114 protein-coding genes and 3 tRNA genes (2 of these 117 cut by a window edge) are annotated in these 112,310 nt (G+C 65.7%); 73 read left to right on the top strand and 44 right to left on the bottom strand.

The features are described from left to right. The 4 genes from DC366_RS03185 to DC366_RS03170 form a co-directional block, all read left to right on the top strand. Positions 1-966: the final stretch of a helicase-related protein gene (locus DC366_RS03185; RefSeq protein ID WP_108690685.1), read on the top strand. The gene continues 1,905 nt to the left of window position 1, outside the view; only the last 966 of its 2,871 coding nucleotides appear in the window; its start codon lies off the left edge, out of view; its stop codon occupies positions 964-966. Further along, positions 963-1,370: an RNA-binding S4 domain-containing protein gene (locus DC366_RS03180; RefSeq protein ID WP_243405017.1), complete on the top strand. Its 408-nt coding sequence runs from the start codon at positions 963-965 to the stop codon at positions 1,368-1,370. Before DC366_RS03185 ends, DC366_RS03180 begins: the two co-directional genes overlap by 4 nt. 46 nt (positions 1,371-1,416) lie before the next feature. After that, entirely contained in the window at positions 1,417-1,755 is a 339-nt protein-coding gene (gene fdxA / locus DC366_RS03175; protein ID WP_108690684.1) for a ferredoxin FdxA, read from the top strand. A 292-nt stretch (positions 1,756-2,047) separates the two neighbouring features. Next, entirely contained in the window at positions 2,048-2,557 is a 510-nt protein-coding gene (locus tag DC366_RS03170) for a CarD family transcriptional regulator (protein ID WP_108690683.1), read from the top strand. Between the two features lie 60 nt (positions 2,558-2,617). On the opposite strand, the gene cobS is transcribed toward DC366_RS03170, so the two are convergent. Then, complete coding sequence (gene cobS / locus DC366_RS03165; RefSeq protein WP_108690682.1) at positions 2,618-3,361, bottom strand: adenosylcobinamide-GDP ribazoletransferase; 744 nt, start codon at positions 3,359-3,361, stop codon at positions 2,618-2,620. Positions 3,362-3,443: 82 nt separating this feature from the next. Between cobS and cobT the strand changes: the two genes are divergently transcribed. Beyond that, positions 3,444-4,460 (top strand): nicotinate-nucleotide--dimethylbenzimidazole phosphoribosyltransferase, encoded by a 1,017-nt coding sequence (cobT, locus tag DC366_RS03160; RefSeq protein WP_243405016.1) that lies wholly within the window; start codon positions 3,444-3,446, stop codon positions 4,458-4,460. 7 nt (positions 4,461-4,467) lie between these two features. On the opposite strand, the gene DC366_RS03155 is transcribed toward cobT, so the two are convergent. The 5 genes from DC366_RS03155 to DC366_RS19805 form a co-directional block, all read right to left on the bottom strand. Then, a complete protein-coding gene (locus tag DC366_RS03155) occupies positions 4,468-6,366 on the bottom strand; it encodes a monovalent cation:proton antiporter-2 (CPA2) family protein (RefSeq protein WP_108690681.1) in 1,899 nt (632 codons plus the stop codon). A gap of 154 nt (positions 6,367-6,520) precedes the next feature. Further along, the gene (locus DC366_RS03150) at positions 6,521-9,334 is read right to left on the bottom strand and encodes a hypothetical protein (protein WP_108690680.1); all 2,814 of its coding nucleotides are present in this window, start codon (positions 9,332-9,334) and stop codon (positions 6,521-6,523) included. A 253-nt stretch (positions 9,335-9,587) separates the two neighbouring features. Beyond that, positions 9,588-10,865, bottom strand: coding sequence for an O-acetylhomoserine aminocarboxypropyltransferase/cysteine synthase family protein (locus tag DC366_RS03145; protein ID WP_108690853.1), 1,278 nt, complete (start codon positions 10,863-10,865; stop codon positions 9,588-9,590). A 110-nt stretch (positions 10,866-10,975) separates the two neighbouring features. Next, positions 10,976-11,980 (bottom strand): GT-B fold glycosyltransferase domain-containing protein, encoded by a 1,005-nt coding sequence (locus DC366_RS03140; protein ID WP_108690679.1) that lies wholly within the window; start codon positions 11,978-11,980, stop codon positions 10,976-10,978. A gap of 123 nt (positions 11,981-12,103) precedes the next feature. Beyond that, positions 12,104-12,187 (bottom strand) — tRNA-Tyr (locus tag DC366_RS19805). A 152-nt stretch (positions 12,188-12,339) separates the two neighbouring features. On the opposite strand from DC366_RS19805, the gene rlmB reads away from it, so the two are divergent. The 3 genes from rlmB to DC366_RS03125 all read left to right on the top strand — a co-directional run bounded on the left by rlmB (position 12,340) and on the right by DC366_RS03125 (position 14,135). After that, entirely contained in the window at positions 12,340-13,122 is a 783-nt protein-coding gene (gene rlmB, locus DC366_RS03135) for a 23S rRNA (guanosine(2251)-2'-O)-methyltransferase RlmB (RefSeq protein ID WP_108690678.1), read from the top strand. Positions 13,123-13,143: 21 nt separating this feature from the next. Continuing rightward, the gene (locus DC366_RS03130) at positions 13,144-13,485 is read left to right on the top strand and encodes a hypothetical protein (RefSeq protein WP_108690677.1); all 342 of its coding nucleotides are present in this window, start codon (positions 13,144-13,146) and stop codon (positions 13,483-13,485) included. A gap of 233 nt (positions 13,486-13,718) precedes the next feature. Next, complete coding sequence (locus tag DC366_RS03125) at positions 13,719-14,135, top strand: CoA-binding protein (RefSeq protein WP_108690852.1); 417 nt, start codon at positions 13,719-13,721, stop codon at positions 14,133-14,135. 48 nt (positions 14,136-14,183) lie between these two features. Here the strand turns inward: DC366_RS03125 and DC366_RS03120 are convergent, their stop codons facing one another. From DC366_RS03120 to DC366_RS03070, 12 genes are all read right to left on the bottom strand, one after another. After that, positions 14,184-14,474 carry a Dabb family protein gene (locus DC366_RS03120; RefSeq protein WP_108690676.1) on the bottom strand — a complete coding sequence of 97 codons (291 nt, stop codon included), beginning with the start codon at positions 14,472-14,474 and terminating at the stop codon, positions 14,184-14,186. 9 nt (positions 14,475-14,483) lie between these two features. Next, positions 14,484-14,807 (bottom strand): phosphoribosyl-ATP diphosphatase, encoded by a 324-nt coding sequence (locus DC366_RS03115; protein WP_108690675.1) that lies wholly within the window; start codon positions 14,805-14,807, stop codon positions 14,484-14,486. Further along, the gene (hisF, locus tag DC366_RS03110; protein ID WP_108690674.1) at positions 14,804-15,568 is read right to left on the bottom strand and encodes an imidazole glycerol phosphate synthase subunit HisF; all 765 of its coding nucleotides are present in this window, start codon (positions 15,566-15,568) and stop codon (positions 14,804-14,806) included. The genes DC366_RS03115 and hisF overlap by 4 nt, the downstream gene beginning before the upstream one ends. After that, a complete protein-coding gene (locus DC366_RS19615) occupies positions 15,568-15,846 on the bottom strand; it encodes a hypothetical protein (RefSeq protein WP_133176163.1) in 279 nt (92 codons plus the stop codon). Before DC366_RS19615 ends, hisF begins: the two co-directional genes overlap by 1 nt. A gap of 380 nt (positions 15,847-16,226) precedes the next feature. Then, positions 16,227-16,946, bottom strand: a complete 720-nt coding sequence (gene hisA, locus DC366_RS03105) for a 1-(5-phosphoribosyl)-5-[(5-phosphoribosylamino)methylideneamino]imidazole-4-carboxamide isomerase (protein ID WP_108690673.1) — start codon at positions 16,944-16,946, stop codon at positions 16,227-16,229. A 23-nt stretch (positions 16,947-16,969) separates the two neighbouring features. Beyond that, complete coding sequence (gene hisH, locus DC366_RS03100) at positions 16,970-17,608, bottom strand: imidazole glycerol phosphate synthase subunit HisH (RefSeq protein WP_108690672.1); 639 nt, start codon at positions 17,606-17,608, stop codon at positions 16,970-16,972. A gap of 4 nt (positions 17,609-17,612) precedes the next feature. Beyond that, entirely contained in the window at positions 17,613-18,200 is a 588-nt protein-coding gene (gene hisB, locus DC366_RS03095) for an imidazoleglycerol-phosphate dehydratase HisB (RefSeq protein WP_108690671.1), read from the bottom strand. A gap of 68 nt (positions 18,201-18,268) precedes the next feature. After that, a complete protein-coding gene (locus DC366_RS03090) occupies positions 18,269-19,168 on the bottom strand; it encodes a NaeI family type II restriction endonuclease (RefSeq protein WP_108690670.1) in 900 nt (299 codons plus the stop codon). Between the two features lie 9 nt (positions 19,169-19,177). Continuing rightward, a complete protein-coding gene (locus DC366_RS03085; RefSeq protein WP_108690851.1) occupies positions 19,178-20,137 on the bottom strand; it encodes a DNA cytosine methyltransferase in 960 nt (319 codons plus the stop codon). A gap of 224 nt (positions 20,138-20,361) precedes the next feature. Next, positions 20,362-20,436 (bottom strand) — tRNA-Gly (locus DC366_RS03080). A gap of 202 nt (positions 20,437-20,638) precedes the next feature. Next, positions 20,639-24,079, bottom strand: coding sequence for a pyruvate carboxylase (locus tag DC366_RS03075; RefSeq protein WP_108690669.1), 3,441 nt, complete (start codon positions 24,077-24,079; stop codon positions 20,639-20,641). A 175-nt stretch (positions 24,080-24,254) separates the two neighbouring features. Continuing rightward, positions 24,255-25,403: an alpha-hydroxy acid oxidase gene (locus DC366_RS03070; protein ID WP_108690668.1), complete on the bottom strand. Its 1,149-nt coding sequence runs from the start codon at positions 25,401-25,403 to the stop codon at positions 24,255-24,257. 155 nt (positions 25,404-25,558) lie between these two features. Between DC366_RS03070 and DC366_RS03065 the strand changes: the two genes are divergently transcribed. The 5 genes from DC366_RS03065 (at position 25,559) to DC366_RS03045 (ending at position 28,492) form a co-directional block, all read left to right on the top strand. Next, positions 25,559-26,038: an EF-hand domain-containing protein gene (locus tag DC366_RS03065; protein WP_165802832.1), complete on the top strand. Its 480-nt coding sequence runs from the start codon at positions 25,559-25,561 to the stop codon at positions 26,036-26,038. 66 nt (positions 26,039-26,104) lie between these two features. Beyond that, positions 26,105-26,671: a sigma-70 family RNA polymerase sigma factor gene (locus DC366_RS03060; RefSeq protein ID WP_243405015.1), complete on the top strand. Its 567-nt coding sequence runs from the start codon at positions 26,105-26,107 to the stop codon at positions 26,669-26,671. Next, positions 26,664-27,065, top strand: a complete 402-nt coding sequence (locus DC366_RS03055) for a hypothetical protein (RefSeq protein WP_133176162.1) — start codon at positions 26,664-26,666, stop codon at positions 27,063-27,065. The genes DC366_RS03060 and DC366_RS03055 overlap by 8 nt, the downstream gene beginning before the upstream one ends. Positions 27,066-27,069: 4 nt before the next feature. Further along, positions 27,070-27,528, top strand: coding sequence for a periplasmic heavy metal sensor (locus DC366_RS03050; RefSeq protein WP_165802831.1), 459 nt, complete (start codon positions 27,070-27,072; stop codon positions 27,526-27,528). 58 nt (positions 27,529-27,586) lie between these two features. Beyond that, positions 27,587-28,492: a DMT family transporter gene (locus DC366_RS03045; protein WP_243405014.1), complete on the top strand. Its 906-nt coding sequence runs from the start codon at positions 27,587-27,589 to the stop codon at positions 28,490-28,492. A gap of 6 nt (positions 28,493-28,498) precedes the next feature. Here the strand turns inward: DC366_RS03045 and DC366_RS03040 are convergent, their stop codons facing one another. After that, the gene (locus DC366_RS03040; protein WP_108690849.1) at positions 28,499-29,203 is read right to left on the bottom strand and encodes a dimethylsulfonioproprionate lyase family protein; all 705 of its coding nucleotides are present in this window, start codon (positions 29,201-29,203) and stop codon (positions 28,499-28,501) included. A 162-nt stretch (positions 29,204-29,365) separates the two neighbouring features. Further along, positions 29,366-30,925, bottom strand: a complete 1,560-nt coding sequence (locus tag DC366_RS03035) for an ABC transporter substrate-binding protein (protein ID WP_108690663.1) — start codon at positions 30,923-30,925, stop codon at positions 29,366-29,368. 339 nt (positions 30,926-31,264) lie between these two features. On the opposite strand from DC366_RS03035, the gene betC reads away from it, so the two are divergent. Together betC and DC366_RS03025 are read left to right on the top strand one after the other, a co-directional pair. Continuing rightward, a complete protein-coding gene (gene betC / locus DC366_RS03030; RefSeq protein WP_108690662.1) occupies positions 31,265-32,779 on the top strand; it encodes a choline-sulfatase in 1,515 nt (504 codons plus the stop codon). 80 nt (positions 32,780-32,859) lie between these two features. Continuing rightward, a complete protein-coding gene (locus tag DC366_RS03025; RefSeq protein WP_108690848.1) occupies positions 32,860-33,102 on the top strand; it encodes an HP1242/YdcH family protein in 243 nt (80 codons plus the stop codon). On the opposite strand, the gene DC366_RS03020 is transcribed toward DC366_RS03025, so the two are convergent. Both DC366_RS03020 and DC366_RS03015 read right to left on the bottom strand, forming a co-directional pair. Further along, positions 33,099-34,472: a helix-turn-helix domain-containing protein gene (locus DC366_RS03020; protein WP_108690661.1), complete on the bottom strand. Its 1,374-nt coding sequence runs from the start codon at positions 34,470-34,472 to the stop codon at positions 33,099-33,101. The two genes, DC366_RS03025 and DC366_RS03020, sit on opposite strands and share 4 nt — an antisense overlap. Before the next feature lie 67 nt (positions 34,473-34,539). Next, positions 34,540-35,757, bottom strand: a complete 1,218-nt coding sequence (locus tag DC366_RS03015; protein ID WP_108690660.1) for a multidrug effflux MFS transporter — start codon at positions 35,755-35,757, stop codon at positions 34,540-34,542. A gap of 175 nt (positions 35,758-35,932) precedes the next feature. Here DC366_RS03015 and DC366_RS03010 point away from each other — a divergent pair, with 175 nt between their 5' ends. The 8 genes from DC366_RS03010 to DC366_RS02980 all read left to right on the top strand — a co-directional run bounded on the left by DC366_RS03010 (position 35,933) and on the right by DC366_RS02980 (position 42,357). Then, complete coding sequence (locus DC366_RS03010) at positions 35,933-37,465, top strand: acyl-CoA carboxylase subunit beta (protein ID WP_108690659.1); 1,533 nt, start codon at positions 35,933-35,935, stop codon at positions 37,463-37,465. 128 nt (positions 37,466-37,593) lie between these two features. After that, positions 37,594-37,857: a DUF7218 family protein gene (locus tag DC366_RS03005; protein WP_108690658.1), complete on the top strand. Its 264-nt coding sequence runs from the start codon at positions 37,594-37,596 to the stop codon at positions 37,855-37,857. A 20-nt stretch (positions 37,858-37,877) separates the two neighbouring features. Then, the gene (locus DC366_RS03000; RefSeq protein WP_108690657.1) at positions 37,878-38,231 is read left to right on the top strand and encodes a DUF6497 family protein; all 354 of its coding nucleotides are present in this window, start codon (positions 37,878-37,880) and stop codon (positions 38,229-38,231) included. Positions 38,232-38,445: 214 nt separating this feature from the next. Next, entirely contained in the window at positions 38,446-38,592 is a 147-nt protein-coding gene (locus DC366_RS19800; protein WP_165802830.1) for a hypothetical protein, read from the top strand. Positions 38,593-38,691: 99 nt separating this feature from the next. Further along, on the top strand, positions 38,692-39,051 hold the full coding sequence (locus DC366_RS02995) for a hypothetical protein (protein ID WP_108690656.1): 360 nt from the start codon (positions 38,692-38,694) through the stop codon (positions 39,049-39,051). A 388-nt stretch (positions 39,052-39,439) separates the two neighbouring features. Then, positions 39,440-39,661, top strand: a complete 222-nt coding sequence (locus tag DC366_RS02990; RefSeq protein ID WP_108690655.1) for a hypothetical protein — start codon at positions 39,440-39,442, stop codon at positions 39,659-39,661. A gap of 124 nt (positions 39,662-39,785) precedes the next feature. Further along, positions 39,786-41,786 carry an acetyl-CoA carboxylase biotin carboxylase subunit gene (locus DC366_RS02985; protein WP_108690654.1) on the top strand — a complete coding sequence of 667 codons (2,001 nt, stop codon included), beginning with the start codon at positions 39,786-39,788 and terminating at the stop codon, positions 41,784-41,786. A gap of 4 nt (positions 41,787-41,790) precedes the next feature. Further along, complete coding sequence (locus DC366_RS02980; RefSeq protein WP_108690653.1) at positions 41,791-42,357, top strand: hypothetical protein; 567 nt, start codon at positions 41,791-41,793, stop codon at positions 42,355-42,357. A 13-nt stretch (positions 42,358-42,370) separates the two neighbouring features. Here the strand turns inward: DC366_RS02980 and DC366_RS02975 are convergent, their stop codons facing one another. Next, entirely contained in the window at positions 42,371-42,856 is a 486-nt protein-coding gene (locus DC366_RS02975) for a DUF4174 domain-containing protein (RefSeq protein ID WP_108690652.1), read from the bottom strand. Between the two features lie 206 nt (positions 42,857-43,062). Here DC366_RS02975 and DC366_RS02970 point away from each other — a divergent pair, with 206 nt between their 5' ends. Further along, entirely contained in the window at positions 43,063-44,016 is a 954-nt protein-coding gene (locus DC366_RS02970; protein WP_133176161.1) for a hypothetical protein, read from the top strand. Beyond that, on the top strand, positions 43,970-46,102 hold the full coding sequence (scpA, locus tag DC366_RS02965; protein WP_108690650.1) for a methylmalonyl-CoA mutase: 2,133 nt from the start codon (positions 43,970-43,972) through the stop codon (positions 46,100-46,102). The genes DC366_RS02970 and scpA overlap by 47 nt, the downstream gene beginning before the upstream one ends. A gap of 150 nt (positions 46,103-46,252) precedes the next feature. On the opposite strand, the gene DC366_RS02960 is transcribed toward scpA, so the two are convergent. Beyond that, positions 46,253-46,328: transfer RNA gene (locus tag DC366_RS02960), tRNA-Met, on the bottom strand. A gap of 182 nt (positions 46,329-46,510) precedes the next feature. Here DC366_RS02960 and DC366_RS02955 point away from each other — a divergent pair. The 4 genes from DC366_RS02955 (at position 46,511) to DC366_RS02940 (ending at position 49,321) form a co-directional block, all read left to right on the top strand. Next, a complete protein-coding gene (locus tag DC366_RS02955) occupies positions 46,511-47,122 on the top strand; it encodes a VOC family protein (protein WP_108690847.1) in 612 nt (203 codons plus the stop codon). Between the two features lie 75 nt (positions 47,123-47,197). Continuing rightward, positions 47,198-47,881 carry a molecular chaperone DjiA gene (locus tag DC366_RS02950; RefSeq protein ID WP_108690649.1) on the top strand — a complete coding sequence of 228 codons (684 nt, stop codon included), beginning with the start codon at positions 47,198-47,200 and terminating at the stop codon, positions 47,879-47,881. Beyond that, positions 47,878-48,909: an endonuclease/exonuclease/phosphatase family protein gene (locus tag DC366_RS02945; RefSeq protein ID WP_108690648.1), complete on the top strand. Its 1,032-nt coding sequence runs from the start codon at positions 47,878-47,880 to the stop codon at positions 48,907-48,909. Before DC366_RS02950 ends, DC366_RS02945 begins: the two co-directional genes overlap by 4 nt. A 31-nt stretch (positions 48,910-48,940) precedes the next feature. Further along, entirely contained in the window at positions 48,941-49,321 is a 381-nt protein-coding gene (locus DC366_RS02940; protein WP_108690647.1) for a hypothetical protein, read from the top strand. An 8-nt stretch (positions 49,322-49,329) separates the two neighbouring features. Here DC366_RS02940 and DC366_RS02935 read toward each other — a convergent pair whose 3' ends face one another. The 4 genes from DC366_RS02935 to DC366_RS02920 form a co-directional block, all read right to left on the bottom strand. Next, on the bottom strand, positions 49,330-50,886 hold the full coding sequence (locus DC366_RS02935; protein WP_108690646.1) for a Ppx/GppA family phosphatase: 1,557 nt from the start codon (positions 50,884-50,886) through the stop codon (positions 49,330-49,332). 72 nt (positions 50,887-50,958) lie between these two features. Continuing rightward, positions 50,959-53,133, bottom strand: a complete 2,175-nt coding sequence (locus DC366_RS02930) for an RNA degradosome polyphosphate kinase (protein ID WP_108690645.1) — start codon at positions 53,131-53,133, stop codon at positions 50,959-50,961. Between the two features lie 58 nt (positions 53,134-53,191). Next, on the bottom strand, positions 53,192-53,884 hold the full coding sequence (locus DC366_RS02925; protein ID WP_243405013.1) for a P-loop NTPase family protein: 693 nt from the start codon (positions 53,882-53,884) through the stop codon (positions 53,192-53,194). Further along, positions 53,884-54,951, bottom strand: a complete 1,068-nt coding sequence (locus tag DC366_RS02920) for an AI-2E family transporter (protein ID WP_108690644.1) — start codon at positions 54,949-54,951, stop codon at positions 53,884-53,886. The genes DC366_RS02925 and DC366_RS02920 overlap by 1 nt, the downstream gene beginning before the upstream one ends. Before the next feature lie 156 nt (positions 54,952-55,107). Here DC366_RS02920 and proS point away from each other — a divergent pair, with 156 nt between their 5' ends. The 7 genes from proS (at position 55,108) to DC366_RS02885 (ending at position 62,959) form a co-directional block, all read left to right on the top strand. Further along, on the top strand, positions 55,108-56,463 hold the full coding sequence (gene proS / locus DC366_RS02915; protein WP_108690643.1) for a proline--tRNA ligase: 1,356 nt from the start codon (positions 55,108-55,110) through the stop codon (positions 56,461-56,463). Positions 56,464-56,466: 3 nt separating this feature from the next. Beyond that, positions 56,467-56,970 (top strand): DUF2937 family protein, encoded by a 504-nt coding sequence (locus DC366_RS02910; RefSeq protein WP_108690642.1) that lies wholly within the window; start codon positions 56,467-56,469, stop codon positions 56,968-56,970. 92 nt (positions 56,971-57,062) lie between these two features. Beyond that, positions 57,063-58,313, top strand: a complete 1,251-nt coding sequence (locus DC366_RS02905) for a lipoprotein-releasing ABC transporter permease subunit (protein ID WP_108690641.1) — start codon at positions 57,063-57,065, stop codon at positions 58,311-58,313. Beyond that, positions 58,306-58,989, top strand: a complete 684-nt coding sequence (locus DC366_RS02900) for an ABC transporter ATP-binding protein (RefSeq protein WP_108690640.1) — start codon at positions 58,306-58,308, stop codon at positions 58,987-58,989. Before DC366_RS02905 ends, DC366_RS02900 begins: the two co-directional genes overlap by 8 nt. A gap of 54 nt (positions 58,990-59,043) precedes the next feature. Continuing rightward, positions 59,044-60,039, top strand: a complete 996-nt coding sequence (locus DC366_RS02895) for an Ldh family oxidoreductase (RefSeq protein WP_108690639.1) — start codon at positions 59,044-59,046, stop codon at positions 60,037-60,039. A gap of 59 nt (positions 60,040-60,098) precedes the next feature. Next, entirely contained in the window at positions 60,099-60,506 is a 408-nt protein-coding gene (locus tag DC366_RS02890; RefSeq protein WP_108690638.1) for a DUF4864 domain-containing protein, read from the top strand. Between the two features lie 161 nt (positions 60,507-60,667). After that, positions 60,668-62,959, top strand: coding sequence for a glycosyl hydrolase family 28-related protein (locus DC366_RS02885; RefSeq protein WP_108690845.1), 2,292 nt, complete (start codon positions 60,668-60,670; stop codon positions 62,957-62,959). Between the two features lie 67 nt (positions 62,960-63,026). Here the strand turns inward: DC366_RS02885 and DC366_RS02880 are convergent, their stop codons facing one another. Both DC366_RS02880 and DC366_RS19795 read right to left on the bottom strand, forming a co-directional pair. Next, positions 63,027-63,590 (bottom strand): cupin domain-containing protein, encoded by a 564-nt coding sequence (locus DC366_RS02880; RefSeq protein ID WP_439331645.1) that lies wholly within the window; start codon positions 63,588-63,590, stop codon positions 63,027-63,029. A gap of 2 nt (positions 63,591-63,592) precedes the next feature. Then, a complete protein-coding gene (locus DC366_RS19795) occupies positions 63,593-63,754 on the bottom strand; it encodes a hypothetical protein (RefSeq protein ID WP_165802829.1) in 162 nt (53 codons plus the stop codon). Here DC366_RS19795 and DC366_RS02875 point away from each other — a divergent pair. The 3 genes from DC366_RS02875 to DC366_RS02865 all read left to right on the top strand — a co-directional run bounded on the left by DC366_RS02875 (position 63,753) and on the right by DC366_RS02865 (position 67,811). After that, positions 63,753-65,030 carry a 4-aminobutyrate--2-oxoglutarate transaminase gene (locus tag DC366_RS02875; protein WP_108690844.1) on the top strand — a complete coding sequence of 426 codons (1,278 nt, stop codon included), beginning with the start codon at positions 63,753-63,755 and terminating at the stop codon, positions 65,028-65,030. The two genes, DC366_RS19795 and DC366_RS02875, sit on opposite strands and share 2 nt — an antisense overlap. A gap of 127 nt (positions 65,031-65,157) precedes the next feature. Beyond that, positions 65,158-66,390 (top strand): putative DNA modification/repair radical SAM protein, encoded by a 1,233-nt coding sequence (locus tag DC366_RS02870; RefSeq protein ID WP_108690636.1) that lies wholly within the window; start codon positions 65,158-65,160, stop codon positions 66,388-66,390. Continuing rightward, positions 66,390-67,811 (top strand): UdgX family uracil-DNA binding protein, encoded by a 1,422-nt coding sequence (locus DC366_RS02865; protein ID WP_108690635.1) that lies wholly within the window; start codon positions 66,390-66,392, stop codon positions 67,809-67,811. The genes DC366_RS02870 and DC366_RS02865 overlap by 1 nt, the downstream gene beginning before the upstream one ends. A gap of 43 nt (positions 67,812-67,854) precedes the next feature. Here DC366_RS02865 and DC366_RS02860 read toward each other — a convergent pair whose 3' ends face one another. The 4 genes from DC366_RS02860 to DC366_RS02845 all read right to left on the bottom strand — a co-directional run bounded on the left by DC366_RS02860 (position 67,855) and on the right by DC366_RS02845 (position 72,242). Beyond that, positions 67,855-68,454 (bottom strand): flavin reductase family protein, encoded by a 600-nt coding sequence (locus DC366_RS02860; protein WP_108690634.1) that lies wholly within the window; start codon positions 68,452-68,454, stop codon positions 67,855-67,857. Between the two features lie 104 nt (positions 68,455-68,558). After that, on the bottom strand, positions 68,559-69,389 hold the full coding sequence (locus DC366_RS02855; protein ID WP_108690633.1) for an ABC transporter permease: 831 nt from the start codon (positions 69,387-69,389) through the stop codon (positions 68,559-68,561). Then, on the bottom strand, positions 69,382-70,389 hold the full coding sequence (locus tag DC366_RS02850) for an ABC transporter permease (protein ID WP_108690632.1): 1,008 nt from the start codon (positions 70,387-70,389) through the stop codon (positions 69,382-69,384). The genes DC366_RS02855 and DC366_RS02850 overlap by 8 nt, the downstream gene beginning before the upstream one ends. A gap of 131 nt (positions 70,390-70,520) precedes the next feature. Then, on the bottom strand, positions 70,521-72,242 hold the full coding sequence (locus DC366_RS02845; RefSeq protein WP_108690843.1) for a peptide ABC transporter substrate-binding protein: 1,722 nt from the start codon (positions 72,240-72,242) through the stop codon (positions 70,521-70,523). 265 nt (positions 72,243-72,507) lie between these two features. Between DC366_RS02845 and DC366_RS02840 the strand changes: the two genes are divergently transcribed. Next, positions 72,508-73,668: a M20 aminoacylase family protein gene (locus tag DC366_RS02840; RefSeq protein WP_108690631.1), complete on the top strand. Its 1,161-nt coding sequence runs from the start codon at positions 72,508-72,510 to the stop codon at positions 73,666-73,668. 28 nt (positions 73,669-73,696) lie between these two features. Here DC366_RS02840 and DC366_RS02835 read toward each other — a convergent pair whose 3' ends face one another. From DC366_RS02835 to moaA, 3 genes are read right to left on the bottom strand one after another with little or no spacing between them, the layout of a single operon-like run. Further along, complete coding sequence (locus DC366_RS02835) at positions 73,697-74,734, bottom strand: glycosyltransferase family 4 protein (RefSeq protein WP_108690842.1); 1,038 nt, start codon at positions 74,732-74,734, stop codon at positions 73,697-73,699. A 32-nt stretch (positions 74,735-74,766) separates the two neighbouring features. Next, positions 74,767-76,074: a 3-deoxy-D-manno-octulosonic acid transferase gene (locus DC366_RS02830; protein WP_243405012.1), complete on the bottom strand. Its 1,308-nt coding sequence runs from the start codon at positions 76,072-76,074 to the stop codon at positions 74,767-74,769. Positions 76,075-76,078: 4 nt separating this feature from the next. After that, on the bottom strand, positions 76,079-77,086 hold the full coding sequence (gene moaA / locus DC366_RS02825; RefSeq protein ID WP_108690630.1) for a GTP 3',8-cyclase MoaA: 1,008 nt from the start codon (positions 77,084-77,086) through the stop codon (positions 76,079-76,081). A gap of 142 nt (positions 77,087-77,228) precedes the next feature. Between moaA and DC366_RS02820 the strand changes: the two genes are divergently transcribed. The 3 genes from DC366_RS02820 (at position 77,229) to DC366_RS02810 (ending at position 79,846) form a co-directional block, all read left to right on the top strand. After that, complete coding sequence (locus tag DC366_RS02820) at positions 77,229-77,720, top strand: hypothetical protein (RefSeq protein WP_108690629.1); 492 nt, start codon at positions 77,229-77,231, stop codon at positions 77,718-77,720. A 240-nt stretch (positions 77,721-77,960) separates the two neighbouring features. Further along, positions 77,961-78,626: an HAD-IA family hydrolase gene (locus DC366_RS02815; protein ID WP_108690628.1), complete on the top strand. Its 666-nt coding sequence runs from the start codon at positions 77,961-77,963 to the stop codon at positions 78,624-78,626. Then, positions 78,623-79,846 carry a DegT/DnrJ/EryC1/StrS family aminotransferase gene (locus DC366_RS02810; protein ID WP_108690627.1) on the top strand — a complete coding sequence of 408 codons (1,224 nt, stop codon included), beginning with the start codon at positions 78,623-78,625 and terminating at the stop codon, positions 79,844-79,846. Before DC366_RS02815 ends, DC366_RS02810 begins: the two co-directional genes overlap by 4 nt. On the opposite strand, the gene DC366_RS02805 is transcribed toward DC366_RS02810, so the two are convergent. Both DC366_RS02805 and DC366_RS02800 read right to left on the bottom strand, forming a co-directional pair. Then, positions 79,836-80,309, bottom strand: coding sequence for a CreA family protein (locus DC366_RS02805; protein WP_108690626.1), 474 nt, complete (start codon positions 80,307-80,309; stop codon positions 79,836-79,838). The two genes, DC366_RS02810 and DC366_RS02805, sit on opposite strands and share 11 nt — an antisense overlap. After that, the gene (locus DC366_RS02800) at positions 80,309-80,782 is read right to left on the bottom strand and encodes a pyridoxamine 5'-phosphate oxidase family protein (protein ID WP_108690625.1); all 474 of its coding nucleotides are present in this window, start codon (positions 80,780-80,782) and stop codon (positions 80,309-80,311) included. The genes DC366_RS02805 and DC366_RS02800 overlap by 1 nt, the downstream gene beginning before the upstream one ends. Positions 80,783-80,802: 20 nt before the next feature. Between DC366_RS02800 and DC366_RS02795 the strand changes: the two genes are divergently transcribed. Next, entirely contained in the window at positions 80,803-81,246 is a 444-nt protein-coding gene (locus DC366_RS02795) for a hypothetical protein (protein ID WP_243405011.1), read from the top strand. 165 nt (positions 81,247-81,411) lie between these two features. On the opposite strand, the gene DC366_RS02790 is transcribed toward DC366_RS02795, so the two are convergent. Further along, entirely contained in the window at positions 81,412-82,023 is a 612-nt protein-coding gene (locus DC366_RS02790; RefSeq protein ID WP_108690624.1) for an OmpW/AlkL family protein, read from the bottom strand. Positions 82,024-82,276: 253 nt separating this feature from the next. On the opposite strand from DC366_RS02790, the gene DC366_RS02785 reads away from it, so the two are divergent. From DC366_RS02785 to DC366_RS02665, 25 genes are all read left to right on the top strand, one after another. Then, positions 82,277-82,942 (top strand): glutathione S-transferase family protein, encoded by a 666-nt coding sequence (locus tag DC366_RS02785; protein ID WP_108690839.1) that lies wholly within the window; start codon positions 82,277-82,279, stop codon positions 82,940-82,942. A gap of 157 nt (positions 82,943-83,099) precedes the next feature. After that, a complete protein-coding gene (locus tag DC366_RS02780) occupies positions 83,100-83,465 on the top strand; it encodes an NADH-quinone oxidoreductase subunit A (RefSeq protein WP_108690623.1) in 366 nt (121 codons plus the stop codon). Then, positions 83,456-83,989: a NuoB/complex I 20 kDa subunit family protein gene (locus DC366_RS02775; protein ID WP_108690622.1), complete on the top strand. Its 534-nt coding sequence runs from the start codon at positions 83,456-83,458 to the stop codon at positions 83,987-83,989. Before DC366_RS02780 ends, DC366_RS02775 begins: the two co-directional genes overlap by 10 nt. A 33-nt stretch (positions 83,990-84,022) precedes the next feature. Then, a complete protein-coding gene (locus tag DC366_RS02770; RefSeq protein ID WP_108690621.1) occupies positions 84,023-84,640 on the top strand; it encodes an NADH-quinone oxidoreductase subunit C in 618 nt (205 codons plus the stop codon). Positions 84,641-84,767: 127 nt separating this feature from the next. After that, positions 84,768-86,009: an NADH-quinone oxidoreductase subunit D gene (locus DC366_RS02765; protein WP_108690620.1), complete on the top strand. Its 1,242-nt coding sequence runs from the start codon at positions 84,768-84,770 to the stop codon at positions 86,007-86,009. A 67-nt stretch (positions 86,010-86,076) separates the two neighbouring features. Beyond that, the gene (nuoE, locus tag DC366_RS02760; protein WP_108690619.1) at positions 86,077-87,462 is read left to right on the top strand and encodes an NADH-quinone oxidoreductase subunit NuoE; all 1,386 of its coding nucleotides are present in this window, start codon (positions 86,077-86,079) and stop codon (positions 87,460-87,462) included. A 40-nt stretch (positions 87,463-87,502) separates the two neighbouring features. Further along, complete coding sequence (locus DC366_RS20180) at positions 87,503-88,201, top strand: helix-hairpin-helix domain-containing protein (RefSeq protein ID WP_243405010.1); 699 nt, start codon at positions 87,503-87,505, stop codon at positions 88,199-88,201. A 17-nt stretch (positions 88,202-88,218) separates the two neighbouring features. Next, positions 88,219-88,440, top strand: a complete 222-nt coding sequence (locus tag DC366_RS02750) for a DUF5337 domain-containing protein (protein ID WP_108690618.1) — start codon at positions 88,219-88,221, stop codon at positions 88,438-88,440. A 7-nt stretch (positions 88,441-88,447) separates the two neighbouring features. Next, complete coding sequence (nuoF, locus tag DC366_RS02745; protein ID WP_108690617.1) at positions 88,448-89,743, top strand: NADH-quinone oxidoreductase subunit NuoF; 1,296 nt, start codon at positions 88,448-88,450, stop codon at positions 89,741-89,743. A 32-nt stretch (positions 89,744-89,775) separates the two neighbouring features. Then, positions 89,776-90,111 (top strand): hypothetical protein, encoded by a 336-nt coding sequence (locus tag DC366_RS02740; RefSeq protein WP_133176160.1) that lies wholly within the window; start codon positions 89,776-89,778, stop codon positions 90,109-90,111. A 124-nt stretch (positions 90,112-90,235) separates the two neighbouring features. Further along, positions 90,236-90,637 (top strand): DUF5333 domain-containing protein, encoded by a 402-nt coding sequence (locus DC366_RS02735; RefSeq protein ID WP_108690615.1) that lies wholly within the window; start codon positions 90,236-90,238, stop codon positions 90,635-90,637. A 5-nt stretch (positions 90,638-90,642) separates the two neighbouring features. Beyond that, positions 90,643-92,664, top strand: coding sequence for an NADH-quinone oxidoreductase subunit NuoG (gene nuoG / locus DC366_RS02730; RefSeq protein WP_108690838.1), 2,022 nt, complete (start codon positions 90,643-90,645; stop codon positions 92,662-92,664). Between the two features lie 5 nt (positions 92,665-92,669). Continuing rightward, entirely contained in the window at positions 92,670-93,065 is a 396-nt protein-coding gene (locus DC366_RS02725; RefSeq protein ID WP_108690614.1) for a hypothetical protein, read from the top strand. Then, complete coding sequence (locus DC366_RS02720) at positions 93,065-93,445, top strand: YNQ4 family lipoprotein (RefSeq protein WP_108690613.1); 381 nt, start codon at positions 93,065-93,067, stop codon at positions 93,443-93,445. Before DC366_RS02725 ends, DC366_RS02720 begins: the two co-directional genes overlap by 1 nt. Before the next feature lie 7 nt (positions 93,446-93,452). Further along, positions 93,453-94,490 carry an NADH-quinone oxidoreductase subunit NuoH gene (gene nuoH / locus DC366_RS02715; protein ID WP_108690612.1) on the top strand — a complete coding sequence of 346 codons (1,038 nt, stop codon included), beginning with the start codon at positions 93,453-93,455 and terminating at the stop codon, positions 94,488-94,490. Positions 94,491-94,627: 137 nt separating this feature from the next. Further along, a complete protein-coding gene (nuoI, locus tag DC366_RS02710; RefSeq protein ID WP_108690611.1) occupies positions 94,628-95,122 on the top strand; it encodes an NADH-quinone oxidoreductase subunit NuoI in 495 nt (164 codons plus the stop codon). Further along, positions 95,119-95,532, top strand: coding sequence for a carboxymuconolactone decarboxylase family protein (locus DC366_RS02705; protein ID WP_108690610.1), 414 nt, complete (start codon positions 95,119-95,121; stop codon positions 95,530-95,532). Before nuoI ends, DC366_RS02705 begins: the two co-directional genes overlap by 4 nt. Beyond that, positions 95,529-96,137, top strand: a complete 609-nt coding sequence (locus tag DC366_RS02700; protein ID WP_108690609.1) for an NADH-quinone oxidoreductase subunit J — start codon at positions 95,529-95,531, stop codon at positions 96,135-96,137. The genes DC366_RS02705 and DC366_RS02700 overlap by 4 nt, the downstream gene beginning before the upstream one ends. Before the next feature lie 216 nt (positions 96,138-96,353). Then, a complete protein-coding gene (gene nuoK / locus DC366_RS02695) occupies positions 96,354-96,659 on the top strand; it encodes an NADH-quinone oxidoreductase subunit NuoK (RefSeq protein WP_108690608.1) in 306 nt (101 codons plus the stop codon). A gap of 4 nt (positions 96,660-96,663) precedes the next feature. Then, on the top strand, positions 96,664-98,826 hold the full coding sequence (nuoL, locus tag DC366_RS02690) for an NADH-quinone oxidoreductase subunit L (RefSeq protein ID WP_108690607.1): 2,163 nt from the start codon (positions 96,664-96,666) through the stop codon (positions 98,824-98,826). Continuing rightward, positions 98,826-100,379: an NADH-quinone oxidoreductase subunit M gene (locus DC366_RS02685; RefSeq protein WP_108690606.1), complete on the top strand. Its 1,554-nt coding sequence runs from the start codon at positions 98,826-98,828 to the stop codon at positions 100,377-100,379. Before nuoL ends, DC366_RS02685 begins: the two co-directional genes overlap by 1 nt. A 10-nt stretch (positions 100,380-100,389) precedes the next feature. Further along, positions 100,390-101,835: an NADH-quinone oxidoreductase subunit NuoN gene (gene nuoN / locus DC366_RS02680; protein WP_207768648.1), complete on the top strand. Its 1,446-nt coding sequence runs from the start codon at positions 100,390-100,392 to the stop codon at positions 101,833-101,835. A 138-nt stretch (positions 101,836-101,973) separates the two neighbouring features. Further along, positions 101,974-102,681: a biotin--[acetyl-CoA-carboxylase] ligase gene (locus DC366_RS02675; protein ID WP_439331644.1), complete on the top strand. Its 708-nt coding sequence runs from the start codon at positions 101,974-101,976 to the stop codon at positions 102,679-102,681. Positions 102,682-102,693: 12 nt separating this feature from the next. Then, positions 102,694-103,464 (top strand): type III pantothenate kinase, encoded by a 771-nt coding sequence (locus DC366_RS02670; protein WP_108690836.1) that lies wholly within the window; start codon positions 102,694-102,696, stop codon positions 103,462-103,464. Between the two features lie 6 nt (positions 103,465-103,470). Next, positions 103,471-105,138, top strand: a complete 1,668-nt coding sequence (locus DC366_RS02665; protein WP_108690604.1) for a ribonuclease J — start codon at positions 103,471-103,473, stop codon at positions 105,136-105,138. A gap of 105 nt (positions 105,139-105,243) precedes the next feature. Here the strand turns inward: DC366_RS02665 and DC366_RS02660 are convergent, their stop codons facing one another. Both DC366_RS02660 and DC366_RS02655 read right to left on the bottom strand, forming a co-directional pair. Next, positions 105,244-106,779, bottom strand: coding sequence for a DEAD/DEAH box helicase (locus DC366_RS02660; protein WP_108690603.1), 1,536 nt, complete (start codon positions 106,777-106,779; stop codon positions 105,244-105,246). 180 nt (positions 106,780-106,959) lie between these two features. After that, on the bottom strand, positions 106,960-107,910 hold the full coding sequence (locus DC366_RS02655; protein ID WP_108690602.1) for a glycosyltransferase family 2 protein: 951 nt from the start codon (positions 107,908-107,910) through the stop codon (positions 106,960-106,962). Between the two features lie 174 nt (positions 107,911-108,084). Between DC366_RS02655 and DC366_RS02650 the strand changes: the two genes are divergently transcribed. The 3 genes from DC366_RS02650 (at position 108,085) to grxD (ending at position 109,493) form a co-directional block, all read left to right on the top strand. Beyond that, positions 108,085-108,645 carry a type III secretion system chaperone family protein gene (locus DC366_RS02650; RefSeq protein WP_133176159.1) on the top strand — a complete coding sequence of 187 codons (561 nt, stop codon included), beginning with the start codon at positions 108,085-108,087 and terminating at the stop codon, positions 108,643-108,645. Between the two features lie 121 nt (positions 108,646-108,766). Then, complete coding sequence (locus DC366_RS02645) at positions 108,767-109,003, top strand: BolA/IbaG family iron-sulfur metabolism protein (protein WP_108690600.1); 237 nt, start codon at positions 108,767-108,769, stop codon at positions 109,001-109,003. Positions 109,004-109,130: 127 nt separating this feature from the next. After that, entirely contained in the window at positions 109,131-109,493 is a 363-nt protein-coding gene (gene grxD, locus DC366_RS02640) for a Grx4 family monothiol glutaredoxin (RefSeq protein WP_108690835.1), read from the top strand. A 97-nt stretch (positions 109,494-109,590) separates the two neighbouring features. Here grxD and DC366_RS02635 read toward each other — a convergent pair whose 3' ends face one another. Together DC366_RS02635 and DC366_RS02630 are read right to left on the bottom strand one after the other, a co-directional pair. Then, a complete protein-coding gene (locus DC366_RS02635; RefSeq protein WP_108690599.1) occupies positions 109,591-110,280 on the bottom strand; it encodes a DUF1638 domain-containing protein in 690 nt (229 codons plus the stop codon). A 181-nt stretch (positions 110,281-110,461) separates the two neighbouring features. Next, positions 110,462-111,166 (bottom strand): corrinoid protein, encoded by a 705-nt coding sequence (locus DC366_RS02630; RefSeq protein WP_108690598.1) that lies wholly within the window; start codon positions 111,164-111,166, stop codon positions 110,462-110,464. A gap of 212 nt (positions 111,167-111,378) precedes the next feature. On the opposite strand from DC366_RS02630, the gene DC366_RS02625 reads away from it, so the two are divergent. Then, positions 111,379-112,310: the 5' portion of a PA0069 family radical SAM protein gene (locus DC366_RS02625; RefSeq protein WP_243405009.1), read on the top strand. 151 nt of this gene lie beyond the right edge of the window; 932 of the gene's 1,083 nt are visible here — the first part of the coding sequence; the start codon lies at positions 111,379-111,381; its stop codon lies beyond the right edge, outside the window.

Below are 112,310 nucleotides of genomic sequence, written 5' to 3'. Positions count from 1 at the left end.
GAGACGATGGGCATCATCCCCCGCGGCGATGTCGCCGATGAGGTCAAATCGCTGGAGCAGGACGCGCGCGGCGCGCTGCGCAAACATGGCGTGCGCTTTGGACAGTTCACCATCTTCATGCCGCTTCTGCTGAAGCCTGCCGCGACGCGGCTGCGCCTTGTTTTGTGGGCGCTGGCGAACGGCATGGACGATTTCCCCGAGGCACCGCCGCCCGGTCTGGTCACGGTGCCCGCCGCGCGGATGCCGCAGGGTTATTACACGATGGCAGGCTACCGCGCCGCCGGTGCGCGCGCGATCCGCATCGACATGCTGGAGCGTCTGGCCGACATGCTGCGCGCCGAGGACAGCCGCAGCGGATTCGAGGCCAAGGCAGACATGCTGTCGATCACCGGCATGACGCTGGAGCAGTTCGCGGATCTGATGACGGGCCTTGGCTACAAGGCCGAGCGCGGCGAGCGGGTCAAGATCAAGCCCACCGATCAGATCATGGATGAGGCGCCCGGTCAGGAGACCCCGCCGGAGACCGTCGAAGATGTGGTTGACCAGATCGAGGCCGAAGGCATGGCGCCGATCGCCGAGACACCCGAGCCTGAGGCGGAGATCCCCGCTGAAATCCCGGAAATGAGCGAAACCGAGGTTGCGCCCGGCACGCCCGCCGATCCGATCGCCCCCTCGACCGAGCCGGAGGTCTATTATGTCTTCACCTGGGCCGGTCGCGCGCGCCGGTCCCCTGCGGCCGATGGACGCGGCGGCGAGGGGCAGGGCCGTGGCAAGCCCGCTGAAGGGCGCGGCAAGCCGCGGGCCAAGGGCAAGGGCAAACCCCAGGGCGAGCGCGGCGGCAAGGATCGCGGAGCCAAGCAGGCCGGGGCAAAAAGCCACAGCGCCGGGCCCGCGCCCAAAAAGGACAGGATCGATCCGGACAATCCGTTCGCCGCGGCCCTCATGGGCCTCAAGAACGACAAGTGAAGACCGCGCCCCAAGTCGTTGACGAGGTGGAGAAAATCCGCCTAGACAAGTGGCTTTGGCAGGCGCGGTTCTTCAAGACACGCGGGCTGGCCGCTGCCGTGGTCAAGGGCGGGCACCTGCGTGTGAACAGCAACCGCGCGGGCAAGGCATCGCAACTGGTGCGGCCGGGGGATGTGCTGACATTCCCGCAATCGCGCGTGGTTCGGGTGGTGCGCATCGTCGCCATCGGCACGCGGCGCGGCCCCGCGCCCGAGGCGCAGGCGCTTTATGACGATCTGACGCCGCCGCCGGAGCCGCAGGACACGACGTTCGTTGCGCAGGCTCCGCGGTTCGAGGGCAAAGGCAGGCCGACGAAGCGCGACCGCCGCAAACTGGACCGCAATGTGGCCGATGCGCTTGAATGATCCGGGGGGGTGGATTAAGTCTCGCGCAACCATTCGAGAGGCTGACATGACCTATATCGTCACCGATAACTGCATCGCCTGCAAATACACCGACTGCGTCGAGGTATGTCCGGTCGATTGTTTTTACGAGGGCGAAAACATGCTGGTCATCCATCCCGACGAGTGCATTGATTGCGGCGTCTGCGAGCCGGAATGCCCCGCCGACGCGATCCGCCCCGACACCGAGCCGGACATGGAAGGCTGGGTCGAGTTCAACCGCAAATACTCGGAAATGTGGCCTGTGATCGTCGCCAAGATCGACGAGTTGCCAGAGGCGCAGGAACGTGATGGTGAGCCCGGCAAGCTTGAGAAATACTTTTCCGAGGCGCCCGGCAAGGGCAGCTGACGGCGCTGATTCGGGGGTGACGCCGCCGCCCGATGGGGCGCGGCGCGCCAAATTGCTCATGTAACATTGGCAAAGGCGAGCGATTTGCGCCCTTGTGCGAGCGGCCTTCCAGAAGGGCCTGTTTTATGGTATGCTGCGCAGGAATGTAACGCCATGCCCGCTGCCCATTTTCCCCTGCCACCGCTTGGGAATGGGTGGTTTTGTGTCACGACACCGCGACAGATCGCCACCGGCCTTGAGCCGGGGCAATGCCGCGTTGTTTCAGGCATTCGGGCCGGGGAAAGGAAAAGCAATGAGCAAGTCCAGAAAAGCCGAATTCAGCCCCAATGATTTCGTTGTCTATCCCGCGCATGGGGTGGGCCGGATCGTGTCGATCGAAAGCCAGGAAATCGCCGGGATCGAGCTGGAGCTGTTCGTCATCTCCTTCGAGAAGGACAAGATGACGCTGCGCGTGCCCACCCACAAGGCGACGGAGATCGGCATGCGCTCGCTGTCCAGCCCGGACACCGTGACCAAGGCGATGACCACGCTCAAGGGCAAGGCCAAGGCGAAAAAGGCCATGTGGTCGCGCCGCGCGCAGGAATACGAGCAAAAGATCAACTCGGGCGATCTGATCGCCATCGCCGAGGTCGTGCGCGATCTGCACCGCACCGACGACCAGCGCGAGCAGAGCTATTCGGAGCGCCAGCTTTACGAGGCCGCGCTGGAGCGTCTGACGCGCGAAGTGGCCGCTGTCAGCGGCGACGACGAGGTGCAGGCCGCCAAGCAGGTTGGCGATGTGCTGATCTCGCGCGCGGCCTGATCGCGTGGCAATTTAACCGGGGGCCGTATCCTGTTGAGGGTGCGGCCTTTTTCTCGGGCTTCAGGCGATGATGGACAGCAGCACTGCAATCTCGGCCACTTGCTGCGCGGCGCCCAGGATATCACCCGTCTGACCGCCGATCTTCGCCTGCGCGATCCAGCCGACGGCGATGGTGGCGATCAGCGCCCAGAGGATAGCGCCGATCCCCGACCAGCCCAGCAGGACCACCGCGGCGATCGCGGCCACGCCTACCGCCCAGCCGACGATCCGCCAGGCCGGACGGCCCACCCCGTGCGACAGGCCCGCGCCGCGCGCATGGGGCAGTGCCCGCATCAGCGCGGGCAAGGCGGCGCGCGACAATGCCGCCGCGACGATGATCGCGGCCAGCGCATTCCCATGCTGGAACAGCAGCCACAGCGCCGCCCAGCGGGCCGAGAGCGACAGGATCAATGCGATCACGCCGAACGCGCCGATATGGCTGTCCTTCATGATCTCCAGCCGCCGCGCGCGGGTCCAGCCGCCCCAAAGCCCGTCGACACTGTCCGCCAGACCATCCTCATGCATGGCGCCGGTCAGCGCGATCTGTGTGGTCAGCGTGACCAGCGCCGCCAGGGGCGCGGGCAGGCCCGCCCAGAGCGTGATCAACCCGGCACAGCCCGCGATCAGGCCGATGACCATTCCGGCCAGCGGATAGGCCCATGCCGCCACAGCGCCGCGCGGCGCGGCGCCGAAGGCGGGCAGGCGGGTCAGCAATCCCAGCGCGGCAGGGATGTCGCCAAGGGCGGGAGCGTCGTTTTTTCGCATGGAAACTGGCCTTTTGGGGATGCGGCGGCGGTGTCTTGAGGGCATATACCCCCATGACGCTCATTTGCAAACGGGGGATGACGTGCCGGGTGAGTTTGAAACGCTGGACGATGTCGCGGCCCTTCTGCAAGACCTTCCCGCGCCCGATCCTGCCACGCTGGCGGCGGCAGAGGCGCGCGATCTGGATCTGACGAAACCGCCCGGCGCTCTGGGCCGCCTGGAGCAGATCGCGCGCTGGTATTGCGGCTGGCGCGGGGATCCGCGCGCGCGGGTGACGGCCCCGCAGGTCATCGTGTTCGCGGGCAATCACGGCGTCACGGCGCAGGGCGTTTCGGCCTTTCCACCCGAAGTGACGGCGCAGATGGTGGCCAATTTCCGCGCAGGCGGGGCGGCTGTGAACCAGCTTGCCGAGCAATTTGGCGCGCGAATGGACGTGCATGCGCTGGATCTGGACCATCCGACGGCCGATTTCACCGAGGCGCCCGCGATGGACCGCGCGGCGTTTCTGGCGGCGCTGCGCGCGGGCTGGGACGCGGTCGATCCCGGCGCGGATCTGCTCGTGACCGGCGAGATGGGCATCGGCAACACGACCGCCGCCTCGGCCATCGCCCACGCGCTATGGGGCGGGCAGGCGGGCGACTGGACCGGCACGGGAACGGGCATCGATGCCACGGGGCTGGCGGTCAAGGCGCGGGTGGTGGCCGACGGGGCGCGCTGCCACGCGGGCATCCTCGACCAGCCGCTTGAGGTTCTGCGCTGTCTGGGCGGGCGCGAGCTGGCGGCGATTGCGGGCGCGATCCTGCGGGCGCGGCACCTGCGCGTTCCGGTCATCCTGGACGGGTTCATCTGCACCGCGGCGGCGGCCTGCCTTGAGGCGCATCAGCCCGGCGCGCTCGATCATTGCATCGCGGGGCATGTCAGCGCCGAGCCGGGGCATGTCCTGGCGCTGGCAAGGCTGGACAAGGCGCCGCTGCTGGACCTCGGGATGCGCCTTGGCGAAGGGTCAGGCGCGGCGCTGGCGATCCCGATCGTGCAGGGGGCGCTGGCCTGCCATAGCGGCATGGCAACCTTTGCCGAGGCCGGCGTGACGGGCGGCTGAGCGGGCCTCAGGCGCTCTGGCGGTCGTCGTCGCCGGATTCCTCAAGCTGGGACAGCAGCATCGTCTCAAGCTCTTCCTCCAGCTCGCGGGCGCGCGCGATGTAGGCCGCATTTTCGACCGTCGGGATATCGGGATCCCACAGCGCCGCCAATTCGCGCACGGAATGGCGGTCATGACGATAGAAGGTCTGCTGCAGCTCGGCGGCCTCGAACTCGCCAACGCCCATGTTTTCCAGCACGTAGCGCCCGGCGCGCAGGGACGAATCGAACATCTCGCGCACGATATCGTTGGCGCCGGCCTGAAACAGGCGAAAGACCTGCGTGCGGTCGCGCGCCCGCGCGATGATGTGCAGATCGGGCTGCTCGCGCCGGGCGAATGTCACAAGGCGCACGGCTGCGTCCGGATCGTCCAGCGCCGCAACCAGAATCTTGGCATCCTTGAGGCCCGCCGCATGCAGCATTTCGGGGCGGGTCGGATCGCCGAAGAACCCCTTGACGCCGAACCGGCGCATCCGCTGGATCGCCGCCAGATCGTGATCCAGCACCACCGTTTCATAGCCCGAGGACCGCACCAGCCGGTTCACCACTTGGCCGAACCGGCCGATGCCGACGATGATGATGCGGGCCTGCTCGTCCACGTCGTCATGCTCCAGAGCCTCGCCCGCCTCTTCCATCCGGTTCGACAACCAGTCGTAGAAGATGAACAACAGCGGCGTGATCATCATCGACATCGCGACGATCAGCAGCAGCATTTCGGTCATGTCGCCCGGCACCACGTTCTGTTGGCCCGAAAACGAGATCAGCACGAAGCCGAATTCCCCGGCCTGCGCCAGCGACAGCGTGAACAGCCACAGATCGCGCCCGCGCAGCTCGAACATGCGGCCCAGAAGGTAAAGCACCGCGCCCTTGGCCACGATGATCGCCAGCGCGAGGCCCAGCACGAGGAAGGGCGAGCCGAAAAGCAGGTTGAAATTGATGCCGGCGCCGACGGTGATGAAAAACAGGCCCAGAAGCAGGCCCTTGAACGGCTCGATATCGCTTTCCAGCTCGTGGCGGAATTCGCTGTTGGCCAGAACCACCCCGGCAAGGAATGCGCCAAGGGCGGGCGACAGCCCCACCAGATACATCACGAAGCTGATGCCGCAGACGATAAGCAGCGCCAGCGCGGTATACATCTCGCGCAGGCGCGCCACGTGGATATAGCGAAAGACCGGGCGCGTGAGGTAGATGCCGGTCAGGATGATTGCGCCGACCGCGGCCAGCGTGACCAGCGTGACGCCCCAGCCCGGCAGGCCCGCGACCAGCGACATGCCCGCCTCGCCATGGCTGCCGGGGGTGTCGATCAGCCCCGGCTCGGCCGGGTCCGTCGCCTCCAGCACGCGCGAGCGCCCGCCCGACATCGCCAGGAGCGGCAAGAGCGCCAGCATCGGAATGACCGCGATGTCCTGCGTCAGCAGCACCGAAAACGCCGATCTGCCGCCCTTGGTCTGCATCAGGCCCTTTTCCGAAAGCGTTTGCAGCACGATGGCGGTCGAAGACAGCGCAAAGATCAGGCCCACGGCGAGCCCCACGCTCCATGTATGGCCCAGCAGCATCACCCCGGCCATGATGACCAGCGTGGTCAGCACCACCTGCAGGCCCCCCAGACCCAGCAGGCGATGACGCATGTCCCACAGCGCCCGCGGCTCCAGTTCGAGGCCGATGAGGAACAGCATCATCACGACGCCGAATTCGGCGAAATGCTGAAGCTCGGCGGTTTCCTGGCCGACAAGGCCAAGCGCCGGCCCGATCAGGATACCCGCCATCAGGTATCCCAGCACCGATCCCAGCCCCAGCCGGGCGGCGATGGGCACGGCGATCACGGCAGCGGCAAGGTAGATCGAGGCCTGGTAGAGAAAGCCTTGCATCTATGGGTGATCCTTCAAATCGGCGGGCGGCAGGGCGGGGGCGGGCGGACGCAAGGCCCGAAATCTGGAATGACAAGCATAGTGGCAGATCTGAATGTATCAACGGATGATCATGCCGGCAGCGCAGACGATTTGCGCGCGCTGCGCCCTCGCATCAGCCCTGCGGTATGCGCAACACCACGTTCTTGCCGCGCTTGATATAGCGCAGCTCGCTGTCGCCGATGGCCGCCACCTGTCCGCCGTCCAGCGCATCGCCGACCTTGACCTTCTGGTAGCGGCCATTGCCCAGACGCACCAGCGCCCGCCGGCTGGCCGAGCTGCCATAGACGCCGATCAGATTGACTTGCCGCAGCTTGATGGCGTTTTTCTGGGTCGCCTGTTGGGCGACCGACGCGCTGGAGGGGATCGCGGGTTGCATACGCTGCGCCGTTGGAACGGGCTGCGCTGCAGCGCGTTCGCGGGTGCGCTGGACACGCTCGCCGAAATCGCCGGGCCTGCGCAGCGGCGTCAGCGATGCGGTCACGGCCTGCTCGGTCGCGTCCGCAAAATCGCCGCCGCCTCCGTCGGCCTCCTCTTCGGGGTCGGTCGCGGCGGCGGTGGTCGCTACGGTCAGCGCACGGGTCAGCGACGCGCCATCGACAAGCGGTGCGGCGGCCTCGCCCTGCGCGCTTTGCAGCGTGGCCGCGGCGGCGCTCATCCGGGCCGGGCGCAGTTGCGGGCGCAGCGCGGCCAGGGACGCGGCGCCTGCCGCCTCGGTGATGCGCGTCTCCTCGGCGCCGTCCGTCGCGGTATTCTCGCCGTCCTCGCGGGTTTCGGGCGCCGGTTGGGATGGCTCGACACCATCTGCGACAATGCTCTGCGGGCGCAGGCGCGGGCGGATATCGGCAAGCGCCGGATCGCCGACAAAGCTGGCACCGGCGGGCAGTTCAGGCTCGGCGGTGGAGGGGGTGGTGGTGACGGTGACCGATTGCGCCATCTCCTTGGGCGGCGTCATCGGCGGGCGGCCCGCGACGATGCGCACGCCCTGCGGCGTCACCGTGCCCTGCGGCGAGGCACGCACGAAGCCGCGATCGTCGAATTCGTATCGGGTGCCGGCCGGGGGCGGATCGATCGGCGTTTCGGGGCGGGTGTCGCGGGCGTCGGGTGTGCGGCGGGGCAAATCCTCCGGATCGCCAAGGCTGAGGCCGGGATCGACGGAGACTGCATAAAGATCGTCCAGCGGCGCGCCGGCGCTGGGAATTTCGGGGGATGTGGGCGCCATCTGCCAGATGCCGGTCGCAGCATAGCGCGCCAATGCCTCGCTGGGGGCCAGCGGCGCCGGCAGATCCGGCAGCGCCTCGACATCAGGCCGCGCGCCCTGCCGCTCGGCGGGCTGCTGCAGATCGCCGGGCAGGGCGGCGATGGCGTCCCCTTCGACCGGGTCTTCGGTGCCGGGCAGGGGCGCGACGCCTGCATCCTCCTGCCCGGTTTCCTCTGGCGCGGCCTCGTCCGAGACGGGCACATCGGCCAGCCTGATCTCATCGCCGCTGCCAAAGAACCGCGCCAGCCCGTCCTCCAGGAAAATCGACGCCCAGGCCGCGACACCGACAAGGAAAAGCAGCAGCAGCGCCGTCAGGATCAGGCCCAGAAAGCGCGGCTTGCCGCGCACTTCGCTCTGGCGCGCGCCAAACACCGTCATGCGCTGGCGCTCATCCTCGCGCGGCGAGGGGGCGCCGCGTGGCCGTTTCGGCGCGTCCTTGGGCGGGCGCGGCGCGGTGAGGCGGCCCAGCAAGCCGGGGCTTTTCTCGGCAGGGGCCGGATCGGCGCGCGCCTCTTCGGCGGCGTCGCGGTCCAGCCGCTCCTCGGGATCGGGCATCAGGCTGGCGGCAAGCTCGGCCAGACGGGCGGGGTCGGCGACTTCATCGCTGCCGGGGCTGGGCAGCGAGGGCGCGGCGCCCGTGGCGGCGGTGTCGGCGCCGCCAAGACGGCTGAGGCGCGGCTCGCCCACCAAGGGCGGTGTGGCGCGGCCGGTATCGCCGCCGCGCGTCGCCCGGATCGAGCTGAAGGACATGCCGGTCCCGGCGGTTTCTGCCTTTGGCTTGTCCTTGGGCGTCTTCGGATCCGCCGTGTGTGCTGCTGCCGCAGGCGCCTTGGGCTCAGCGGGCGCAGGCGGCGCGCCTTTGGTCGGCGCGGGGGGGCTGGCGGATGCGGTGCTGGCGGGTGCAGGTTTGGCGGGCGCGGGCTTGACGGGGTCCGGCGCGGCAGGGCTGCTTTTCCTGGGCGCGGGCGGCGCGTCGGCAACGGCCTGAGTGGCGGCGCCGGCCACCGGCGCGTCAGGGGCATCTGCCGAACCCTTGGCGGGCGCGCTTTTGCCGGCCGCCGGCTCCTCGGGCACCTTGGCGCGCTCGGACGCGGCAGGCTTGGGCGCAGGCGCAGGCTTCGCCGGGGGGATCTCTGCGTCGCCAGTGACGCGAATCGGCTTGTCGTCCCGCGCGACCATGGCGCCGTCCGGCAGGATCTCGGCGGCGCGGCGTGTCACGCCGAAAAACGGCTCGCCTCGGAAAGCGCCTTTCTCCGGGATCGCGGCAAAGCTGACGCCGTCAAAGCCGTGCTCGGTCGCGAATGTCTCGGCCTCGGACAGCGTTTCCAGCGCAACGGCGGCAATCTGGATCACGCCATCCGACGCGGTCCAGTCATATTCCAGCTCGTCCACGGAATAGGGCGTCGCGCCGTCCAGCGCGGCGCGCACCGCCGCTTCGGGATCGCCCTCGGCCTCGATCGACAGGTATTTGATCTGATCGTTCGGGATCACCAGCTTGCAGGCGGGATCGCCGGGCAGACGGCGCGCGCGGCTCTGAAGGGTGGCAAAGGCCGCGGCCAGATCGGCCGAATCGAACGGAACGCGCCCTACACGCGTCCAGCCCTGCTCGCCGCGATAGAGCAGGCTGGCGCCGTCTTCGGATAAAGTCAGTGCAAAATTCGGTTTCATCAGATGTCTTTAGCACCCAAATATCTACTGCGGGAGTCATCGCCGCGCATTGGCCAATCCTATAGCAGGTTCATGCCGAGGAAAAGCCAAAGCCCACTGGCGGGGCTGGATGCTGGCAAACGCACAAGGGCGGCGCGTGGCGGCGCCGCCCTGTCTGGCAAGGGTGTTGGCGATGTCCTAAAGCGCCTCGCCTTTAACCCGAGCCATCAGCTAGAGGCGAAACGCGCGCCACCCTTACATGTCGAGAAACTCCTTAGCCCGCTTTCTTCAGCGCCTGATCGAGATCGGCGATCAGGTCATCGGCCGTCTCGATCCCGATCGAGATGCGCACGACTTCGGGGCCCGACCCCGCGGCCTTCTGCTGCTCTTCGGTCAGCTGCCGGTGGGTGGTGGAGGCGGGGTGGATCACCAGGCTGCGCGTGTCGCCAAGGTTGGCCACGTGGCTGAACAGCTCCAGCGCATCGACGAACTTGACGCAGGCATCATAGCCGCCCTTCAGCGAGACGGTGAACAGCCCGCTGGCGCCCTTGGGGCAGACCTTGGCCATGCGCGCGTTATAGGGCGAGCTTTCGAGGCCGGCATAGGTCACGGCGGACACGGCGTCATGACGCTCCAGCCATTCGGCGATCTTCTGGGCGTTCCCGCAATGACGCTCCATGCGCAGCGACAGCGTCTCGATCCCCATCAGCGTGTAATGCGCCGCCTGCGGGTTCAGCGTCATGCCCAGATCGCGCAGGCCGATGGCGATGCCGTGGAAGGTAAAGGCCAGCGGGCCGAAGGTCTCGTGAAACTTCGTGCCGTGATAGGCCGGCTCGGGCTGGGACAGCGACGGGAACTTGTCTGAGGCGGACCAGTCGAACTTGCCCGAATCGACCACGGCGCCGCCCATGACCGTGCCGTTGCCGGTCAGGTATTTCGTCATCGAATGAACCACCAGCGTCGCCCCATGCTCGATCGGGCGGCACAGATAGGGGGTGGCGGTGGTGTTGTCGACGATCAGCGGCAGACCGGCCTTGTCCGTCACATCCGCGATGGCGCGCAGATCGGCGATATGCCCGCCGGGGTTGGCGATGGATTCGCAGAACACCGCGCGCGTGTCGTCATCGATGGCATTCGCGATGGCGTCCATATCGTCGATATCGACGAATTTCGCGGACCAGCCAAAGCGCTTGATCGTCTGGCTGAACTGCGTGATCGATCCACCATAAAGCCGGGTCGAGACGACCACGTTCTGCCCCGGACCCATCAGCGGGAACAGCGCCATGATCTGCGCCGCATGCCCCGTCGAGCAGCAGACGGCGCCCGCGCCGCCCTCCAGCGCCGCGATCCGGTCCTGAAGCGCGGCAACCGTCGGATTGGTCAGGCGCGAATAGATGAAGCCGACCTCCTCCAGGTTGAAGAGCTTGGCCGCGTGGTCCGCATCGCGAAAGCAATAGGCGGTGGTCTGATAGATCGGGATCTGGCGCGCGCCGGTGGCCGGATCAGGCTTGGCGCCCGCGTGGACCTGCAATGTGTCAAAGCCGAGTGTCATGGAATGTCCCTCCAGGATGTGCATTTGCGCGAATGTGTAGGGGATGATGCCGGTTTCGGCAACGATCATGCGGTGCAGGATGATTATGAGGGGCGCGCCGGGCTGGCACGCTACCGCATCCAGAACCCGTTGCGTTTGATGGTGTTGCGGATCGCCTGCTCGCGGCGCGGCAGATCGGATTGGTCGAACAGCGCGCGCACCTTCATGCCGCGCCCCTGATAGACCATCCGCTTGATCGGCTCGTATTCCTTCAGCACCTTCTTTACCCGGTTGTTTGCCGTGATATGGTGCAGCGCCTCGACCACGTGATCGTCCTCGCGGGCGTAAAGCAGCGGCAGCAGGCGGTAGTGGCAGCTCACGGCGCCGTCCAGATATCCCGCGGGCAAGGTATCCCGCCCGCCGCCGAGCGCATGGATGACCAGCGGCAAGGCGACCTGGTCCAGCCACGGATCAAGCTCCTGACAGATCAGCGCATCGGGCGGGTCATCGCGAATGGCAAGCGCAGTCTCCAGAAACCGCGCGCCAAAGACGTGCGGGCACTGGTAATAGAAAAAACCGGCGTTGAAATAGAGATGCCGCTTCCAGTATTCGGCAGGCTGCGACGGATCGAGCGACGTATCGTAATCCAGTCCGAACTTGTCATAAAGCGACTTCCAGATGTCGCCATAGCCCGGCCCGTAAAGCTCGGGCCGCGGCCAGGTCCCCTCGCGCCGCAGCGACGCGGAGGGGCGCGCGAAATCGAAGGGCACCGCGGCCAGATCGCCGGTGATCAGCGTGTCGGTATCGAAAAAGACAAAGGGCTGATCCGCGGGCAGGGCGGCCAGCGCCTCGATCTTGTTGCCGTAGGGATAGCTATGGCCGAAATGGCGGCTCTCGAAGGGCAGGATCTCGGCGCCCAGCTCTTCCAGCATGGCGCGCGTGTCGGCCCCTTGGATGCGCGGATCATTCGGCCACAGGGGGCCGGGCTGCGGCTCGGCCACGAAGAGGCGGCCGCCGAAATCCGGGCTATAGGTGCGCAGGCTGAGGCAGAACAGCAGCGCCTCGTATTGCAGGCGCCCGCCCTGAGCGACGATCATCACGTTGAAATCGGGGCGCTGTGCGGCTTGGGTGGCCATGATGTTCCTGCTTTGACGGGCGTTTTTTGGGGGTACTATAGGCCGCCGGGCGTCCGGGCAGAAGGGAAAGATGCCGCCAATTCGGTCGGATCTGCGCGCCACTTAGCAAGGGGGGATGCGAAGTGGTGGGCGACCCAGGAATCGAACCTGGCGTGCGTCTCCGCGAGGGAGTTACAGTCCCCTGCCACACCTTGCGGCCTGTCGCCCACTTCGCCGGGCGCGTGAGCGCCGGACGTGCGCCGCTGATTACTAGCGCGCCCGCCAAGCGTCAACCGCAAAAAACCCTGCCCTGAAATCGGCTTGCGCGCGGGCGGCTTGCGGCGCATCTTGCACGGCCAAAGCCACGGGATGGACGCAGCATGAAGAAACCGAAATGGGTGGTGGAAAAGGAGCAGGCCAAGAAGGTGGCGGCGGCTGAAACCGTGTGGCTGTTCGGGCTGCATGCGGTGCGCGATGCGCTGATGAACCCCGCCCGCGAAAAGCTGCGCCTGATCGTGACGCTCAATGCGCGCAACAAGCTGGAGGAGGCGATCGCGGCCTCCGGCATGACGCCCGAAGAGGTCGATCCGCGCAAGTTTACCGCGCCGCTCGATCCCGGATCGGTGCATCAGGGCGCCGCGCTGGAGGTCCGTCCGCTCGATTGGGGCGATCTGGAGACGCTGGCGATGGGCGGCGGGGACCGTGCGCCGCGCCTGATCTTGCTGGACCGCGTGACCGATCCGCACAACGTGGGCGCGATCCTGCGCTCGGCCGAGGTGTTCGGCGCCTCGGCGGTGATCGCCCCGCGCCACCATTCCGCGCCCGAAACCGGCGCACTGGCGAAAACCGCCAGCGGCGCGCTGGAGCGGCAACCCTACAAGCAGGTGCGTAACCTGTCCGACGCGATCCGCGATCTGCAGAAGATGGGTTATATCGTGTTGGGCCTTGATGGCGAGGCGGATCAGACCATCGCCGAGGCCCTGGAGGGGCGACGCGACCGTCCGGTCGCGCTGGTGCTGGGGGCCGAGGGGCCGGGCCTGCGCGCGAAAACCCGCGAGACCTGCGACAAATTGGTGAAAATTCCGTATTTCGGCGCATTCGGGTCGCTCAACGTCTCAAATGCGGCGGCGGTGGCCCTATATGCCTCTCAGACGCCGGAGTGATCGGCGGGGCAAAGAGGTTTGATGCACAAGATCGCCACATGCTGTTATTGCGGAACGCGCGCGGCGCTGGTCCTGCGCGGGCAGGGGCGGCACGAGCTGTCCTGCGCTGCCTGCGGCGCGCCCCTGCACGAGATGAAGGCGATCCCCCAGCCGCGCGCGAAAAGCGCGCCGCGCCCGTCCTGCGCCGGAGTGGCGCGGCCGGGGCGCCCGGCGCGCAAGTCCAAACCACCGGCGCCCAAGCCATCGCGGGCGCGCCATGCCGAACCCGAGTACGGGGACCGGCGCCGCCGCAAACCGCGCAAACCCCTGCTGCGCAAGGCGCTTGAGGAAATCTGGGACGTGGTCGAGGATATTTTCGACTGACCCGCCGCGCCGCCCCAATCACAGCGCGATCACAGCTCTATTACCGCCCTTTCAAACCGGAAAATGGCACCTATCTTGTATGACAGAGGCGCCGATGCGGAACTTCGGTGTCTTCTTTCACTGTCCCTCGTTCCGTGACTGGCGCCCAGGGTTTTCTCCTTGGGCGCTTTTTTCTTTGGGCGGCACTGCGCGCCGTGCTTGCACCCGCTGCGCAATGCCGCGATGGTGGCGCCATGACACAAGATAGCAAGATCAAAGAGATCCTCACGCGCACGCGCCGCATCGCGCTGGTCGGCGCATCGGCCAACCCGTCGCGACCCAGCCATCGGGTGATGAATTTCCTGCTGAAGGCGGGGTATGAGGTGGTGCCGGTCAATCCGGGCCTTGCAGGGCAGACGCTGCTGGGCCAGCCGGTCGTCGCCAAGCTGGGTGACATCGCGGGCGATATCGACATGATTGACATTTTCCGCCAGTCCGACCATGTGCCCGAAATCGTGGACGAGGCACTGGCCCGTTTCCCGCAGCTCGGCACCATCTGGATGCAGATCGGCGTGGTCCATGAGGAGGCCGCCGAAACCGCACGGGCGCGCGGCGTCGATGTGGTGATGAACCGCTGCCCCGCGATCGAGTATCCGAGGCTGATCTCCTGACATCGCGGCTGGGCGGCCATTGAAAATTCGCGAATTTTCTTCGCGGCCTCAGCCGGCGTGGAAATCCGCGGCGATGCGCATCTCGCGCATGGGGCGCACATGGGCCGTGCAGGCGGCATAGGTCGGATGCGCCTTGAAGGCGGCCAGCGCAGCCTCGTCCCTGAACTCGGCATAGACCACCAGATCGGGCGCCTCGGCGCTGATCGTGTCGGTCTGCAGGTTGCGGCCCACCTCGAAATGATCGGCGTGCGGGATCTGCGCCAGCATCATCAGACCCTCGCGCACCGTGTCGACGGACTGGCCCTCGGCGGCCGAAAAGAAAACCACGTGACGGATCATACCTGCCTCTCAATCGCGGCCGCGCTGATCGCGCGCGGCCTTTTCCGCAAGGCCCGACCGGCCCTGCCGCTCGTCCAGCACCGCCATGACATCGGCCAGCGCCACGCCGCGCGAGTGCAGCATGACCAGAAGGTGAAAGAGCACATCCGCCGCCTCGCGGGTCAGCGCCGCGCGGTCGTCCCTGACCGCCTCGATGATCGCCTCGATGGCCTCTTCGCCGAACTTCTCGGCGCATTTTTCGGGGCCTTTCGCCAGCAGTTTCGCGGTCCAACTGCCCTCGGGGTCCGCGCCTGCGCGCTGTGCAATAATGGCGGCCAGATCGTCCAGCGTCATCGTCCCATCCTCATAGGAATGCCGGCCCCCTGCATATGGGCCTTGGCCTCGCCGATCGTGAACTCGCCAAAGTGAAAGATCGACGCGGCCAGCACCGCGCTTGCGCCGCCCTCGCGCACGCCTTCCACCAGATGATCCAGCGTGCCGACGCCGCCCGACGCGATGACGGGGATATCCACCGCATCGCTGATCGCGCGCGTTAGCGGCAGGTTGAAGCCTGCGCGCGTGCCGTCCCGGTCCATCGAGGTCAGCAGGATCTCGCCCGCGCCCTTCGCCGCTACCACCCGTGCAAATTCAACCGCGTCGATGCCCGTCGCCTTGCGTCCGCCATGGGTGAAAATCTCCCACTTGCCGGGGGAGACCGTCTTGGCGTCGATGGCGACGACAATGCACTGGCTGCCGAACTGGTCGGATGCGGCGCGCACCACGTCCGGATCGGCGACGGCGGCGGAGTTGAAGCTGACCTTGTCCGCACCCGCGAGCAGCAGGGCGCGGACATCGGCGGGCGTGCGCACGCCCCCGCCCACGGTCAGCGGGATGTAGCATTGCTCGGCGGTGCGGCGCACGACGTCGAACATGGTGCCGCGATTCTCATGCGTGGCGTGGATATCCAGAAAGCACAGCTCGTCCGCGCCCGCCGCGTCATAGGCGCGCGCGGCATCCACCGGATCGCCCGCATCGCGCAGATCGACAAAGTTGACGCCCTTGACCACGCGGCCATCGGCCACGTCAAGGCAGGGGATGATACGGGTTTTCAGCATCAGAATGGCCTTTTACTTGCAATTTCACGGCCAACAGCTACCGGTAGATACCCGCTACTTTTATCGGCTTCGAATTCAACAGCGATAAAGTTAAGACCCTTGCAGCTATCTTGTATTGTTTTAGAAACCTGCTGGCTGGTAGCGTTCGTGTCGACAAGCAGCGTGTTCGGGAACAATGTCATCCAATTCTTCAAAATGAGTTTATCATCAAGAATTTTTGCCATTTGCAAGGAATCAATCACACTTGCGTCAAACGAAACTAATATAAAGTCACTCATCTTGGTTGCCTCCTCTAGCTAGCTGAGGAGAGTCTATGTCCATCATTTTGAGATCATTTGGGTCGGTAATTTCGCCACTCTGCTTCGACATTAGATGTAGTTGCTGTGATCTGATAAGGTATTCTTCAGATTGGAGTCTGTTAGGGTCACAGAGAGCAAAATAAGCATAGCTGACTAATGCGAAGAATAGTGGCAGTATCATCAGCACAGCGAAAACAATTTGGACAATTGAACTCGGCGCAAAGAGAAGTCCGGTTGCACCAGTTGGGACCATTATTGCGCAAAGCCAAAGCAAAGGACTCAGAATGTTCTGGACGCGAATGGTCCCGGCGCGATCTTGGATACTCAGTAGATGTTTCACTGCTTCTTTCACAGTTATGCTAGTAAAGTGTTTTTAGAGCTGAGGCCAGATCCAGCGCCCCGTCATAAAGCGCGCGACCCGAAATGGCCCCGTTCAGCGGCGCGCCACAATCGCGCAGGGCAATCAGATCGGCCAGCGAACTGACACCGCCGGACGCAATCACGGGGATGCTGACGGCATTGGCCAGCGCCGCTGTCGCCTCGATATTCGGGCCCTGCATGGCGCCGTCCCGCTCGATATCGGTGTAGATGATCGCGGCAACGCCCGCGTCCTCGAAACTGCGGGCAAGGTCGGTGGCGTCAACGTCCGTCTCCTCGGCCCAGCCTTTGGTGGCGACGCGGCCCGCCCTCGCGTCAATGCCGACCGCGACCTGTCCGGGAAAGGCGCGCGCCGCCTCGCGCACCAGCGCGGGGTTCTCGACCGCCACGGTGCCGAGGATGACGCGGGCCAGCCCCTTGGACAGCCAGCCCTCGATCGTGGCCATGTCGCGGATGCCGCCGCCCAGCTGGGCAGGCACGCGGCAGCGCTTCAGGATCTCCTCGACGGGGGCCGCGTTGACCGGCGCGCCGGCGAAAGCGCCGTTCAGATCCACCAGATGAAGCCATTCGCAGCCCGCCGCGACAAACGCTTCGGCCTGCGCCGCCGGGTCATCGTTGAAGACGGTGGCGGCATCCATCTCGCCGCGCAGAAGGCGCACGGCCTGGCCGTCCTTGAGGTCGATGGCGGGGTAGAGGATCATGGCGTAACCTATTGGTAAAAGGATCAGGGCATCCAGCGCAGGAAATTGGCGATCATGGCAAGCCCCGTGGCCTGGCTTTTCTCGGGGTGGAACTGCGTGCCGATCAGGTTGTCGCGCCCCACCACGGCGGTGACGCGCCCGCCATACTCGGCATGCGCCAGCAGGTGCGCGGGATCGTCCACATGAAACTGGTAGGAATGGACGAAATAGGCGTGATGGCCCGTCTCGACCCCCTCGAATACCGGGTGCGGTCGGTCCAGCACCAGATCGTTCCAGCCCATATGCGGCACCTTGAGGCTACTATCCGAAGGCTCGATCAGGCCCACCGTGCCGTCGATCCAGTCGAAACCGGCCGTCTCGCCATGCTCCAGCCCGCGGGTGGCCAGCATCTGCATGCCGATGCAGATGCCCATGAAGGGGCGGGCGCGGTCCAGCACCGCCTCGCGCATCGCCTCGAACAGGCCGCGATGATCGTAAAGCTGCGCGCGGCAGGCGGCGAAGGCCCCGTCGCCGGGCAGAACGACGCGGTCGGCGCGGCGCACCGTGTCGGGGTCGGAGGTGACGATCACCTCGCCCGCGCCGCCCTCGCGCGCCATGCGCTGAAACGCCTTCTCGGCGGAGTGCAAATTGCCGCTTTCATAATCGACGATGACGGTGCGCATCGGCCTAGAGCGTTCCCTTGGTGGACGGGATCGCGTCACCCTTGCGCGGGTCCGTCTCGACCGCGTCGCGCAGGGCGCGCGCCACGGATTTGAACGCGGCCTCGGCCATGTGGTGGCTGTTGATCCCGTGCAGCGCATCGACATGAAGTGTCATGCCTGAATGCGTTGAAAAGGCTTGGAAAAACTCGCGCACCAGTTCGGTGTCGAACGTGCCGATCTTCGCGGTGGGAAGCTCCATGTTCCACACCAGAAACGGGCGGCCCGACAAGTCCAGCGCGGCGCGCACCAGCGCGTCGTCCATCGGCAGAAGACAGGCGCCATAGCGGCGGATGCCGCGCTTGTCACCCAGGGCTTGCGCCAAAGCCTGACCCAGCGCGATGCCCACATCCTCGACCGTGTGGTGATCATCGATATGCAGATCGCCCTCGCAGGCAATCTTCATGTCGATCAGCGCATGGCGCGCCAGCTGGTCCAGCATGTGATCGAAAAACCCCACGCCGGTCTGGTTGTCATAGCTGCCGGTGCCGTCCAGTGCGATGGTCACGCTGATATCGGTCTCGGCGGTCTTGCGGGTGATGGTGGCGCTGCGCATGTCGCTCTCCGGGGTGCAATCTGAGGCGCTTATAGGCAGATCGCGCCGCGCCGCCAAGGGGGCGAGGGTCAGTTTGCGCCGCCTGGTGCGATCCCGTGCCGCGCGGCCAACCCGGCCTGCGCCTCGGATCGGGGGCGGTGGGAAATGAACTCGGCCGCGGTGCAGGCCCGCAGCCCCAGTGCGGCGATCAGGGCCGCGTCATACTGGCCCGACAGCAGCAGGATCCCCTCGCGCGCCAGATGATCGCGGGTGCCGCGCCCGTTATCGGCGCGGATGCGGCGCATGAAATCGCGCTGCTGCGCCACCGCCTCGACCACGTCGCGCCCGATCGGGCGGCCCTGCACCTCGCGGAAGAGCGCGGCCATGCGCGCGTTGCCCGACCCCGCCCCGAAGATGCGCGCCACGGCGTCCGCAGGCACCGTGCGCCAGAAATTGCGCGCATATGGCTCCTGCGCCAGCAGCCACAGGATATCGGCAAAGCCTGCGGCGGAAATGTTGCGCTTGGCATCCTTGTTTTGCCCCTCGGTCAGGTATTCGGCGCGCGCCACGATCAGCCCCAGATGGCAGACCGCGCGCGCCTCGTCCGCGGCGACAAGGATGCAAGGATGCCCGACCGCCTCGGTCGGGATCATCCAGTTGCCGCCCATCGTGTGCTTGATATCAACGTCATGGCCGAGGATCACGGTATCGAGCCGCCCCTTCGGCAGCCCCAGAAGCGCGCGCAGCTCGATCTCGACGCGGGTGCCGATATAGGTCTTTTCGGTCTTTTCAAGCTCGTCATAGCTGCGCCGCCCGGTCTTGGCGGTCATCAGAACATCATCGACACAGCCGCGCAGCATGGCGCCGATCGCGGCGGCCAGCGTATCGGCGCCGCCCGCCCGCGCGGTGATATCGGCGGCAATCGCGCTCAGCAGGGCGTGATCGGGATGGCCCGGCGCGATGCGGCTATCGGGCAGGGTGCGCTTCATGCGCGGGCGCTAACCGGCGACGGCGTGCAGCATCCGCTTGCGCAGCGCGGCGGATATCTGCGCCGATACGGCCTGCGCGACGGGCGGGGGGAAGGCATTGCCGACCTGGCGATAGGCGTTGGTCTTGGCCCCGGTGAAGTGCCAGTCATCGGGGAACCCCTGGATGCGCGCGACCATGGGCACGGTCAGGCGCGGCATGCCGTTATGGCCGGGCAAAGGCGCCTCTGGCGCGATGGTGCGCCCCTCGACGCCCAGCGTGGCCCAGGCGGCGCGCGCGCGCGTTGGGCCCAGATCCGGCCCGCCATGCTTTTTCGAGCCGCCGACGATGGTCGGCGCGATCTCGTCCGCCCTGGCGGCCCAGTCATCGGCGCCGCGCCAGCCATTCGCGCCCATCAGGTCGCGCAGCGTCTCGCCCACGGTGGGCGGATTGTGCGGGTTCGGCTCGGGCCAGCCGAAAAGATCGGCGCGCGCCTTTTCCACCGCCACGATCACCACGCGGGGGCGCAGCTGCGGCACGCCGAAATCGGAGGCGTTCAGCAGGCGCCAGTCTGTCTCATAGCCCAGCCGGGCCAGCTGGGTCTTCAGCTTCTCGCGGTAGTCGTGAAAGACGGCATCGAGAAAGCCGCGCACATTCTCGATCATCACCGCGCGCGGGCGCGCCGCGTCGACGATATCGAGCGCGTCGTTGAAAAGATTGCGCTCGTCGCGCTCGCCCAGTTGCTTGCCCGCGACTGAAAAGGGCGGGCAGGGCAGCCCGCCGGCCAGAAGGTCGATGCCGCGATAATCGCCTGCGCGCTCCTTGAACAGGCGCATGTCCTCCTCCAGCACGTTCCAGCCGGGGCGATTATGGCGCAACGTGGCGCAGCAATGCTTGTCGATTTCCACAAGGGCGGTATGCGCGAATCCCGCAGCCTCAAGGCCCAGTGCCTGACCGCCGGCACCGGCGCATAATTCTACGGATGTCAGCATCTGGCGCGCCCCTTTTTCCCTATAGAACCCAGTCCGCGGGGCAAGATCAAGGCGCGCGCGCCAGGTTCGCCCCGTTCTCATTTCGTTCTATCAAGGCAAAGTGCATTGGGCAACCCGCCCCGGCGTTTGCCGCGCGGCCCCGAAAAGCAGAAAGGCCGCCCGAAGGCGGCCTTGTCTATCAGAACCGTGGGTGGCGGTCCGAAGCAAGTCAGCCTTGCTTCAATTGGAGCGGGCGAGGCGATTCGAACGCCCGACCCTAACCTTGGCAAGGTTATGCTCTACCCCTGAGCTACGCCCGCACCGATTGAGGCGGATGTACAAATTCCGCACCGGGGCTGCAAGGGCAAATTTCCCCAAATGATGAAAAAGATGCGCCTTTGCAGAAACCGTGTGCCTTGCCGCGCGGAAACTGCGCAGCTAGCGGCGCCGGTGGGGTCCGGCGCGCGCTCTTTCATCTTTCCCGAAATAGCCGGCCAAGGCAGGCGCCGCCGCGCACCGGGCCTACTCCAATTCGATCAGCAGATCCTTTGCGTCGATCTGGCCGCCGGGGACGACGTGCACGGCTTTGACCACCGTGTCGCGCTCGGCATACAGCCCGGTTTCCATCTTCATCGCCTCGACGGTCATCAGCAGATCGTTGGCTTTCACCTCGGTCCCGACGCTGACGGCCACGCTGGCCACGACGCCGGGCATCGGCGCGCCGATATGGCACGGATTGCCCGGCTCGGCCTTGGGGCGGGCCGCCGTCGCGGCGGTGACGGCGCGGTTGGGCACGCGGATCACGCGGGGCTGGCCGTTCAGCTCGAAAAAGACGCGCACCTGCCCGTCGTCGCCGGTCTCGCCCACGGCCTGCAGGCGGATCTCCAGCGTCTTGCCGGGGTCGATTTCGGCGGTGATCTCTTCGCGCGGCTCCATCCCGTAGAAGAACGTGCGTGTCGGCAACACCCGGACCGGGCCATAGATTCGATGGCGGCCCATGTAGTCCAGAAAGACCTTGGGATACATCAGATACCCGTTCAGATCCTCGTCATCGACGGGTTTGCCCTCCATCAGCGCCACCAGTTCGGCGCGCGTGGCCTCCAGATCGACCGGGGCCAGATGCGCGCCCGGCCGGTCGGTGATCGGCGCCTCGCCCTTCAGCGCCTTTTTCACCAGCTTCGCAGGAAAACCGCCCGGCGGCTGGCCGAGGTTGCCGCGCAGCATATCGATCACCGAATCGGGGAAGGAGATGTCGCGGTCCGGGTCCTCGACCTCGGCGCGGCTGAGGCCCTGGCTGACCATCATCAGCGCCATGTCGCCCACCACCTTGGAGGACGGCGTGACCTTGACGATATCGCCGAACATCTGGTTCACGTCGGCATAGGTCTGCGCCACCTCCGGCCAGCGATCCTCCAGCCCCATCGAACGCGCCTGCGCCTTGAGGTTGGTGAACTGCCCGCCCGGCATCTCGTGCAGATAAACCTCCGAGGAGGGGGCCTGCATCGACGATTCGAACGCGGCATAATGCGCGCGCACCGCATCCCAGTAGTCCGAGATCTCGCGCACGGCGCCGATGTCGATGCCGGTGTCGCGGTCCGTATGCGCCAGCGCCTCGACGACCGAGCCGAGCGTCGCCTGCGAGGTGTTGCCCGACAGCGCGTCCATCGCGCAATCGACGGCGTCGACGCCTGCATCGGCGGCGGCAAGGATGGTGGCGCAGGCGATGCCGGCGGTGTCATGGGTGTGGAAGTGGATGGGCAGGCCGACCTCTTCCTTCAGCGCGCGGATCAGGACGCGGGCGGCGGCGGGTTTCAGCAGCCCGGCCATGTCCTTGAGGCCCAGCACATGCGCGCCTGCGGCCTCCAGATCGCGGGCCATGCCGACATAATATTTCAGGTCATACTTGGCGCGGTCGGGGTTCAGGATGTCCCCGGTGTAGCAGATCGAGCCTTCGCAGACCTTGTTCGCCTCGACGACCGCATCCATGGCGACGCGCATGTTCTCAACCCAGTTGAGCGAATCGAACACGCGGAAGACATCAACGCCGGTCTTGGCGGCCTGGCGCACGAATTCCTGCACCACGTTGTCGGGATAGTTGGTATAGCCCACCCCGTTCGAGGCGCGCAGCAGCATCTGCGTCATCACGTTCGGCATATGGCTGCGCAGATCGCGCAGGCGCTGCCACGGACATTCCTGCAAGAAGCGGTAGGCGACATCGAAGGTCGCGCCGCCCCAGCATTCGACGCTGAAAAGCTGTGGCAGATGCGCGGCATAGGCGGGCGCGACGCGTATCATGTCGCGGCTGCGCATGCGCGTGGCCAGAAGGGACTGGTGCCCGTCGCGCATGGTGGTGTCGGTGATCAGCAGCCGCTTTTGCTTTTTCATCCAGTCGGCGACGGCCTCGGGACCCTTTTGCTCCAGCAGGTTGCGGGTGCCCATCTGCGCCTCGCGCCGGGGTTTGGGCGGGCGGGGATCCTTGAGATCCGCGCGCGGCAGCGGGCGGTCCTTGACCTCGGGATGCCCGTTCACGGTGATGTCCGCGATATAGGTCAGCACCTTGGTCCCGCGGTCGCGTCGGCTGCGGAAGGTGAAGAGCTCGGGCGTCTCGTCGATGAACTTGGTGGTGTATTTGTTGTTCAGAAACGTGGGGTGCTTCAGCAGGTTCTCGACGAAGGCGATATTGGTGGAAACGCCGCGGATGCGGAACTCTCGCAGGGCGCGGTCCATGCGGGCGATGGCGGCTTCGGGCGTCTGCGCGTGTGCCGTCACCTTGACCAGCAGGCTGTCATAGAACCGCGTGATGACGCCGCCCGAATAGGCGGTGCCGCCGTCAAGGCGGATGCCCATGCCGGTGGCCTCGCGGAACGCGGTGATGCGGCCGTAATCGGGGATGAAGTTGTTCTGCGGATCCTCTGTCGTGATCCGGGTCTGGAGCGCGTGGCCGTGCAGCTGGATCTCGTCCTGCGACGCCTTGCGCGTCGCCTCGGCCAGCGTCTTGCCCTCGGCGATCTTGATCTGCGCCTGCACGATGTCGATGCCGGTGACTTCCTCGGTCACGGTATGTTCGACCTGCACCCGGGGGTTCACCTCGATGAAGTGGAATTTCTGCGTGTCCATGTCCATCAGGAACTCGACCGTGCCGGCGCATTCGTAATTGACGTGCTTGCAGATCTTGTAGCCCAGCTCGCACACCTCGGCGCGCTGCTCCTCGGTCAGGTAGGGGGCCGGAGCGCGTTCGACGACCTTCTGGTTACGGCGCTGGACGCTGCAATCGCGCTCGTAGAGGTGATACATGTTGCCATGCTTGTCGCCGAGGATCTGCACCTCGACGTGCCGGGCGCGCAGGATCATCTTTTCCAGATACCCCTCGCCACTGCCGAAGGCCGCCTGCGCCTCGCGGCGGCCCTCCAGCACCTTTTCCTCCAGCTCTTCGGGCTTGTTGATGGGGCGCATCCCGCGCCCGCCGCCGCCCCAGGACGCCTTGAGCATCAGGGGATAGCCGATCGCCTCGGCCTCGGCGCGGATCTTGTCCATGTCGGTGCCCAGCACCTCGGTCGCGGGGATGACGGGAACGCCCGCCTCGATGGCGACGCGGCGCGCGCTGGCCTTGTCGCCCAGCTCGCGCATGGTTTTTGCCTGCGGGCCGATGAAGGTGATGTTGTTCGCGGCGCAGGCATCGACGAAATCGGGATTCTCCGACAGCAGGCCATAGCCGGGGTGGATCGCGTCGGCGCCCGATTCGCGCGCGACGCGGATGATCTCGTCAATGCTCAGGTAAGCCGCTACGGGGCCCAGCCCCTCGCCGATGCGATACGCCTCATCGGCCTTGAAGCGGTGCAGGCCCAGCTTGTCCTCTTCGGCAAAGACGGCGACGGTTTTCTTGCCCATTTCGTTGGCGGCGCGCATGATGCGGATGGCGATCTCGCCGCGGTTGGCGATCAGGATCTTCTTGAATTCGGTCATGGCGCTGTGTCCCTGTTGATCCGTGGCAAGCTGCCTTGCCTTGCTTGGTGTCGTTTCGTGCCGCGCGAGAGTGCGGATTGCCGCGGTGCAGCGCAACCTGTCTGGGGACTTTGTAAGATTCGCGGCGCGCTTACGCAACGAATACGCCGCCAAACCCACCCCTTTGCGACATTTCCTACCCGGTAGGGGCCGCGCCATGCGGGCGCGAGGGAAGATCGCTCAGGCGGCGCGCGCCCAGCTGTCCCATGTTGGCGATCATGTCGGCGCGCAGGATATGCGCCAGATGCGCAGGGCCCCCGGCGCCGAGCGCGGCCAGCGCATAATGCCAAGGCCGCGCCATCATCACGAAATCCGCGCCAAGCGCGATGGCGCGCAGCACGTCCAGCCCGCCGGTCACGCCGCCATCGAAGATCAGCGGCAGGTCCGTTGCCGCCCTGACCTGCGGCAGCTGGCGGATGCTGGCCGGGGCCGCGTCAAACTGGCGCCCGCCATGGTTCGACACCCAGAGCGCATCGACGCCCTCGGCCTGCAGCATCTTCGCATCATCGGGGTTCAGCACGCCCTTGACCACCAGCGGGCCGTCCCAGTGATCGCGCAGCCAGCGCAGGTAGTCCCGGTCCGGCGAGGTGCGCAGCAGATAGCCCGCATGCGCCGTCGAGGGCAGGCCGGACGTGTCCCCGGCATAGCTGTCGATCAGCCGCATCCGCGGCAGGCCCATCCGCGCCATCCCCAGCGCCCAGGCGGGCCTGATCGCCACCTGCGCCATCAGCCGCGGCGTCAGGCGCGGCGGCTGCGTCAGGCCGGACCGCGCCAGCCGTTCGCGGCGCGAGGCGACGGGCACGTCGGCGGTCAGCACCAGCACGCTGAATCCGGCGGCGCGGGCGCGAGCCAGCATGTCAAGGCGGATCGCCTCGTCGCGCGGCGGATACATCTGGAACCATGCATGGTTGCCCGCCAGCGGCCCGATCTCTTCGGGCGTCTGGGCGGCGACGGTGGACAGGGTATAGGGCAGCCCCTCGGCGGCGGCGGCGCGGGCCAGATGACGCTCGGCATCCGGCCAGACGAGGCCGGACATGCCGACAGGCCCGATGCCGACCGGCATGGGCAGCGTCCGGCCCAGCAGAGTGCAGCTCAGATCCGGGGCGAACTCGCCGTGCAGGATCGAGGGCATCAGGGTGATGCCTTGCAGCGCGGCGGGACCGGCGAGGCGTGCGCGCTCGGCCCCGGTGCCGCTGTCCAGATATTCCCAGACGAAACGCGGCAGGCGGCGGCGCGCGCGCTCTTTCAGGTCCGCCACCGAGGGATATCGGGCATCAAGGTTCATCGCCAAGGATGTGCCGCGCGGGCGCGCCATTGTCCAGCGCGGGCAGGGCCGGGCGAGGGCAGAAAAAATAAATCCGCTTTTGCGCGACGGAGCGCGCGCGCTGCCGCGTATCACCCATGTCACACCGTAAACATGAGCAAGAAACAGGATACATCATGACTTCTTACACCAGGATCGCCCTTGTCGCCGCTTTCGCAATCACCGCCGCCGCGCCCGCGCTTCACGCGCAGCATATGAGCGGCAAGGGCGGCCACATGATGCGCATGGATCTGGACGGCGACGGCCAGATCACCCGCGCCGAGGCCGAGGGTGCGCATGAGGCGCATTTCAAGCAGATCGACACCGATGGCGACGGCGCGATTTCGCTGGAGGAGATGCAGGAGGCCGCGCGTGCCCGCGCCGCCGAGCGTGCCGCCGCCCGCTTTGAGAAGATGGACACCAATGGCGATGGCAAGCTGACAGCCGATGAGATGCCCGCGCCCAAGGCCAAGCGCATCGACAAGATGTTCGAGCGGTATGATGCGGACGGCGACGGCATCCTGTCGGCCGAAGAGCTTGCCAAGGCGATGGAAGATCGTCATTCCGGCAAGCGCGGCAAGGATGGCAAGCGTGGCAAGGACGCCAAGAAGGACTGAAGCGATTGAAGGCAGCCGGGCGCGGCGGATCGAGTTGCGCCCGGCATGGCCCGGCGGAGCGGCCTGATGGATGGATCGACCCAGACCGACGACGCGCTGATCGCCGCCTATGCGGGCGGCGATCTGTCCGCCGCGGCGCCCCTTGCGCAGCGGCACGCGCCGCGTGTTCTGTCGCTGGCGCTGCGCATGCTGGGCGATGCGGCCGAGGCCGAGGATGTCGCGCAGGATGCAATGCTGCGCCTGTGGCGCATCGCGCCCGAGTGGCAGCCCGGGCGCGCGCGCGCCTCGACATGGCTCTACCGCGTGGCGGCAAACCTGTGCACCGACCGGCTGCGCCGCCGGGCGCGGCTGGCGCCGCTCGATGCCGCCGCCGAGCCGGTGGATGCGCGCCCCAGCGCCCATGAGCGGATGCAAGAGGGGCAGCGGCAGGGCGCGCTGGAGGCCGCGCTGCTGGAGTTGCCCGAACGTCAGCGGCTGGCGGTGATCCTGCGCCATATCGAGGAACTGCCGAACCCCGATATCGCCGCCATGATGGGGATCAGCGTGGACGCGGTCGAAAGCCTGACCGCACGCGGGCGCGCCGGATTGGCCCGCGCGCTGGCGGATCGCAAGGAGGCATTGGGATATGAGTGACATGCGCCCCGAAGATGATGCAGTGGCCCGCGCGTTGCGCGCGCTGCGCCACGATGGCGCGGCGGAGCCAAGCGGCGCGCTGATGACCCGTATCGCGGGCGATGCGGCGGCGATGCGCGCGCTTGCGGCCGCGCGGGCGGCGCCCCCCGCGCCATCGGACCTGTTGATGGCGCGCGTTGCGCGCGATGCGGCGCGCAATCGCCCGCGGCGCTGGCGCGAGCGCGGCGCATGGGCCGGGCTGGCCGCGGCCGGGATCGCCGGGCTGACGCTGGGGCTGGCGGGGCCGGGATGGCTGTTGCCGGATGGCGCGGCGGGTGCGGTGCAGGCGGGCGGCGAAGTGCTGATCGCGGATCTCGCCCCGACCTATGATTTTCAATATCTGGACAGTGAGTGAGCCCATGCCGTTTTCCACGCTCCCCCGCCGCTGGCGCCTGATCTGCCTGGCCTCTCTTGCGCTGAACCTCGCGCTGGCGGGGCTGATCGCGGGCGCGGTGCTGACGCGGCTGCCACACATGGGCGGCATGGATCACCAGGCGGGCCATCACGCGCGCGGCGGGCCGCTGATTGCCGCACTGCCCGAAGATGTGCGCGCCCGGATCGAGGCGCAGCTTCCGCCCCGCGCCCATGGCCAGCGCCGCGCCCGGTTCGAAGCGTTGACGGCGGCCCTGCGCGCCGAGCCCTTCGACGCGGGCGAGGTGCGCGCCCTGCTGCGCGGCCAGCGCGACATGGGAACTCGCCGCGCCGAGGCGGCCGAGGCGGCCTTGCTGGACGCGCTGGCGGGCATGTCCGCGGCCGAGCGCGCGGCCTATGCCGATCGCCTTGGCGCGGGCCTGCGCGGGCGCCGCGGGCGGCACTGATCGCGATTTGCCAGATCGTGGCTCGACATTCGCGGCGCGATCGACTTTGAATGCCGCCATGGATACCGAATTGAACGCACGGCCCGGCTGGGGCATCTTCTGGATGATCATCACGGGCATTCTGTTCGTCGGGGTCACTGCGCTGGTCAAGACGATCGGCACGCGCATTCCGGCGGCGGAGGCCGCGTTCCTGCGCTATGCGCTGGGCCTTGCGCTGCTGGTTCCGGCGCTGCCGGTGATCCTGCGCACGCGGCTGACCGGGCGGCTCTGGACGGTGTTCGGCATTCGCGGCGCGGTGCATACCGTCGGCGTCGCGCTGTGGTTCTTCGCGATGGCGCGCATCCCGCTTGCGGATGTCACGGCGATGAATTTCCTCGCGCCGATCTATGTCACCATCGGCGCCGCGCTGTTTCTGGGCGAGCGTCTGGCGCTGCGCCGCCTGATCGCGGTTCTTCTGGCGCTGGGCGGCGCGGTGATCATCCTGCGCCCCGGCCTGCGCGAGGTCGGCCCCGGCCATATGGCGATGGTGCTGACGGCGATCTGTTTCGGCGCATCCTATCTTCTGGCCAAGCTGGCCTCGAACGAGGTGTCGCCGGTGGCGGTGGTGGCCATGCTGTCGGTGACGGTGACGATCGGGCTGGCGCCGCTGGCCGCGCTGGACTGGGTCACGCCGACGCTGCTGGAGCTGGCGACGCTATTCGGCGTCGCCGCATTGGCGACCGGGGGGCATTACACCATGACGCTGGCCTTCAAGGCCGCGCCGCTGGCGGTGACGCAGCCGATGACGTTCCTGCAACTGGTGTGGGCGGTGTTGCTGGGGGCGCTGGTCTTTGGCGAAGGGGTGGACCCCTTCGTGCTGCTCGGCGGGACGGTGATCGTGGGATCGGTCAGCTTCATCACCTGGCGCGAGGCGATGCTGAAGCGGCGCGCGATCACCCCGCTCAGCAACGCGACGAAGTTCTGACGCGTCTCACGCGCCCGGCCTTGCGCGTCGCGGCGCCGTCAGCTTCATCCCCGGCGCGCCCAGCCGCGCGGCCGGCCCGGTCCACGCATAGGCCAGAAGGCACGGATCGCGGTCGCCCGTGGTGATGCGGTGCTCATCGCCCGAGCGGTTGAAGATCAGCGATCCGGGCGCATAGACCGCCGCGTTGTTTTCGGACCACGCGCCGGCGATGGAGATATAGCTCTCCTCGATCTCGGTATGGCTGTGCTGCGGATAGGTGGTGTTCGGCGCAAACAGCACGAACCCAAGGATCAGCCGGTCCGACGGCACCGGACCGTGCGGGCCCAGCACCTCGCAATAGGCGTACTTGCGCGCCAGCGCCTTGGGCATCTGCGCGTACCCGTATTCCCATGTCAGATCGGCGCGCACCTCGCGCAGGGCGCGGGCCATGCCTTGCATTGCCGCCCGCTCGCCCAGATCCAGCGCGCGGGGCAGGTGGGCCGTCACCGGCTTGGCCTGCGGCGCGCGGAGGGTCAGCGCGGGATCGGCCGCGATCGTGGCCGAGAGCGCATCGCGCACCCGCTTGCGATGGCTGCGGATCGGCGCGCTGCCCCCGTCCGAGCCGTGGCGGTAAAGCGCATCGAATTCGCGCAGCAGATACAGCCAGTCAGGACTGTCTTTCAGCCGCGGTGGCGTCGCCGGGGGTAAAGAGGGCTCGCTGTCATGGGTCATCTGGTTCAAGCGTTCCTTGTCGGATGGGGGGCGCCCGAATACCAGACAAGGAGCGCGCGCCCCGCGCAAGCCACCCGGCACAAAAAAACTGCCGGAGCGCGTGCGCCCCGGCAGTTCTGGTCAGTCAATGCACGGCGCGCGGCCGGTGCCCGTGCGTGCCGGTCAGACGAACCACCAACGCTCGGCCCAACGCTCGCCGTCCATGTCCCAGTTGGATGCGGCCTTTTCGGGCATGCCGATCTTCTTTTTCGTGGCATAGACGTAGTTGGCGAACATCGGGATGACGATGGAGCCTTCGGTGCTGACGATTTCCTGCAGCTCGAAATACTGCTGCTTGCGCTTCTCCTGATCCAGCTCGGCGCGGGCCGTTTTCAGCAACTCGTCGAAATGCTCGTTGCACCAGAAGCCGTCATTCCATTCCGCCCCGCAGGTGAACGCGACGGAAAACGCCTGGTCCTGCACTGGGCGGCCGCCCCAATAGACTGCCGTGAACGGCTTTTTCATCCAGACGTCCGACCAGTACCCGTCATTGGGCTCGCGCGAGACCTTGATGTTGATATTCGCGGCCTTGGCCGAGTTCTGATAGAGCGTCGCGGCATCGACCGCGCCGGAAAAGGCGGCGTCGGAGGCCGACAGTTCGACATCGACCGAATCGAGGCCCGCTTCCTTGAGATAGAACTTGGCCTTGTCGGGATCGTAGGTCTTCTGCTCCATCTCGGTGTTGTAATAGAGTTGGTTCTGGCCGATCGGAATGTCATTCCCGACCGAGCCGTAGCCGAAGAGGATCTTCTCGACCAGCTCCTCGCGGTTGACGCCGTATTTCATCGCAAGACGCACGTTGTTGTCATTGAAGGGCGCCTGGCGCGAATCCATCGCGAAGGTGAAATGCTGCGTGCCCGCGATCGAGCTGATGACGAGGTCGGGATTGCGCGACAGAAGGCCGATGGTCTTGAGGTCCAGCTTGTCCACGGTGTCCACATCGCCCGAAACCAGCGCGGTGGTGCGCGCGTTCTGGTCGGTCAGCACCAGCATTTCGATGCTGTCGAACCACGCGACATCATCGCGCCAGTGGTTCTCGTTACGCTCGAACGATGTCGAGACGCCCGGCTTGAAAGACTGGACCTTGTAGCTGCCGCAGCCGGTGCCGGATTTCCAGTCGATGCCGTCATCGGTCTTGGGCAGGATCGCGAGGTGATAATCGCTCAGGATGAACGGGAAGTCGGCATCGCCGCCGTTCAGTTCGAACACGACGGTATCGTCCCCGTCGATCTTGATATCCTGAATTCCCGCAATCACCGGACCGGCCGCCGAGGTCGAGCCCTCGCCGCGGTGGAAGTTGATCGACGCGACCACGTCCTCCGGCGTCACTTCGCCGCCCGAATGATAGCTCACGCCCTTGCGGATCTTGAACCGCCACGTCTTGGCATCCTCGGACGCCTCCCAGCTTTCGGCGACTTCCGGCCCGATCGAGCCGTCGGCCAGCACCTCGGTCAGACGGCCATCCTTGGCGAAGGTGAACGCGATCATGTAGCCGTTCTCGAACGTGCCGGGGTTCAGCGTATCGGTGGTCTGGCCGTGGCCCTTGCCGACGCGCAGATGCCCGCCGCGCTTGGGCGTGGCCGCCCTGGCGCTGCCCAGGGGCAGCGAGGCCGCGAGCGCACCGGCAGCCGTGGTTTTCAGAAATCCGCGTCTGTCGAAGCGGCCATTGGTGATGAGCGACATGTATACGTTCCCTTTTATCGTTTCTCTCGTCGACGCATGCGTTGTATCTGCGCACGCTGCCAGATGGGCAGCTGCCCCTTTGCCGATGGGCCGGTTCCGATGAGCGGGCCCAGGGGCCAGCGGCGCAATCGGCGCCGTCGCGCACGGGCTGTCACGTCGTTGCGGGGCCGGGACGAAAAGCGTCCCATTGCCAAAGCCTATTATGAGCGCGCGTCAAGTTGCAACCGCTATATCCCGCGGGCGGGGCCGCCGCCGGAGCGGGCAAAGCTGCGCGATTGACCGGCGCGCCGTTTGTCCATAGCTCTGATCTGGCCACATCCCCCGCAATAGGAGCCCCGCATGCGCCGCCCGAACATCCTGATCTTGATGGTCGACCAGTTGAACGGCACGCTGTTTCCCGATGGCCCCGCCGAATGGCTGCACGCGCCGAACCTGAAGCGCCTTGCCGCGCGCTCGACCCGGTTTGCCAATTGCTACACCGCCAGCCCGCTCTGCGCGCCGGGGCGGGCCAGCTTCATGTCGGGCCTTCTGCCATCGCGCAGCCGGGTCTATGACAACGCCGCCGAATTCGCCGCCGATATCCCGACCTATGCGCACCATTTGCGCCGCGCGGGCTATCAGACAGCCCTCTCGGGCAAGATGCATTTCGTCGGCCCCGATCAGCTGCACGGGTTCGAGGAGCGTCTGACAACCGATATCTACCCCGCCGATTTCGGCTGGACGCCGGACTACCGCAAGCCCGGCGAGCGGATCGACTGGTGGTATCACAACATGGGATCCGTCACCGGCGCGGGCGTGGCCGAGATCACCAACCAGATGGAATATGACGACGAAGTCGCTTATGAGGCGACCCGAAGGGTCTATGATCTGGCGCGGGGCAAGGACGCGCGGCCATGGTGTCTGACGGTCAGCTTCACGCATCCGCATGATCCCTATGTGGCGCGGCGCAAATACTGGGATCTTTACGAGGATTGCGAACATCTGCTGCCGCATGTGCCGGCATTCGCCTATGAGGAACACGATCCGCATTCGCAGCGCATATTCGATGCCAATGACTGGCGCAGCTATGACATTACCGAGGATCACATATCCCGCGCCCGCCGCGCCTATTTTGCCAATATCAGCTATCTGGACGACAAGATCGGCGAGGTGATGGAGGCGCTCGATGGCACGCGCCAGACCGAGGATACGATCATCCTTTTTGTCTCCGATCACGGTGACATGCTGGGCGAGCGGGGGCTGTGGTTCAAGATGTCGTTCTACGAGGGCTCGGCCCGCGTGCCGATGATGATCGCCGCGCCCGGCATGGCGCCGGGACTGGTGACCGCGCCCGTCAGCAATATCGACGTCTGCCCGACGCTGTGCGATCTGGCCGGTGCGCCGATGGACGAGGTCGCGCCGTGGACCGCGGGCCAGAGCCTTGTGCCGCTGGGGCAGGGCGGCGCCCGCACCGCTCCCGTGGCGATGGAATACGCGGCCGAGGCGTCCTATGCCCCCCTGATCGCGCTGCGCGAGGGGCGCTGGAAATTTACCCGCTGCGCGCTGGATCCCGATCAGCTGTTCGATCTGGAGGCCGACCCGCACGAGCTGAGCAATCTGGCCGGCGATCCGGCCCATGCCGAAACGCTGAAACATTTCAGCGACATGGCCGCGGCCCGCTGGGATCTGGAAGCGTTCGACGCGGCCGTGCGCGAAAGCCAGGCGCGCCGCTGGGTGGTCTATGAGGCGCTGCGCGAGGGGGGCTATTACCCGTGGGATTACCAGCCGCTGAAACTGGCGTCCGAGCGGTACATGCGCAACCACATGGACCTGAACGAGGTCGAGGAAAATGCACGGTTCCCGCGCGGGGAATGACGGCGTTTGATCGGGGTCAATGCGCGCCGCGCGGCTGCGGGCCAAGGTGGGGGCAACAGGTTTTCATGAAAGGCAAGGATATGACCCACGTTCCGCATCAACTGGCCGCAGAATTTCCCGACAAGGCCGAGCAGATCAGCAAGATGGAGCAGACGAGCGCCCATTTCGCCCGACTGACCGAGCAATATGACGAGGTGAACCGCATCGTCCACAAGGCGGAAACCAATGTCGAGCCGATGGACGACATGGCCGAAAGCGAGATGCGCAAGAAACGCGCCGCGCTGAAGGACGAGATTTACCAGATGTTGACGAAAACCGCCTAACCCACCTCGTAGGGAAGCACGCCGCGCGCATCGGGCCGCACGCGCAGCCGCCGCTCCAACGGGGGGACGGACCGCTGGTGGCAGTCCGTCCGCTCGCAGATGCGGCAGGAAATGCCGATCGGCTCGTAGGCCGCCGGGCTGCTGAGGTCGAGTGTGTCGGCGTAGACAAGCGCGGCGGCGTGCTTGACCTCGCATCCCAGCGCGATGGCGAAACGGCGCACCGGCGCGCCGAAATGGCCGCCGGGTTTGGATACGTCGCGCGCAAGGTTGATATAACGCACGCCGTCCGGCGTTTCGGCCAGCTGGCGCAGGAAACGGCCCGGCGTCTCGAATGCGCGGTGCACGTTCCACAAGGGGCAGGCGCCGCCATAGCGGGCGAACTGCATCCGCGTGGCCGAGTGGCGCTTGGTAATCGTGCCGGCCTGATCGACGCGCACGAAGAAGAACGGGATGCCCTTGGCGCCGGGGCGCTGCAGGGTGGACAGGCGATGGCACACCTGCTCGATCGATGCGCCGAAACGGTGGGCGAGGATCTCCAGATCGTGCCGGCAGTCGCGCGCCGCCTGCAGGAACGCCGTGTAGGGCATCATCGCGGCGCCGGCATAGTAATTCGCCAGCCCGATCTTGGCGATGCTGCGCGCCTCCTCGGACTGGAACCGCGCAAGGTCCAGCGTCGCCTCCAGCAGCTTGTCCTGCGTCAGCAGCGCCAGTTGCAACAACATCTGGAAGCTGCGTGTTTCTGGCGCGGCGCGGGCACTGAGATAGAGGATGCCGCTGCTGCGATCCAGCCGCCGCAACGGGCCGTCATCGGTGTTGACCACCGTGATCCCGATCCGTCCCAGCGCCTCGACCGCGCCCGAGGCACCGCCAAACCGCTCGGCGGCGCGATCGACGGCGTCGAGGTAATTGTCGCAATAATGGAAGAAATCGCGCACCTCGGTCCACGGGCTTTGCTGCGTCTGCGCATCGTCGCGTCCCAGCGCCTCGTCCAGCGAGGCAAGGCGCTCGTGCGTCTGGCGATACGCGCCGTGCAGTTCCAGAAACGCGCGCGCGACGCTGGGCGCGCTGGAGGCGACCAGCCGCAGATCGGCCATGTCGGGCGGCGCGGCAAAGACCGGATCGGCCAGCGCCTCGCGCATGTCATGGGCCAGCCGGTCGGCGTCGTTCGTGCCCAGCTCGGTCACGTCAAAGCCGAACTCCTGCGCCAGCGCCAGCACGACGGTTGTGCTGACGGGGCGGTTGTTGTTCTCCATCTGGTTTAGATAGGGCAGGGACACGCCCAGCCTTGTGGCGAAATCCTTTTGCGTCAGGCCGATGCGCTGGCGCGTCTCGCGCAGCTTGGCCCCGGCATAGAGTTTGCGTGCGCGCATGGCGGCCCCGATTTGCAAGTTAGCTCGGCCCGGAGTGTAGGTTTGCAAAGCGTTCGGCGCAAGCGGCTCAGACGAGGCCCAGCCGCGCCTCGCGCCGCATGACCAGACGGATGGTGACGATGCCGGTGGCGGCCGTCACCAGCATGATCCACAGCAGCGGGAAGGCACCCGATTCCGGCGTCAGCCACGCGCCTGCCAGCGCCGACAGCACAGCGCCCCCGCCGATCATCAGCGCGCCCGACAGGCCGCTCGCCGTTCCCGCAAGATCCGGGCGCACCGAAAGCGCACCGGCGGTGGCGTTGGGGATGGTCATGCCGTTGCCGAGGCCCATCAGGATCATCAGGCCAAAGAAACTGGCCGCGCTGCCCAGCCCCGCGTAGAACAGCCCAAGGTTCAGCGCGATGCCCGCCGTCACGATCAGCGAGCCCCAGTAGACCATGCGGTTCACTCCGATGCGGACCGAAAAGCGGCCCGAGATGAAATTGCCCGCGAAATAGCCGACCGCAGGCGCGCCGAAATAGAACCCCACCTGCGTCGGCTCCAGCCCGAAAACGTGATCGCCGATATAGGGCGCGCCGCCGAGATAGGCAAAGAACGCGCCCGACGACAGCGCCGCCGCCATCGCATAGCCCCAAAAGCGCAATGAGCGGCAAAGCACCGGATATTCGCGAAATTGCTGCGTCAGGGTCAGGCCGGACTTGCCCGCCGTCTCGCCCAGATCGGCCCAGCCGATCCAGAAGATCAGCGCGCCCACGACCAGCAATGCCCAGAAATTCGCCTGCCAGCCAAAGGCCTGGTCCAGGATCCCGCCGAAGACCGGGCCGATCATCGGCACTACGGCCATGCCCATCGTGACATAGCCGATCATGCTGGCCGCCTGATTTTCCGGCACCATGTCCCGCACGATCGCGCGGCTCAGCACCATGGCCGACACGATCGCCGCCTGCATCATGCGAAACAGCAGGAACATGCCCACGCTCTGCGACAGCGCGCAGCCGATGGTCGCCAGCAGGAATGCCGCCAGCCCCCACAGGATCACCGGCCGGCGCCCCACCTTGTCCGAGATCGGGCCGATGAGGATCTGAAGCACCGCGTTGACCGCCAGATACAGCGCCACCGACAATTGCATCAGGCGGTAGGGCGCGTCGAAATACTCGGCCATGCCAGGCAGGGACGGCAGGAATATGTTCATCGCCAGCGCCGACACGCCCGCCATCAGGATCAGCGTTGCGATATGCGGCGGCGTGCTGCGATCCAGAAATTTTGCGCGGGTCCGGTTGGTCATGGTCCAAGGGCTAGGCCGGGGTTTGCGCAAAGTCCATCTGGCGCCGCAGTTATATTCAAGTTTGCATAACGGGTGCGCTGCCTATGCAAATCTTTGCAAATTTGCCGAAATTCGCTGTTGCAGCGTGGCGGATCGGGTATAGCCTGCCGAAAACCTCAATGGGGGAGGCCCGCCCGTGAAAGATATCCTGCAGGAACTCGAAGATCGCCGCGCCGAGGCGCGCATGGGCGGCGGCGAGCGCCGTGTTGCGGCCCAGCACGAAAAAGGCAAGCTGACCGCGCGCGAGCGGATCGAGCTTTTGCTCGACGAGGGCAGCTTTGAGGAATTCGACATGTTCGTCGCCCATCGCTGCACCGATTTCGGGATGCAGAAGGAGCGGCCCTATGGCGACGGTGTCGTCACCGGATGGGGCACGATCAACGGGCGGCTGGTGTACGTGTTCAGCCAGGATTTCACCGTCCTCGGCGGCTCGGTTTCGGAAACGCACGCGAAAAAGATCTGCAAGATCATGGATATGGCCGTGCAGAACGGCGCGCCCGTCATCGGCATCAACGATTCCGGCGGCGCGCGTATTCAGGAAGGCGTCGACAGCCTGGCGGGCTATGGCGAGGTCTTCCAGCGCAATATCACCGCGTCCGGCGTGGTGCCGCAGATCAGCGTCATCATGGGGCCATGCGCGGGCGGCGCGGTCTATTCCCCCGCGATGACCGATTTCATCTTCATGGTCAAAGACAGCAGCTATATGTTCGTGACCGGCCCCGACGTGGTGAAAACGGTCACGAACGAGCAGGTGACCGCCGAGGAGCTGGGCGGCGCGACCACGCACACGCGCAAATCCAGCGTCGCGGACGCGGCGTTCGAGAACGATGTCGAGGCGCTGGCCGAAGTGCGCCGTCTGGTCGATTTCCTGCCCTCCTCCAACCGCGAAAAGCCGCCCGTGCGCCCCTTCTTTGACGAGCCGGGGCGGATCGAGGAGAGCCTCGACACGCTGGTGCCGGACAATCCCAACATGCCGTATGACATGAAGGAATTGATCACGAAACTGGCCGACGAAGGCGATTTTTACGAGATTCAGGAAGAATTCGCCAAGAACATGATCACCGGTTTCATCCGGATCGAGGGGCAGACCGTGGGCGTCGTCGCCAACCAGCCGATGGTGCTGGCCGGATGCCTGGATATCGACAGCAGCCGCAAGGCGGCGCGCTTTGTGCGGTTCTGCGATTGCTTCGAGATCCCGCTTCTGACGCTGGTGGATGTGCCCGGCTTCCTGCCCGGTGTGACGCAGGAATATAACGGCGTGATCAAACATGGCGCCAAGCTGCTGTTTGCCTACGGCGAGGCGACGGTGCCGAAGGTCACGGTGATCACCCGCAAGGCCTATGGCGGGGCGTATGTGGTGATGGCGTCGAAACATCTGAGCGCCGATTTCAACTATGCCTGGCCCACCTCGGAGATTGCGGTGATGGGCGCCAAGGGCGCTACCGAGATCATTCACCGCGCCGATCGCGGCAATGCCGAGAAGCTGGCCGCGCACGCCAAGGATTACGAGGACCGCTTTGCCAGTCCTTTCGTAGCCGCCGAGCGCGGGTTCGTGGACGAGGTGATCATGCCCCACTCCACCCGCAAGCGCGTGGCGCGCGCCTTTGCGTCGCTGCGAGGCAAGAAGGCGCAGATGCCGTGGAAAAAGCACGACAATATCCCGCTGTGACGCCGTGTGATGCGTCCGCGCGGGCAGGAGCCGTAACATGACATCTTGCGCCCCCTTCGACGCCCGTCCCGCGCTTGCGGGAACCGCCCATGCGGCGGCGGCGTTGGCGTGCCAAAAGGAGGTGCACCATGGCCAAGACGAACGATCCCAGCATCAAGGATGCCGATACTTACGAGGCGCTGCGCGATCAGGGCGCGTCCAAGGAAAAAGCGGCCCGCATCGCCAACGCGAAGGCGAACAAGGACATGCATCCCTCGAAAAAGGGCGGCAAGGCTTCCCCCTACGAGAAGTGGACGAAGGAAGAGCTCTACGAGCGCGCGCAGGAGATCGGAATCGACGGGCGCTCGGACATGAGCAAGGATCAGCTTATCAAGGCGCTGCGCGAACACTGATCGCGGCACTTGGATGCGCCTTGATCGGCGCATCGCCCGCCTTTGCGTCTGCGCAGGTGCTTCCCTCGGGGCTGCAGGCAGATCTGTTCGAGACGATCACCGAGGACGAGGGCGGCGCGCCCGTCATCCGTCTGCGATATCTTGCCGAGGATCTTGATCCGGGGCGCATGACGCCGCAGACCGCCTTGGAGGACATGAAGTTTCTTTGCGAGAACAACGCCTTGGCGGGTATGCCCTCCGCTCGCGAAGGGACAACCATCATCGTTTCGCTGGCCGATCGTGCCACGCCGTTCGGCGTGATCGACAGCAGCGTGGTGCAGGTGTTCGAGGTCTTCACGCTCAACGGCGGGGCCTGTATGTGGGAGGCATTCTGATGCATACACAATATCTTGCGCGCCTATGCTCACGCTCACGGGCTTGTGAGGCTTTGCAGCCACAATGGCCGGTCATTCGTCGATCGGCATATCGCTTTTCGCAAAACTGCTTTATTCTGCCCGGTGATTGCACCCAAGCAATCCATACCTCGAAGTATGGGTGGGGGACGGGCGTGTGCCCAATTCCGCCCTCAAAAAGTGACAGGAGAATTCAATGTCGAATGCTATCAAGGGTCTTATGGCTCTCGGCCTGCTCGTTGCCGTTTCGGCGTGCCAGCAGGCGCCCCAGGATGATTACGTTGTTGTCGAGCCGATCACGACCGAGCCCGTCTCGACCGGCAAGTACGGCGGCAAGTACTAATCCGCCCCGCCGGATTGTGAAAACGGGGCAGGCCTTTCGGCCTGCTTCGGTTCCCCGTTCGGGGCAGATGCTCCAGCGCCCCGTATTGGAGGGCGCCGCATGATCAAGCATCGCGGATTTCCCGGCAGATTGCCGAGCACCGATTTCCAATTCACCATTCGCCGCGCCAATCCGAAGGGGGCCACCCCCCTGATCCGGCGCGAGCGCTATGCCGACCGGCGCCCGCCTGACCGGCGCGCCGATATCGGATTTGTCGCGGCCTTGTGGAAAAATTTCGGCGACCAGCCGTTCGAGCGCGGCAATCTGGATGCGGGGCGGCTGTCCTGGCTTCTGGGCCGCGAGGTGCTGCCCGTCTCCGATCCGTTCGATCCGACCGATTACGAGGCACTGCTGGTCCTCGACGTGGACGCCGCGCGGCGCGCGTTTCCCGCCGCCTTCGACGGCAGCGAAGATATATGAGCGGCGCAGCGCAGCCCCGAATGCGCGAATCCCGCGCAAGCATGAATTTGCCAACACCGCGCCGATCTGCGCGGAATGCAGCCGATAATTGTATTCTATCCACAAGCCGCTTGGCGGGGCGTGCGATGAATGACACCTTCCTGCGTGTAGTGGCGGGCCTTCCCCAAGGGTCCGGGACACCTCGTCCACACCGTTACCCTTCCCCTGATGGGCGGCGTTGCGTTGCCAAGCGCGCGTCGCCCCTTTTTTCATTCATGGCAGATGGTTGCGCCAATCGGCGGGACATCGCGCATCGCTGCGCGCCGGGCCTTCGCGCCTTTGACGCGGAGGCGAATTTGCCGTCTTATCGCAGAGCGATTTCCGCTCACGATAAAAGAGGCAGTTCACCATGCGCAAAGCATTCAAGAAACAACCCAGAGCTGTATACGCCATCCTCGTTCTGTCGGCACTTGCGGCCTGCGGTGACACGCTGGGCAAGCAGGCCCTCATCGGAGGGGGCGCCGGTCTGGGCACTGCGGCTGTTCTGGACGGCAACCTTGCGGCCGGTGCGCTGGTCGGCGCGGCGGGCAACGTCGCTTATTGCCAGTCCTTCCCCGAGCGCTGCAAGTAACAGCCGCCGCCAGGGCGCGCACATCATTCATTCTGGGACCATCCGCGCCGGTCGGTGCGGGTGGTCCTTGTCGTTTTCGGCCCCGGTGCTGCGGCGCCGGGCACGCACTTAAAAGGGGCTGCCCATGTTCAAGAAGATCCTGATCGCCAACCGCGGCGAGATTGCCTGCCGCGTCATCAAGACCGCGCGCGCCATGGGCATTCAGACCGTTGCCATCTATTCCGACGCGGACCGCAACGCGCTGCATGTGCGCATGGCGGACGAGGCGGTGCATATCGGCCCGCCGCCTGCCAGCGAGTCCTATATCGTCATCGACAAGGTGATGGAGGCCATCCGCCAGACCGGCGCCGAGGCGGTGCATCCCGGCTATGGCTTCCTGTCCGAGAACGCCAAATTCGCCGAGGCGCTGGAGGCCGCGGGCGTCGCCTTCATCGGCCCGCCCAAGGGCGCGATCGAGGCGATGGGCGACAAGATCACGTCGAAAAAGCTGGCGCAGGAGGCGGGCGTGTCCACCGTGCCCGGCTATATGGGCCTGATCGAGGATGCCGAGGACGCGGTCAAGATCTCGAACGAGGTCGGCTATCCGGTGATGATCAAGGCCAGCGCCGGCGGCGGCGGCAAGGGCATGCGCATCGCCTGGAACGATGACGAGGCGCGCGAGGGTTTCCAAAGCTCCAAGAACGAGGCGGCCAGCAGTTTCGGCGATGACCGGATCTTCATCGAGAAATTCGTGACGCAGCCGCGTCATATCGAAATTCAGGTGCTGTGCGACAGTCACGGCAACGGGATTTATCTGGGCGAGCGGGAATGTTCGATCCAGCGCCGCAACCAGAAGGTCATCGAGGAGGCGCCCAGCCCGTTCCTTGACGAAGAAACGCGCAAGGCGATGGGCGAGCAGGCCGTCGCACTGGCGCAGGCCGTGGATTACACCAGCGCAGGCACGGTGGAATTCATCGTCGATGGCGACCGGAATTTCTATTTCCTTGAGATGAACACCCGCCTTCAGGTCGAACATCCGGTGACCGAGCTGATCACCGGCGTCGATCTGGTGGAGCAGATGATCCGCGTGGCCAATGGCGAGACGCTGAGCATGACGCAAGAGGACGTCAAGCTGAACGGCTGGGCGATGGAATGTCGGCTGTATGCCGAGGATCCGTATCGCAATTTCCTGCCTTCCATCGGGCGACTGACTCGCTACCGCCCGCCCGAGGAGGTCAGCGTCGAGGGCGCCATCGTGCGCAACGATACCGGCGTCTACGAGGGCGGCGAGATCAGCATGTATTATGACCCCATGATCGCCAAGCTCTGCACATGGGCGCCGGACCGCGGCGCTGCGATCGAGGGGATGCGCGTTGCGCTCGACAGTTTTGAGGTCGAGGGGATCGGGCACAACCTGCCGTTCCTGTCGGCGGTGATGGATCATCCCAAGTTCGTGTCGGGCGACATCACCACCGCCTTCATCGCCGAGGAATATCCCGAAGGTTTCGAGGGGGCCAAGCTGGACGAGGCGTCGCTGCGCCGCATCGCGGCGTCCTGCGCGGCGATGCACCGGGTGGCCGAAATCCGGCGGACGCGCATTTCTGGTCGCATGGACAACCACGAGCGCAAGATCGGCGACGATTGGAACGTGGCGCTCGAAGGGCGCAGCTATGACGTCACCATCGCCGCGCGGCGCGGCGGGGCGACCGTGACATTCGCCGATGGCGGCAGTGTCGAGGTTGTGTCGGACTGGACGCCGGGCGATCATCTGGCGCGGCTGGATGTGGACGGAACGCTGCTGGTTCTGAAGGTCGGCAAGGTGTCGGGCGGCTTTCGCATCCGCAGCCGCGGCGCGGATCTGAAAGTGCATGTGCGCACGCCGCGTCAGGCCGAGCTGGCCCAACGGATGCCCGAAAAGCAGCCGCCCGATACATCGAAGATGCTGCTTTGCCCGATGCCCGGCCTGATCGTGAAGATCAATGTCGAGGTCGGTGACGAGGTGCAGGAGGGCCAGGCGCTCTGCACGGTCGAGGCGATGAAGATGGAGAATATCCTGCGCGCCGAGAGGCGCGCGGTCGTCAGCGCCGTCAATGCCGGGCCGGGCGACAGTCTGGCCGTGGACGAAGTGATCATGGAATTCGAGTGATCTCATGAGCCGCGCGCGTCGCATCCCCGCGGGCGCCCGCCCGCCTGTCAAGCGCGCCCGGCTGCGCCCCGCGGGGCTGTGCGCGGGCGCTTTGTGCCTGGCCGCGCTGGCGCTGGCCGGGTGCAAGCGGACGGACGAGGCGACGCTGCGCGCGCAACTGGCCGACTGGGTGCCGCTGGGCGAGACGGTGTCGTTCACCGCGACGCGCGACTGCGCCGCCGGGGTGTTCCAGCTGGTCGGCCCGCGCCTCGCCTCGCGGCTCCGCAGCGCCGGATCGGTGCGCGAGGCGGTGATGATCCTGAAGTCGCGCAGTCAGGTGGCCATCGATTCGCGCCGCCTGTCGCCCGATGCGGCCCTGCTGGAGCTGGTCGAGGTCGCGCGCGCGCCCGGAATGCGGATGCGCATGGCCGGGCTGGAGGGGCGCGCCTGCATGGACCGCGCCGCCGAGGCGGCCTTTGGCGCGGCGCTGGTCAATCCGCGCGCGGTGGTGATCATGGACGTGGAGCGAGGAATTCTGGCGCTGCTGGATGCGGACGATGCGCTGCTGGTCGCGGCGATGGGCGCGCAATGAGCTGCGCCGCGCCCTATGACGGACCGGTCGTCTTGTCGGCGCCGGGCGCGGCCCGCCGCTCCCTGATCTCTTGCTGGCGCATCGGCAGCTTGTCGATGGTGCGGCTGATCTCGCGCACGTCCCATGGCAGCGGCTTGCGCAGGTATATCGTGCCGTCCTTGACCATCAGCACCAGCATGAAGCCGCGCGGATGCAGCCGCTGGCGCAACGGGCCGCGCGCGTCGGGGTCCGTATCGGTCAGAACCACGACATCGCGCTGCGCCAGCTCGTCCGCGCGCTTGGTCAGCAATTCCATCTGCTGCACGAAGCGCGGATCATCCGGGCTGTCGGCGAACACGATGAGGGGCCGGTTTTTCCATAGAAATTGTTTCAATTCCACATCGGTCCCGTCGATGAAGATCGATGGGCCGGGCACTGTGGCAATGGTGTCCGCCGCCTCCTGCGCGGTCAGAGGAAGGGCGAAAAGGCCAGCAAAAACAGCGGTAAGGATAGGTTTCATATGCGCTCCTGTCGAACAGGATATAGGCATATTCCGCCAGATTGCGATTCAAAAGATCGTCTTTGAGCCGCCGCTGCGTTTGCGGACGCGACGGGCGATATTGCCGGCGCGGTTAATCGCATCGTCAACACTGTGCTTTACGCATGACGCTGAACCCCGACATGGCAGCTCAGGCCAGATCGGCACAGCGAAAGGCGGAAGAGCACATGGAAATCACCCTGCATCTTGGGGCGCATCGCAGCGCCTCGACCAGCTTTCAGTATTACATGCGCAAGAACGGGACGCGTCTGATGACCTGCGGTATCGGTATGTGGGGCCCCCGGCAGCTTCGCAAGGGGCTGCTCGACGGTGTGGTGCCGCGTCCGGGTCCGGTGCCCGCGGGCAAGCAGTTCCAGCGCGCGCGCGGGCGGATCGCGCTGCAACTGGCCAGGGCCGAGGAGGCGGGCACGCGGCATCTAGTGGTCTCGGACGAGAATCTGATCGGCTCCTGCCGGAGTTGCCTGCGCGATATGCGCCTTTACCCCGGCATCGGCGAGCGGATGGCCCGCCATGGCGCCGCGTTCGGCGATCAGGTGACGCGCGCCGTGCTGTCGGTCCGGTCGCAGGACGCCTGGTGGGCCTCGGTCGTCGCCTTTGCGGTGGGGCGCGGGGCGCGCGTGCCGACGGCCGATCAACTGGCGCATATCGCGGCCGGAATGCGTGGCTGGCGCGATGTGATCACCGATCTGGCCTGTGCATTGCCGCATGCCGAACTGCTGGTGCTGACGCACGAAAGCTATGCGGCCTTGCCCGAACGCCGCCTTGCCGCGATGCTGGGGCTGGACGCGGTGCCGCAGGCGCATGCGCGCGAATGGCTCAACCGTGCGCCCGATCTGGCCGCGCTGCGCCTGCTGCTGCACGAGCGCGGCACCGGCAGCGGCGCGCTGCCGCCGGGAGATGGCGCATGGCAGCCGTTTTCCATCGCCCAGCGGGCCGAAATGCGCGAGGCATATGCCGACGATCTGTTCTGGCTGCGCGCCGGTGCGGGCGGGCTGGCGACATTGATAGAGGAACCGGGGCAGGACCATGCGGGACGAACATCGCAGGTTCACGCTCAGACAAGAGGACAAGAACATGACCAAGAAGGCCCAGGACGATTGGCGCAAGCTGGCGGAGGGTGAGCTGCGCGGCCGCCCGCTGGACGATCTGACCTGGCGCACGATCGAAGGCATCGACGTGAAGCCGCTCTATACCGAAGACGACGTGGCCGGGCTGGACCATATGGGCAGCATTCCGGGCGCCGCGCCCTTCACCCGCGGCGTCAAGGCGACGATGTATGCCGGGCGCCCCTGGACGATCCGGCAATATGCCGGCTTTTCGACGGCCGAGGAATCCAACGCCTTCTATCGCCGCAACCTGGCGGCGGGGCAGCAGGGTGTGTCAGTGGCCTTCGATCTGGCCACGCATCGCGGCTATGACAGCGATCATCCGCGCGTCGAGGGCGATGTCGGCAAGGCTGGGGTCGCCATCGATTCGGTCGAGGACATGAAGATCCTCTTTGACCAGATCCCGCTGGACCAAGTCAGCGTTTCGATGACGATGAACGGCGCGGTGATCCCGATCCTGGCCAGTTTCATCGTCGCGGGCGAGGAGCAGGGGCATGACAAATCGGTCCTGTCGGGCACCATTCAGAATGACATTCTGAAGGAATTCATGGTGCGCAACACCTATGTCTATCCGCCCCAGCCCAGCATGCGCATCATCAGCGACATCATCGAATACACCTCGAACGGGATGCCGAAATTCAACTCGATTTCGATCTCCGGCTATCACATGCAGGAGGCCGGCGCGAACCTGGTGCAGGAGCTGGCCTATACGCTCGCCGACGGGCGCGAATATGTCCGCGCCGCGATCGAGGCGGGGATGGATGTGGATAAATTCGCCGGGCGGCTGAGCTTCTTTTTCGCCATCGGCATGAATTTCTTCATGGAGGCGGCCAAACTGCGCGCGGCGCGGTTCTTGTGGCACCGGATCATGACCGAATTCGGCGCGAAGAGCGACCGCTCGAAAATGCTGCGCACGCATTGCCAGACCTCGGGCGTCAGCCTGCAGGAACAAGACCCTTACAACAACGTCATCCGCACCGCGTATGAGGCGATGAGCGCGGTTCTGGGCGGCACGCAATCGCTGCACACCAACGCGCTGGACGAGGCGATGGCGCTGCCCACCGATTTCAGCGCGCGGATCGCCCGCAACACGCAGCTGATCCTGCAGGAGGAAACCGGCGTCACCGCCGTCGTCGATCCGCTGGCGGGCAGCTATTACGTTGAGAGCCTGACCGCCGAGCTGGCCGAAAAGGCGTGGGAGCTGATCGAGGAGGTCGAGGAGATGGGCGGCATGACCAAGGCGGTCGCCAGCGGCATGCCCAAGCTGCGGATCGAGGAATCGGCGGCGACGCGGCAGGCGATGATCGACCGCGGCACCGAGGTGATCGTCGGCGTCAACAAGTATCGCCGCGACAGCGAGGATCCGATCGATCTGCTGGATATCGACAATTCGGCAGTGCGCGACAGCCAGATCGCGCGGCTGGAGAAGATCCGCGCCAGCCGCGATGAGGCGGCCTGCACCAAGGCCCTGGACGAATTGGAGCGCCGCGCGCGCGACGGCGGCAATCTGCTGGAAGCGGCCGTCGAGGCGGCGCGCGCCCGCGCCACGGTAGGAGAGATTTCGATGGCTATGGAAAAAGTGTTCGGCCGCCACCGCGCCGAGGTCAAGACATTGGCCGGTGTCTATGGCGCCGCCTACGAGGGCGACGAGGGGTTTGCCGCGATCCAGAAATCGGTCGAGGATTTCGCCGAGGAAGAGGGGCGCCGCCCCCGGATGCTGGTGGTCAAGATGGGGCAGGACGGCCATGACCGCGGCGCCAAGGTGATCGCGACCGCCTTTGCCGATATCGGGTTTGACGTCGATGTGGGCCCCTTGTTCCAGACCCCCGAAGAGGCGGCGCAGGACGCGGTGGACAACGATGTGCATGTCATCGGCATCTCCAGTCAGGCGGCGGGGCACAAGACGCTGGCGCCCAAGCTGGTCGAGGCGCTGCGCGCCAAGGGCGCGGATGATATCCTGGTGATCTGCGGCGGGGTGATACCGCAAAACGATTACGAGTTCCTGAAAAAGGCCGGGGTCAAGGCGATCTTCGGTCCGGGAACGAATATTCCCGACGCGGCGCAGGACATCCTGAAGATGATCCGCGAGGCGCGGGGGTAAGGCTTGGGCTCGGTGCAGGCGCCGGATGGAGGTTCGGCGCCTGTGGATCGCGCGTGTTGAATCGCTCTCGGCATTTTGCGGCGCGAAATGCCTATTGCTACCATGCGCGTTTGTGGAGGGTGCGGTGTCACTTTGCCTTGCAAAGTGACTTGGTGGCGTGAGGTGGATTTGAACCACCGACCTAACGATTATGAGTCGTTCGCTCTAACCCCTGAGCTACCACGCCTTGGGCGCGTGGCTATGGCAGCAGCGCCCGCCCGTCAAGGCGGAAAACGGCATCGCCCGGCGGAAAATGTCATTCACCGCACCGGCGTGAATTCCCGCGCGCGGGGTGGCGCAGAAATTGCGCGGCGCGGCCGCACCCGCTATGCCATGGGGGCCGTCATTTCGCTGCAGGGGAGCATGCACATGTTGAAGCTGGATCACATCGCCGTCGCCGCGACCAATCTGGAGGAGGGCGCCGATTGGGTGCACCGGGCGCTGGACGCGGCGCCGGGGCCGGGCGGTCAGCATGCGCATTTCGGCACGCATAATCGTCTGCTGGGGCTGGAGGACGGGCTCTATCTGGAGGTGATCGCGGTCGATCCCGCCGCGCCGCCGCTGCCCTATGCCCGCTGGTTCGATCTGGACCGCTTCAGCGGCCCGCCGCGCATCGGCAACTGGATCTGCCGCACCGATGATCTGGAGGGCGCGCAGGCGGCCTTGCCGGGCATCGGCGCGCAGGTGCCGCTGGAGCGCGGCGATCTGCGCTGGCGCATGGCGGTGCCGGAAAACGGGCAGCTGCCGTTCGACGATTGCCACCCGGCGGTGATCCAGTGGGATTGCGCGCGCCATCCGGCGGCGTCGCTCGCGCGCAGCGGTATCGCGCTGCGGCGGCTGATCGTCAGTCATCCGCAGGCGGAGGATCTGCGCGCGAGACTGGCGCCGCTGCTGACCGATGATCGGGTGGTTTACGTCACCGGACCGGCCGCATTGCGCGCTGAATTCGATACGCCGGACGGGCCACGCGATCTGGGCTGACGCGCCGCGCTTTTTTGTTGCCGTGATCCGCCAGATCGCGCTGACAGCGCTGGCGAAAGGCTCTAGGATCGCGCCATGTCGCTCTGGACCCGCATAACCGAGGCCGTGTCGGCCCTTGCCAATGGCGAGGGGCTGAGCGCCGTGTTCGACCGTCTGCGCACCCCGCCCGAGCGCAGCGTGGCCTTCGCGATCGCGGTCATCGCCCTCGGCGCGAAGATGGCCAAGGCCGACGGGCAGGTCACGCGCGGCGAGGTGACGGCGTTCCGCGAGGTGTTCCAGATCGCGCATGAGGACGAGGCGGGCGCGGCGCGGGTGTTCAACCTGGCGCGGCAGGACGTGGCCGGATTCGAGGAATATGCCGCCCGCATCAAAACCATGTTCCGGGGCGACACGGACGCGCTGTGCGATCTGATGGAAGGGCTGTTTCACATCGCCATGGCCGACGGGAACTATCATCCGGACGAGGACCGCTTTCTGGAGCGGGTGGCCGAGATTTTCGGCCTGAGCGGCGGGCAGTTCCAGCGCATGCGCTGCCGTTTCGTGCCCGGCGCGGCGCCCGACCCCTATCAGGTGCTGGGCGCGCAGCCCGGCGATCCGCTGGAGGCGGTGCGCAAACGCTATCGCGCGCTGGTGCGCGAGACGCATCCCGACCGGATGATGGCGCGCGGTGTTCCCGTCGAGGCGATGCGCCTTGCCGAAAAGCGGATGACCGCCATCAACCGCGCATGGGAGCAGATCGAAGCCGCGCATGCGCAATGAGGCTGGCGACGTGGAATATCGAGTGGTTCAATAGCCTCTTCGACGATGATGGCGCGCTTCTGGACGATATGGAGTGGTCCTCGCGCAAGGGGGTGACGCGCGGCGCGCAACTGGCTGCAATCGGCACCGTCATGCGGGCGATGGACGTCGATGCGCTGATGATCAACGAGGCGCCCGATCACAATGGCCGGCGCAGCACCGCCGTCGCGCTGGAGCGCTTTGCGGCCGCCTACGGTCTGCGAACCAGCCGCGCGCTGGTGGGGTTTACCAACGACACCCAGCAGGAAATCGCGCTGCTGTATGATCCTCGCGTCATGGACGTGGTTCACGATCCGCAGGGCGAGACCACCGGCAAACGCGGAAGCAGCGACGCGCCGCGGTTCGACGGGGTGTTCCGCATCGATCTGGATATCGACGCGGCAGAGGATCTGGTGCGCTTTTCCAAGCCGCCGCTGGAGGTTCTGTTGACCACCCGCGCTGGCGCGCGCCTGCGCCTGATCGGAGTGCATCTGAAATCCAAAGCGCCGCACGGGGCCAGCACACCCGCCGACATCATGCGCGTCGCCATCGCGAGCCGGCGCAAGCAACTGGCGCAGGCGGTCTGGCTGCGTGCGCGGGTGCTGGCGCATCTGGAGGCGGGCGATGCGCTGATCGTGATGGGCGATTTCAATGACGGTCCGGGGCTGGACGAATACGAAGGGCTGTTCGGGCGCTCCTCGGTCGAGGTGGTGCTGGGCGAGTGCGAGGCGCTGCGCCTGTTCGATCCGCATGCGCGCAGCGCGCTTGGGCAGAAGATCGGCGCGATGCACAGCACGTCGCGCTTCTATCTCGGCCATGAGGGCCGGTACATGCAGGCGCTTCTGGATTACATCATGGTATCGCCCGATTTGCTGGCGCTTGGTCCGAAATGGTGTATCTGGCACCCGTTCGACGATCCGGACTGTTATGGCGACGATACGCTGCGCGGTGCATTGCTGACCGCGTCGGACCATTTCCCGGTGACGCTTGATATCCAAATGCCATCTTAAACCTCCGGCAATTCGTGCTATGTTGCAACGTATGAAACAGATCCTGATCGCCGCTTCCGCCGCCATTCTGCTGGCCTCGCCCCCCGCCTTTGCCGAGCAGGACCCGCCGCCGCGCGATGGTCCCTCGCTGATCGAGGAGGGCGCGCGCATGTTTTTCGAGGGCCTGATGCAAGAGGCGCGCCCGGCCATGGAAGGCATGAAAGAGATGGCCGAGCGGCTGGGCCCGCAACTGCGCGAATTCGCACAGGAGATGGGTCCGGCGCTGGCGGAGATCCTTAAGGATGTCGAGGATCTGAGCGTTTACGAGGCGCCCGAAAAGCTGCCCAACGGCGATATCATCATCCGCCGCAAGCCCGAGAGCGAGACGGCGCCCGAGCTTGGCACGCCCGGTGAGGACGAGATCGACATTTAAGGCGCGCGTCAGGGCCGCCTGACCACCGGCTCGGCCTCGAGCGAGGCGGCGAGGGAGGCAAAGCGCGCCTGCGCCACTTCGCCGAAAAGCGCGGCGGCGGCAGGGGCCAGCGCGAATTCCAGCACGCGTTTTTTCGGATAGAAATGCAGCTTGCCGGGCTCTGCGTCCTTTTGCAGCCACAGCATCGCGCCGAACCGCATCGCCTTGCCCAGAATTTCGGCATCGCGGCGCATCGGCGTGTCGATCAGCTGGCTGACCTGATCGATGCGTTTCTCGCCGCGTGAATTGGTATAGCGGTGCAGCAAGGCCAGACCCAGAAACACCCGCTCGGCGTGGTTGAGCCCGGCCAGATTGGCGCGCGTTGCGGTGTCGAAACAGATATCGGCGCGGTAATCGGGATGCGCGCGCCAGTTCACGTCATGCAAAAGGCAGGCGGCCTTGACCAGGCGCACGCGTTCGGGGCGGGCGGATTTGAAGATCGGCATGATGAAGTGATACAGCACCTTGCCAAAGCCCGGCACGCGCGCGTCCTTGGTCTCGGTAAAGCGGCACGCCTCGATCAGGGGGTCGCGGTCGCGCAGCTGCTGGGGCATCTGCTCATAAAGCATCCCCTCGCGGATGCCATAGCTGGAGATGGCGATATCGTGCGGCTTGAAACTGCGCACGATCTCGCGCAGCACTTCGGCGGCCTGCGGGACCAGCGCCATGCGCGCCGTTGATACCCCCGCGCGCTGGCGCAGCGCGTTCAGGTCCTGCGCGTCGTGGATGTGGCGCAGCGTGTCGCGCACCGAGCTGGCGCGCATGCGGTATTCGTGCAGCACATGCAGGGGATAACCGCGCCGCTCCATGTCGATGCGGGCAATCGCACGCCACGAGCCGCCGACCAGAAACAGGCGGTTCCGCTGCTCGCCCAGCTCCGAGATCATCCCCGCAACCGCATCGCGGATATAGGCGCGGCGGGCCTTCTTGCCGCCCTTGAGATCGCGCAGTTTCAGCGGCCCCAGTTGCGAGGTGACGCAGCGGCCGACGGTGCCGCCGTCGATCTCGGCCAGCTCCATGGAGGAGCCACCGATGTCGCAGACCAGCCCGTAAGCCCCCGGCCAGCCCAGCAGCACCCCCTGCGCCGACAGCCGCGCCTCCTCGCGCCCGTCGATGACCCACAGATCAAGGCCGGTCAGTGCCTTGACGTCGGCCCGAAAGTCGGCGCCGTCGGCCGCATCGCGCACGGCGGCGGTGGCCACGCAGGTCAGCGGGCCGGTATCCATCGCCTCGGCCAGCTTCGCAAACCGGTGCAGCGCGCTGAGCGCGCGCGCCCGGCCATCGGGGTTGAGCCGTCCTGTCTCCAGCATGCCGGCGCCAAGGCCGCACATGATCTTTTCGTTGAAGAAATACGCCGGGCTGCGCGCCGCGCCGTCAAAGACGACCATGCGGACCGAGTTCGACCCCACATCGACCACGCCGACCCGGCGCAGCGCCCGCGCAGACGGTTTGTCAAACAGCGCGCGGCCAAACGGGCTGGCGGCAGAGCGCCCGGACGTGCCGCGGTCGGTTTGGGGTGCATTCATGTTTTCACCAGCCGTCATTTCGCAGCCCTCGTTATGGGCCGGTGCCCGCGCTGCGTCAACGCGCGGGCGCGCTCAATCCTCGGTATGGGTCAGTTGCGGCACATCCGCCGCACCGGCCGAGCCGCGCCCGGAAAGTGACGGGTTTTCCATGAAGAACCGATGGCAGCTGAAGGCGAACCCGCCTTCGGGCAGTGCGGCGCGGGTGAAGCTGCCATTGGGCGCCATCACCCAGCTTTGGGCGATGTCGGCCATGTTGGCGGCCATGATCTGGGATGTGATCTGTGCCTTGACGGTGGGGTTTTCGATCTCGATCAGCGCCTCGACACGGCGGCTGAGATTGCGGCCCATCCAGTCCGCCGAGGAAATGAAAACACGCGCCTTTTTATGCGGCAGCCCGTGGCCATTGCCAAAGCAGACGATGCGGCTGTGCTCCAGAAACCGCCCGACGATGGATTTGACGCGGATATTCTCGGACAGGCCCCGGATGCCGGGGCGCAGCCCGCAGATGCCGCGCACGACAAGGCTGATGCGCACACCCGCCGCGCTGGCGGCATAGAGCGCGTCGATGATGTCGGGCTCGATCAGGGCGTTCATCTTGGCCCAGATCTCGGCGGGGCGCCCGGCGGCGGCATGCTCGATTTCGGCGGCGATCATCTCCAGAAGGCGGGTTTTCATCGTCAACGGCGAGATGGCGAGGTTTTCCAGCTTTTCGGGCTGCGCATAGCCGGACAGGAAGTTGAAAACCTTGGTGGCGTCGCGCCCCAGCACGGTGTCGCAGGTGAAAAACGACAGGTCCGTATAGATGCGCGCGGTGATGGGGTGATAATTGCCGGTGCCGTAATGGGTGTAGGTGACAAGGTTGTCGCCCTCGCGGCGCACGACGGTGCTGATCTTCGCGTGGGTCTTCAGATCGAGAAAGCCGTAGACCACATGCGCGCCCGCGCGCTCCAGCCTGCGGGACTGGCGGATATTCGCGGCCTCGTCAAAGCGGGCCTTGAGCTCGACCAGCGCAGTGACGGATTTGCCGTTCTCGGCGGCCTCGCACAGTGCCTCGACGATGGGGGACTGGTTGGAGGTGCGGTAGAGCGTCTGCTTGATGGCGACCACGTCGGGATCGTTGGCCGCCTGTTTGAGAAACCGCACGACCATGTCGAACGTCTCATAAGGGTGGTGCAGCAGCATATCCTTCTGGCGGATCGCGGCGAACATGTCGCCCTCGAAATCCTGCACGCGTTCGGGCACGCGGGGCGAGAAGCTGGGCCACAGAAGGTCGGGGCGGGCGTCCAGCACCAGCTCTTTCAGGTCGGCAAGGCCGATCATACCGTCGACCTCGACGACCTCCTCGGCGGTGACATGCAGTTCGTGCATGACCAGCGCGCGCAGCGCCTCGGGCGCGTTGCGGGTGATGTTCATGCGCACCACTTCGCCGCGGCGGCGCCGTTTCAGCGCGACCTCGAATTCGCGCACCAGATCCTCGGCCTCCTCCTCGACCTCCAGATCGCTGTCGCGCAGCACGCGAAAGGCGCAGTGCCCTTCGTATCGGTAGCCGGGAAAAAGGCTGTGCAGGTGCAGGATCAGCAATTCCTCAAGCGGCAGGAACCGATGCGCGCCGTCCGGGCCCGGCAACGCCACGAAGCGGTCGATCTGCTGGGGGATCGGCAAAAGCGCCTGAAGCGGGCGCTTGTCGCGGATGCGCGTGAGGTTCAGCGCCAGCGAATAGCCAAGGTTCGGGATGAAGGGAAAGGGATGCGCGGGGTCGATGGCCAGCGGCGACAGGACGGGGAAAACCCTGTTCAGGAAAAGCTCGGCCAGATAGCTGCGGTCGGCCTCATCCAGATCGTCGCCGGTCATGATGGTGATGCTTTGCGTCTCCAGCTCGTCGCGCAGGGCCTGATAGGTTTCCTGCTGCGATCCCAGAAGCTTGCGCGCATCTTCGTTGATCAGGACCAGCTGTTCGGCGGGTGTCAGGCCATCAGCGGCGGGCGTGGTGTTGCCCGCGCGCGCCAACTCGCGCAGGCCGGCGACGCGGACGTTGTAGAATTCATCAAGGTTTGTGGCAGAGATCGACAGGAACCGCAGGCGTTCCAGCAACGGAACCCGCGGGTTCTGCGCCTCCTCCAGCACGCGCCAGTTGAAGCCCAGCCAGCTAAGCTCGCGGTTGTAGAAGCGGCCCGGCCCCGACAGGTCCAGATCCGGCAGATCCTGCGCCGGAGGAAAGGGGGAGGTCAGGAAATCGGCGGTGCTCATGGGCAGTATAACGGCCTGAAGTGGTGTGAAAAAAAGGAGGCGCCGTGCAAGTGTGGCGCTAGAGGCCCATCTTGTCCAGCACCTCGGCGGCAAGCGCGCGGGTGACGGGGCGCCGCCGCTCCAGCGCGAGCTTGTCCAGCGCGGCGACGACGCGGCCCGCATCTCCGAAGGCGCGCGGCATGCGGCGCACCAGATAGGGAATGGTGCCGGGCGTCGGCAGGATCTGCCGGTCGCCCATCTGTTTCATCAGCACCGCAGCGAGCAATTCGTCATCCGGCTCTTTCAGGGTGCAGGTCGGGGTGGCCTGCATGCGGCTGGCCAGATCTGGCAGGACCAGAGGCCAGTGGTTGGGCGCGGCGCGGGCGGTGATCAGCAGCGAATGACCCTCGGCCAGCGCAAGGTTGTGCAGGTGGAAAAGCGCCTCTTCGGCATCGGGATCACCGGCGATGGTATCGGCGGCCTCGATGGCAATATGACCGCTCGCGAGGGCGGGAATATCGGCCTGCGCCAGATCACCTGCCTGCACGATGGCGCCGCCGCTGAGATCGGACCAGACATGCGCCAGATGCGTCTTGCCCGCGCCGGCAGGCCCGTTCAGCACCAGCTTGCGCGCGGGCCAGTCCTGCCAGCCGTCGATCAGCGCGACGGCCGTGGCGTTGGCGGAGGAGACATAGAAATCCTCGCGCCCGACGGCCGGCAACGTCTGCAGATCAAGGCTGAGCTGGCGGGGCCGCTTGCGTCGCATGGCCATCAGCGGCGGTCTGCGTCCGGGGTTCCGCGATAAAGCTGGCTTTCCTTGTAGCGCTCGGTCGCGAAGCGCGTGATCACGCCGATGGCGGCGGCCACCGGCACCGCGACCAACATGCCCACGAAGCCAAAGAGCGCGCCGAAGACAGACAGCGCGAAGATCAGCCAGACGGGATGCAGTCCGACGGAGTTGCCCACCAGTTTCGGTGTCAGGAAATTGCCCTCGATCACCTGGCCCAGCACGAAGATGCCGGCCACGACCGCCACCGAGAACCATTCGCCCCAGAACTGAAAGAGCGCGAGGCCGATGGCCAGAACCCCGCCGACCAGCGCGCCGACATAGGGGATGAAGGTCAAAAGACCCGCCGCCGCGCCGACGACAAGGCCAAATTGCAACCCCGCCAGCATAAGCGCCACGGCGTAGTATGTCCCCAGGATCAGGCAGACGGTGCCCATGCCGCGAATGAAGCCCGACATCGTCTTGTCGATCTCGCGGCCCAGATGACGGATCACCGGCGCATGTTCGCGCGGCAGCAAATCGTCGATGCGCGCCACCATACGGTCCCAGTCATAGAGCAGGTAGACCGCGACGACCGGCACGATCACGAAGAGCAGCAGCACATTGATGAGCGACGAGACGGACCCCAGAAGCGTCTCCAGCATCTCGCCGCCGCGTTCCTTGATCGTCTCGCCGATGGCCGTGAGCGATTGGCGCAGCGTGCTGTCGGCATCCGCGATCTGGGGGAAATGCTCGGTCACGAAAACCTGCAGCTTGCGCGACAGCTCAGGCGCCGTTTCCACCAGCGAGGCGGTTTGCGCGCTGAGCGTCGGGATCACCAGCAGCGCCATGAGCGCGAAGATCACGATGGCCAGCACGGTAATCACCGCAACGGACAACCCGCGCCCAAGGCCCCACCGTTGCAGCCTGTCGGCGAACGGATCGAGGAAATAGGCGATGGCGGCGCCGACGATGAAAGGCAGGATCACGTCGCCCAGCACCCAAAGCACGCCGAGGAATATCGCCGCGGCGATCCCCCAGTATTTCAGTTGCGTCGCGACGGGCAGGGACATGGCATCCTTTTCGTGTGGATCCGCTACACTTGGCGCAAGCGCCGCGCGCTTTCAAGGGCGGGTTTGCGGCGCCCGCACCCAATGCCGCGCTTGCCCGGCGCCGCGCAAAGCCATAAACGGGGTCGCAAATGCCTTAACCCTCCGAGAGGACCCTCCATGCGCCTGTCCCGCTATTTCCTGCCCGTACTGAAGGAAACACCCGCCGAGGCACAGATCGCCTCGCACCGCCTGATGCTGCGCGCGGGCATGATCAAGCAGGCCGGCGCCGGCATCTATTCGTGGCTGCCGCTTGGCTTCAAGGTGCTGCGCAAGCTGGAGAATATCGTGCATGAAGAGCAGATGCGCGTGGGCCATATCCCGATGCTGATGCCCACCTTGCAGCCTGCGGACCTTTGGCGAGAGAGCGGCCGCTATGACGATTACGGCGAGGAAATGCTGCGTATCAAGGACCGGCAGGGGCGCGATCTGCTGTATGGGCCGACCAATGAGGAGATGATCACCGACATTTTCCGCGCCCATGTGGGCAGCTACAAGGATCTGCCGCTGACGCTCTATCATATCCAGTGGAAATTCCGCGACGAGATGCGCCCGCGCTTTGGCGTGATGCGGGGTCGCGAGTTTTACATGAAGGACGGCTATAATTTCGACCTGACGCAAGAGGATGCGCTGCATTCCTACAACCGCCATCTGGTCAGCTATCTGCGCACGTATGAGCGGATGGGCCTTCAGGCGATCCCGATGCGCGCGGATTCCGGCCCCATCGGCGGCGATGACACGCATGAGTTCCTGGTGTTGGCGGAGACGGGCGAGTCCGAGGTGTTCTATGATTCGCAGATCACCGATCTGAAATTCGGCGATCGCGAGGTGAATTACGATTCGCACGAGGCATGCCGCGCGGTGCTGGAGGAGTTCACCAGCCGTTACGCCCGCACGGACGAGACGCATGACGAGGCGCTGTTCAATGAGATCCCCGAAGAGCGCCGCCGCACGGCGCGCGGGATCGAGGTGGGGCAGATCTTCTACTTCGGCACCAAGTATTCCGAGGCGATGGGCGCGACCGTGCAGGGGCCTGACGGCAAATCGGTGCCGGTCCACATGGGCAGCCACGGTATCGGCGTCAGCCGTCTGGTGGGCGCGATCATCGAGGCCAGCCATGACGACAAGGGCATCATCTGGCCCGAGGGCGTCACGCCGTTTCATGCCGGGATCGTCAACCTGAAACAAGGTGATGCCGAGGCGGACGCGGCCTGCGAGGCGCTTTATGCCGGGATCACGGCGCTGGGCCTCGATCCGCTGTATGACGACCGGGACGAGCGGGCGGGCGGCAAGTTTGCCACGATGGACCTGATCGGCCTGCCGTGGCGGATCACCGTCGGGCCGCGCGGTTTGAAAAACGGGGTGGTCGAGCTGACCAGCCGCCGAACGGGCGAGAGTGAGGAAATGGCGCCAGAGGACGCGATCAGGCGGCTGGCCGAGATCTATGCGCCCCATCGCGGCGCGCCGGTCTTTTAGCGGATGCTGGGCCGCGCGCTGATGTTGGCGGGGGGCCTTGCGGGGGCTGCGGGACTGTCGCAGTTCCCCGAATTCTCGCAACAATATGTGCAGCGGCTGGGCGGCGCGGTGGACGAGCTGCGCGGTTTTGTCGAGGGGTTCGATGCGGATGCCGCCGATGTCGGCCTGACGCGGCAGGCCGCGCTGGCCGATCTGGGCCGTGGCGGCGCGATGGGCGCGCAGCGGGCGGACACCATGGCGGGTGTCATCGTGCGATACGAGCGTTTGTCGGCGGATCTGGCCGCGCTGCGCCGGGCGAGCCCCTTTACCCGCGCCTACCGCGCGCGCAGCCTCGGCGATGCCGAGATCGCCGCCGCGGCCTGGGCCGAGTTCAAACCGGCGCTGCCGCTGACCTTCGAAGGCGCGGTGTTTGCCGGAACCGGCTTTCTGGGCGGTCTGGGCGTGACGGGCGCATTGCTGATGCTGCTGAAACTGCCCTTTCGGCGGCGCCGCGCCCGCCCGGCTTGACGGCAGGCAGCCCCCGGCGCAAGTTGCGCGCAATTTACCAGGAGTATCGCCAAGTGGCAGGAAAATCCGCCCCCTTCGCCCCGTTCGAGTGGATGATCGCCTGGCGCTATCTGCGGGCCAAGCGCGCCGAGGGCGGCGTCAGCGTGATGACGTGGATCAGCCTGATCGGCATCACGCTGGCGGTGCTCGCTCTGATCGCGACACTGGCCGTAAGGTCGGGATTTCGCGCGGAATTCGTTGATACGATCCTTGGCTCCAACGCGCATGTCACCGTCTATAATGCGGGCGAGGTTGACGCAGGCACGGGCCGCATCGAGCGCATGATCGAGGATTACGAGGCGATGGCCGAACGCGTGCGCCAGGTGCCGGGCGTGACGCGCGTCGCCCCCCTGATCAAGGGGCAGGTCATGGCCAATGCACGCGACCGCAACGCGGGCGTCGAGGTGTTCGGCATCACGCTGGAGGATCTGAAGGGCATCCCGCGCATCGCCGATCCCGAAACCGGCATCGGCGATATCGGCCAGTTCGGAACGGGCATCGCCATCGGCTCGGGCGTGGCGCGCGAGCTGGGGGTGGGCGTGGGCGACCGGGTCAAGATCATCTCGCCCGGCGGGGTCAAGACGGCCTTTGGCACGACGCCGCGGGTCAATGCCTATGATGTGGCCTACATCTTTACCGCCGGGCGCTGGGATATCGACCGCACGCGCATCTACATGCCCTTTGCCGAGGCGCAGGCGTTTTTCAACCGCGAGGGCATGGCGGACGAGTTGGAGGTGATGGTGAGCGATCCCGAGCATGTCACCGATCTGGCCGTGCCGCTGATGCAGGCGGCGGGGGACCGCACGCTGCTGTGGACATGGCAGGACCAGAGCGGGGGCTTCCTGCGTGCGCTGGAGGTGGAGGACAATGTGATGTTCATCATCCTGTCGATCCTTGTGCTGATTGCGGCGATGAACATCACCAGCGGGCTGATCATGCTGGTGAAAAACAAGGGGCGCGATATCGGCATCCTGCGCACGATGGGCCTGACCGAAGGGTCGGTCCTGCGCGTGTTCTTCATCTGCGGCGCCTTTACCGGGATCATCGGCACGGCAATGGGCGTCATTCTGGGCTGCCTTTTCGCGATCTATATCGATCCGCTGTTCGGCTTCGTGAACTGGACGATGGGGGGCGAGATCTGGGATCCCTCGGTGCGCGGCATCTATTACCTGCCCGCCAAGCTGCAATTTGGCGATGTGATGTCGGCGGTGGCGCTGTCGCTGTCGCTGTCCTTCATCGTCACGATCTTTCCCGCGCGCCGGGCGGCGCGGATGAACCCGGTGGAGGCACTGCGCTATGAGTGATGCGGTGCTGAGCCTGCGCGGGATCGAGAAGATCTATAATCGCGGCAGGCAGAACGAGATCGCCGTTCTGAAGGGCGCGGATCTGGCCCTCGCGCGGGGCGAGATCGTCGCGTTGGTCGCGCCCTCGGGCGCGGGCAAATCGACCTTGCTGCATATCGCGGGGCTGCTGGATACGGCGGACGCGGGCGAGGTGGCCTTTGGCGACACGGTGATGACCGGCCTTGGCGACCGGCGGCGCACCATCGCGCGGCGGCGCGATGTGGGATTTGTCTATCAGTTTCATCACCTTCTGCCTGAGTTCACCGCGCTGGAAAACGTGGTTCTGCCGCAGCTGGCCGACGGGGTAAATCGGCGCGATGCGGATGCGCGCGCGCAGGAATTGCTGGACCATGTCGGTATCGGGCCGCGGGCAGGGCATCGCCCCTCGGCCATGTCGGGCGGCGAGCAGCAGCGCGTTGCGTTTTGCCGCGCGCTGGCCAACGGGCCGCGGATATTGCTGGCGGACGAGCCGACGGGAAATCTGGACCCGGCGACGTCGGATCAGGTGTTTGCCACGCTGATGGGACTGGTGCGCGATACCGGGCTGTCGGCGCTGATCGCGACGCACAACCTTGAACTGGCGGCGCGGATGGACCGGGTGGTCAAGCTGGATCAGGGGTTGATCGTGCCGGGGTGATTGACGGCGGCGGCTGCGGCGGCGAAGGTCGGGGCCCGAATTCAAGGAGCGGCCATGCCCCGTATCGAGATTGCCGAGATCGAACAGCTGTCGAAAGCCGCGCTGATGCGCCACGGCGCCGAGGAATGGATCGCCGCCAGCGTCGCGGATGCGATCGGCGAGGCGGAGGCGACGGGCAACCGGATCTGCGGGCTTTATTATCTGGAAAGCTACTGCCAGCAGTTGCAGACCGGCCGCGTTGCCGGCGATGCGGTGCCGGAGGTGACGCGCCCGCGCCCCGGCTCGGTGCGCGTCGATGCGAAATTCGGCTTTGCGCAGGCCGCGTTTCAGCGCGCATTGCCCGAGGCGATCGCGGCGACAAGGGAGTGCGGCACGGCCTCGCTTGCGGTGTGTCACGCGCATACCTGCACATCGCTGGGCTATTTCACCGGACAAATCGCGCAGGCCGGGCTGATCGGGCTGGGGCTGACCAATGCCACGCCAATCGTCGCGCCGCCGGGCGGCAAGGGCCGGGTGATCGGCACCAACCCGATCGCGTTTTCGGTGCCGGACGGGCAGGGCGGGATTGCCATGCAGTTCGACCAGTCCACCACCACGGTCGCGCTGGGCAAGATCACCATGGCCAGGGCGGCAGGCGAGGCGATTCCCGAAGGCTGGGCCGTGGATGCGGCTGGACATCCGACGACGGACCCCGAGGCGGCGCTGGGCGGATCGCTGGTCAGCCTTGGGGGCGCGCAGGCGGGGTACAAGGGCTGGGGCTTTGGCCTCATGGCCGAGTTGCTGGCGGCGGGGATGACCGGCAGTCTGGCCAGCCAGGACGTTGCGCCCCTGAAGGCGCCTGACGGCGCGCCGCATGATCTGGGCCAGTTCTATCTGCTTGTCGATCCGGGCCTGTCCAAGCATTTCTCCGCCCGCCTTGCGCGCGTGGCCGAGGGCGTTGCCGCCGACGAGGGCGCGCGGATGCCGGGGCAGGGCCGCGTGCCGGCCGAGGCGGTCGAGGTGCCGGAGGCGCTCTGGGCGCAGGTGAGGGGCCTTGCTGGCGCGCAATGAGGCGCCGCGTTTGATTTGATCCGCGCGCGCGATATCTTTCCCTGAGGGAGGATATCACGATGAAACGCATTGTTTTCACGCTGGGCCTCACGGCTGCGCTGGCCTTCGCGCCGCAATTGCGCGCGCAGGAGGCACCCATCCGCGCCGTCATCGCCGCGCAGATCAAGGCCTTCGAGGCTGATGATTTCGAGGCGGCCTTTGCCGATGCCAGCCCGACGATACAGCGCATGTTCGTCACGCCGCAGAATTTCGGCGCGATGGTCAAGGGCGGCTATCCGATGGTCTGGCGGCCCGATGATCTGAAGTTTCTGGCACTGGAAAAACGCGGTGGGCTTTTGTGGCAGGACGTGCTGGTGCGCGATCTGAAGGGTGCGCTGCATATTTTGGAATACCAGATGCAACAGGACGGCGGCGGCTGGAAGATCAACGGCGTCCGGATCCGCAAGGCCACCGGAGGCACGGCGTGAGCCGCGCGGCGCGCGCGGGGCACCGTCACGGTGCTGCCAGCGGCGGTTAACCTTCGCTCTGTAATTCCCTTCGCCATCCGGGAGCGCCCCGGGCTGGCGTCAATTGTGACATCCACGCGCGCCCTCAAGGGGGCCGCGCAAGTGATGCGAAAGGGAAAATGATGAACAAGGCAGTGACTGACGGGATCCTCTTCATGCCGTCCGCCTTTGCGAGCGGCTTGCAGGTCTGGTCCAGCGGCAACGGCACCCCGGGATCGGATACGTATCAGAACGCGAGCAATGCGGCGTTTGTGCCGGCCGATCAGGATTTCGGTGGCGCGCTGGAGCTGCAGAAGATCACGGCGACGCAAAAGCTGCGCCATATGGGGCAAACGCCGATCCTGCCGGGCTGTTACCTGCGCATCAGCGCGCGCATCAAGGCCCTGTCGGGCAACCTGCCGACGGTGCGCATCGCCGGCTGGGCCGGTGCGCCGGGCGGCGGGCAGGTCAGCGGCGTGGTCCAGACGGGGCCGCAGACCACGTTGCAACGATATGGCGAGGTGGTCGAGATCAGCGCCATCGTCGGCACGGGGAACCGCGCGGGGGTGGATATGGTCTGGGGACCGGGCGCCAGCTATGGCCATTTCGGGCTGGACCTGACCGGCGCCAATGGCGGTGTCGTGCGCATCGACGATATCGTGATCGAGGATGTCACCCGCGTCTTCCTGCGCGATATGCTGGGCATGGTGGATGTGCGCGATTATGGCGCCATCGGCGACGGCGTGCATGACGACGCGCCCGCTTTCGAGGCGGCGGATGCGGCGGCGAACGGGCGCGATGTGCTGGTGCCCTACGGCACCTACCGGATGGGCGGCAGCGTGACGATGCAGTCCTTCGTGCGTTTTGACGGCACGGTAACGATGGCGCGCCAGCACGTGTTCACACTGGCCAAGAACTACAACCTGCCCGCCTATATCGATGCCTTCGGCGACGAGGAAGAAGCGTTTCGCAAGGCGTTTCAGGCGCTGTTGAACAATTCGGGGCATGATTCGCTGGACATGCAGGGGCGCATCATCTCGCTGAGCGGGCCGATCGACATGAGCGCCGCGGTGCCCGACAAGATCAGCTATTCCCAGCGCCGCCTGATCAAGAACGGCCAGTTCTATGCGCTGGAGCGCGCGGCCTGGGATACCGAGGTGGTCACGTCGCAGGCCACCTATTCGCCGCGCAACAGCCTGGTGCTGACGAATGTGGACAATGTCGCCAACATTCCGCTGGGTGCCGTGGTCGAGGGCAACGGCGTGGGCCGCGAGGTATATGTCAGTGCCGTCGATATCGCCGCGCAGGAGGTGCGGCTGAGCCAGCAGCTTTATGATGCGGCGGGCAGTCAGGTGTTCACCTTTCGGCGCTTCAAATACATGCTGGATTTCAGCGGCTTCGAGAAGCTCAGCAAGTTCTCGATCTCCAACGTCGAATTCCAGACCGGCGGAGAATGCAGCTGCGTGATGCTGCCGCGTGCGGGCACCGGGTTTCATTTCCGCGACTGTTTCTTTACCGCGCCGAAGGATCGAGGGATCTCCAGCCTCGCGGTGGGCGATCAGGGCATGATCGTGGACCGCTGCCAGTTCCTGTCCAACGAGGGGAGTCTGAAGGTCGAGGACCGCAAGACGATCGCGCTGAATGCCAATGCCAATGACGTCAAGCTGCGCGACAACCGCATCGTGCGCTTCCGGCATTTCGCGCTGCTGGGCGGCTCCAGCAATATCGTGTCGGGCAACCATTGGTTTCAGGGCGACAACTCCAACGCCGGCACGCGCAGTGCGGGGTTGATCCTGACGCGGACCAATTGCCGCACGACGATCAGTGCCAACTATATCGACAATTGTTTCGTCGAATGGAGCAACGAGCATGACAGCGCGCCGGGATATTCCAGCGAGTTCTCCTTCAGCGCGCTCAACCTCGTGGACAACGTGTTTCTGGCGGGCAACGTGGCGCCGTGGTTTACCTTCCTTGTGGTCAAGCCGCATGGCGCGGGCCATTATCTGAACGGCATGAATGTCAGCGGCAATTCGTTCCGCATCATCGACAATCCCATCGACCGGATCGAGCGGATCGACACCAGCTTTGCCGATCTGGATTACAACCGGATCAAGAACATCGCCTTTTCGGACAACACGTTCGGCAACATCTATAACCCGGTCAGCAGCCCGCTTTTGCTGGAATACGAGCAGGTGACGCCGCAGGCGACATGGACGATCGATCCGGCAGCGAGCCTGCCGTTCGGGGCCTACGCGCAGACGGTGACATCGGTCCTGCCGGCCGGGCCGCTGCGCGATGGCAGCAACGCGGTGACATATGTCGCGCCCTATTACGAGGCCAAGCAGGGACCGGACCGCAACCAGATTCGGTTGCAATTCGGCCAGCCGGTCAAGGGCACGGTGACGGTGGTCGTGCGGATCGACGATCCGTTCTGAGCGTCGCAGGTGAATGTAGCGGAAAGCGGGCCTTCGGGTCCGTTTTTTGCATTTGGCGCGTGGCGGCCTAGAATGTGGGTGGCGTGCAGGCGCTGACGATGCGGCAGGGCTCCGGCCCGACCTGGCGGAAGCGGTGGGGCATGCGGCTGTCGAAGTAATAGGCGTCGCCGGGGCCCAGCACCTTGCGCTGATCGCCCACCGTCACCTCGATCCGGCCCTCCACGACGATGCCGCCTTCCTCGGCCTCGTGGCCAAGCATGGTGCGGCCGGTATCGGCGCCGATGTCGTAGGTTTCCGACAGTATCATCATTGCGCGGCCGAAGAGGGTGGTGCCTACCTGGCGCAGCGACACGCCGTTCTTGCCGATCTCGGTCAGTTCCTCGGCGGCATAGAACATCTTGCGCTCGGCCTCGGGCTGATAGGCGAAGAATTCCGACAGCGCGATGGGGATGCCCTCAAGGATGCGCTTCAGCGCCGAGACGGACGGGTTCACTTTTCCCGCCTCGATCAATGAGATGGTCGAGTTCGGCACGCCCGTCCGCTTGGCCAGCGCGCGTTGCGACAGCCCCGCCTTGGCACGCACGACGCGCAGGCGCGGGCCCAGATCCAGATCGGCGGCGGTGTCGGGCATGTTCATGTCCTTGAACGTCTGAAAACCATGCCTAGATAAATCAAAGGCTTGCCAGAGACAATAAACAGACTTTTTGTGCCTGACAAAACAGCGTACAGCAGGCCCGAAACCATGGCGGCGGGGCCGCCGGGATTCTTTTCATTTTTCTCGAAAGGATGCGTCATGTTGAACGCCGAGATCGCAGAACGCCGTACAAGCGCCATTTCGCAGGGTGTGGGCATGATGACCCAGGTCTATGCCGAGCGCGCCAAGAACGCCGAAGTGTGGGATGTCGAGGGCAACCGCTATATCGATTTTGCCGCCGGGATCGCGGTGGTCAATACCGGCCATTGCCACCCCAAGGTGATGCAGGCCGTGACCGATCAGCTGTCGAAATTCACCCATACCTGCCATCAGGTCATGCCCTATGAGAACTACATCCGCCTGGCCGAGCGCCTGAACGAAAAGGTGCCGGGCAATTTCGACAAGAAGACCGTGTTCGTCACCACAGGCGCCGAAGCGGTCGAGAACGCGATCAAGGTCGCGCGCATCCACACCGGCCGTTCGGCCGTCATCGCCTTTGGCGGCGCGTTCCATGGCCGGACCTTCATGACCATGTCGATGACCGGCAAGGTCGCGCCCTACAAGAAAGGCTTCGGCGCGATGATGCCGGACGTCTATCACGTGCCGTTCCCGATCGACCTGCACGGCGTGAGCGTCGAAGATTCGATGCGCGCGCTGACGCAGCTGTTCAAATCCGACCTGGACCCCGCGCGCGTTGCCGCCATGATCATCGAGCCGGTGCAGGGCGAGGGTGGCTTCTATTCCGCCCCGGCCGAGCTGATGCGCGAGATCCGCAAGCTGTGCGACGAGCATGGCATCGTGATGATCGCCGACGAGGTGCAGACCGGCTTTGCCCGCACCGGCCACCTCTTCGCGATGGAGGCCTATGACGTCGCCGCCGACATTACCACCATGGCCAAGGGTCTGGCCGGCGGTCTGCCGCTGGCGGCGCTGACGGGCCGGGCCGAGATGATGGATGCGGCGCATCCCGGCGGTCTGGGTGGCACCTATGCGGGCAACCCGCTGGGCGTTGCGGCCTCGAATGCCGTGCTCGACGTGATCGAAGAAAAAGACCTGTGCAACCGCGCGAACGAGCTGGGATCGCGGCTGAAGCAGCGCCTCGAATCGATCCGTTCGAACACGCCGGAAATGGTCGATGTGCGCGGCCCCGGCTTCATGGTCGCGGCCGAGTTCAACACCACCGACGGCAGCGCGCCGAATCCGGACATGACCAACCGCATCCGCATGGAAGCGCTCAAGCGCGGCCTGATCCTGCTGACCTGCGGTGTCTATGGCAACGTGATCCGCTTCCTCGCGCCGATCACCATCGAGGACGAGATCTTCTCCGAGGCTATGGACATCCTGGAGGAATCGGTCGCGGCGGCACGCGCGGCGTAACTCCCCCGATTGAGAATTGAGCGAAGAGCGCGCCGTCTGGCGCGCTCTTTGTCGTTTTCATAGGTCCGTCCGCGCGGCGCACGTGCCGCCTCTTGCGAGATCGGCGGTGAGAACATATAAAGAACAAATGACCCGTCAAACGCTGGACCAGAAGCTTGCGATTCTCAGCGATGCCGCCAAATACGATGCATCCTGCGCATCGTCCGGCGGCACCAAGCGCGATTCGCGCGGTGGCGGTCTGGGCTCGAATACCGGCAGCGGGATCTGTCACAGCTATGCACCCGACGGGCGCTGCATCAGCCTGTTGAAAATCCTGATGACCAATTTCTGCATCTACGATTGCAGCTATTGCATCAACCGCGTGTCATCGAACGTGCCGCGCGCGCGGTTCTCGGTGGACGAGGTCGTGAAGCTGACCATCGAGTTTTACCGTCGCAACTATATCGAGGGACTGTTCCTGTCGTCGGGCGTCATCCGCTCGCCCGATGCCACGATGTCGGACATGGTGCAGATCGCCCGCAAATTGCGCCATGAGGAGAATTTTCGCGGCTATATTCACCTGAAAACCATTCCCGACGCCGCGCCCGAACTGATCGCCGAGGCGGGGATTTTGTCCGACCGCCTGTCGATCAATGTCGAGCTGCCGACGGACGCCGCCGTCCAGACCTACGCGCCCGAGAAGAATCCCGGCCAGATCCGCCGCGCGATGGCCGATGTGCGCCAGCGCCGCGAGGCTGCCAAGGACCGCAGCCATTCCGGAAAACGCCCGCCGAAATTCGCACCCGCGGGTCAATCGACCCAAGTCATCATCGGCGCAGATGCTTCAACCGATGCCACGATCCTGGGCCAGTCCACGCGGCTTTACGCGGGCTATGGGCTTCGCCGCGTCTATTATTCCGCCTTTTCGCCGATCCCCGACAGCTCGGCCAAGCTGCCGCTGATCAGCCCGCCCTTGCAGCGCGAGCATCGGCTTTACCAGGCCGATTGGCTGCTGCGCTTTTACGGCTTCGGTGTGGAGGAGATTACCTCGGTCACGCCGGACGGCAATCTCGACCTTGATATCGACCCCAAGCTGGCCTGGGCGCTGGCGCATCGGGGTCTTTTTCCGCTGGACGTGAACCGCGCCAGCCGGGATCTGTTGCTGCGTGTGCCGGGCTTTGGCGTGAAAACGGTGAACCGCATCCTGACCACCCGCCGCCACCGGCATCTGCGCTATGAGGATATCGCGCGCATGGGCGCCTCGATGAAAAAGGCGGGCGCCTTCGTGACGGCGGGCGGCTGGACGCCGGGCGGGCTGACCGACAGCGCGCATCTGCGCGCGCGGTTTGCGCCGCCGCCCCAGCAGATGAGCCTTTTTTGATGCAACGCGTCACGGTGCCTCTGATCGGCGCCGCGCCCGCGTGGCGCGCGGCGGCGCGCGGCCTGTTGGCGGCGGGGGTGCAACCGCAGGACGTGCTGTGGAACAGCGAGGGGCAGGAGGGTGCCGATCTGTTCGGTCAAGATGCCGCCATGCCTGCGGCGGGCGCCGCCACCACGGTGCCGCGCAGTTTCATCGCTCTGGCCACGTCCGTCGCCTATCACCGCGATCCGCAGCGTTTCGCGCGGCTTTATGCGCTGCTCTGGCGGCTGCGGGAAGCGCCGCAGCTGATGGCCGACCGCGCCGATCCCGATGTGGCGAAACTGCGCGCGATGGAAAAGGCCGTGCATCGCTGCCGCCACAAGATGCGCGCCTTCGTCCGCTTTCGCGAAATCGGCGCGCCGGATGCCGCGCGGCGCAGCTTTGCCGCCTGGTTCGAGCCGGAGCATTACACGCTGGAGATGAACGCGCCCTTTTTCGCGGGCCGCTTCGCCGATATGGACTGGCGCATCGCAACGCCGGACGTGACGGCGGTGTTCGAGCGCGGCCAGATGCGCCTTGAGCCGGGGCAGCCGGCCCCGGCTTTGCCGCCCGATGCCAGCGAGGAATTGTGGCTGACCTATTTTCGCAACATCTTCAATCCTGCGCGGTTGAAAGTGACGGCCATGACGTCCGAGATGCCGCGCAAATACTGGAAGAACCTGCCGGAGGCCGCCGCCATCCCCGATCTGATCGCGACCGCGCCGGAGCGCGCGCGCGCCATGGCGGCCGCTGCGCCCACGCTGCCGCCGCCGCGCGCGGCTGCGGCGCAGGCGGGGCTGGCGCGGCAGGTCTCGGCATGGCGCGATACGGGCGAGGGGCTGGAGGCCGCGATCCGCGCCTGCACGCGCTGCCCGCTGCATTGCCACGCAACGCAGGCCGTCTGCGGCGAGGGGCCGCAGCGAGCCGCGCTGATGGTGGTGGGCGAGCAACCGGGCGATCAGGAGGATCTGGCCGGGCGCCCCTTTGTCGGCCCCGCCGGACAGCTTTTCGACAAGATCGCGGCAGAGGCCGGGCTTGACCGCAGCCGCGCTTACATCACCAACGCGGTCAAGCATTTCAAGCATATCCCGCGCGGCCGCCGCCGGATTCATCAGCGCCCCGATGCGGGCGAGGTGGCGCATTGCCGCTGGTGGCTGGACGCCGAGATCGAGCGCGCAAGACCCGATCTGATCGTCGCCATGGGCGCCACCGCGGCGCTGGCGCTGACCGGATCGGGGGCGCGAATCACGGCACGGCGCGGCACGGTCGAACGCGGGCGGCTGGGCCACAACGTGCTGATCACGCTGCATCCGTCCTATCTGCTGCGGCTGCCGGAGGCAGAGGCGCGGGCCAGCGCCACGGCCGATTTCCGCGCCGATCTGGCCCGCGCCGCAGCCATCTAGCGTGTCGTCTTTAACCCGCGCTGTCGGCCAAAGGCGAGACGCTCTAACGCTTTGGCCGGCCCATCTGCCACGCCTCGGTGACGGTGGCGTAATCGGCATATCCCATCCGCGCGATGGGCCGCGCGCGCACCGTGTCAAAGCGTCCGTCCGTGATGTAATCGTCGCGGATATGCGTCTGCACTACTTCGCCGATCACCATGAACCGGTCCAGAAGCGTGCCGTGACGATCGCTCAACTGGCGCACATCCAGCGTGACACATTCAAAGGCGGCGGGGCTGGCGGCGACAAAGGGTGTCTGGATGACGCTCGGTGTGCCTTGCTCCAGCCCGGCGAGCTCGAATTCGTTCACGCCCGACGGCTCGGGCGCGGAGGAGGTGTTCATCTGCTCGGCCAGCGCCGCGGTGGCCAGCGAAAACGTGAACTCGCCGCGCTCGCGCGCATAGGTGGCCGAGTGTTTTGCGCCCTCGCTTGAGAACATCACCATGTCGGGGTCGGATCCGATCGCGTTGAAAAACGAATAGGGCGCCAAGTTGGCCAGTCCGCCGGGGTCGAGCGTGCCGATCCAGCCGATGGGGCGCGGCGTGACAATCGCCTTGAAGGGGTTGTGGGGCAAGCTGTCTGGCCGTGTGTCGCCGTATTGCATCTGTCTCTCCTGCGGGTGGTCCGGTTGCGGCGCACTCTAACCGGCGCAGCGCGGGTGTCGAGCGGCGCAGGCCGGGTATCTGGCGCGGGAGGGGCGGCAGCCCTCTATTTCGGCCCCGCCAGATCGCGCAGCGTATCGCCGAGCGCCATGATGCCCACCGCGCTGAGCGTAATCAGCGCACCGGGCCAGAGCGCGCGGCCGGGATACTGGCCCAGCTGCGGCGTGCCCTCGAAGATCAGGCGCCCCCATGTGGGCAGGTCGGGCGGAAAGCCAAGGCCAAGAAAGCTGAGCGCGCTTTCGGTCAGGATCGCCGATGCGGCGGCAAGCGATGCCGAGACCGACAGGGACGCGGCGACATTGGGCAGCACGTGATGCGCGATCATGCCCGCGGGGCGCCGCCCGGCAAGGCGCGCGGCGGCGATGAAATCGCGCTGCATGACGCTGCGCACCTCGGCGCGCAGGATCCGCGCAGTGCCCATCCAGCTGCTCGCGCCGATGGCCACGGTGACCAGCGCGAAAACGCCCATTTGCGGGCCAAGCGCCGCAGCCAGCGGCGCGCGAAACAGCGTCGCCGCGATCAGGAGAAGCGGCAGCAGCGGCACGCACAGGAAGATATCGGTCAGCCACATCAGCGGCGCGTCCAGCCGCCGGGACATGCCCGCCGCCGCGCCCACCGCGGCGCCGATCACGGTGCCCATCAGCGCCGCCGCCGCCGCCACCGCGAGCGAGATGCGCCCCCCGGTCAGAAGCCGCGCCAGAAAATCGCGGCCCAGTTGATCGCGGCCCAGCGGGTGCGCCCAATCGGGCGCCGCGTTGCGCGCGCCGAGATCCATCGCGCCGGGCGCCGCGCTCCAGACAGCGGGACCGATCAGCACCGCCGCCAGAATGAGGGCGAGCAGCATCGCGCCGAGGGCAGGGCGCCGCGCGCTACGCATGCGCGGTTCGCGGATCTATGCGCGCGATCAACACGTCCGCGCCAAGATTTGCCAGCACGATCAGCACGGCGATCAGCATCGTCACCGTCTGAACCGTCGGCAGATCGCCTGCCTGCAATGACTGGATCAGCAACTGGCCGATGCCGTTGACGCCGAAAATCTGCTCGGTCACGATGGCACCCGCAAAGACCTGCGGCGCGCCGAGCGCGGCGACCGTCAGCACCGGCACCCACGAGTTGCGCAGCGCATGGCCCAACAGCACGCGCCGCGCGCCCAGCCCCTTGGCGCGCGCGGTGAGGATGTAATCCTGCGCCAGCGCGTCCAGCATCGCCGCGCGGCTATAGCGCACGGTCTGCGCGAGGGTCTGCAGGCTCAGCACCGCGACTGGCAGGATCATCTGGCGGATCTGGACCGCCGCGCTGTCCCATCCGGTGACGGCCAGCGTCGTGTCATAGGTTGTCGGCAGCCACTCCAGCCGGATCGCAAAGACATAGATCAGCACCGCCGCCGTGAAAAAGGGGGGCAGCGCATGGCCCATCGCGGCCAGCCCCGTTCCAGCCCGGTCAAGCGTGCGCCCGCGCCGCGCCGCCGAGCCGATGCTCAGCGCGATGGCGCCGAACGTGCCCAGCAGATAGGCCAGCCCGACCACGACCAGCGTCTGGGGCAGGCGCTGCGCGATCAGGCTCATCACCGGCGCGCGCGTCTGCCAGCTGAGGATGCGCGGCGCGCCTGCCGCAAGATCGGTGTCCAAAAGCGCGTCGGCCGCGATGGCAGGCTCGACCACCAGCATCTGCCACAGCCAGCGTGCATATCGCTCGGGCGCGGGCTGATCGAGGCCGAGGGCGGACCGCATCTCCGCGCGCACGTCTTCGGGGATGGATGGCGGCAGTTGCGACATCGGATCGCCCGGCGCCAGATCCAGCAGCAGGAACACCAGCCCCGACACCACCAGCAGCGTCGACACGACCATCAAGAGGCGGCGAAGGAAGGGCGGGCGCATGGGCGGGGCCTGTGGCAGAGCGGCAAGGCAGGGCGGGGCGGGGCAGGCGCCGCCGGACGGCAGCGGCGCGCAAGCGGGTGCGCGGCGGCACCATCGGGCGCGGCGCACCCGCCGTCAAGGGCGCGACGCGATCACTGCGCCATGCGATGCCATTCGGCGACGTTCCACAATTCGCTGTCCCATGCATTCATGCGCACACCTTCCAGCGCGGCCGAATGGGCCGAGATGCGCGCCCGGTCCACCAGCGGGACGACGACATGGTTCTGCACCAGCATATCGTTCAGCGTGCGCGCCAGTTCCGCGCGCTCCTCCAGCCCGGCGGTGACGGCCAGCTTGTCCAGCAGCCTGTCATAGGCCGGATCGCACCACGCGCCCACGTTCTGGCCCTGCCAGCCATTATCGCGGTCCGGGATGTTCTTGCAGGCCCAGCCGGACAGGTAGGCTTCGGGATCGGGGCCATCGGACGCGCCGGCATACATCTGGATATGGGCGCCGAATCTCTGCAGCGTATCGGGGCTGCTTGCATCGCTGCTGAAAAAGACCGACGCGTCGATGTTGCGCAGCTCGGTCTGCACGCCGATCTGGCGCCACCATTCCTTGGCCAGAAGCTGAAAGTCCTGGCGCACCGCATTGGTGGAGGTCTGAAACACGAAGCGCAGCTGCTTGCCCTGGCGTTCGCGCACGCCGTCGCCATTGTCATCGGTCCAGCCGGCATTTTGCAGGATCGCCTGCGCGCGGGCAATGTCCTGCGCCGCGCAGCCGTCGTTTTCGCGCGAGGCATAGATGCGCGGCCCCGGCAGGATGTTGCAGGTGACACGCCCAGCCGCGCCATAGCCGATCTCAACCATCAGTTCCCGGTCCAGCGCCATGGCCAGCGCGCGCCTCACGTCCGGATCGGACATTGCCGGATGCGGCAGCGGCGCGGCCTGCCGGAGCGTCGAGGGGGTCGGCGCCGGCTCGCGCAGGTTGAAGGCAAGACGCTCGACCAGCGTCGAGAAGGCCGTGACGACACGGCCCTTGCCGCTCGCGGCCATCGCGGCCAGCACGTCGGGGCTTAGCTGAAGGTTCCAGGCATAGTCGAATTCGCCGGTCTCCAGCACCGTCCGCGCGGCGGAGTTGGCATTGCCGCCGCCCTTCAGCAGGACCGATGCAAAGGCGGGCTGATCGTCCACACGGTAATGGGGGTTCATCTCGAAAAGGGCCGCATCGCCGGGACGGAACTGGACCGCGCGAAAGGGGCCGGTGCCGATGGGGGCGAAATTGGCGGCCGTGCAACTGGCGGCGCGCGGCCCGATACACTCGGCGAATTGCGCCGCCTGCAAAAGCGGCGTCTGCGGGCCGACGAACGGGCCATAGGGATGGGGCTTGGGGCTGTCGAAGCGCAGCACGGCGGTCAGCGGCCCCGGCGTGTCGACCGCGGCGACATCGCGAAACTTGGCCTGCTGCGCACAGCCGCTGCCCGGCGCGGTGCAATATTCCAGCGTGAAGCGGATATCGGCGGAGGTCACGGGGCTGCCATCGGACCAAGTCAGCCCCGGCTTGAGCCGCCAGGTGATGCTGCGCAGATCGGGCGCAACGCCGCCGTTCTCCAGCGTCGGAATGGACTGGACCAGCCACGGCACCATCTGTCCGTCGGGGTCCAGCCGCGCCAAAGGCTCGACGATGAGGCTGGCGGCCTCGACATCCTTCACGCCGCCGGACAGATAGGGGTTCAGCGTCGAGGGCGCCTGCCAGTAATACAGCCGAAGCTGGCCGTCCCGGCCGCGCGCGCCGGACGTCTCGGACGCGTCGGCGGCGGGCGCGGTAAAGGACAGGCACAGCGCAAGGGCTGCGGCAATTGGTCTGACGGGCATGTCATTCTCCGCGATCAATCGGGGCCGGGCCGTAAAAAACGGTAAACAAAATACCTGCACGCGCATTTCACTGACATGAAACGACGCCGTATTTCTAGAGGGTTCAGGCGATTTTGAGGATATAGTTCGAGAAAATTCGATTTGCATCCACCCGGTCGCGTCCGTTTTGGCCGCGCGCCGCGATCATGCCGCCCAATGCCCTTTACGCGGCCCCCGCGCGGCGTCATCCTGCGGGTCAGGTGACCTCTGCCGCAGGAGTCGATTGATGCCCATCAAGAACCGCTTTGCCGAAACGCATGATGCGATCACCTCATGGCGCCGCGATATCCACGCCCATCCCGAACTGATGTTCGACACGCACCGCACCAGCGCGCTGGTCGCCGACAAACTGCGCGCGTTCGGCTGCGACGAGGTGGTGACTGGCGTCGGTCGCACCGGGGTTGTGGGCGTCATCAAGGGGCGCAAGGACAGCTCGGGCAAGGTGATCGGCCTGCGCGCCGACATGGATGCGCTTCCCATGCAGGAGGCGACGGGCGCGCCCCATGCCAGCACCGTGCCGGGCGCGATGCATGCATGCGGCCATGACGGCCACACCGCGATGCTGCTGGGCGCCGCCGAATACATCGCCCAGACGCGCAATTTCGACGGCACCGCCGTGGTGATCTTTCAGCCCGCAGAAGAGGGCGGCGCGGGCGGTCTGGTGATGTGCCAGGACGGCCTGATGGAGCGTTTCGGCATTCAGGAGGTCTATGGGCTGCACAACTGGCCGGGCATGCCTGCGGGCAGCTTTGCCATACGGCCGGGTCCGTTCTTTGCCTCGACCGATGAGTTCGAGATACAGGTGCGCGGCTGCGGCAGCCACGCGGCCAAGCCGCATGAGGGGGTCGATCCGGTGGTGATGGCGGCGCAGCTGGTGACGATGATCCAGACCATCTCCAGCCGCAATGCCGATCCGACCGAACAGCTGGTGGTGACGGTCACGTCCATCGAATCCTCGTCCAAGGCATGGAACGTCATCCCGGACGCCGTGCACCTCAAGGGGACCATCCGCTCGCTGACCGAGCGCATGCGCGATCTTGCCGAGACCCGCCTGCGCGCCATCTGCGCCAATCTGGGCGCGGCGATGGGCGGCCGGATCGAGCTGCGGCATGACCGCAATTATCCGGTCATGGTCAACCACCCTGAGCAGACCGAATTTGTCGCCGATGTCGCCCGCAGCGTGGCCGGCGCATGCAGCGAGGCGCCGCTGGTCATGGGCGGCGAGGATTTCGCCTATATGCTGCAGGAACGGCCCGGCGCGTATATCCTGCTGGGCAACGGCGACACGGCGCCGGTTCACAACGTCGAATATGATTTCGACGATGCGATCATCCCCATGGGGTGCAGCTGGTGGGCCGAACTGGTCGAGAGGCGCATGCCTGTCTGAGCGCCTCGCGGCCCCGCGAAGGCGGTGTTCAGCCGCCCGACCAGAGCGCATCGTAGACCGCGCCGATACCGTCCGCCTCGGCCTCGACGCTGAAACGGGTGGTCGCGGCCTGCCGCGCGGCCCGCGCCATGGCGCCGTGCCGCGCCGGATCGCCCAAAAGCGCGGCCAGCGCGGCCGCCGCCTCACCTGCGGTCTGGGCGATGATGCCGCAGGTGCCGTCTTGGCTGAACTCGCGGTAGTATCCGGCATCGGTGGCGACGAATGGCACGCCGCTCGCCATGCCTTCGAGCGGGGCCATCCCGTAGCCCTCGTAGCGCGGCAACTGCACCACCGCCGACAGGCTGCGCACCAGCGCGGGGAGCGCCTCGGGCGCGATTTCACCGGGAAAGAGAATCTGCCGGGTGAGGCCCGCGGCGGCGACCCGGTCCTTAAGCCCTTGCAGGAAGGCCGCGTCGCCTTGGCTTGCGCGGCCCAGCACCAATGCGGTCAGATCGGGGCGCTCGGGCAACAGCTGCAGCATTGCCTCGATAAATCGGTCGGTCCCTTTTTCGGGGCGGATACGCCCGATTGTGGCGATGCCGCGCGCGCCGGGATGGCCGGTTGCGGCCCATGCCTGCGCGCGGTCGGTGGCGGGCACGAAGGCCGCGCAATCCACACCATGCGGCACCACGGCGCGCAGATTAGGCACGAAGCTGCCCGCGCGCTCGGTCGTGGCGATGACCGCATCCATGCGCGAGATCAGCCAGCGCGGCAGCGCCGAATGGCGCCGCTGGGCCGCCGAGGTAAAGACGATGCGGATCGGCAGGCGCAGCACGTCGCGCGCCCAGAGCGCCGCGCGCATTTCGGTGTTGCGCCTGACATGCCAGATCACGAAGGGCTTGCCCGGCGGCGCGTTTCGCGACAGGCGGCGCGCCTCGGCCCGGCTCACCGGCGCGGGGCAGCCGGGCAGGGGCCGGCCCGCCAGCACCAGATCATAGCGCGGCGCCTGCGCGCGCAGAACGCCGGCCGCGGTCGCCGACACGCCGGTAAAGTTGCGGTTGAAATTCGTGACGACAAGATCGGTCAAGGGACGGCTTTCCGGCTGCATGCCGCCTTGGTCTATCCCAGCTTGAGCGCCGCGCAAAGGGTCGCGGCAAGATCCTCCAGCGCGTCGTCCTGCGCCGCGGCGAATTGGCGCGCGGCGTCCTGCATCGCGCCCAGATCGGCAGGCGTGGCCAGAAGATGCCGCACGGCGCGGCCCAAATCCTGCGCATCCGCGACCTGCCGCGCCGCGCCCGCCGCGTCCATCTGCGCATAGCTTTCGGCAAAATTGGCGTAAAGCGGGCCGTGCAGCACCGCCGCGCCCGCATGGGCCGCCTCGAACGGGTTGTGCCCGCCGACGGGGGTAAAGGATCCGGCGACGCAGGCAACCGGCGCCAGCGCATACCACAGGCCCAATTCGCCCAGCGTGTCGGCCAGATAGACCTGCGCGCCCGCCTCAGGCCCCGCGCCCGCGCTGCGGCGCGTATAGGTCAGCCCGGCGTGCCCGATCATCTGCGCGATGGCGCCCGCGCGGTCGGGGTGGCGCGGCACGAGGATCATCAGCGCGCGGGGCAGCTCGGCCAGCACCGCCTTGTGCGCGCTCAGCGCGATCTCTTCCTCGCCCGGATGGGTCGATGCGGCGGTCCAGACCGGGCGATCCGCGACATCCGCGCGCAAATCCGCCAGCGCGGGGGCGTCGCAGGGCAGGGGGCCAGACATCGCCTTGAGATTGGCGCCCTGCCGCGCGTCCGGCGCGCCCAGATCCGCCAGATGCGCCGCCGTGCGCGCATCCTGCGTGTGGATCATGGCGAACAGGCCCAGCAGATGCCGCGCCGTGCCGCCCAGCCGCGCCCAGCCGCGCGCCGAGCGGTCCGAGATGCGCGCATTCAGCAGCGCCAGCGGCACGCCCCGCGCCGCCGCGAGGCGCAGCATGTTCGGCCACATCTCGGATTCGATGAAGACGCCGCCATCGGGGCGCCAGTGGTCCAGAAAGCGCCCCACGCAGGCCGGGCTGTCCAGCGGCGCGAACTGGTGAACGCAGCGCGGCGGCAGGCGCGTGGCCAGCATCTGCGCGGATGTGGCGGTGCCGGAGGTCAGCAGGAAGTTGAGACCGGGATGCATCTGGCCCAGCTGCGCGATCAGGCGCAGGACCGACAGGCTCTCGCCGACGCTGGCGGCATGGAGCCACAAAAGCGGGCCGTCCGCCCGTTCCTGCGTTGGATGCCCCAGCCGCTCGACGATGCGCGCAGGGTCGGTGCCATGCGCCGCCAGCTTGCGCGCAACGCGCCTGTAGGCCAGCGGCAGCGCCGCGCGCGATGCCAGCGCATAGACCTTCAGCAGCGCCGTCGGCCGCCCGGATGGCCCGCCGCCGTCCTGCAGCGTCACGCGCCTAGCCGCCCGTGTGGCTCATGTGGCGGGGCATCTTGCCGTCCACCGTCTGGCGCGAATAGTCGAAATCATGGCCCTTGGGCTTGCGCGAGATAGCCGCGCGGATCGCGCTTTGCAACGGCGCGATGTCGCCCGGATTGTTGCGCAGCGCAGGGCGCAGATCGGCCATGTCCTCCTGCCCGAGGCACATGTAGAGCTCGCCGGTGCAGGTCAGGCGCACGCGATTGCAGCTTTCGCAGAAGTTATGCGTGAGCGGCGTGATGAAGCCGATCTTCTGGCCCGTCTCCTCCAGTCGCACGTAGCGTGCGGGCCCGCCCGTGCGTTCGGGAATGTCGGTGACGGTGTAATGCTCGGCCAGCCGGGAGCGCAGGTCCTTGAGCGGCCAGTATTGGCCCAGCCGGTCCTCGTTGCCGATATCGCCCATCGGCATGACCTCGATCCATGTCAGGTCCATGTCACGGCTGGCGCACCATTCGGTCAAGCTCAGAAGCTCGTCCTCGTTGAAGCCCTTCAGCGCCACCGCGTTGATCTTGACCCTAAGTCCCGCGCGCTGCGCCGCGTCGATGCCGCGCAGAACCTGCGGCAGGCGGCCCCAGCGGGTGATGGCGGCGAATTTTTCCTCGTCCGCGGTATCGAGCGAGATGTTGATCCGCCGCACCCCCGCGGCATGAAGATCGTCCGCGAACCGCTCCAGCTGCGAGCCGTTGGTGGTCAGCGTCAGCTCCTTCAGGGCGCCGCTGTCCAGATGGCGGCGCATCGCGTCAAAGAACGTCATGATGCCGCGCCGCACAAGCGGCTCGCCGCCGGTGATGCGCAGCTTGCGCACGCCCATGCCGATGAAGGTGCTGCACATGCGGTCCAGCTCTTCCAGCGTCAGAAGCTCTTTCTTGGGCAGGAAGGTCATGTTCTCGGACATGCAATAGACGCAGCGGAAATCGCAGCGATCCGTCACCGAGACGCGCAGGTAATCGATGGCACGCTGAAAGGGGTCAATCAAAGGTTCGGTCATACCCCATAGGTAGGCCGCAGGCGCCCGCGGGGCAAGGGGCATCCCGCCCGCCGGGTGCGCCGGATGGCCGCTACGCGCCGGGCGCGGCAGGGCGGCAAAGCAAGGGATTGAACGGGATGCGCGGGCGCCGTAGGCTGCGAGCATGAGATACGTGATCCTTTTGTCGTTGGCCGCGCTGGTGGCTGGTTGCGCGAACGCGCCGGACTGGTTGTCGCCTGCGCCGCGCCCTGATTCGGCCGCTGAAAGCCCCGGGGACGAGGCGCCGGACGCGGTGCGCACCGCCAGCGCAACGCCCCCGCCCAGAACGGCGCGCACGGTGGAGGAGTTCGACACCACCACCGACGAGGCCAAGGCGGCGGCGGTCAAGCCGAGCGCCGGGGGCAAGGATCTGGGCCTGACCATCGCCAGCCTCGGGGCGGCGGGTGAGCCGGGCTTCTGGCTCAAGACGCCGCTGGTCTCCGCGCCGGGGCCGGGCCGCGTGGTCTATCCGGCCAATGGCAAGACGGTGCAGGTCGATCTGATTCCACTGGGCGGCGAGCCGGGCGCGGGCAGCCGCATGTCGCTTGCCGCGCTGCGCCTGCTGGAGGCGCCGCTGACCGGCCTGCTGGAGGTGCGCGTCTTTTCCTTGCCTTGAGGCATCGCATTAACAGGTGCAATCAACGATTTGTTAACAAATGTAATTTTCAGGGGCGCACCCCGGCAATCGGCAATGCGAGGCGCAGCCAGTTGCGGATCGTGCCGATAGAACTTGGGGCGCAGCGGCGGGTGCCTGTCAGGCGGGCTGATGTCTTGCTTTCCTGCCAAACCGATACACTTGAAACAGCCATGAGGCCGCGCGCAGATACGCGGCGGCCGCAACATCCGGAGGGCGCAGATGCGCAGCATCGTTTTCGATCTTGACGGAACGCTGGCCGATACCAGCGGCGATCTGGTCGCGGCGGCGAATGTGTGCTTTCGCCAGATGGGCGCGGGCGATCTGCTGAGCGCGGGCAGCGATGCCGGCACCGCGCTGCAGGGCGGGCGCGCCATGCTGGCCCTGGGACTGGAGCGGATGGGGCGGCTGCCGGACGCCGCGGTGCTGGACGAATACTACCCGATCCTGCTGGACGCCTACGCCGAGGCCATCGACACGCATACGGTGTTCTATCCGGGCGCGCTGGACGCGGTCGAGGCGCTGAGAAGCGCGGATTTCAAGGTGGCGATCTGCACCAACAAGCCTGAATACCTGGCGCGTCTGCTGCTGGCCAATATGGGCGCGCTGGACCTTTTCGGCGCGCTGATCGGCGCCGATACGCTGGCGGTGCGCAAGCCCGATCCCGAGCCGCTGCGCGAGGCCGCGCGCCGCGCCGGGGGCGATCCGGCGCGCTGCCTGCTGGTGGGCGATACGATCACCGACCACACCACGGCCCGCGCGGCCGGTGTGCCATCGGTTTTGGTCACATTCGGGCCGAACGGTGCGGACATGGCCGGACTGATGCCCGACGCGCTGCTGGATGATTTTGCCGACCTGCCGGCGGCCGCGCTGCGTCTTTTGCCATGACAGCGCCGCGCGCCTCCGAGCGGTTCACCGGCAGCTTCACCCAGCAAGAGCCGATCCCCGAGGACGCCATCGAGGCGGCGGTCGCCGTCATGCGCTCGGGGCGGCTGCATCGCTACAATACCGAGGGCGCCGAGATCGGCGAGGTGCCCGCGCTGGAGCGTGAGTTTGCCGCCTATACGGGCGCTAAATACGCGCTGGCGGTGGCCTCGGGCGGCTATGCGATGGGCGCGGCGCTGCGCGCGGTGGGGGTCCGGCCCGGCGACAAGGTGCTGACGAATGCCTTCACGCTGGCGCCGGTGCCCGGCGCGATCGCGGGCGTCGGCGCCGTGCCGGTTTTCGTCGGCGTGACCGAAGCGCTGACCATCGATCTGGCGGATCTGGAGGCAAAGGCGGATCAGGCCCGCGTTCTGATGCTGAGCCATATGCGCGGACATCTGGCGGACATGGACCGGCTGATGGAGATCTGCGACGCCGCGGGCATCACCGTCATCGAGGATTGCGCGCATACGATGGGCGCCGCATGGCGCGGGCGCAAATCAGGGCGCGACGGGCTGATCGGCTGCTATTCGGTGCAGACCTACAAGCATCTGAACGCGGGCGAGGGCGGATTTCTGATCACCGACGATGACGAGGTCATGGCGCGCGCGATCCTGCTGTCGGGGTCCTACATGCTCTATGGGCGCCATGGCACGGTTCCGCCGGAAGAGGCGTTCGCGCGGATAAAATACGCCACGCCCAACGTGTCGGGCCGGATGGACAACCTGCGCGCTGCGATCCTGCGCCCGCAACTGGCGCGGCTGGAGGCGCAATGCGCCGCCTGGAGCGCGCGCTATCGCGAGGTCGAGGCGGGGCTGCGCGGCACGCCGGGGCTGACGGTGATCGAACGGCCCGAGGAGGAGAGCTTTGTCGGCTCGTCCATCCAGTTCCTGTTGCTCGACTGGCCCGCGCCCCAGGTGGACGAGGTGCTGGCGCGCTGCGCCGCGCGGGGGGTGCAGCTCAAATGGTTCGGCGGCGCCGAGCCTGCGGGCTATACCAGCCGCTATGACAGCTGGCACTATGCGCCGAGTGCGCCGATGCCCGCCAGCGACCGGGTGCTGCGCGGCATCATAGACATGCGGCTGCCGCTGACCTTCACGCTGGACGATTGCGCCATGATCGCCCGCATCATCCGCGCCGAGGTGGGCGCGGTCTGGCAGACGGGCGCGCGCGTCACGGGGTGACTTGCAGGCCCACGGGCACCGTCGAGATCGACACCTTGGCCGACCCTTGGGTCAACTCGCGACCATGCGCGACATAGACCAGCGAATTGTTGGCCTTGTCATAGATCCGCTTGACCCGCAGCGATTTGAAGATGATCGAGCGGCTGGCGCGAAACACGTCCTCGCCGCCCTTGGAGCGGTCGATATCGCCCAGCGTGATCGGGCCTGTCTGCTGGCACTCGATGGCGCTGTTCGACGGATCCTCGAACCAGTTGCCATTGGCCAGTCGGTCGATCAGGCCGCGCTTGAAATACGCCAGATGGCAGGTGACGCCGGTGACGTCCGGATCGTTTATCGCCTCGATCACGATGTCGTTGCCGGCCCAGTCCACCCCGATCTCGCCCACCTTCTCGGCGGCGGCCGGGACAGCAAGAAGGGCCGCCAAAAGGACGGCCCCCGTTGCGCGTGCTGCGTGCAGCCCCATCAGAACGTGATCTTTCCGTGGGTGCCGGGGCTTGCCGTATCGCCGCCCATGGCAGAGGTCGCCATATCGTAAAGCGCCTTGGCCGTGCCATCGCTGGCCCAGACCTCGGCGGTCTTCGGGGTGAAGCGCACAAGGCGCACGTCCGGGTCATCCTTGCCGTCCTCGAACCATGCGGCGTCCATCGGCGACCAGATTTCTTCGAGCTTGGCGCGGTCCGTCTCGACCGAAAGTGTGCCATCGACGAAGGCATAGATCTTGGCGTCACCGCTGGCGATCTGGTAGCGGGCGGACTTGCCTGCCGCCGCGTCCTTGCCGATATCGGTGTGGTCCGCGGTCAGGAACCACAGCGCGCCGTCATCGCGATGGGCGTGATGCGCCATGGGGCGCGGATTGGTGCCATCTGCGGACAGCATCCCCACGTTGACGTTTTCGACGCGGTCCCAGAAGGTGGCTTTGAGGTCTGTATCGGTCATGTCGGTCCTCTTGTCTGATTGTGTTTCACCCGCTCAACGATGCAGCAGGGCGCGCGGTTCCCGCCTGCTGCGGCGGTCAGGCAGGGGCCGGGCGGAAAGGGGGAGCGATCGGGGATCGGCACGATACCGCGGCAGGGCGGCGCGGCGCGCGCTGGCTGTTTTACGTCCCCGTAATCGCGCTGGTCGCGGCCAGCGCCGTGATCGGCCTGTCTCTGGGCCGCAAGGCCGCGCGCACGGATGAGACGGACATGATCAGCCAGATCGCCGCGCGCTATGTCGCCGAAGCAGGAGGCGCGGCGCGCGTCACGGACTGCACCGCGCGTCCGGCCACATCGCAGGTCTTGTGGCTTGTTGTGACTTGCATGGCGCCGGGGCGCGAGGGGCGCGAGTATTTCATCGACAGGTTCGGAGCGGTTCGGCATGTCGCGCATCTGCCTGCAGCCGGAGCAGCACGGATCAGATAAGCTTGGACGCGTGATGAAATCGCAAGTGAGCTGGATGACTGGCCAGCGACATTGACATCAGGATCGCGGCGCATTTTAGACTGAGGACTCGCCCATGCAAAAGGCCGCCCCGCAGTCGGGGCGGCCCGAATTCCCGGCCTTGCCCGCAAGGGGCAAGCCATGGGATCAGAAGCGGTGGACGTAGGCCACGCCGACCACGAAGGGGTCGATGTCGACGGTGCCGATCTTGGTGCCGTTCACCTTCGCATCCGTGGCGATATCGATGTAGCGCATATCAAGGCGCAGCGAGCCCGCATCGGAGATCTTGAAATCGACGCCCGCGTGCGCCGCAAGGCCCCAGCTGTCGTCAAGGCTCAGGCCCGCGCCGCTGTTCAGCTTGTCGTCGAAGAAGGTCGTGTAGTTGACACCGATGCCGACGAAAGGCGTGATGTTGCTGTCATTCACGAAATGATACTGCAGCGAGATGACGGGGGGCAGATGCTTGGTCTTGCCGGCCTTGGCGCCGTTGATCTTGATGTCATGCTCGAACGGCCACGCGGCCAGCACCTCGATGCCGACCCGGTCCGCGACGAAATATTCGAATGTCAGCGTCGGGCGCACGTTGTCGCCGACCGAGATACCGCCCGCCGCGGTGGTCGAGGTGCCGCCCTGCGGCAACACGCCGTGAACGCCGAGGCCAAGGGTCATGTCGCCCTTTTGCTGGGCAAATGCGGGGGCGGCGCCTCCGATGGCAGCGACGGCACATGCGACGGCTGCGGCTTTGATGTAGGTGGTCATGTCTTTCGTTCCCTTCCAAGTTCACGCATCCCGTATGCCGCGCTGCGGCGGCGGACTTTGACGTGAATCAAATGGGCAGATTTGCGGGCGCGTTGTCGTGCGCTGTGGCGTAAATGACACGGGCGCCGCCCGCGCCGGATGTCGGCGCGTTTTCTGGCGGGCGCGCAACCCTTTGTGCTTTGCGGGGTTATACGGCCATGCGGCATGATTTATGCTGCGCGCGCCGCGCCCCCGGAACCGACAGGAGACAATGATGATCACGCTCTATCACGTGCCCCAAAGCCGCTCGATGCGGGTTCTGTGGCTGCTGAACGAGCTGGAGGTGGAGTACCGGCTGGTCGAAATGCCATTCGACGGCTCGCTGGGAACCGAGGAGTTCCTCACCCGCTCGCCCGCGGGCCGCGTTCCCGCGCTGGAGATCGAGGGCGAGCGCATGTTCGAGAGCGGCGCGATGGTCGAATATCTGTGCGAGCGGTTTCCCGAACGCGGCATCGGCCGTCTGCCGGGCGCGATGGACCGCATGGCCTGGCTGGTCTGGGTGCATTTCGCCGAAACGCTCAGCCAGCATGTCGCGGCGCTGACCCAGCAGCATATCGTGCTGGCACCCGAGGACCGCAGCGCCGCGGTGATGCGGATCGAGGTGGCCCATCTGCATCAATGCTATGCCGCGATCGAGGCGCGGCTGAGCACGCCGGTGGAGAATCGCGATTATCTGCTGACGGGAGGGTATTCGGCGGCCGACATCTGCGTGGGGCAGGCGGTCTACATGGCGCGGCATTTCGCCCCGCTGGACGACTATCCCGAGGCGACCGCGTGGTTCGAGCGCATCGCCGAGCGGCAAAGCTATCAGGACGCGCTGCCGGGGGATGCAGCGAATTGCATGTTCGCGCAGCCCTTCTATCCCGCGCCGGGTGAGTGAGGCGCCGCGCGCGCCGCGATTGCGGGCCGTCCGTTTTCATGCGGTCCCGGTTGACCCCACCCATGGGCAGGGATAGATACATCGGCAGTCAACCTTGCCACTTTATCGGCCGCGCAGGCCGCGCCGCGCGCCGTGCCCGGCAGAAAAGGAGCCGCTCTTGGAAGAGATGTTGAGGGAATACCTCCCCATTCTGGTCTTTCTTGCCGTCGCCATCGGGCTTGGGGTCGTCCTGATCCTTGCGTCGCTGGTCCTGAAGGGGCGCGATCCCGACCCCGAAAAGGTCAGCGCCTACGAATGCGGATTCAACGCCTTCGACGATGCGCGGATGAAATTCGACGTGCGTTTTTATCTGGTGTCGATCCTGTTCATCATCTTCGATCTGGAAATCGCGATGCTGTTCCCCTGGGCCGTGGCCTTTCAGCACATCAGCATGACGGCCTTCTGGGCGATGATCGTGTTCCTTGGCGTGCTGACCGTCGGCTTTGCCTATGAGTGGAAAAAAGGAGCGCTGGAATGGGAGTAGTGACCGGAGCCAACACGGCCGGCCCCGACCGCGAGGTCGCCACGCAGGACCTGAACCGCGAGCTTCAGGACAAGGGTTTCCTGCTGGCCGCGTCCGAGGATATCGTCAACTGGGCGCGCACCGGCAGCCTGCACTGGATGACCTTCGGTCTGGCCTGCTGCGCGGTCGAGATGATGCACACTTCCATGCCGCGCTATGACGCCGAACGCTTTGGCGTGGCGCCGCGCGCCAGCCCGCGCCAGTCCGACGTGATGATCGTCGCCGGCACGCTGACCAACAAGATGGCCCCGGCCCTGCGCAAGGTTTACGACCAGATGCCCGAGCCGCGTTATGTGATCTCGATGGGCAGCTGCGCAAATGGCGGCGGGTATTATCACTACAGCTATTCCGTGGTGCGCGGCTGCGACCGGATCGTGCCGGTGGACATCTACGTGCCCGGCTGCCCGCCGACCGCCGAGGCGCTGCTTTATGGTATCATGCAGTTGCAGCGCAAGATCCGCCGCACAGGAACGATCGTCCGCTGATCGCGGGCGGCGTTTTCAGGCAAGGGGAAGAACATGACCGAAGCGCTCAAGGAACTGGGCAGCCACATCGAAATGAAGCGCGCCGATTGCGTGCTGGGATGGTCCGTCACGGGTGGCGAGCTGACCGTTGATGTGGCGCTGAGCAACATCAAGGGGCTGGTGGAGTTTCTGAAGACCGACAGCACCTGCCGGTTCTCGACGCTGGTGGACATCACCGCCGTGGATTACCCCGAGCGGGCCAAGCGGTTCGACGTGGTCTATCATTTCCTGTCGATGTACCAGAACCACCGCATCCGCCTGCGCGCGGCGGCGCGCGCCGATGACATGGTGCCCTCGATCACCGAGGTCCACCCCTCGGCCAACTGGTTCGAGCGCGAAGTGTTCGACATGTTCGGGCTGCTCTTCAGCGGCCATCCCGACCTGCGCCGCATCCTGACCGATTACGGCTTTCGCGGCCATCCGCTGCGCAAGGATTTCCCGACCACGGGCTATACCGAGGTCCGCTATGACGAAGCCGAAAAGCGCGTCGTGTATGAGCCGGTTTCGCTGGTGCAGGAATACCGCCAGTTCGATTTCATGTCGCCATGGGAAGGAGCCGAATACATCCTGCCCGGTGACGAGAAGACGGACAAGAAAGAGGGGGCGAAGTGATGTGGTATGAGCCTCTAAGTGAAATTGGCGGGTTCTTGGCTGGCTTGGGAGCTTTTTTGACGTCATTAGGCGTTTTAAAAAAAACCTGCGGTGACACCTACAGCAACACTGTTCAGGAGATCAGCTGATGGACGGCGATATCCGCAACAATACATATGACGACGGAACGCGCGACTACGAGTCGGGCGAGCAGCAGATCCGCAACTTCAACATCAACTTCGGCCCGCAACACCCTGCCGCGCATGGTGTTTTGCGCCTTGTGCTGGAGTTGGACGGCGAGATTGTCGAGCGCTGTGATCCCCATATCGGTCTGCTGCATCGCGGCACCGAAAAGCTGATGGAATCGCGCACCTATCTGCAGAACCTGCCCTATTTCGACCGGCTGGACTATGTCGCGCCGATGAATCAGGAGCATGCCTGGTGCCTCGCCATCGAGCGGCTGTGCGACATCGAGGTGCCGCGCCGCGCCAGCCTGATCCGCGTGCTCTATTCCGAGATCGGCCGCATCCTGAACCACCTGATGAACGTCACCACGCAGGCGATGGACGTCGGCGCGCTGACGCCGCCGGTCTGGGGCTTCGAGGAACGCGAAAAGCTGATGATCTTCTACGAGCGGGCCTGCGGCGCGCGCCTGCATGCGGCCTATTTCCGGCCCGGCGGCGTGCATCAGGACCTGCCCAGCGATCTGCTGGACGATATCGAGACGTGGGCCAAGGGATTCCCGGCGTTTCTGGATGATCTCAGCGGGCTTCTGACGGAAAACCGCGTCTTCAAGCAGCGCAACGTCGATATCGGCAAGGTCAGCGAACAGGACGCGCTGGACTGGGGATTCTCGGGCGTGATGGTGCGCGGCTGCGGCATGGCGTGGGATTTGCGCCGGGCGCAACCTTATGAATGCTATGACGAATTCGAGTTCCAGATCCCCGTCGGCACCAATGGCGATTGCTATGACCGCTACCTGATCCGCATGGAAGAGATGCGCCAGTCGGCCCATATCATGCTGCAGGCGATCGAGAAATTGCGCGCACCCGAAGGGCAGGGCGACATCCTTGCGCGCGGCAAGATCGCACCGCCCAGCCGCGGCGACATGAAGACGTCGATGGAGGCGCTGATCCATCACTTCAAGCTGTATACCGAAGGCTTCCACGTGCCCGAGGGCGAGATTTACGCCGCCGTCGAGGCGCCCAAGGGCGAATTCGGCGTCTATCTGGTCAGCGACGGCACCAACAAGCCGTATCGCGCCAAGCTGCGCGCGCCCGGCTACCTGCACCTGCAGGCGATGGATTACGTCGCGGGCGGGCACCAGCTGGCCGATATCGCCGCGATCATCGGCACGATGGACGTGGTGTTCGGGGAGATCGACAGGTGAGAACCTCTTTTGCAGCTGGCGCTTGTGCGCCCGCATCGACAACGACACGCACAGGAGACTGCGCCTAATGCTACGCCGCCTGCACCCCGAACAGCCCGACAGCTTCGCCTTCACACCTGAAAATCAGGCTTGGGCAGAGGCGCAGATTGCCAAATTCCCCGAGGGCCGGCAGGCGTCGGCGATCATTCCGCTGATGTGGCGCGCCCACGAGCAGGAAGGCTGGCTGACCCGCCCCGCGATCGAGGGGATCGCGGACATGTTGGACATGGCCTATATGCGCGCGCTGGAGGTGGCATCGTTCTACTTTCAGTTCCAGCTGCAACCCACTGGCAGCATTGCGAATATCCAGATCTGCGGCACCACGTCCTGCATGATCTGCGGCGCCGAGGACCTGATCGGCGTGTGCCGCGAGAAGATCGCGGACGCGCCGCATACGCTGAGCGCGGATGGCAAGTTCTCCTGGGAAGAGGTGGAGTGCCAGGGCGCCTGCGCCAACGCGCCGATGGCGATGATCGGCAAGGATTACTACGAGGATCTGACTGCCGAGCGCCTGCGCGAGATCATCGACGAGCTGGCAGCGGGCGGCGTGCCGGTGCCCGGTCCGCAGAACGGGCGCTTTGCCTCCGAGCCGAAATCGGGGCTGACCAGCCTCAAGGAATTCGACAGCGGGCATCGCAAATACAACGCCTCGGTGCAGCTTGCCACCGATCTGGGCGAGACGGTCAAGCGCATCGACGGCACCGAAGTGCCGCTGCTGGCGCCCTGGCGCGAGCATGGTGCGAACCATCAGCCCGATCCGTCCAAGGTTGTCGTGCGCGATGCGCCGCTCGATATCGTGACCGAAACGGACCGGATCGATCCGGCCAAGGCCGCGCAGGGCGATGCCGCGACATCCAAGGCAAAACCCAGGCAGGACAACACCAAGGGCCCGGCAGGAGAGCCGGGGCCGAAAGACCCCAAGAGCGTTGCCAAAACCTCGGGCGCGACCGCCAAGGCGCCGCAGATGGAAGAGGACCCGTCCGGGACGCCGGATGGCGATTCTCGCCCTGCCAAGACCGCGGCCAACGGCGCGCCGGTTGCGCGGGGTGCTGCGGGCAAGACGCCGTTGCCGGGCACCGCCGACAAATCTGCGGGCAAGCCTGATGAGGGCGCCGCGGGTCCGGGCGCCAAGCCCGCGACGTTGAAGGCCGCGCGTGCGGGCGGGCCAGATGATCTGAAGATGATCAAGGGCGTCGGTCCCAAGCTGGAATCGCTGCTGAACGATATGGGATTTTACCATTTCGATCAGATCGCCGCATGGTCGCCCGATGAGGTGGCGTGGGTCGATCAGAATATCATCGGGTTCAAGGGCCGCGTGACGCGCGACGATTGGGTCCGGCAGGCCGGCGTTCTGGCGTCGGGCGGCGAAACCGAGTTTGCCAAACGTGTCAAGAAGGGCGACGTTTACGAATAATCCTGTTCGCGCGCGCCCCTGAACCGGGAGGAAGATGACCATGATGACCAATTCATCCGCTAGGAAATGCGCCTCGGCCTGTTGGTACGTGGCTGTCGGCATCGGTCTGCTTCTGGCCGTGGTCCTGATCGCGGCGGCCGGATGGTCGCTGCTTTGGGGCGGCCTCCTCGGCGTGGTGGTGTTTCTGGTGCTGGGCTTCGTGCTGCCGCAGCTGATCTGCACGGGCGGCAGCGCCAACCGGCCGCTTGCGGCGACCAGCACACCGTCCAGCCTGGTTGCCGGCGATCCGCCCGCGCCGGATGCGGCGGCCCCGGCTGCGGCTGCGGTGACCAGCGCGGCAACCGCGCGCCCGCCGGTAAAGGACGCGCCCGCGGAGGACGCGCCGGAAACGGCAGTGCGGGACACGCCCGACCGGCCCGCGCCGCAGGCCCATCCCATTGCCGAGCAGGCGCGGCGACCCAAGCCCGAAGATGCGCCTCTTGCGTCCGAGGATCTGCAGAAGCCGAAAACGCTCGATGCGCCACGTGCGGGCGGTGCGGACGATCTGAAGCGCATCAAGGGCATCGGTCCCAAGCTGGAGACGATGCTGAACGGCATGGGGTTCTATCACTATGACCAGATCGCCAACTGGACCGAGGCCGAGATCGCCTGGGTCGACCGTAATCTGACCGGGTTCAAGGGCCGGGCCAGCCGGGACGAGTGGGTCCGGCAGGCAGTGACCCTCGCGCGCGGCGAATAGCAGGGCGCGCGAGGGACATGACCGGCCGCGACCACAAACAGGCTCAGGCAGGGCGGCGCGCCGCCCTCGTGATCGCGGGCACGGCGATCCTGTGGGTGGCCGCCACGTTCATCGGCGCAAGGCTGGGGCTGAGCCAGCGGGTGCTGGCACTGTTCGATCTGGTCGCTCTCGGGGGGTTCCTGTGGGCGATCTGGATGATCTACAATATCTGGCGTTCGCGCCAGGACAATCAGGGGTAACGGCGCTATGCTGAAAGACCAGGACCGTATCTTTACCAATCTCTACGGCATGCATGACCGCACCTTGAAGGGCGCTCAGGCGCGCGGCCATTGGGATGGCACCGCCAAGATCCTGCAGAACGGGCGTGACTGGATCATCGACCAGATGAAGGCCAGCGGCCTGCGCGGGCGCGGCGGCGCGGGCTTTCCGACCGGCCTGAAATGGTCGTTCATGCCGAAAGAGAGCGATGGGCGCCCCAGCTATCTGGTGGTCAACGCCGACGAATCCGAGCCGGGCACCTGCAAGGACCGCGAGATCATGCGCCACGATCCGCATACGCTGATCGAGGGGTGCCTGATCGCCAGCTACGCGATGCAGGCGCAGGCGTGCTATATCTACATCCGCGGCGAATATATCCGCGAACGCGAGGCGCTTCAGGCGGCCATCGACGAATGCTATGCCGCCGGGCTGATCGGACGCAACGCGTGCAAGTCCGGTTATGATTTCGACCTCTACCTGACCCACGGCGCCGGCGCCTATATCTGCGGCGAGGAAACCGCGCTGCTGGAATCGCTGGAGGGCAAGAAGGGCATGCCGCGCATGAAGCCGCCGTTTCCGGCGGGCGCGGGTCTTTACGGCTGCCCGACCACGGTGAACAACGTCGAGTCTATCGCCGTCGTGCCCACCATCCTGCGGCGCGGGCCGGACTGGTTCTCCAGCTTTGGGCGCCCCAACAATGCGGGTACCAAGCTGTTTGCGATCTCGGGCCATGTCAACAACCCCTGCGTGGTCGAGGAGGCGATGAGCATCGGCTTCGAGGAGCTGATCGAGAAGCATTGCGGCGGTATTCGGGGCGGCTGGGACAATCTCAAGGCGGTGATTCCGGGCGGCAGCTCCGTGCCGCTGATCCGGGGCGAGAACATGCGCGAGGCGATCATGGATTTCGACTATCTGCGCGACCAGCGCAGCGGTCTGGGCACCGCCGCCGTGATTGTGATGGACCAGTCGACGGACATCATCAAGGCGATCTGGCGCCTGTCGAAATTCTACAAGCACGAATCCTGCGGTCAGTGTACGCCGTGCCGCGAGGGCACCGGCTGGATGATGCGCGTGATGGACCGCCTGGTGCGCGGCGACGCCGAAGTGGACGAGATCGACATGCTGCTCGATGTGACCAAGCAGGTCGAGGGGCACACGATCTGCGCGCTCGGCGATGCGGCGGCATGGCCGATCCAGGGCCTGATCCGCAACTTCCGCGACGAGATCGAGGACCGCATCAAGCACAAGCGCGGCACCACCGCGCGTCCCGTGGCGGCGGAGTGAGCGGGGTGCGGCCTGCAGACCGGAGTACGACGATGAACGCAAGATCCATGATCGCCGCCCTTTGCGCCGCCCTTGCCCTGACCGCCTGCGGCAAGGCGGGCGAGCGGGTGCGGTTCGATGGCAATTACTATCCCGCCAAGCTGTCCCAATCGGGCGAGCGGCGCGAGGATTTTGTCGTGACCGTCAGCGACGCCGCGCAAGGGATCAACGGCGCCCGCGAGGCCGGGCGTTTCGAGGGCACGACCTATTGCGTCGAGACATATGGCGACAGCAGCATCAACTGGCAGCCGGGCTATGGCCCCGAGGACGGCCGCGCTCTGACGGGCAATGGCAGTCTTCTTTTGCGGGGAAGCTGTGTGATATGGTAGGGCGGGGCCCGATATCGGCAGCAATCTGCCAGTGTTATTGCATAACAGGCGCCGCGCGCTCCATCTCATGTGACATGCGGGGCGCAGATGCGCGCCGCACCACATGTATTGAAGGAGACGCATCATGCGCCTGATACTGACTACACTGCTCGCGCTGTCCATTGCCGGATCGGCCAGTGCCGCCCGCGCCGATCTGGCCGCCGAGGCGGATATCAACGCGGGCCTTCTGGCCGTTGCCGCCGCTGACAAGATCCGGCGCGAATGCGGCGATCTGTCGGGCCGTTTCTGGGCCGCGCGCTCTTATGTGAACCAGTTGAAGGGCATGGCCACGCAGCGGGGCTATACCGATGCGCAGATCGACGCCTATGTGAATGACAGCGCCGAACAGGCGAAGATGCGCGAGCGTCGCAACGCCTATTTCAAGTCGAAAGGCGCCAGCAATCTGGACGCCGCCAGCCTGTGCCGCCTGGGACGGGAAGAGATCAAGAACCGCAGCCGCATCGGCTCATTCCTGAAAGCAAAGTGAACACCATGACCGACCTTCGCAAAGTGAACATCGACGGAACCGAGATCGAGGTGGACGGGGCGATGACCCTGATCCAGGCGTGCGAGCAGGCGGGCGTGGAAATCCCGCGCTTTTGCTATCACGAGCGCCTGTCGATCGCCGGGAACTGCCGGATGTGCCTTGTGGAGGTCGTCGGCGGCCCGCCGAAGCCGGCCGCTAGCTGCGCCATGCAGGTGCGCGACCTGCGCCCCGGCAAGGATGGCGAGGCGCCGATGGTCAAGACGAACTCGCCCATGGTCAAGAAGGCCCGCGAGGGCGTGATGGAATTCCTGCTGATCAACCACCCGCTGGATTGCCCGATCTGCGATCAGGGCGGCGAGTGCGACCTGCAGGATCAGGCGATGGCCTACGGCGTCGATTTCAGCCGCTTCCGCGAGCCCAAGCGCGCGACCGAGGATCTGGATCTGGGTCCGCTGGTGGAAACGCACATGACGCGCTGCATTTCCTGCACCCGCTGCGTGCGTTTCACCACCGAGGTGGCGGGCATCAGCCAGATGGGCCAGACCGGGCGCGGCGAGGATGCCGAGATCACGTCCTATCTGGGCGAGACGCTGGACAGCAATTTGCAAGGCAACATCATCGATCTGTGCCCCGTCGGCGCGCTGGTCTCGAAGCCCTATGCGTTCACCGCGCGCCCCTGGGAGCTGACCAAGACCGAGACGATCGACGTGATGGACGCGCTCGGCTCGAACATCCGGGTCGATACCAAGGGCCGCGAAGTCATGCGGATGCTGCCGCGCAACCATGACGGCGTGAACGAGGAATGGATCGCGGACAAGACGCGCTTTGTCTGGGACGGACTGCGCCGCCAGCGTCTGGACCGCCCCTATATCCGCGAGAACGGCAAGCTGCGCCCGGCGACATGGCCCGAGGCGCTGAGCGCCGCGGCGACCGCCATGAAGGGCAAGAAGGTCGCCGGCCTTGTCGGTGATCTGGTCCCGGTCGAGGCCGCCTTCGCGCTCAAGCAGCTGGTCGAAGGGCAGGGCGGCACGGTGGAGTGCCGCGTGGACGGCGCGAAGCTGCCCGCGGGCAATCGCTCGGGCTATGTCGGGACGGCGCGGATCGAGGATCTGGACCATGCCGAGCGGGTGATCATCATCGGCTCGAACCCCGCGATCGAGGCGCCGGTTCTGAATGCGCGCATCCGCAAGGCGTGGCTGGCCGGTGCGTCGGTCGAGCTGATCGGCGAGGCGGGCAACCTGACCTACGATTACACGCATCTGGGCACCGACCGCGCCGCGCTGGAAAAGCTGGCGTCGCAGGACGCGGATGACGATGCGAAGGCCAGGAAAACCATCGTTCTGATCGGGCAGGGCGCAATCATGGAGGCAGACGGCGCCGCCGTTCTGGGCCACGCGATGAAGCTGGCCGATGGGCTGGGCGCGCTTTTCATGGTGCTGCACACGGCTGCGGGCCGGGTCGGCGCGATGGATGCGGGCTGCACCACCGAGGGCGGCGTCGAGGCGGCGGTCGAGGGGGCCGAGGTGATCTATAACCTCGGCGCCGACGAGGGCGAGATCAAGGACGGCCCCTTCGTGATCTATCAGGGCAGCCATGGCGATCGCGGCGCGCACCGCGCGGACGTGATTCTGCCCGCCGCGTGCTATACCGAGGAGTCCGCGCTGTTCGTGAACACCGAAGGGCGCCCGCAACTGGCGCTGCGCGCCAATTTCGCGCCCGGCGAGGCCAAGGAGAACTGGGCGATCCTGCGCGCCCTGTCGGGCGAGATGGGCGATGCGCTGGCCTATGACAGCCTGCCGCAACTGCGCCAGGCGCTGGTTGCCGCCGTGCCGCATCTGGCCGGGATCGACCAGGTGCCGGAGAACGAGTGGCAGCCGACCGGGATCGCCGATCTGGGCAAGGCCGATTTCCGCGGCGCGATCAAGGATCACTACCTGACGAACCCCATCGCCCGCGCCAGCCAGCTGATGGCGGAACTCAGCGCCAACGCCAAGGCGCGCCGCGCGCCCAAACTGGCGGCGGAGTAGGCGCGGTGGCCCGCGCGCGCCATATCCTGACCGGCCTTCTGGCGGCGGCGTGGCTTGCGGGCTGCGCCCCTCCGGTGCTGGACAAGTATATGGGTCGGCCCATCTTGGACCCGATGCTGGATTTCGGCAAACCGGACGAGGTGTTCGATCTGCCCGACGGGCGCCGGGCCTTTCAGTGGAAGGTCGAGAAGAACGCGACGCGCCCGTCGCCAAAGCCGGTGATCGGCGTGGGCGTCGGGATCGGGCGCGGCCGCTGGGGCGGTGGCTGGAGCCAGGTCACGACCGTTGGCACGTCCTACGAATCCTACACGAAAACATGCGTCTACACGCTGATCGGCAACCGCCGGGGCGACACCTGGATCGTCACCGGCCAGCGCAGGCCGGCGCCGGGATGTGCCTGATGCGCATGTCGGCGATCCTGATGCCCCTGGCGGTCGCGGCCTGCGCGCCGGAGAATGCAAGTGCGCCATTCACCCCCGAATATCGCGGGATCCAGACCGATCTTCTGGACGGGGATCTGGTGAATTTCCGGGTTGCCATGACGGGCGCACGTGACACCGGCGACGTGGCGCGCTATGCGGAATGCGCCGCTGCCAAATATGCCCTGATCCGCGGTTACGGGTTTGCGCGCCACGTGCGCACGAATATCGCCGATGAGGGTGGCATCTGGCGCGGCGATGCGGTTTATACGATCTCGCCCGCCCTGCCGCGCGGGCTGAAGACAATCGACGCCGAAGTCGTCGCCGCCGACTGCGCGGAAAATGGAATACCGATGGTGTGAGGACCTGATGGCTGAATTCTTTACAACCCCGCTCGGGACCCTTGTGATCATCTTTGCGCAGTGCCTCGCGATGCTTGGCTTCGTGATGGTCAGCCTGCTTTTCCTGGTCTATGGCGACCGCAAGATCTGGGCCGCCGTCCAGATGCGCCGCGGCCCCAACGTGGTGGGCGCGTTCGGCCTGCTGCAATCGGTGGCCGATGCGCTGAAATACGTGCTGAAGGAAGTCATCATCCCGGCGGGCGCCGACAAGGCGGTCTTCATCCTCGCGCCGATCATCAGCTTCGTTCTGGCCGTCATCGCCTGGGCGGTGATCCCGCTGGCCGACGGCTGGGTGATCTCGAACCTGAACGTGGCCGTGCTGTATGTCTTCGCCGTCTCCTCGCTGGAGGTCTACGGCGTGATCATGGGCGGCTGGGCGTCGAACTCCAAATATCCGTTTCTCGGCTCGCTGCGCTCCGCGGCGCAGATGATTTCATATGAGGTCAGCCTGGGCCTGATCATCATCGGTGTCATCATCTCCACCGGGAGCCTGAATTTCGGCGACATCGTCGGCGCGCAGGATACGAAATACGGCCTCTTCGGCTGGTACTGGCTGCCGCACCTGCCGATGGTGTTCCTGTTCTTCATCTCGTGCCTTGCCGAGACGAACCGCCCGCCCTTCGACCTGCCCGAGGCCGAATCCGAGCTGGTGGCAGGCTATCAGGTGGAATATTCCGCCACTCTGTTCCTTTTGTTCATGGCGGGCGAATATATCGCGATCTTCCTGATGTGCGCGCTGACCTCGCTGCTGTTCTTCGGCGGCTGGCTGTCGCCCATTCCGGGGCTGCCGGACGGCGTGCTGTGGATGATCGGCAAGATGGCGTTCTTCTTCTTCCTCTTCGCCTTGGTCAAGGCGTTCACGCCGCGCTACCGCTATGACCAGTTGATGCGCATCGGCTGGAAGGTGTTCCTGCCACTGTCGCTGGGCTGGGTCGTCATCATCGCCTTCCTTGCCAAGTTCGAAGTGCTGGGCGCGTTCTGGGCCCGGTTCGCGATGGGGGGCTGAGCCGGTGACGCGCGCGGCAATGACGCAGGCGGGCATGCCGCCATGGCGCGCGATGCGCTGGAACCGCGCCGCCAATGAGGGTATGACGCGGGCATGGAGCGAGACTCGGGCCACCACGATTGCGAGGAGCTGAAGAAATGGCGAATATCGATTATGGACGCGCGGCCTGGTACTTCCTGCTGGGTGACCAGTGGCTGGGCGTCAAGCTGGCGCTCAAGTATTTCTTCGCGCCCAAGGTCACGATCAACTATCCGCATGAAAAGGGCCCGCTTTCGCCGCGCTTCCGCGGCGAGCACGCACTGCGCCGCTATCCCAACGGCGAGGAACGCTGTATTGCCTGCAAGCTGTGCGAGGCGATCTGCCCCGCGCAGGCCATCACCATCGATGCCGAGCCGCGCGATGACGGCAGCCGCCGCACCACGCGTTATGACATCGACATGACCAAATGCATCTATTGCGGCTTCTGCCAGGAGGCATGCCCCGTGGATGCCATCGTCGAGGGGCCGAATTTCGAGTTCTCGACCGAGACCCGCGAAGAGCTGTATTACGACAAGACCAAGCTTCTGGAGAACGGCGATCGCTGGGAGGCCGAGATCGCGCGCAATCTGGAACTGGACGCACCCTACAGATGAGCGATCCCGTGAACCCATTCGAACAGATGATGCGGCAGGCGCAGGACATGATGAAGTCCATGAACCCTGCGATGGACGCGTTTTCGCCCAAAGCATTCGAGGCGATGTGGCAGACGATGCCCAAGGACATCATGGAGATGATGTTCGGCAAGGGCTTGAACCCCGATGGGCTTGATGCCAAGACGCGGCTGCTGCTGACGCTGGCGGGGCTGACGATGCAGGGCGCACAGGCCGACACCGCCGTGCGCCTGACCGTGCGCCACCTGCTGGAGGCAGGCGCCACCAAGGCCGAGATCGCCGAGACGATCGCGACCATGGCGATGTTCGCCGGCGCACCGGCCATGACCCGCGCGATGGATCTGGCCCAAGGGGTGATGGACGGGCAAACCGAGGAAGGAAAAGACACATGACCGCGATGGCCTTTGCGTTCTATCTGTTTGCGATATCGGCGCTTGTCGGCGGGCTGTTCACCGTCGTCAGCCGCAACCCGGTTCATTCGGTTCTGTGGCTGATCCTCAGCTTCATCAGCGCGGCGGGGCTTTTCGTGCTGCTGGGGGCCGAGTTCGTGGCGATGCTGCTGGTGATCGTCTATGTCGGCGCGGTGGCGGTCCTGTTCCTCTTCGTGGTGATGATGCTGGATGTCGATTTCGCCGAGCTGAAGGCCGAAACGGCCAGATACATGCCGCTGGCGCTGCTGATCGGGCTGATCCTGCTGATGCAGTTCGGCATCGCCTTTGGCGCGTGGGAAGTGTCGGCCGGGGCCGAGGCGGCGCGCGTCGCGCCCGCACCGGTGGACGTGCACAACACCGCCGCACTGGGCCTGCTGCTCTATGACAAGTATTTCCTTCTGTTCCAGCTGGCGGGCCTGATCCTGCTGGTTGCCATGATCGGGGCCATCGTGCTGACGCTGCGCCACCGTGTCGACGTCAAGCGGCAGAACGTGCTGCAGCAGATGTGGCGCGATCCGGCCAAGGCGATGGAGCTGAAGGACGTCAAGCCGGGGCAGGGCCTCTAGGCCCCGCCGATCGTTAACATATGAATGCGGCACCATTGGTGTCGCGCCACGCCAAGGAACCAAGCGCATGTCCAGAAATACAATCGTTGTTCTCGTCGTCGTGCTGATCGTCGTCTTTGGCGGCTATACGCTGATCGGCTGAACCGCCAGCAAGGGCGCCGCAAAAGGCGCCCGAGCCAGAGAGCCGGGCCAGACAAGAAAGACTGAGGGACAGAAATGATCGGAATTGAACATTACCTGACGGTGGCGGCGACGCTGTTCGTCATCGGCATCTTCGGGCTATTCCTGAACCGCAAGAACGTGATCATCCTGCTCATGTCGATCGAGCTGATGCTGCTGGCGGTCAATATCAACCTTGTCGCATTTTCCAGTTTCGCCGGCGATCTGGCCGGCCAGGTCTTTACCCTGCTGGTCCTGACCGTCGCCGCCGCCGAGGCCGCCATCGGCCTTGCGATCCTTGTCTGCTTCTTCCGCAACCGCGGCACGATCGCGGTCGAAGACGTCAACGTGATGAAGGGCTGACGCCATGGAAAAGATCATCCTCTTCGCCCCCCTCGTGGGCGCCATCATCGCGGGCTTCGGCTGGCGCATCATCGGGGACAAGGGCGCACAGGTTCTGACCACGGCGCTGTTGTTCCTGTCCTGCGCGCTGTCGTGGATCGTGTTCATCGGCCATGACGGCACGCTGCAGCAGATCCACATCCTTGACTGGGTGCAGTCGGGCGCGCTGGATACGACGTGGTCGATTCGTCTGGACCGGCTGACGGCGATCATGCTGATCGTGGTGACCTCCGTTTCGGCGCTGGTTCACCTTTATTCCATTGGCTACATGGCCCATGACCACAATTTCGAGGAGGGGGTCTCCTATCGCCCCCGCTTCTTCGCCTACCTGTCGCTTTTTACCTTCGCGATGCTGATGCTGGTGACGGCCGACAACCTGCTGCAGATGTTCTTCGGCTGGGAGGGTGTGGGCCTCGCCTCATACCTTCTGATCGGGTTCTACTACCGCAAGCCTTCGGCCAACGCGGCCGCGATCAAGGCGTTTGTGGTCAACCGGGTCGGCGATTTCGGTTTCCTGCTGGGCATCCTCGCGATCTTCTTCCTGACGGACTCGATCAATTTTCAGGACATTTTCGCCGCCGGCCCCGCGCTGGCGGAAACGCAGCTGCGCTTCCTGTGGACTGACTGGAACGCGGCCAACCTGATCGCTTTCCTGCTTTTCGTCGGCGCGATGGGCAAATCGGCGCAGCTTGGTCTGCACACATGGCTGCCCGACGCGATGGAAGGCCCGACGCCGGTGTCGGCCCTGATTCATGCCGCGACGATGGTCACGGCGGGCGTGTTCCTTGTCTGCCGCATGTCGCCGCTGATGGAATACGCGCCCGAGGCGCTGATGTTCGTGACCTTCATCGGCGCGACCACCGCCTTTGTCGCCGCGACGATCGGCCTTGTGCAGAACGACATCAAGCGCGTCATCGCCTATTCGACCATGAGCCAGCTGGGTTACATGTTTGTCGCCGCAGGCGTCGGCGCCTATTCGGTGGCGATGTTCCATCTGCTGACGCACGCGTTCTTCAAGGCGATGCTGTTTTTAGGCGCGGGCTCGGTCATTCACGGGATGCATCACGAGCAGGACATGCGCAACTATGGCGGCTTGCGCCACAAGCTGCCCTATACGTTCTGGGCGATGATGATCGGCACGCTGGCCATTACCGGCGTCGGCATCCCGCTGACCCATATCGGTTTCGCCGGCTTCCTGTCCAAGGATGCCGTGATCGAGAGCGCATGGGCCGGTTCGGCGGGCGGCTATGCCTTCTGGATGCTGGTGATTGCCGCCGCGCTGACCAGTTTCTACAGCTGGCGCCTGATGTTCCTGACCTTCTTCGGCACCGCGCGCGGCGACAAGCAGACGCATCAGAACGCGCATGAATCGCCCATGGTGATGCTTGTGCCGCTGGGCGTGCTGGCCGTGGGGTCGGTCCTGGCCGGGATGGTCTGGTATGGCAGCTTCTTTGGCGATCATGACAAGGTGAACAGGTTCTTCGGAATTCCCGCCCACCACGCCGAGGCGAGCGCACCTGCCGAGGGCGTTGTCGCCGCGGGCGAGGCGCTGGCCGAGGGCGATCTTGAAGGTGCGGCGGATGCCGTTACCAAGGATATCGAGGGCGCGGATGCCACCGCGGCGGGCGAGGCCCATGCCGAGGCGATGGCGCCGGAAACGGAACCGGGCATCGCCCCCCAAGGCGCGATCTACATGGGCGCCGGGAACACCGTGATCGACGACGCGCACCATGCGCCCGTCTGGGTCAAGGTCAGCCCCTTCGTCGCGATGATTCTCGGCCTGCTGACCGCGCTGTGGTTCTATGTCTGGAGCCCGTCCACCCCCCGCAAGTTCATGGAGGCGCAGCGCCCGCTCTATGCGTTCTTGCTGAACAAGTGGTATTTCGACGAGATTTACGATGCGCTGATCGTCGGCCCGGCGAAAAAGTTCGGCGGCTTCCTGTGGAAGCGCGGTGACGGCAACATCATCGACGGCGCGATCAACGGCGTGGCGATGGGCATCGTGCCCTTCTTCACCCGCCTCGCGGGACGCGCGCAGTCCGGCTATATCTTTACCTATGCCTTCGCCATGGTGATCGGGATCGTGATCCTCGTCACATGGATGACGATCTCCGGAGGGGCAAACTGATGGAAAACGTTCTGTCGATCACCACGTTCATCCCCCTCATCGCGGCCGCGATCCTGGCCATTTTCCTGCGGGGCGAGGACGCCGCGGCGCAGCGCAATGCCAAATGGGTGGCGCTGGCGGCAACGGTGGTGACGTTCCTCGTCTCGCTGTTCATCCTGTTCGATTTCGACCCCGGCAACACCGGCTTTCAGTTCGTGGAAGAGCGTGAATGGTTGATGGGCCTGAAATACAAGATGGGCGTGGACGGGATCAGCGTGCTCTTCGTGCTGCTGACCACCTTCATGATGCCGCTGTCCATCGCCGCATCCTGGGGAATCAAGAGCCGCGTCAAGGAATACATGATCGCGTTCCTGATTTTGGAAACGCTGATGCTGGGCGTTTTCATGGCGCTGGATCTGGTGCTGTTCTACCTCTTCTTCGAGGCGGGGCTGATTCCGATGTTCCTGATCATCGGCATCTGGGGCGGCAAGGAGCGGATTTACGCATCCTTCAAGTTCTTCCTCTATACGTTCCTCGGATCGGTGCTGATGCTGGTCGCGATGGTCGCGATGTTCTCGGACGCGGGCACCACCGATATCCCGTCGCTGATGCGCCATGCCTTTGACAGCGAGACGTTCAGCGTGCTGGGCTTCAGCGTGGTTGGCGGCATGCAGACGCTGCTGTTCCTGGCGTTCTTTGCCAGCTTCGCGGTCAAGATGCCGATGTGGCCGGTGCATACCTGGCTGCCCGACGCCCACGTTCAGGCGCCGACCGCCGGATCGGTCGTGCTGGCCGCGATCCTTTTGAAGATGGGCGGCTATGGCTTCCTGCGGTTCAGCCTGCCGATGTTCCCCATCGGGGCCGAGTTGCTGACGCCGCTGGTGCTGTGGATGTCGGCGATTGCCATCGTCTATACCTCGCTGGTGGCGCTGGCGCAGGCGGACATGAAAAAGCTGATTGCCTATTCGTCGGTGGCTCATATGGGATATGTCACCATGGGCATTTTCGCGGCGAACCAGCAGGGCGTGGACGGGGCGATCTTCCAGATGATCAGCCACGGCTTCATCTCGGGCGCGCTCTTTCTCTGTGTGGGGGTGATCTATGACCGGATGCACACGCGCGAGATCGACGCATATGGCGGCCTCGTGAACCGGATGCCGAGCTATGCGCTGATCTTCCTGTTCTTCACCATGGCCAATGTCGGCCTGCCGGGCACGTCGGGCTTCATCGGGGAATTCCTGACGCTGATCGGCGTCTTTCAGGTCAACACCTGGGTTGCCGCCGTGGCCGCGACCGGCGTGATCCTGTCGGCGGCCTATGCGCTGTGGCTTTACCGCCGGGTGGTGCTGGGCGATCTGATCAAGGAAAGCCTGAAATCCATCGCCGACATGACCGGGCGCGAGCGGGCGATCTTTGCGCCGCTGGTGGCAATGACCTTGTTGCTCGGGGTCTATCCGGCGCTGGTGCTGGACATCATCGGCCCCTCGACCGAGGCGCTGATTTCGCAATACGACACCGCGCTGGCGCAGGGGGGCACGGAAAGTGCCGTCCAGACCGCCGCAGCCGCGAATTGAGGAGGCCCAGATGATCCAGGCTGATCTGAACATTATCCTGCCCGAGATCGTCATCGCGGTTTATGCGATGCTGGCCCTTCTGGGCGCGGTCTTTACCGTCAAGGACAAGGCGGCGGGCATGCTGATCTGGCTGACGGCGGCGCTGTTCGTGGCGCTGGCCTTCTGGATCGGGACAACCGGTTCGGGTGCGCGCACGGCGTTTTCGGGCATGTTCATCGATGACGGGTTCTCGCGGTTCGCCAAGGTGATGATCCTGATCAGCGCCGCTGCCGTGATGGTGATGGGGCAGGATTACATGGCGCGGCGCGGGATGCTGCGGTTCGAGTATCCGATCCTGATTGCGCTTAGCGTCGTCGGCATGATGATGATGGTCAGCGCCGGGGACCTCATGTCGCTCTACATGGGGCTGGAGCTGCAGTCGCTGGCGCTCTACGTGGTGGCGGCGATGCGCCGCGACAGCGTGAAATCCACCGAGGCGGGGCTGAAATATTTCGTGCTGGGCGCGCTCAGCTCGGGCTTGCTGCTGTACGGCGCCTCGCTGGTCTATGGTTTTGTCGGCACGACAGGCTTTGCCGGGATCATCGCGGCGGCCGAAGGGCAGGCGCCTCTGGGGCTGCTGTTCGGACTGGTCTTCGTGATGTCCGGGATCGCCTTCAAGATGTCGGTCGTTCCGTTCCACATGTGGGCGCCCGACGTCTACGAAGGCGCGCCGACCCCGGTGACGGCGTTTTTCATCACCGCGCCCAAGGTGGCGGCGGCGGGATTGTTTGCCCGCGTGATGTTTGACGCCTTTGGCGGGGTCGTGTCCGACTGGCAGCAGATCGTCGCGTTGATGAGTGTTCTGTCGATCTTCTGGGGAAGCGTCGCCGCCATCGGCCAGACCGATTTCAAGCGCCTGATGGGCTATTCGACCATCGCGCATATGGGCTTTGCGCTGATGGGGCTGGCGTCGGGCACGGCATTCGGCGTGCAGGCGATGCTGATCTATCTTGCGATCTATGTGACGATGAACGTTGGCACCTTTGCCTTCATCCTGTCGATGCAGAAGGATGGCGTGCCGATCACCGATATCCGCAGTCTGAACCTTTACTCCAAATCGCATCCCGGCCGCGCGCTGGCGATGCTGGTGCTGCTGTTCAGCCTTGCCGGCGTGCCGCCGCTGCTGGGCTTTTTCGGCAAGTTCTACGTGCTGCGCGCCGCCTATGAGGGCGGGCTGACATGGCTGGCCGTTCTGGGTGTCGTCGGCTCGGTCATCGGCGCGTTCTATTATCTGCGGATTGTCTTCTACATGTATTTCGGCGACGAGGGCGAGGCGCTGGACCCGCCGGGATCGGCTGTTCTGTGGGGGGTCCTGATGGTGTCTGCCGCGCTGATCGGGCTGGGCTGGCTGCCGGGTATCAACCTCTTCGGGATCGAGGGCGCGGCGCAGGCAGCAGCGTCAACACTGGTCAAATAAGACCGCTCCGCTATGTCCGTTAAAAGGTGACGCGCCCCGGCGCGTCACTTTGTTTTTTGCAGCCCTGAAGGCTGCGCATGAGAGAGTATTTTTGCCAAGATGAATGACCCGGTTTGGCCAGAAGGATATGGGCGGCGCATGTTGGCGCAGGTGGACAGCACCAATGCCGAGGCCATGCGCCAGGCCGGCGGGCTGTCCGGGCCGACCTGGATCTTCGCCGCGCGCCAGCTGAGCGGGCGCGGACGGCGCGGCCGCGCGTGGCGTGATCCGGCCGGCAATTTCGCCGCGTCGCTGGTCCTGCGCCCGGCCGAGCCGCCGGGGCAGGCGGCGCTGCGGTCCTTCGCGGCGTCGCTGGCGTTGCATGATGCGCTGAGCGCGCTGGTGCCCGGCGCGGAGCTTGCGCTGAAATGGCCCAATGACGTGCTCTTGTCGGGCGGCAAGCTGGCCGGGATATTGCTGGAGGGCAGCAGCGCGGGCGGGCGCATGATGCATCTGGTGATCGGCATCGGCGTGAACCTGACCGGCGTGCCGGAGCCGGGCGAGGCGGGGGCCTTGCCCGCGGTTTCACTGCTGTCGGAGACCGGCGCGCGGATCGCGCCCGAGGTCCTGCTGGACCATCTGGCCGCCTGCTATGCCGCGCGCGAGGCCGAGTTTCAGGCCGAGGGGTTTGCCCCCATTCGCGCGGCGTGGCTGGCCCGGGCGGCGCGGCTGGGGCAGGAGGTGACCGCGCGCACCATGCGGGGCGAGACGTCGGGCCGGTTCGAGACGGTGGACGCGGGCGGCAATCTCGTTCTATCTACCGCCGATGGGCGCCGCGCCATCCCTGCGGCGGATGTTTATTTCTAGACGAGGCGAATGATGCTGCTGGCGATCGACTGCGGGAATACCAACACCGTCTTTTCCATCTGGAACGGATCGGAATTCCTGTGCACGCTGCGCACCTCGACCCATCACGCGCGCACGGCGGATGCGTATTTCACGTGGTATTCCACGCTGGTCAAACACTACGGGATCGAGGTGGACATCACCGATGTCATCATCTCGTCCACGGTGCCGCGTGTCGTGTTCAACCTGCGCGTTTTCGCGGACCGGTTCTTTGGCTGTCGGCCGATGGTGGTGGGCAAGCCTGATTGCGCGCTTCCTGTGCCGCCGCGCGTTGATCCGGGCACCTTGGTGGGGCCGGACCGCCTGGTGAATACGGCCGGAGCATGGTCGCGCCATGGGGGCGATCTGATCGTCGTGGATTTCGGAACGGCCACCACCTGCGACGTGGTGGCGACCGATGGCGCCTATGTGGGCGGGGTGATCGCGCCCGGCGTGAATCTCAGCCTTGAGGCGTTGCACACCGCCGCCGCCGCGCTGCCGCATGTGGACGTGACGACGCCGCCGCGCGTGATCGGCACGAACACGGTCGACTGCATGCAGTCGGGGGTCTACTGGGGGTATATCGGGCTGGTCCAGGGGCTGTGCGCGAAAATCCGGGACGAATATGCGCGCCCGATGAAGGTGATCGGCACCGGCGGGCTGGCGCCGCTCTTTGCCCAAGGGGCCGACCTTTTCGATGAAATTGAAGATGATCTGACGATGCACGGGCTGACCGTGATACATGACTATAACAAGAAAGGCTGACGCCGCATGATTAATGAACGAGTGATCTATCTGCCCCTCGGGGGGGCGGGCGAAGTCGGCATGAACGCCTATGTCTATGGATACGGAAAACCCGGCAAGGAAAAGCTGATCCTTGTCGATCTGGGCGTGGCCTTTCCCGATATGGATACCAGCCCCGGCGTGGATCTGATCCTGCCCGACATCTCGTGGCTGGAGGCCCGCAAGGCGGATCTGGAGGCGGTTTTCGTCACCCACGCGCATGAGGACCATGTCGGCGCCGTCGCGCATTATTACGGGCGCCTCGGCGCGCCGGTCTATACCCGCGCCTTTACCGCCAATATCGCGCGCCGCAAGATGGCCGAGCATGGCCACCCCGAAAAGGCGGTCAAGGTGGTGTCGCCCTGGCCCAAGATGACGCAGGCGGGCCCCTTCAAGGTGGGGTTCGTGCCGATCTCGCACTCCATCCCCGAAAGCTCGGCCTTGGTGATCGACACGCCCAAGGGGCGGCTGTTGCACAGCGGCGATTTCAAGATCGACACCGATCCCGGCGTCGGCGAGCCCTTCGATCACGCGCTGTTCGAGGATATCGCGAAGGACGGCGTTCTGGCGCTGATGTGCGATTCGACCAACGTGTTTTCCGCCCATGAAGGCCGCTCGGAGGCGACCGTCGGCCCCGAGATCGAAAAGCTGGTCGCCTCGGCCAAGGGGATGGTCGCCGCGACGACCTTCGCCAGCAACGTGGCGCGCGTGCTGACGCTGGCCGAGGCCGGCGCGCGGGCCGGGCGCAGCGTGTGCCTGATGGGCCGCGCGATGCGGCGCATGGTCGAAGCGTCGGTCGAGACCGGCGTGCTCAAGAAATTTCCGCCCACCGTCAGCCCCGAAGAGGCCAAGACGCTGCCGCGCGAGAGCGTGATGCTGATCGTGACCGGATCGCAGGGTGAACGGCGCGCGGCCTCGGCGCAGCTGGCCAATGGCAAGTATCAGGGGATCAAGCTGAAGGAGGGTGACACCTTCCTGTTCTCGTCCAAGACGATCCCGGGCAACGAGCGCGGCGTCATTCGCATCATCAACCAGTTCTCCGAGCTGGGCGTCGACGTGGTCGATGACACGAGCGGGCGCTATCACGTGTCCGGCCATGCCAACCGCCCCGATATCGAGATGATGCATGATCTGATCAAGCCGCAGATGGTGGTGCCCATGCATGGCGAGCACCGGCATTTGCGCGAGCATGTAAAGATATGCAATGCCAAGGGGATACGCGGCGTTCTTGCAGTGAACGGAATGCTGATGGACCTGACCGCGCAGACGCCGGTCGTGGCCGAGCATGTCGAGACGGGGCGCACCTATCTGGACGGCTCGGTTCAGGTCGGCGCGCTGGATGGGGTCGTGCGCGATCGGATCCGCATGGCGCTGAACGGGCATGTGGCGGTCAACATCATTCTCGACGAGGATGACGAGAGCCTTGGCGATCCCTGGTGCGAAATCAAGGGACTGGCCGAGACGGGCAGTTCCGGCGCGCCGCTGCTGGATGTGCTGGAGGAGGATCTGAGCCAGTTCATCGGCCGCTCGGCCCGCAAGCTGCGCGCCGATGACGACAAGCTGGAGGACGAGCTGCGCCGCATCACGCGCCAGTCGGCCCTCGGCGAGATCGGCAAGAAGCCCGAAGTGACCGTCATCATCAGCCGGATGAGCTGACGCATGCGCTCCGGATCTTGATCGGGGCGCGCCACGCAAAGCAAAACGCCCCGGTCCAAAAGGGCCGGGGCGTCATGCGTTTTGAAAGCGGGGGAAGGGCTGGCGTCAGCCGGTGCGCCGCTCGTCAAAGCTGAGGGCGATGAAGCTGGGCATGTGATCGCCCATGCCGACGACCTTGTCGCCGCCGCCGTTGCCATTGCCGGAGCGACCACGCCCGCCACGACTGCGCGAGCGGCTGGATTTGCTGTCCTGCTGGGGCTGATCGGCGGGCTGGGGCTCGGGCCGCGCTTCGGGCTGCGCGTGCTGCTGTTGCGGCGCCGCGTCAGCGCTGCTTTTTCTGGGCGTGTCCTGCTGCGGTTCGGCCTGTTGCGGCGCGGCGGCAGATTCGTCGGCGCTGTCGGGTTTGCGGCGGCTGCGCGAGCGGCGGGGCTTGGGCGCCTCGCTGGGGGCCGTCTCTGCCGTCGGCTGCTCTTGGGGCGCGTCTGCTGTGCCGCCCAGCGGATTGTCCAAACGCGGGATGTCCTTCTGGATCAACGCCTCGATCGCGGCCATGTTCTTTTCGTCTTTCGGCACGCAGATCATCATCGCCTTGCCATCGCGGCCCGCGCGGCCGGTGCGGCCGATGCGGTGCACGTAATCCTCGGGATGGGACGGCACGTCGAAATTGAACACATGGCTGACGGCCGGAACATCCAGCCCGCGCGCGGCCACGTCCGAGGCCACGAGAATGCGCAGATCGCCCGCGCGAAAGCCGTCAAGCGTGCGGGTTCGCTGGCTCTGGTCCAGGTCGCCATGGATGGGCGCGGCGTCATATCCGTGCTTTTTCAAGGATTTGGAGACCGTATCGACATCAAGCTTGCGATTGCAAAAGACGATGGCGTTGGTCAGTTTTTCGCCCTCGCCGTCGATCATCATGCGCAGCACCTTGCGCTTTTCGCTGGCCTCGCGGTCGCGGCGCGAGCCTTTGAACATGACGACGCCCTGCTCGATCGTCTCGCTGGCGGTGGCCTGACGGGCGACCTCGACGCGCTCGGGCGAGCTGAGGAAGGTGTTGGTGATCCGCTCGATCTCGGGCGCCATGGTGGCCGAGAAGAACAGCGTCTGGCGAGTGAACGGGGTGAGCGCGAAGATCCGCTCGATATCTGGAATGAAGCCCATGTCCAGCATGCGGTCGGCCTCGTCCACGACCATGATCTGCACGCCGGTCAAAAGCAGCTTGCCGCGCTCGAAATGATCCAGAAGGCGGCCGGGTGTGGCGATCAGGACGTCAACGCCCTTGTCGATCAGCTTGTCCTGCTCCTTGAAGCTGACGCCGCCGATAAGAAGGGCCTTGGTCAGCTTGAGGTGCTTGGAATAGGTGTCGAAATTCTCGGCCACCTGCGCGGCCAGCTCGCGCGTGGGACACAGCACGAGGCTTCGTGGCATGCGCGCGCGGGCGCGACCGCGGGCCAGAAGCGACAGCATCGGCAGGACGAAGCCCGCCGTCTTGCCGGTGCCGGTCTGCGCGATGCCCAGAACGTCGCGGCCCTCCAGCGCGGGGGGAATCGCCCCCGCCTGAATGGGGGTGGGGCTGGTATAGCCTGCCTCTTCGACAGCCTTGAGAACCTTGGGGTTCAGATTCAAATCGGAAAATTTGGTCATGTGTATCCGTAGCTTACGGACACGACTTGGCCCGTACGTCTGATCGGGTCCGGACCCGTATGGCCCTGCGGTTCTCCGCATGAAGGGACCCCTCCGGCGCGTTTACCCCAAATCGGGGTGAATGGTCAATCAAATGGCGCCATGCGGCGATTGTTGCCGCCGCAGGACGCCGTGGGCGGATCAGGCGGCATCCGGGAAATGGCGGGCCCGCTTGGCGTCCAGATCCAGATCGGCCCGGTGCAGAAGGCCATGCGCATCCAGCCGTGCGCGAAAGGCGGGCGTGGCGGTGCAGACCTCGTCGAAGAACGCACGCAACGCCGGCTCGCCGCCGTCGGCCTCGATCGCGCGGAAAAGGGCGTTCATCGTCATCGGCAGGCTAGCGGCGCCCTTCAACCCCTCGCGATACGATCCGCTTTGCAGCCGGTAGCGATAGCTCTGCTGCCAATCCTGCCAACCGGGCGCGTGGAAATGGCAGAGCCGCGTCTGCGTGAGCTCATGCTCATTCTCGATCTTGCCGCCATCGTCAAAGGCGTTGTGGATGCGCAGGCTGACCCCCTCCTGCCCGGTGCGCACGAAGATCTTGCCGGCGACATGGCTCAGGAAACCGCCGTTCAGAAGGGCGCCGTAGGTCGGGTATATCTCCTGCGTTTGCGCGTTGCGCGGGGACTGGCGCGGATGACAGGCCTTGAACCATGTGCCGCCATCATTCTCATCGCCCGGCAGTGGGGCCAGCGCCTCGATCGGGCGGATGCGGGCGGTGCGCGCGGCTGCGGGCAGGGCGCCCAGCTGCTCCGCCAGGGGCACGGACGGGTCGAGGAATTCGTCCACGTCGATATGGCCCAGCCACTCCACGCCGGGCCTGCGGCGATAGGCGCGCGTTGCGTTGACCGTCTGGCGCGCTTGGTGCGCATCGGGGCGCTTGCGCCGCTTCGCCCGATAGGCGTCATCGGTCACCGTGACGCTGCAGCGCGGATGCGCGGCCAGCGCATGGCGGGCCGGCGGGCAATCCTCGTCCAGAAAGACGTGGATCCGGTGCGCGCCGATATCCAGATGATGCGCGGCAAAGTTCAGTATCGCCTGTGCCGGCGCCTTGATGGTGGAGACAAGGCCCCAGGTGGTCGCGTGGTTCATGTGGCCTGCCCGTATGGGTTGCGCGGCCATAATGATGCCGCGGCGCGGTGCGTGCAAGGCGGCACAGATCGGGATGTTTTGGGTAAAATTTTACACAAGCTGTTGGGAATCGCACGCGCTCAATGGCAGGGTCCGCGCGAAGGCATGCATCTGAACGGGGGGTGAGGAGGCGTGATGCGTAGTATTTTCGTGCTGGCGATCTGGGCGGCGCTGGTATTTCCGGGGGCGCCGGTGCACGCGGCGACAGCCGAGCGCGCGGCAGGCGAGGCGGGCGCAATCATGCGGCCCATGACCGCGGAACGGCTGAGCAGGATCGTCGCGGCGCTCGATCCGGACGCGACGCGTCACGGCAAGGGCTGGCGGCTGATTGTCGGCGGGCAGATCGTCCTGCTGACGGCGGATGCCGAGGCCGGCAGGCTGCGCGCGATGGTGCCGATCCGCAGCACCGACGGGCTGGAGGCGGCTGATCTGACGCGCCTGATGCAGGCCAATTTCGACGCGGCGCTGGATGGCCGCTATGCGATCGCGCGCGGTATCCTGTGGTCCGTTTTCGTGCATCCATTACCCACGCTGGACAAGGACCACCTGATTGCCGGGCTGGCGCAGGTGGCGACATTGGCGCAAACCTACGGCACGCTCTATTCCGGCGGCGCTCTGCAGTTCGGCGGCGGTGACAGCGGCGATCTGCAGCGCAGTCTGATCGACGAATTGACGCGGCGGGGCGACGATATCTGACTGCGTCGGCGCGTGGCCTGCCTGCGCGTCTGGCCAGCGGCGCGGTTTGGGGCGCAGGCATCTTGCACTCGGCCCGGTGGCGCTCTACATCAAGGGGGACTTGCTGCACAGGAGGGCGCCGATGGCCATTCTCGCCACCGATATCGAAGCGATGATCCGCGAGGCATTTCCCGAGGCGCGCGTGAGCGTGCAGGGCAATGACGGCGCGCATTTCGCGGCCGAGGTGATCGATCCGTCCTTCAAGGGGATGAACCGCGTCCAGCAGCAACGCGCCGTCTATGCCGCGCTCAAGGGCAAGATGGACGGCCCGGCGGGCGAATTGCACGCGCTGGCCCTGACGACGCGGGCGCCCGATTGATCGATGACATCCTGCGAAATCGCGGCATCCGGGTGGATGCGCGGATTTGGCAGGGTTGCTGAAACATGGCCTGCATGATCTGCGGGCCGCGCGGCCAAGGATGCCGCGATTGGAAACGGAGACGGAAATGACAGATGCAAAGACCCGGATCGACGAGACCGTCAAATCCAAGGACGTGGTTCTGTTCATGAAAGGCACCAAGGAAATGCCGCAATGCGGCTTCTCCAGCCGCGTGGCCGGTGTGCTGAACTTCATGGGCATCGATTACAGCGATGTGAACGTTCTGGAAGACGAAGGGATCCGCCAGGGGATCAAGGAATATTCCGACTGGCCGACCATCCCCCAGCTTTACGTCAAGGGCGAGTTCGTCGGCGGCTGCGACATCATCACCGAGATGACCCTGTCGGGCGAACTGGACACCCTGCTGGAGCAAAACGGCGTCACCTATGACAAGGCGGCGGCGGACAAGATCCGCGAAGCCAACGCCTGAGGCCGCCCAGAAACCGCTGGCCGCGCGCGTGTCGCAGCGGCGGTATTTGAGTATTTTTCCCAAGATGAAGCATGGGCGCGCTGCGTGAGCGGCGCGCCTAACGCGTTTCGCCGCCCGGTTTCGGCACCGCCGCGAGGGCCGTCTTCAGATCGCCATAGCCGGTGAAGCGATACTCGTATTCAAGGCCGAGGCGGCGCGCGCAATCTTCGGCCTTGGCGCGCAGGGCCGGGTCTTCGGTCTGGGCCTGATAGACCAGTTTGGTGTAGTTGCCGAAGATCATGTCCCGCAATTCGGGATGACGGTCGAGGCCCATCGGCTTCCATACGAAGGCATCGAATTGCTTGACGAGGAAATCGGTGAGGTAGAAGGCCGTGATCTCATCCTCGTGCTGCCCGAAACTGTCGTTGCCCTCGAAAAAGCTGTAGCAATGCGGACCCTCGATCATCTCGACGCCCAGTGCATCGCAGCGCGCCTTGAGCAGCCCGCCGGTGCCGCAATCGGCATAGGCGACAAAGATCCGCGCAAAATGGTCGCGGTTTTTCAGCACCGCCTCTTCGACCGCGTCGGCGATGCGGTCGGGATAAAGGTGGAGCTTGGCGGGCAGGCACACCAGCGTCATGTGATCCCACCCGTTCAGACGTATCAGCGCGAGGATCTCGCGCGCGAGCGCACCGCAGGCGATCAGCAGGACGCGCGAGGCGCTGCTGCGCGGGGCGTCCATGCCGATTTCCGTCAGCACGTCATCGGCTGGCAGATCGAGGCGCGGTGCGGGGGGCTGATCGGTCATGGCATATCGCGGTGGTGTTTCATGGGGCGAGTGTAGCGCGGGCCCCCGGCCGATGTCATGCGTCAATGCGGCAGGATCGGGCCATTTGCGCCAGTGCGCCGGGCGTTGGCGCCGGGCCGGATGCGAAAACGGCCCGCCGAAAGGGGAGGGCCGCTTTGAGCTGTTGAGGGCGCTGCCGGTCTCAGGCCGTGGCGCCCTGGTTGTGCTTGCGGCCCACCCATTCCTTGGCGGTCTCCACCGCCACGGCCGCGTCGCGGCAATAGGCGTCGGCGCCGATGGCCTTGCCGAATTCCTCGTTGAGGGGGGCGCCGCCGACCAGAACGATGTAATCGTCGCGGATGCCCTGTTCGATCATCGTGTCGATGACGACCTTCATGTAGGGCATCGTGGTGGTCAGCAGGGCGGACATGCCCAGGATGTCGGGGCCTTCGGTTTCCAGCGCGTTCAGGTAATTCTCGACCGGGTTGTTGATGCCCAGATCGACCACCTCGAAGCCGGCGCCCTCCATCATCATCGCCACCAGGTTCTTGCCGATGTCGTGGATGTCGCCCTTGACGGTACCGATGACCATCTTGCCGACGCGCGGCGCGCCGGTTTCGACCAGCAGCGGCTTGAGGATGAACATGCCGCCCTTCATCGCGTTGGCAGCCAGCAGCACCTCGGGCACGAACAGGATCCCGTCGCGGAAATCCTTGCCGACGATGGTCATGCCGCCGACCAGCGCCTTGGTCAGGACGTCATATGGCGCCCAGCCCCGCTCCAGCAGGATGTTCACGCCTTCCTCGATCTCCTCTTTGAGGCCATCGTAGAGATCGTCGAACATCTGCTGGACCAGCTCATCATCGTCCAGTTCGGAAAGGATGATGTCGTCTTGGTCTTCCGACATGGTGCAAACCCCCGGCTATCGCAGGGCCCGCAGGCCCGCTGTGTTTCATACGCTCCATTTCGTCAATTCGCGCGTCAAGCACTAGGCGAATTGCGACACTGGCCGCGCTTGAACCGACTTACACCGGGCAATTCGGCGCGGGAAGGTTCGAAATATGCATATTCATTATGGTGTTCTTGCATATGTTCCTAGTTTGTTCTATAAGCGGCTGCATGGCGCAGCACCAGACCTTTCCGTTCGGCATGCAGCGACCCGCACGCGGGGCGCGCAGCAATGCGGCGGGCCGGTTCGAGGCGCGCGAGACCGCGTATGAGACAGACGGATGGGACCTGCAGGAGGCGCCGCCGCTGCGCACGCAGGTATCGCTGGAGGTGCCGCGCCGGATCATCACCTATAACCGCTCGCCCGATCTGCCGTTTGACCGCTCGATCAATCCCTACCGCGGGTGCGAGCATGGCTGCATCTATTGCTTTGCGCGGCCCACGCATGCGTGGCTGGGCATGTCCGCGGGGCTGGATTTCGAGACGCGGCTGATCGCGCGGCCCGAGGCGCCCGAGGTGCTGGCGCGCGAGTTGCGGCACCGCGCCTATACGCCGCGCACCATCGCGATCGGCACCAATACGGACCCTTACCAGCCGATCGAGAAAAAGCATGGCATCCTGCGGGACTGCCTGAAGGTGCTGCGCGATTTCGGCCATCCCGTCGCCATCGTGACCAAGGGCACGCTGATCGAGCGCGACATCGACATCCTGTCGGACATGGCGCGCCGGGGCCTTGTGCGTGTCGGCATTTCGGTCACGACGCTGGACGCGGACCTGTCGCGCCGGCTGGAGCCGCGCGCGCCCACGCCGCAGCGGCGGCTCGCCACGATCCGCAGCCTCAGCGAGGCGGGGATCGAGACGCGCATCATGACGTCGCCGATCATTCCGGGGCTGACCGATCACGAGATCGAGGGGCTGCTCAGGGCCGGGCGCGATGCGGGCGCCATCGCGGCCAGCTGGGTCATGCTGCGGCTGCCGCTGGAGGTGGCGCCGCTGTTCGTGGAATGGCTGGAGGATCATTTTCCCGATCGCGCGGCACGCGTGATGGGCCATGTGCGCGCCATGCAGGGCGGCAAGGATTATGACAGCCAGTTCGGCACGCG

Origin of the sequence: Pelagivirga sediminicola, from assembly GCF_003072125.1 — a bacterium.
Classification (GTDB): Bacteria; Pseudomonadota; Alphaproteobacteria; order Rhodobacterales; family Rhodobacteraceae; genus Roseovarius; species Roseovarius sediminicola.
Note: the sequence above shows the minus strand (reverse complement) of the source record. Positions and strands in the feature narration are given on the sequence as shown.

Coding starts and splice junctions, on each gene's coding strand:
- DC366_RS02920 (WP_108690644.1), bottom strand. CDS start 54,951: ATGTCCCTGCCCGTCGCGACGCAACTGAAATACTGGGGGATCGCCGCG.
- DC366_RS03040 (WP_108690849.1), bottom strand. CDS start 29,203: ATGACCCATGACAGCGAGCCCTCTTTACCCCCGGCGACGCCACCGCGG.
- moaA (WP_108690630.1), bottom strand. CDS start 77,086: ATGACCGAACCTTTGATTGACCCCTTTCAGCGTGCCATCGATTACCTG.
- DC366_RS03085 (WP_108690851.1), bottom strand. CDS start 20,137: ATGCTGACATCCGTAGAATTATGCGCCGGTGCCGGCGGTCAGGCACTG.
- DC366_RS02870 (WP_108690636.1), top strand. CDS start 65,158: ATGACCCGTCAAACGCTGGACCAGAAGCTTGCGATTCTCAGCGATGCC.
- DC366_RS03015 (WP_108690660.1), bottom strand. CDS start 35,757: ATGACCAACCGGACCCGCGCAAAATTTCTGGATCGCAGCACGCCGCCG.
- DC366_RS02945 (WP_108690648.1), top strand. CDS start 47,878: ATGAGGCTGGCGACGTGGAATATCGAGTGGTTCAATAGCCTCTTCGAC.
- DC366_RS02815 (WP_108690628.1), top strand. CDS start 77,961: ATGCGCAGCATCGTTTTCGATCTTGACGGAACGCTGGCCGATACCAGC.
- DC366_RS02645 (WP_108690600.1), top strand. CDS start 108,767: ATGGCCATTCTCGCCACCGATATCGAAGCGATGATCCGCGAGGCATTT.
- DC366_RS02660 (WP_108690603.1), bottom strand. CDS start 106,779: ATGACCAAATTTTCCGATTTGAATCTGAACCCCAAGGTTCTCAAGGCT.
- DC366_RS03155 (WP_108690681.1), bottom strand. CDS start 6,366: ATGCAAGGCTTTCTCTACCAGGCCTCGATCTACCTTGCCGCTGCCGTG.
- DC366_RS03075 (WP_108690669.1), bottom strand. CDS start 24,079: ATGACCGAATTCAAGAAGATCCTGATCGCCAACCGCGGCGAGATCGCC.
- DC366_RS02995 (WP_108690656.1), top strand. CDS start 38,692: ATGATCAAGCATCGCGGATTTCCCGGCAGATTGCCGAGCACCGATTTC.
- DC366_RS02840 (WP_108690631.1), top strand. CDS start 72,508: ATGCCCATCAAGAACCGCTTTGCCGAAACGCATGATGCGATCACCTCA.
- DC366_RS02930 (WP_108690645.1), bottom strand. CDS start 53,133: ATGAGCACCGCCGATTTCCTGACCTCCCCCTTTCCTCCGGCGCAGGAT.
- DC366_RS02880 (WP_439331645.1), bottom strand. CDS start 63,590: ATGCCCGACACCGCCGCCGATCTGGATCTGGGCCCGCGCCTGCGCGTC.
- DC366_RS03125 (WP_108690852.1), top strand. CDS start 13,719: ATGACACAAGATAGCAAGATCAAAGAGATCCTCACGCGCACGCGCCGC.
- DC366_RS19615 (WP_133176163.1), bottom strand. CDS start 15,846: ATGAGTGACTTTATATTAGTTTCGTTTGACGCAAGTGTGATTGATTCC.
- DC366_RS02970 (WP_133176161.1), top strand. CDS start 43,063: ATGGAAATCACCCTGCATCTTGGGGCGCATCGCAGCGCCTCGACCAGC.
- DC366_RS02845 (WP_108690843.1), bottom strand. CDS start 72,242: ATGCCCGTCAGACCAATTGCCGCAGCCCTTGCGCTGTGCCTGTCCTTT.
- cobS (WP_108690682.1), bottom strand. CDS start 3,361: ATGCGAAAAAACGACGCTCCCGCCCTTGGCGACATCCCTGCCGCGCTG.
- DC366_RS03065 (WP_165802832.1), top strand. CDS start 25,559: ATGACTTCTTACACCAGGATCGCCCTTGTCGCCGCTTTCGCAATCACC.
- DC366_RS02890 (WP_108690638.1), top strand. CDS start 60,099: ATGAAACGCATTGTTTTCACGCTGGGCCTCACGGCTGCGCTGGCCTTC.
- hisH (WP_108690672.1), bottom strand. CDS start 17,608: ATGCGCACCGTCATCGTCGATTATGAAAGCGGCAATTTGCACTCCGCC.
- DC366_RS02775 (WP_108690622.1), top strand. CDS start 83,456: ATGGGAGTAGTGACCGGAGCCAACACGGCCGGCCCCGACCGCGAGGTC.
- DC366_RS02805 (WP_108690626.1), bottom strand. CDS start 80,309: ATGGGGCTGCACGCAGCACGCGCAACGGGGGCCGTCCTTTTGGCGGCC.
- DC366_RS02935 (WP_108690646.1), bottom strand. CDS start 50,886: ATGAATGCACCCCAAACCGACCGCGGCACGTCCGGGCGCTCTGCCGCC.
- hisB (WP_108690671.1), bottom strand. CDS start 18,200: ATGCGCAGCGCCACCATCACCCGCAAGACCGCCGAGACCGATATCAGC.
- DC366_RS02855 (WP_108690633.1), bottom strand. CDS start 69,389: ATGCGTAGCGCGCGGCGCCCTGCCCTCGGCGCGATGCTGCTCGCCCTC.
- DC366_RS02810 (WP_108690627.1), top strand. CDS start 78,623: ATGACAGCGCCGCGCGCCTCCGAGCGGTTCACCGGCAGCTTCACCCAG.
- DC366_RS02720 (WP_108690613.1), top strand. CDS start 93,065: ATGCGCATGTCGGCGATCCTGATGCCCCTGGCGGTCGCGGCCTGCGCG.
- DC366_RS02955 (WP_108690847.1), top strand. CDS start 46,511: ATGTTGAAGCTGGATCACATCGCCGTCGCCGCGACCAATCTGGAGGAG.
- DC366_RS02975 (WP_108690652.1), bottom strand. CDS start 42,856: ATGAAACCTATCCTTACCGCTGTTTTTGCTGGCCTTTTCGCCCTTCCT.
- DC366_RS03170 (WP_108690683.1), top strand. CDS start 2,048: ATGAGCAAGTCCAGAAAAGCCGAATTCAGCCCCAATGATTTCGTTGTC.
- nuoG (WP_108690838.1), top strand. CDS start 90,643: ATGACCGACCTTCGCAAAGTGAACATCGACGGAACCGAGATCGAGGTG.
- hisA (WP_108690673.1), bottom strand. CDS start 16,946: ATGATCCTCTACCCCGCCATCGACCTCAAGGACGGCCAGGCCGTGCGC.
- DC366_RS02700 (WP_108690609.1), top strand. CDS start 95,529: ATGACCGCGATGGCCTTTGCGTTCTATCTGTTTGCGATATCGGCGCTT.
- DC366_RS03150 (WP_108690680.1), bottom strand. CDS start 9,334: ATGAAACCGAATTTTGCACTGACTTTATCCGAAGACGGCGCCAGCCTG.
- DC366_RS02735 (WP_108690615.1), top strand. CDS start 90,236: ATGCGCCTGATACTGACTACACTGCTCGCGCTGTCCATTGCCGGATCG.
- DC366_RS03020 (WP_108690661.1), bottom strand. CDS start 34,472: ATGCGCGCACGCAAACTCTATGCCGGGGCCAAGCTGCGCGAGACGCGC.
- DC366_RS02985 (WP_108690654.1), top strand. CDS start 39,786: ATGTTCAAGAAGATCCTGATCGCCAACCGCGGCGAGATTGCCTGCCGC.
- grxD (WP_108690835.1), top strand. CDS start 109,131: ATGACAGATGCAAAGACCCGGATCGACGAGACCGTCAAATCCAAGGAC.
- DC366_RS03060 (WP_243405015.1), top strand. CDS start 26,105: ATGGATGGATCGACCCAGACCGACGACGCGCTGATCGCCGCCTATGCG.
- DC366_RS20180 (WP_243405010.1), top strand. CDS start 87,503: ATGATGACCAATTCATCCGCTAGGAAATGCGCCTCGGCCTGTTGGTAC.
- DC366_RS03115 (WP_108690675.1), bottom strand. CDS start 14,807: ATGACGCTGGACGATCTGGCCGCCATTATTGCACAGCGCGCAGGCGCG.
- DC366_RS02800 (WP_108690625.1), bottom strand. CDS start 80,782: ATGACCGATACAGACCTCAAAGCCACCTTCTGGGACCGCGTCGAAAAC.
- nuoI (WP_108690611.1), top strand. CDS start 94,628: ATGGCGAATATCGATTATGGACGCGCGGCCTGGTACTTCCTGCTGGGT.
- proS (WP_108690643.1), top strand. CDS start 55,108: ATGCGCCTGTCCCGCTATTTCCTGCCCGTACTGAAGGAAACACCCGCC.
- DC366_RS02685 (WP_108690606.1), top strand. CDS start 98,826: ATGGAAAACGTTCTGTCGATCACCACGTTCATCCCCCTCATCGCGGCC.
- DC366_RS02900 (WP_108690640.1), top strand. CDS start 58,306: ATGAGTGATGCGGTGCTGAGCCTGCGCGGGATCGAGAAGATCTATAAT.
- nuoK (WP_108690608.1), top strand. CDS start 96,354: ATGATCGGAATTGAACATTACCTGACGGTGGCGGCGACGCTGTTCGTC.
- DC366_RS03145 (WP_108690853.1), bottom strand. CDS start 10,865: ATGACACTCGGCTTTGACACATTGCAGGTCCACGCGGGCGCCAAGCCT.
- nuoE (WP_108690619.1), top strand. CDS start 86,077: ATGCTACGCCGCCTGCACCCCGAACAGCCCGACAGCTTCGCCTTCACA.
- DC366_RS03025 (WP_108690848.1), top strand. CDS start 32,860: ATGACCCACGTTCCGCATCAACTGGCCGCAGAATTTCCCGACAAGGCC.
- DC366_RS02705 (WP_108690610.1), top strand. CDS start 95,119: ATGAGCGATCCCGTGAACCCATTCGAACAGATGATGCGGCAGGCGCAG.
- DC366_RS02630 (WP_108690598.1), bottom strand. CDS start 111,166: ATGTCGGAAGACCAAGACGACATCATCCTTTCCGAACTGGACGATGAT.
- nuoL (WP_108690607.1), top strand. CDS start 96,664: ATGGAAAAGATCATCCTCTTCGCCCCCCTCGTGGGCGCCATCATCGCG.
- DC366_RS02865 (WP_108690635.1), top strand. CDS start 66,390: ATGCAACGCGTCACGGTGCCTCTGATCGGCGCCGCGCCCGCGTGGCGC.
- DC366_RS02655 (WP_108690602.1), bottom strand. CDS start 107,910: ATGAACCACGCGACCACCTGGGGCCTTGTCTCCACCATCAAGGCGCCG.
- DC366_RS02875 (WP_108690844.1), top strand. CDS start 63,753: ATGTTGAACGCCGAGATCGCAGAACGCCGTACAAGCGCCATTTCGCAG.
- DC366_RS02990 (WP_108690655.1), top strand. CDS start 39,440: ATGCGCAAAGCATTCAAGAAACAACCCAGAGCTGTATACGCCATCCTC.
- nuoH (WP_108690612.1), top strand. CDS start 93,453: ATGGCTGAATTCTTTACAACCCCGCTCGGGACCCTTGTGATCATCTTT.
- DC366_RS02675 (WP_439331644.1), top strand. CDS start 101,974: ATGTTGGCGCAGGTGGACAGCACCAATGCCGAGGCCATGCGCCAGGCC.
- rlmB (WP_108690678.1), top strand. CDS start 12,340: ATGAAGAAACCGAAATGGGTGGTGGAAAAGGAGCAGGCCAAGAAGGTG.
- DC366_RS03050 (WP_165802831.1), top strand. CDS start 27,070: ATGCCGTTTTCCACGCTCCCCCGCCGCTGGCGCCTGATCTGCCTGGCC.
- DC366_RS02765 (WP_108690620.1), top strand. CDS start 84,768: ATGGACGGCGATATCCGCAACAATACATATGACGACGGAACGCGCGAC.
- fdxA (WP_108690684.1), top strand. CDS start 1,417: ATGACCTATATCGTCACCGATAACTGCATCGCCTGCAAATACACCGAC.
- DC366_RS02635 (WP_108690599.1), bottom strand. CDS start 110,280: ATGACCGATCAGCCCCCCGCACCGCGCCTCGATCTGCCAGCCGATGAC.
- DC366_RS02860 (WP_108690634.1), bottom strand. CDS start 68,454: ATGCAATACGGCGACACACGGCCAGACAGCTTGCCCCACAACCCCTTC.
- DC366_RS02980 (WP_108690653.1), top strand. CDS start 41,791: ATGAGCCGCGCGCGTCGCATCCCCGCGGGCGCCCGCCCGCCTGTCAAG.
- DC366_RS03035 (WP_108690663.1), bottom strand. CDS start 30,925: ATGTCGCTCATCACCAATGGCCGCTTCGACAGACGCGGATTTCTGAAA.
- hisF (WP_108690674.1), bottom strand. CDS start 15,568: ATGCTGAAAACCCGTATCATCCCCTGCCTTGACGTGGCCGATGGCCGC.
- DC366_RS02665 (WP_108690604.1), top strand. CDS start 103,471: ATGATTAATGAACGAGTGATCTATCTGCCCCTCGGGGGGGCGGGCGAA.
- scpA (WP_108690650.1), top strand. CDS start 43,970: ATGACCAAGAAGGCCCAGGACGATTGGCGCAAGCTGGCGGAGGGTGAG.
- DC366_RS02885 (WP_108690845.1), top strand. CDS start 60,668: ATGAACAAGGCAGTGACTGACGGGATCCTCTTCATGCCGTCCGCCTTT.
- DC366_RS02950 (WP_108690649.1), top strand. CDS start 47,198: ATGTCGCTCTGGACCCGCATAACCGAGGCCGTGTCGGCCCTTGCCAAT.
- betC (WP_108690662.1), top strand. CDS start 31,265: ATGCGCCGCCCGAACATCCTGATCTTGATGGTCGACCAGTTGAACGGC.
- DC366_RS02750 (WP_108690618.1), top strand. CDS start 88,219: ATGACCGGCCGCGACCACAAACAGGCTCAGGCAGGGCGGCGCGCCGCC.
- DC366_RS02785 (WP_108690839.1), top strand. CDS start 82,277: ATGATCACGCTCTATCACGTGCCCCAAAGCCGCTCGATGCGGGTTCTG.
- DC366_RS02850 (WP_108690632.1), bottom strand. CDS start 70,389: ATGCGCCCGCCCTTCCTTCGCCGCCTCTTGATGGTCGTGTCGACGCTG.
- nuoN (WP_207768648.1), top strand. CDS start 100,390: ATGATCCAGGCTGATCTGAACATTATCCTGCCCGAGATCGTCATCGCG.
- DC366_RS19795 (WP_165802829.1), bottom strand. CDS start 63,754: ATGACGCATCCTTTCGAGAAAAATGAAAAGAATCCCGGCGGCCCCGCC.
- DC366_RS02790 (WP_108690624.1), bottom strand. CDS start 82,023: ATGACCACCTACATCAAAGCCGCAGCCGTCGCATGTGCCGTCGCTGCC.
- DC366_RS02910 (WP_108690642.1), top strand. CDS start 56,467: ATGCTGGGCCGCGCGCTGATGTTGGCGGGGGGCCTTGCGGGGGCTGCG.
- DC366_RS03090 (WP_108690670.1), bottom strand. CDS start 19,168: ATGAAGCGCACCCTGCCCGATAGCCGCATCGCGCCGGGCCATCCCGAT.
- DC366_RS03120 (WP_108690676.1), bottom strand. CDS start 14,474: ATGATCCGTCACGTGGTTTTCTTTTCGGCCGCCGAGGGCCAGTCCGTC.
- DC366_RS02740 (WP_133176160.1), top strand. CDS start 89,776: ATGAACGCAAGATCCATGATCGCCGCCCTTTGCGCCGCCCTTGCCCTG.
- DC366_RS02670 (WP_108690836.1), top strand. CDS start 102,694: ATGCTGCTGGCGATCGACTGCGGGAATACCAACACCGTCTTTTCCATC.
- DC366_RS02895 (WP_108690639.1), top strand. CDS start 59,044: ATGCCCCGTATCGAGATTGCCGAGATCGAACAGCTGTCGAAAGCCGCG.
- DC366_RS03130 (WP_108690677.1), top strand. CDS start 13,144: ATGCACAAGATCGCCACATGCTGTTATTGCGGAACGCGCGCGGCGCTG.
- DC366_RS19800 (WP_165802830.1), top strand. CDS start 38,446: ATGTCGAATGCTATCAAGGGTCTTATGGCTCTCGGCCTGCTCGTTGCC.
- DC366_RS03045 (WP_243405014.1), top strand. CDS start 27,587: ATGGATACCGAATTGAACGCACGGCCCGGCTGGGGCATCTTCTGGATG.
- DC366_RS02650 (WP_133176159.1), top strand. CDS start 108,085: ATGCGTAGTATTTTCGTGCTGGCGATCTGGGCGGCGCTGGTATTTCCG.
- DC366_RS02905 (WP_108690641.1), top strand. CDS start 57,063: ATGATCGCCTGGCGCTATCTGCGGGCCAAGCGCGCCGAGGGCGGCGTC.
- DC366_RS02925 (WP_243405013.1), bottom strand. CDS start 53,884: ATGGCCATGCGACGCAAGCGGCCCCGCCAGCTCAGCCTTGATCTGCAG.
- DC366_RS03055 (WP_133176162.1), top strand. CDS start 26,664: ATGAGTGACATGCGCCCCGAAGATGATGCAGTGGCCCGCGCGTTGCGC.
- DC366_RS02770 (WP_108690621.1), top strand. CDS start 84,023: ATGACCGAAGCGCTCAAGGAACTGGGCAGCCACATCGAAATGAAGCGC.
- DC366_RS02940 (WP_108690647.1), top strand. CDS start 48,941: ATGAAACAGATCCTGATCGCCGCTTCCGCCGCCATTCTGCTGGCCTCG.
- DC366_RS02820 (WP_108690629.1), top strand. CDS start 77,229: ATGAGATACGTGATCCTTTTGTCGTTGGCCGCGCTGGTGGCTGGTTGC.
- DC366_RS03005 (WP_108690658.1), top strand. CDS start 37,594: ATGGCCAAGACGAACGATCCCAGCATCAAGGATGCCGATACTTACGAG.
- DC366_RS03070 (WP_108690668.1), bottom strand. CDS start 25,403: ATGAACCTTGATGCCCGATATCCCTCGGTGGCGGACCTGAAAGAGCGC.
- nuoF (WP_108690617.1), top strand. CDS start 88,448: ATGCTGAAAGACCAGGACCGTATCTTTACCAATCTCTACGGCATGCAT.
- DC366_RS03140 (WP_108690679.1), bottom strand. CDS start 11,980: ATGGCCACCCAAGCCGCACAGCGCCCCGATTTCAACGTGATGATCGTC.